Consider the following 109,967-nt stretch of genomic DNA (forward strand, 5'->3'; position numbering starts at 1 on the left):
CGGCCGGCTGACCAGCGAGATGGTGATCAAGACGGTGCAGATGGAGATTCCGGTGCTGGTCTCGCGCTCCGGCTTCACCGCCTGGGGGGTGGAACTGGCCCGGCGCGCCGGGCTGACCCTGATCGGCCGGGCCAAGGGCCGCCGCTTCCTGGCGCTGTCGGGTCTGGACCGGTTGGTCTGGGACGCCGACCCGGCGTCGGCCGACGACGAGCCGGAGCGGGCGCGGCGCAAGGCGTCGGCCGCGCCGTGACGGCGGTCACGCTGCCGCGAAAGCGGTCACGGAACGCCTAAACACCGCCCCAATTCCTTGCTAGATAGTCAGCATCGCGCTTCGCAGGTTAACAACGGGGACCATCCGCCATGCGCAACATCGTCCTTGGATCCGCCCTCGCGCTCGCCGTGGGCACGGTGGCCACATCGGCCTTCGCCGAGATCGACCAGCGCCGGGTGGCGCTGGTGTTCGGCAACCAGAGCTATCGCTATGCCGGCGAGCTCTCGCAGACCCTGCACGACGCCGACGAGATGGCGCGCACGCTGCAGAGCGTCGGCTTCGACGTCATGCTGGTGCAGGACGCCGACAAGCGCGAGATGCAGCAGGCGCTGAACCAGTTCCGCCGCGAGATCCGCGGCGCCGACGTGGCGCTGGTCTACTACTCCGGCCACGGCATGGAGTTCGACGGCGAGAACTACCTGGCGCCGATCAGCGCGCGCCTGGGCGACCGCCGCACGGTCGACCAGGAGTTCCTGCCGTTGAGCGACGTGATGGAGACCGTCGAGTCCGGCGGCGCCGCCTTCAACATGGTGTTGCTCGACGCCTGCCGGAACAACCCGTTCCTCGACCAGATGGAGACCACCCGCTCCGCCGTGCCGCCGAGCCCGGGCCTGGCGCCGGTGATGGCGCCGGTCGGCACGCTGGTCGCCTATGCCACCTCGCCGGGCACCTATGCCTGGGAGGGCGGCGAGGACCACGACAACTCGCTGTTCACCGAAGCGCTGATGCTGCACATGACCGAGCCGGGCGTCGAGCTGGCCCAGACCCTGCGCGAGACCCGCCGCACTGTGATGGAGTGGAGCGACGGCGAGCAGGTGCCGTGGGAACACTCCGCCATGATCGGCGAGTTCTTCTTCATGCCCGCGGGCGAGCAGCTGGTCGCCGCCAACGAGGGCACGGTGATCGACGCGGTCGAGGAGGCCGGCGTGTTCACCCAGTCGAGCCTGTTCGGCGCCCGCGACGGGCAGCAGACCGAGCCGCAGACCCAGGCGCGCCCGTCCGGCGTGATGACCTCGGTCACCCCGGAGGCGATGCAGGCGCTGCTGGCCGACCTCGGCCTCACCTCGTCGATCGAGGCGAGCGACGACGGCGTCGAACTGGTGGTCGACAACACCGGCTTCATTCCGGGCGACGGCGTCGGCATCTGGTTCTTCGACTGCGACGGCCAGCAGTGCGGCAGCATCCAGATCTGGTCGCTGTACGAATCGCAGCGGCCGCTGGACCTGCGCCAGGTCAACCGCTGGAACACCGAGCAGCGCTGGTCGATCGCCTCGGTCGAAGAGGACCGCTATGCCGTGCTGACGCTGGACGTCAACCTGATCGGCGGCGTCACGGCGGAGAATATCGCCGACCTGGTGCAGCTGTTCGGCTCGCAGTCCGAGGAGTTCCGCGGCTACGTGCTCTGACCCTCTGCCCCAACCGATTCGATGCGGAGGCGCGGCCCAGGCCGCGCCTCCTTCGTTTTCGGGCGGAGGTCGCCGGTCAGGGGTGCGGTTCGCCTGCCAGGTTGGCGTCGAGACCGCTCCATCCCGCACCGTGGTCGCCGGACCATCGTGCCTCCGGATGCAGCGCCATGCCGCCGTGGCACAGCCGGCGTATGACATCCGCCGGCCGCAGGTGCCAGCTCGCCCAGCTGAGCGGCGTATCGCCGGCGGCATCCCGCGCATCCCTGGCGGCGCCGGCACCGAGCAGCAGGTCGATCGTCGCCGCGCTGCCGAAGGCTGCGGCCCGGTGCAGCGGCGTCTCGCCCCGGGTGCGGCAGTCGCGCATGAAGCAGCCGGTCGCGACCCGGGGTTGGTGCGACGGTCGGGGTCGGCGCCGGCCCGCAGCAGCACTTCAACCACGGAGGGGGCAGTCAGGCGGTTGGCGGCACTCAGCGCCGCGTGCAGCGGCGTTTCGCCGGTGTCGGCGAGGCCGGCATTCGCATCGGCGCCGTGTTCGAGCAGATAGGCGCACAGCTGCCAGTGGCCGTGGAAGGCGGCGCCGTTGAGGTCCAGGTTGTCGCCAAGGACGGCCAAGTCCGCGCCGCGGCTGCGCAGGAAACGGATCGCGCTGACGTCGCCGTAATAGGCGCACCAGCGCATCAGCGGCACACCGTTACGATCCGTCGCGGCCGCGGGATCGACCGCCAGTTCGAAGACCAGATCGGTCCGCCCGCTGGCGATCCGCTCGGGCAACGGCGCCGACGTCATCTCCGGACCCCTCCCGTCTCGCCAGACGGGGCGCGGCGGGCGGCACCCGCCAGCGCCGCCCCGGCCATCAGTAGCCGATGCCTTCCTCGTTGCGCAGGCCGCTGCGGTCGAACACCTGCGGATAGGCGTAGTTCAGGCCCAGGAGCTGGCGGATCATCGGGTCGGCGTTGTCGAGGAAGGCCTGGTCGAGGCCGGCCAGCATGTCTTCCACCGGCTTGACGAACTTCGGCAGGTATTCGATCAGCACGCCGATCCGGTCGGCATTCGACCGGTTCGGCATGGCGCAGTGCCAGGTCGCGCCGAAGAAGATCACCAGGTCGCCGGGCTCGCCGGTCATCCGGGCGCAGCGGTCGAAGAAGGCGTCGTCCTTGGTCGGATAGCGCATGCGGTGCTGTGAGCCGGGCAGGTAGGCGGTGGCGCCGTTGTCCTCGGTGAACGGGTCGAGCAGGACGGTGGCCTGCGCGTTCAGCGGGAACGACGAGTTGGTGTGGACCGGGAAGCTGTTCGGCTTGTGGAAGTCCCAATAGGGATAGTCGAGATGCGGCTCCTGGCCGGGGCTGCCCGGCAGCAGCCGGCTGGCGCAGATCGAGCCCATGATGAACTCGTCGCCGAGGAAGCGGCGCAGCACGTCCATCGCCACCGGGTGCTGGGCTATTGCGCTGAAGACGGCACCCTTGTTGAGCAGGTTCCACACCCGCCGCTGCAGGCGCAGCAGCCCCTCGTCGCCGGCGGTCTGCTGGAAATGGGTGACCTTTTCCGGGTCGTCCTCGCTGTAGCGCACCACGATGTCGCGCGCCTCGCGGATCTGCGCCGGGGCGAAGGCCCGTGGGAAGCGCACGGCGCCGCCGCCTTCCAGCAGCTCGTTGACGACCTCGGCCACGTCATAGGACGCGACGTCGAAATCCCGCATGGCGCACCTCCCCAATGCCGCCGGTGACCGCTGGCGCGCATCGCGCCGGTTCGCGGCCAGCATGCCCAATCCGCGGGCGCAATAGAAGCGGCAAACGGGCGCGCGGCGCCCCGCCTCAGCGGAATGCGGCGCGGTCCGCGCGCATCGGCAGCGGCTGCTCCTCCGCCCGGTAGAGGCGGGCGGCCGAGACGCAGGCGAAGCGCAGGATCAGGCTGCGCCGGCGCGACGACGCCAGCCCGGTGCGCGCCGCCTCGCAATAGATGTCGGCGCCGAAACCGTCGGCGACCAGGATGCCGGTCTCGTCGGGCAGCCGGTCGATCGGGAACGCCTCGCCGACGGCGAAGAAGAAGCGGTCGCAATAGTCGCGGTAGTGCGGCCATTTCCGGTCGGCGAGGAAATCGGCCAGCGAGCTCTTGATCTCCACCGCGATGGTGTCGCCGCGGTCGTCGAGGCCGTAGACGTCGACCCGGCGGCCGGTCTTCAGCACGAACTCGCTGAGCGGCTGGTAGCCCAGATCGACCATCCAGCGCATCACGCCCCGGCGCAACCTGTCGGCCTCGGCATCCGGCCGGCCCTCGAACGGCTCCATCGTGCATGTTTCCGTTTTGTGCTCAAGGCGGCATCAAAGCGCAGCCGCCGCCTCGCGTCAACCGCGCCGGTTCAGCGTTCTGTGAACGAGGTGGCGAGCGAACGGTAGACCGGCCGGACCAGGTAGCTGAGCATGGTCTGGCTGCCGGTATGGATCGAGGCCTGCACGATCATGCCCGGCACCAGCGCATGGCGCTCGCCGTTGCGCTCGATGCTCGGCTCGTCGAGGGCGACGCGGATGCGATAGTATGTGTGGCCCTCGGCGTCGGTGAAGGTGGTCGGCGAGATGAAGGTCACCGCGCCGGCCAGCGTGCCGAACTGGGCGACGTCGAAGCCGTCGACGGTGATGTCGACCGGCTGGCCGACCGCGACATAGCCGACGTCGGACGGCGACATCTGCGCCTCCACGATCAGCGCGCCGTCGGCCGGCACCAGCGAGGCCACCGGCGCGCCCGGCTCGATCACCTGGCCCGGCCCGGTGGCGGCCAGCGCGTTGACGGTGCCGCGGACCGGCGAGCGCACCTCGCGGCGGGCGACGCGGTCCTCCAGCCGGGTCAGCATCTCGTTGACCTCGGCCAGTTCGCCGGCGATCGATCCCATCGCCTCGATCGCCTCGCTGCGATAGCGCAGCTCCAGCTCCGCCATGCTGCGCCGCGCCTCCTCGGCGGCTTCGACCGCGCGGGTGGCGCCGCCCTGGGCCTGCTGCATCTCGCCGTCGAGGCGGGCATATTCGCGCTGCACGTCGAGCACGGTCAGCCGCGAGGCAAGCCCGCGCTCCAGCAGGGTCTGGCGCATGGCCAGCTGCTCGCCGACCACGCCGCGCTGCTGGCCCAGGCTGTGGGCCTCGGCGGCGAAACCCTCGGCCTCGGCCTCGCGTTGGCGCAGCCGCGATTCCAGCACGGCGCGCTCGCTTTCCATGGCGGCGCGGTTGGCCTCCAGCACGTCGATCTGGTTCATCACCAGGTCGGGATAGCTGTGGATGTAGTCGCCGAAATCCGGCTCGCGGCCGAATGCCTCGGCGCGCAGCCGCTCCGCGGTGATGTTGAGCGCGGCCTGGCGGGCCTGGATCTGGTGCAGGTCGGCGTCGTCGGCGGTCGGATCGAGCACCATGATGACGTCGCCGGCCTCGACCTGCTGGCCGTCGCGGACCGGCACCTCGGCGACGATGCCGCCCTCGAGGTGCTGCAGCTCGACCACCCGGCCGTCGGGAATGACGCTGCCCGGCGCGATGGTGGCGCTGGTCACGTCGGTGGTGGCGGCCCACGCGATGGCGCCGACGATCAGCAGCAGCACGGCGAACAGGGTGTAGGCGCCCGCCATCGGCGGGCCGCCTTCCTCCAGCACGGCCGAGCTGGAAACCAGGTGCAGCTGATCGAGCCCGGCCTGTGCCGGCCGGGATTCGCCTCTGCGCGCCGGGACGGCGCCGGCCTTGCGGCCTCTCGTGGTGGCGAGGATGCTCATGCGGCTTTCCGTCCCAGGACCTTGGGCATGACCAGGTCGGGCGGCCCGTCGAGGGCGAGGAAACCGCGTTCGAGCACGATCAGGCGGTCGGCCATGCGCATGTGGCTGGGCCGGTGGGTCACGTAGATCACGGTGCAGGTGCCGCGCACGCGCTGCAGCGCGTCCATCAGCGCGGCGTCGCCGGCGTTGTCCAGGCTGGAGGCGGCCTCGTCCATCAGGATGATCGAGGGATTGCGCACATAGGCGCGGGCCAGCGCCAGCCGCTGGTGGAATCCGGCCGACAGGTGGCTGGAATCGTTGCCGATTCGGGTCTCGAAGCCGTGCGGCAGGGCGCGGACGTCGTCGAGGATGGCGGCCTTGGCGCAGGCCTCCTCCAGTTCCGCGTCGGTGGCGGCCGGGTTGGTCAGGCGCAGATTCTGGGCCAGCGTGCCGTAAAAGGCCACCGGCCGTTGCGGCACGTAGCCGATCATCTGGCGCAGCTGGATCGGGTCGAGCTGGCGGGTGTCGACCCCGTCGATCTCGACCACGCCGCTGGTCGGCGCATACAGGCCGAGGATCAGCTTCAGCACCGTCGACTTGCCGGAGCCCATGGCGCCGGCGATCGCCACCAGTTGGCCCGGCTCGATCTTGAAGCCGATGCCGGACAGCGCCGGGTCCTGGTCCGGGCGATAGCGGTGGATCAGCCGATGGCAGGCGACGCGGCCCTGGAACACCAGCCGGTCGCGCGAGACGACGCTGCGCCGCTGTTCGGAGTGGAACCGCATCAACTGGTCGAGCTGGCCGGCCGCGTTGCGGAACTGCTGGATGCGGTGCAGCATCAGGAAGCCCATCTGCACCGGCGACAGGATGCGCCAGATCAGCGTCATCGTCGCGATCAGAGCGCCGACCGACATGTCGCCGGCCATCACCGCGGTAACACCAAAGCCCAGCGTGGCGACGCCGGCGCCGAACATGGCCGTCTGCGACACCGTCTGCAGGATCTGCGAGATCCGCGCCGAATCGCGGTTCGACAGCGCGGCGTGCGCCGAGATCTCGCGGAACCGGTCGAGCCAGCGCTGCTCGGCGCCAAGTTCCTTGATCGCCCGCATCGCGCTCATCATCTCCGTGATGAACACCGTGCGCTCGGCGCGCGCGGCGCTGCTGGTCGCCGCCCGGCGCTTCACCGCGGGGAACAGCAGCACCCCGACCAGCGACAGGATCGCCAGCAGGACCAGCGGGATGATCGCCAACGGGCCGGCGATGGCGGCGATCGCCAGCACGAAGACCAGCGTGAACGGCAGGTCGAGGAACAGCGTCAGCAGGTTCGAGGTGAAGAACTCGCGCAGCGACTGGAATTCCTTCAGCCGGCTGAGCTGGGCGCCGACCGGCGCCTGCTCGCTCATGCCGACCGGCAGCATCAGCACCTTCTCGAATGCGGCGGCGCCGATCAGGTAGGAGGCGCGGGCGGCGATGTGGGCCTGCAGCCTGGCGCGCAGCGCGCGCATCGCGATCTCCAGCCCGATCGCAAGGCCGATGCCGGCAACGATGTGCACCAGCAGCTCCGGCGCGTGCGAGCCGATGACCTTGTCGTAGATCATCATGATCACCAGCGGCGTCAGCAGGGCGACCAGGTTGATGCAGAAGGTGAGGCCGAGCGCCTGCAACAGGTGCGGCTTGAACCGGCGCATGGTGTCGCGGAACCAGCTTTCCGGCGCCTGCCTCGCCGCACCGGGCATCGCCTCGATCGGCTTGACCACATAGGCGGTGCCGCGGCCGGGCTCGCGGGCGAGGTCGGTCCAGGCATCGCTGTCGGGATCGTAGACATAGGGCCGTTTGCCGGCGTTGCCGACGACGATGGGCTTGCCGCGCTCCGGCACGAACAGCAGCGGCAGCAGCCGCGGGTCGATCGACGAAAGCCGCGTGCGCACCGGCGTCGACATGTAGCCCAGCCGGGTCAGCACGTTGCGCAGGTCGGCCAGGTTCAGGTCGGTGGCGAAGTGGGGCAGGGCCTCGACCAGCATCCGTCCGTCGCCCCGCCAGCCGATGGCGGCCAGCAGCGGGACCAGGCACTGGGCGAAGGGCGACAGCACGCCGCCGCCCTCGGGGTTGCCGCGGCGCAGGGTGTCGACCAATGTCTCGACCTGCTCGGCCGCGGCGCTGGCGGTGGCGAGGCGCAGGCTCATCGGCCGTCCTCCACCGGGCGCACCGGCGACAGCCGGCCGTCGGCGAGGTCGTAGCGCAGATCGGCCATGCGCAGCAGCGACGGCCGATGGCTGACCAGCACGATGGTCTTCTTGCCGCGCAGCCCTTCGACCAGGCCGGCAAGATGCCGATCGCCCTCCTGGTCGAAATTGCTGTTGGCCTCGTCGAACAGGATGATCGGCGCATCGGCGACCAGCGCGCGGATGATCGCGATCTTCTGACGCACGCCCGCCGGCAGCGCATAGCTCATGTCGTCGCCGATCCAGGTCTCCAGACCCTGGGGCAGACGCGCGATCACGTCGTTGAGGCCCAGCCTGTTGGCCAGCTCCAGCGCGCGGTCTTCGACCTCGTGGCCGGCGAAGCGCAGGAGGTTGTCGCGCAGCGTGCCGCGGAACAGCGTCGGCTGCTGCGGCAGGAACGCGATCTGGGCGCGCACGTTGGCGGCGCCGATCCGGTGCAGCGGGCGGCCGTCGAACAGGATCTCGCCGCCCCGCGGCGTGCCCATGCCCATGATCAGCTGCAGCAGCGTGGTCTTGCCCGCGCCGCTGGTGCCCTGGATGGCAATGAATTCGCCCGGGCGCACGTGCAGGTCGAGCCCGTCGATCAGCGCCGGTGCGTCGCCAAATCCGAATGTCAGCCCGCGGATCGCGATCTCGCCGCCGAGCGGCGGTTCGTCGGCCGAGGCCGCCGCGCCGGCGAACGGCCCGTCGTCCTCCTGCGGCAGCGCCAGGCCTTCCTCGACCCGGCCGCGGGCCAGCATGATGCTCTGCATCTGCGTCCACAGCGCCACGGTGCGGGTGAGCGGCTGCACCGAGCGCCCGGCCAGCAGCGTGCAGGCGCCGAGCGCGCCGGTGGTCAGCGTGCCGTCGATGACGTCGAGGGCGCCGACGCAGGCCAGACTCGCATGCGTTGGGCCGATGGCGCCGATGCCCGGGTCATCGCGCCGAGATAGGCGATGTCGCTGGAATGGGTTGCCGAGCGGGCGAGCAGCCGCTCGTGGCGGCGGATCATCAGCGTCTCCAGCGCCAGTGCCTTCACGGTCTCGATCCCGGTCAGGGTCTCGACCACGAAGCTGTAGCGGCGGTCGTCGACGCCGGCGCGCGTCCAGGGCGCGGTTCAGCCGCCGGCCGACGACGGCAATGCCAGCGCGCACAGCGTCGCGACCGACCGGCACAGGATCAGGTGTCCGCCGATCAGGCGATCAGGGCGAGGAACAGCAGCATGAACGGCAGGTCGACCACGTTCTGCGCGGCCTGGCCGCCGTAAATTCGCGCACCGTATCGATGGCGGCGAAACGCTCCGCCGCTGGCCGACCGGCCGCTCGAACACCTCGATCGGGCGCCCAGCATGCGCCTGGCCAGCGCGCAGCTGGTGCGGTGCTCGAACCGGCGTCGCCCAGGCCTGCAGCGCGAGCGCACGATGCACCAGCGCGTCGAGCAGCAGCGCGACGATCAGGCCGACGATCAGGGCCCGTGGGTGGCGGTGGCCTGTTCGGGATGATCCGGTCATAGGCCTGCAGCAGCCCATCGGCAGCGCCAGGCCAGCAGGTGGCGAGGGTGGCCGCCCACGCCCGGCCGCACCGCCTGCAGCGCGGTCAGCGCGCAAGCCGCAGGCCGCCGCTTTGCCGTCGGTCGGCCAGGGCTGCCCGGGTGGCTGGAGTGCAGGCGATCGCGCCAAGTCTTCGGGCCCGTGAGCCGGTGGATACGCACGCCGCCGCCGTGCGGAGCGCGGCAGGTCTTGGCATAGCGCCCGACTTGATGAGCCGTTAACGTTAACCCGTGATTGATTGCGCCGCCGGCGCGGGCGTCGGCGGCGGTGCCGATTGCAGCGAAATCGACAAAATCGAAACAATCGTCCGACGAGTACGCGAATATTAACCATGTTAACCCGGTCACGCCTCCATGCCGGCTGCATGGGACAGCCGCGCCGTTTTTCTGCGTGGTAAGACATGGCGGACAGCAACGCGATCGGTCAATTCGGCCGACACCCAAGGCGCGAGCGCGCAGCTGGGCGGAGGAATTCAGGCGCGCACCGGCGCGGCGCCGAGGAGGTCGACGGCCACGTGAACGACGCCGCGGTGTGTTCTGCCGGCGACGGCATGATGATGACGTCGCCGGGCGGCGGCCTGGCTTCCGACCCGATGGCGCGCCGGTTGCCGATCCACGCAGCTATGGCGCCGGACCGCCGACGGCGACGACGGACCCGCCCGCCGCGCTGGCCCCGCGACCGGTCCCGCGGTGGAGGCAGCGGGGGGTCGGCGCCGACGGCGCAACGGCGCTGGTTTCGCGCCGACGATGCCGGCGACGTTGCGCTCGACGGCGCGGCGACAGGGTGCCGACACCAGCCCGCAGGCGCCGGCCGGCGACGGCGGCAGCGCCGGTTTGGCCGCCGGCGCGATGGGCGGAGGTCGCGGCCGAGCCGATGGATCCGCCGGCGCGCCTCGCCGGCCGTTGACGGCCGCGAGGAACCCGATCTCGGCGACGGCGTCCAGCCGGTGCGCTCGCTCTACGACATTTCCGATCTGGCCGACGGCGACGCGACGGCGAACACCATCTCGGAGAGCGCGTCACCGACGGCACCGCGGTCGGCATCACGGCGTTGGCGACTGATCCGACGCGACCGACACGTCAGCTACAGCCTGGACCGACGATGCCGGCGGGCGCTTCGCCATCGACGCGGCGACGGGCGTGGTCACCGTCGCCGATGCTTCGCTGCTCGACTACGAGACCGCGACCGCACGGTCACGGTGCAGGCGACCAGACGGCTCGACCTCGACCCAGACCTTCACCGTCAATCTGGATGACCGTCGAGGCTTCGGTCGGTGCGGTGCGACGGCGACGCGACGGCGAACACATCTCCGAGAGCGTGGCGGACGGTGCGGCCGTGGGGATCACGGCGCTGGCGACCGACGCCGACGCGACCGACACGGTGAGCTACAGCCTGACCGACGATGCCGGCGGACGCTTCGCCATCGACGCGGCGACCGGCGTGGTCACGTCGCCGACGCCTCGCTGCTCGACTACGAGACGGCGACCTCACACGGTCACCGTCCTGGCAACGACCGATGGCTCACCTCGACCCAGACCTTCACCGTCAATCTGAGCGACGACACGTCGGAGGCCGCAGTCGGTGGTATCCGACGGCGACGCCACCGCCAACACATCTCGAGAGCGTGCCGACGGCGCCGCGGTCGGGATCACGGCGCTGGCCCGACCCGACGCCACCGACGGTGACCTACCTGACCGACGATGCCGGCGCGCGCCATCGGCGGCGACTGGCGTGGTCACCGTGGCTGATGCTTCGCTGCTCGATACGAGACCGCGACCTCGCACACCGTCACCGTGCTGGCAACGCACGATGGCTGACACCGACGTCACCCCTGACCGACGACACGTCGAGGCTCCGTCGTGCGGTCCGACGGCGACGCCACCGCCAACACCATCTCGGAGAGCGTGGCCGACGGTGCGGCGGTCACCGCGCTCGCGCCGACGCGACCGACACGGTCAGCTACAGCCTGACCGGCGGCCGCTTCGCATCGACGCGGCGACCGGCAGTCGCGGACGCGCGCTCTGTATGAGCGCGACCTCCACACCGTCTGCAGGCGACCGACCGATGGCTCGACCTCGACCCAACGTCACCATCACCCTCACCGACGACACATCGGAGGCTGCCGTCGGTGGAGCGACGCGACGGCGAACACCATCTCGGAGAGCGTGGCCGACGGCACCGTGGGGATCACGCGTTGGCGACCGATGCCGATACCGACACGGTGACCTACAGCCTGACCGACGATGCCGGCCTTGCCATCGACGCGGCGACGGGCGTGGTCACCGTGCCGATGCCTCTGCTCGACTACGAGACCGCGACCCACACGGTACCGTGCAGGCGACGACGGCTGACCTCGACCCAGACCTTCACGTCAACACCGACGACACCTCGGAGGCTTCGGGGCGCGGTCGCGACAGCGATGCGACCGCCAACACCATCTCCGAGAGTGTCGACGGCGGCCGGATCACGGCGCTGGCCTGACCCGACGCGACACGGTGACCTAACCTGACCGACGATGCCGCGGGCGCCCATCGACGCGGCGACCGGCGTGGTCACCGTCGCCGATGCCTCGCTGCTCGATTACGAGACGGCGACCTCGCACACGGTCACCGTGCAACCACCGATGGCTCGACCTCGACCCAGACCTTCACCGTCAATCTGACCGACGACACGTCGGAGGCTTCGGTCGGTGCGGTCCGACAGCGACGCCACGGCGAACACGATCTCCGAGAGCGTGTCGGACGACGCGGCCGTGGGCATCACCGCGTTGGCCTCGACGCGGAGCGACCGACATGGTGACCAACAGCCTGACGACGACGCCGTATACTGCCGCCATCGACGCGGCACCGGCGTGGTCACCGTCGCCGATGCCTCGCTGCTCGATTACGAGACCGCGACCTCGCACACGGTCACCGTGCAGGCGACCTCCGACGCTCGACCTCGACCAGACCTTCACCATCTGACCGACGACACTCGGAGGCGGTCGGTGCGGTCCGACGGCGACGCCACGGCGAACACGATCTCGAGAGCGTGGCGACGTGCGCGGTGGATCACCGCGCTTGGACGCCACCGACGGTGACCTACAGCCTGACCGACGATGCCGGCGCGCTTCGCCATCGACGCGGCGACCGGTGTGGTCACCGTGGCCGATGCTTCGCTGCTCGACTACGAGACCGCGACCTCGCACACCGTCACCGTGCAGGCGACCTCGACCGATGGCTCGACGTCGACCCAGACGTTCACCGTCAACTGACCGACGACACGTCGGAGGCTGCCGTCGGTGCGGTCAGCGACGGCGACGCCACGGCGAACACGATCTCCGAGAGCGTGTCGGACGGCGCGGCGGTGGGGATCACCGCGCTGGCGACCGATGCCGACGCCACCGACACGGTCAGCTACAGCCTGACCGACGATGCCGGCGGCCGCTTCGCCATCGACGCGGCGACCGGCGTGGTCCGTCGCCGACGCCTCGCTGCTCGATGAGACGGCGACCTCGCACAGGTCACCGTCCTCGCAACGAGCACGGATGGCTCACCTCGACCCAACCTTCACCGTCACTGAGCGACGACGTGGAGTGCAGTCGGCAGTATCCGGCGACGCCACCGCCAACACCATCTCGGAGAGCGTGGCCGACGGCGCGGCGGTCGGGATCACCGCGCTGGCGACCGATCCCGACGCCACCGACACGGTGACCTGCGACCGACGATGCCGGCGGATCGCCATCGATGCGGCGACCGGCGTGGTCACCGTCGCCGATGCTTCGCTGCTGGATTACGAGACCGCGACTCGCACACCGTCACCGTGCTGGCAACGCCGATGGCTCGACCTCGACCCAGACGTTCACGATCGCCCTCACCGACGACGTCGGAGGCCTCGGTCGGTGCGGTCCGACGGCGACGCCACCGCCAACACCATCTCGGAGAGCGTGGCCGACGGCGCGGCGGTGGGGATCACCGCGCCGGCCGACGCGGATGCGACCGACACGGTCAGCTACAGCCTGACCGACGACGCCGGCGGCCTCGCCATCGACGCGGCGACCGGCGCACCGTCGCCGACGCCTCGCTGCTCGACTATGAGACGGCGACCTCCACGGTCACGTGCGAGCACGCGATGGCCGACCTCGACCAGACCTTCACCATCTGAGCGACGACAGTCGGAGGCCGCAGTCGGTGCAGTATCCGACGGCGACGCCACCGCCAACACCATCTCGGAGCGCCGACGGCGCGGCGGTCGGGATCACCGCGCTGGCCCGATGCCGACGCCACCGACACGGTGACCTGCCGACCGACGATGCCGGCGCGTGCCATCGATGCGGGACCGGCGTGGTCACCGTCGCCGATGCCGCTGCTGGATTACGAAGCGACCTGCCACCGTCACCGTGCTGGCAACAGCAGATGGCTCGACTCGACCCAGACGTTCACGATCGCCCTCACCGACGACACGTCGAGGCTCGGTCGGTGCGGTCCGACAGCGACGCGGCGGCGAACACCATCTCGAGAGCGTCACCGACGGTCGGCGGATCATCAGCGTCTCCAGCGCCAGTGCCTTCACGGTCTCGATCCCGGTCAGGGTCTCGACCACGAAGCTGTAGCGGCGGTCGTCGACGCCGGCGCGCGCGTCCAGGGCGCGGTTCAGCCGCCGGCCGACGACGGCAATGCTCAGCGCGCACAGCGTCGCGACCGCGACCGGCACCAGGATCAGGTGTCCGCCGATCAGGGCGATCAGGGCGAGGAACAGCAGCATGAACGGCAGGTCGACCACGTTCTGCGCGGCCTGGCCGCCGTAGAATTCGCGCACCGTATCGATGGCGGCGAAACGCTCCAGCCGCTGGCCGACCGGGCTCCGCTCGAACACCTCGATCGGGGCGCCCAGCATGCGCCTGGCCAGCGCGCAGCTGGTGCGGTGCTCGAACCGGGCGGTCGCCCAGGCCTGCAGCGACGAGCGCACGATGCGCACCAGCGCGTCGAGCAGCAGCGCGACGATCAGGCCGACGATCAGGGCCGTCAGGGTGGCGGTGGCCTGGTTCGGGATGATCCGGTCATAGGCCTGCAGCAGCACCATCGGCAGCGCCAGCGCCAGCAGGTTGGTGGCGAGGGTGGCCGCGACCACGCCCGGCCGCACCGCCTGCAGCGCGGCCATGCGCGCAAGCCGCAGGCCGCCGCGTTTGCCGTCGGTCGGCCATGGGCCGCTGCCCGGGTGGCTGGAGAGTGCAGGCGATCGCGCCAAGTCGTCGGGCCCGTGAGCCGGTGGATACGCAATGCCGCCGCCGTGCGGAGCGCGGCAGGTGGCGCCTTTGGCATAGCGCCCGACTGTTTGATGAGCCGTTAACGTTAACCCCGTGATTTCGCTCGGATTGCGCCGCCGGCGCGGGCGTCGGCGGCGGTGCCGATTGCAGCGAAATCCAATAAAAATCGAAACAATCGTCCGACGAGTACGCGCGAATATTAACGCATCGTTGAACCCGGCTGGTCACGCTGGCCCCATGCCGGCTGCATGGGACAGCCGCGCCGTTTTTTCTGCGTCAGGTAAGACATGGCGGACAGCAACGCGATCGTGGTCAATTCGGCCGACACCCACGGCGGCGCGGGCGCGCAGCTGGAGGCGGAGGAATTCGAGCGCGCGCACCGGCGCGGCGCCGAGGAGGTCGACCCGGCCATCGTGAACGACGCCGCGGTGCGTTCTGCCGGCGACGGCATGATGATGACGTCGCTGGGCGGCGCGGCCTGGCTTTCCGACCCCGATGGCGCGCCGGTTGCCGATCCCGCACGCAGCTATGGCGCCGGACCCGCCGACGGCGACGACGGACCCGCGCCGGCCGCGCTGGCTCCCGCGACCGGTCCCGCGGTGGAGGGCAGCGGGGCGGTCGGCGCCGACGGCGCAAGCGGCGCTTTCGGTTTCGCGGCCGACGATGCCGGCGACGTTGCGCTCGACGGCGCGGCGACGGGGGGTGCCGGCACCGGCCCGCAGGCGCCGGCCGGCGACGGCGGCGGCGCGCCGGTTGCGGCCGCCGGCGCGATGGCGTGGGCGGAGGTCGCGGCCGAGCCGATGGATCCTGCCGAGCGCAGCGCCCCCGCCGGTCCGCTCGACGGCCGCGAGGAACTCGATCTCGGCGACGGCGTCCAGCCGGTGCGCTCGCTCTACGACATTTCCGATCTGGCCGACGGCGACGCGACGGCCAACGCTATCTCCGAGAGTGTCGCCAACGGCACCGCGGTCGGGATCACCGCGCTGGCGACCGATGCCGACGCCACCGACACGGTGACCTACAGCCTGACCGACGATGCCGGCGGGCGATTCGCCATCGATGCGGCGACCGGCGTGGTCACCGTCGCCGATGCTTCGCTGCTGGATTACGAGACCGCGACCTCGCACACCGTCACCGTGCTGGCAACGAGCACAGATGGCTCGACCTCGACCCAGACGTTCACGATCGCCCTCACCGACGACACGTCGGAGGCCTCGGTCGGTGCGGTATCCGACGGCGACGCCACCGCCAACACCATCTCGGAGAGCGTGGCCGACGGTGCGGCGGTGGGGATCACCGCGCTCGCGACCGACGCGGATGCGACCGACACGGTCAGCTACAGCCTGACCGACGACGCCGGCGGGCGCTTCGCCATCGACGCGGCGACCGGCGTGGTCACCGTCGCCGATGCCTCGCTGCTCGACTACGAGACCGCGACCTCGCACACCGTCACCGTGCAGGCGACCTCGACCGATGGCTCGACCTCGAGCCAGACCTTCACCGTCAACCTCACCGATGCCAACGAGGCGCCGACCGATCTTTCGCTCGCCAGAAATGGCGGTATCGACCTGAATGCGGACGGGGGCAACAACGCCTATCTCTCCGCTGTCGACAGCGGCGACATTGTCGGCGGCCTGAGCGCGCTGACCATTGAGGTGCAGTTCGCGTCCTCGAGCCTCGGCTCCGACGGATCGCCGTTGTTCAGCTACCATGCCGGCGGCGCCAGCGACGAGATCGAGTTGGCCGTCTACGACAGGGGCAGCTACTCGGAATTCTGGATCGAGATCGGCGAGCAGGCGACTGCGGTCAGTGGGTATGATCCTCGCGGCCTGTTCGACGGCAATCAGCACCAGGTCTCGCTGACCTGGGACAGCGCGACCGGCAGCTACGAGATCTACGTCGACGGTACCGCGGTCGCTGGCGGAACCGGTATCGCCACGGGGCACACCATCGCGTCCGGCGGCACGATCGTGCTCGGGCAGGAGCAAGACAGCAACGGCGGGAGCTTCGACAGCGGCCAGGTATTTGACGGAACGCTCTATGACGTCCGCGTCTTCAACGACGTCCGCACTGCCCAAGAGATAGCGGACAACGCGTTCACCCAGGTCGACAGTACCGAGTCCGGCTTGGTCGCCGATTGGCAGATGGACAGCCTGTCCGGTGGGACGACTGCGGATGCGGTAGCCGGCAACGACCTGACCGTCGGCAACGTCACCGGCACCGGCTGGACAAACAGCACACCAGCGCTATCGACAACCGTGACCGAGGGCGCCGCCGACGGCACGTTCGTCGCCAAGGTTTCGGCGACCGATCCCGATTCGGGCGAAACGTTTACCTATTCGCTGACCGACGATGCCGGCGGTCGTTTCGCCATTGACGCAACGAGCGGCCAGATCACGGTCGCCAACAGCGCACTGCTCGACTATGAGACGTCCACGAGCCACCAAATCTCGGTGCAGGTGACCGATAGTGGTGGCAACACCTATGGCGAAACCTACACGATCGACCTTGCCGATGGAAACGATGCCCCGACCGACCTGACGATGGCGGCCAACGGCGGCGTTGCCCTAAATATCGACGGGGGCAACAACGCGTATCTTTATGCGACGAATGGCGGCGATATCGTCGGCGGCCTGACAGCGCTGACAATCGAAACCACGTTCAGCGCGACCACGCTGGGCTCCACCGGGTCGCCATTGTTCAGCTACAATGTCGTCGGCGCCAGCGATGAAATCGAGCTTTCGGTCTATACCAACAATGGCGGCCCGCATTTCCAGTTCGAGGTTTCCGAAGAGACAGCCTTTGCGCTCGACTACGACGCGTCGGTTCTGTTCGACGGCAAAGAGCATCAGGTCTCGGCAACCTGGGACAGCGCCACGGGCGCGTGGGAGATCTATGTCGACGGCAGCAGGATCGCGAGCGGTACCGGCATCGCGACCGGCGCGACAATCGCGTCGGGCGGCACCATCGTGCTCGGTCAGGAACAAGATTCGCTCGGCGGCGGGTTCGACAACACGAGCGTATTCGAAGGAACGATCCACGACGTCCGCATTTTCGACGACGTTCGCACCGCGCAGGAGATCGCAGACAACGTTTTCGGCCAGGTCGAAGGCACCGAACCCGGCCTGCTGGCCAACTGGCGGATGGATGACCTGTCTGGGGGTGTAACCACGGATTCGGTGTCGGGCAACGACCTAACGGTCGGCAATGTGAGCGGAACGGGCTGGACCAGCAGCACGCCGTCGCTGGTTCTTGGCGTCGCGGAAGGCGTTCAAACCGGTTACCTAGTCGGGACCATGTCGGCGACAGACCCCGATGCAACCGACGGCTTCACTTATGCGTTGACCGACAACGCCGGCGGCCGGTTCGCGATCGACGCGACAACCGGCGAAATCACGGTCGCGGATGCTTCGTTGATCGACCATGAGTCCGCGACAAGTCACGACATTACCGTTCGTGTCTCGGATCTGTCGGGCGCGACCTACAGTGAGATCATCACAATAAGCATCAACGATGTTGATGACTCGGCCGACAGCAATGACACGATCTACGGGGATGGCACCAACAATACGATCTATGCCGGCGGCGGAAACGATACCGTATGGGCGGCCGGCGGGCAGGACTATGTCGACGGCGGCTCCGGCAACGACCTTCTCGGCGGGGACGACGGCAACGACACGATCTATGCGGGTTCGGGCCGCGACACCGTGTGGGGCGGCGCCGGTGCCGACACGCTGTTCGGTGGCGCCGACAGCGATTCGATCGGCGGCGACGCCGGCAACGACAAGCTTTTCGGCGGCGCGGGCAACGATACCCTTTGGGGTGGCGCCGACAACGACACCGTCGACGGCGGAGTCGGCGATGACTCGCTCGAAGGCGGCGGCGGCAACGATTCTCTCATCGGTGGAGCCGGCAACGACACGATGCTCGGCGACGCAGGTTCCGACACCCTGCTCGGCGGCGCCGGCGACGACGCGATGTATGGCGGTGCCGGCGACGACACCTTCATCCTGGCGCTCGGCGGCGGCACCGACACGGCGGACGGCGGCGCCGGCTGGTCCGACACGATCATGATCGAGGGGATGACCCAGGCGCCGAACACCGGCGATTGGACCTTCACCCTGACCAGCGGCACGGTGACCGCGACAGGCGCAGACTATGTCACCTTCTCGGCCGACGCCGACGGCTATGTCGACCTGGACGACGGCACGCGGCTGAACTTCGTCGACATGGAGCGGCTGGAGTGGTGACCGGCGCGCACTGAGGCCTTGCGCCGTCGCGCGAATTCGCGCACATCCGCTGCCGTCATGGCAGAGATCAACTACCTTACCCGGATCGTGTTCGACGACGGCGCCGCCGCCCGCGTCGGTACCCTGTGCGGCGAACTCGGCATCGGCCGGGCGCTGGTCGTCACCGACGGCGGCATCGTGGCCGCGGGCCTGCTCGGGCGTGTGCTCGAGCCGCTCGGCGCGACCCATGCGGCGACCTTCGACCGCACGCCCAGCAACCCGACGGAAGCCGCCGTGCTGGACGCGCTCGCCGTCTATCGCGCGGCCGGTTGCGACGGCATCGTCGCCGTCGGCGGCGGCTCGTCGATCGACCTGGCCAAGGCCGTGGGCCTGCTGGCCACCCACGACGGACCGCTGGAGCGCTATGCGGCCATCCTCGGCGGCATCCCGCGGATCGTGCGGCCGACCGCGCCGCTGATCGCGGTGCCGACCACGGCCGGCACCGGCAGCGAGGTCGGACGCGCGGCGCTGATCACGCTCAGCGACGGGCGCAAGCTGGGCTTCATCAGCCCGCGCATGATTCCCGACATCGCGCTGTGCGACCCCGCGCTGACCCACGGCCTGCCGCGCGGGCTGACGGCGGCGACGGGCATGGACGCGCTGACCCATTGCATCGAGACCTTCCTGTCGCCGCGGGTGAACCCCCCGGCCGACGCGATCGCGCTCGACGGCGCGGCGCGGGCGATGGCCTGGATCGAGCGGGCGGTGGCCGACGGCGGCGATCGCGCGGCGCGCTGGCAGATGATGATGGCCTCGCTGCAGGGCGGGCTGTGCTTCCAGAAGGGCCTCGGCGCGGTGCACTCGATGTCGCACCCGCTGGGCGGGCTTGCCGCGCCGGTGCTGCACCACGGCACGCTGAACGCGGTGATCCTGCCGCCGGTGCTGCGCTACAACGCCGGCCACGCCGGCGACAAATACGCACGGCTGGCGCAGGCGATGCGGCTGCCGCCGGGGCAGGGCCTCGATGCCGCCATCGCCGCGCTGAACCGCCGGCTCGGCCTGCCGGCCAACCTGCGTGCGATGGGCGTGCCGGAGGCGGCGCTGCCGCGGATGGTGGACGGCGCGGTCGCAGACCACTCCACCGCCACCAATCCGCGGCCGCTGCAGAAGCCCGATTTCGAGGTCCTGTTCGCCGAGGCGATGGACACCGCCTGAGCGCTCCTGGGTGCCGGCTCAGTTGCCGCCGAGCGGCTGCAGCACGCCGGGATGGGTCAGAACACCGGACCAGGGGCCGGACCTCGTGTCGGCCTGGGTCTGCGAGCACATCGCCGTTCGCCCGGTCTCGATCAGGCCGGTGGCCGGGTTCTCTGCGTTGCAGGTCTTGTTCCACAGCGCCGAGCAACCGTAGCCGACGCTGTCGTAGATGCGCACGGCCGACATGTTGGCGGTTTCGCAGACGCATTCGCAGCGCACGCTCTCGGCCGGCTGGTCGTCGACCGCGAACGCGTGATCCGTGACGAGAACGACCGCCAGGGCCGCCAGCGCAAGACAGGCGGATGACCGTTGAACCAAGATATCACTCCTTCGTCGCAACCGGTGGCGTCGCGGCGCGGAAGCCGATGCCGGGAGGCCCGTTGGGTCCCGGTGCCCGCGATCCGGCCGCGCGCCCCGATCAGTTGCGGAAATTGCCGTTCAGCAGCGGCTGGAACACCTGCGGCGTGGACGGTGCGATGACGCCGGAATCCTGCAGGACGCCGGCATTGGCGCGGGACTGATCGCTGGGCCGTGTCGGCGAGCAGCCCCACAGCCGGCCGGTCTCGATCAGGCCGGTGTTCGGATTCTCGATGTTGCAGGTCTTGTTCTCCAGTGCGGCGCAGCCGTAGCCGACGCTGTCGTACTCGCCGTAGTAGCCCGAGTTCGCGGTCTCGCAGTAGCAGTCGCAGCGGGAACCGCCGCCCCCGACGTTGTCGAGGGCCAGCGCCGGCGACGCGGCGGCGATGGCAGCGACGGCGAGGCCGAAAAGTCCAACGAAACGCTTGCGCATGAAACGCTCCACTGACCCTGCCGATGCTGGATCGCATCGGCGGCAGTCATAGGGCGCGCGCCGCCTGAACAAGGTTCATTGCGCGGCTGTGATCGCGCTCACAGCGGCGTGGCACGACGGGGATCTCAGTCGGGGATCACCGCGGTGCATTCGATCTCGACCAGCGCGCGCGTCTCCAGCAGGCTCTTGACCTCGACCAGGGTCATCGCCGGATAGACCGCGCCGACGACCCGGCGGTAGGCGGCGCCGATCTCGGCGGTGCGGCGGGCGTAGTCGGCCTTGTCGACCACGTACCAGGTCATGCGCACCAGGTGCTCGGGTCGGGCGCCGCCAGCGGCGAGCACGGCGACGACATTGCGCAGCGCCTGCTCGACCTGGCCGGGCAGGTCGTCGGCCTCGAACCGCTCCGCGCTGGTCCAGCCGATCTGGCCGGCGACGAACACCAGCGTTCCGCGGGCGGCAACGCCGTTGGCATAGCCCTTGGGGCGCGGCCAGCCGTCCGGCAGCAGCGTCGCGTGGGGCATCAGGCTGCCGCCTCGCGCAGATAGGGCGCCATTCGCGCGCGCCAGTCGTCGGCAATCGGCTCCGGCCGGTGGGTGCGCAGCGAGGTGTGGACGTGCACGGTGCGCGCCAGCAGCCGGTGCTCGTCGCCGACGCGGCCGTCGAAGGCCAGCGCCAGGCTGGTGCGGCCGATGCGGTCGACGGACAGATGGATCGACAGGCACTCGCCCATGAACACCGGCCTGGCGAAATCGGCCTCGGTATGGGCCAGCGGCAGGCCTTCGCGCCGCACCGTAAGCAGGTCGGCATAGTCGATGCCCAGCCCGCGCGTAAACCAATCCTCAACCGCGTCGTTGAACAGTGAGAAGAAGCGCGGGAAATAGACCATCCCGGCCGGATCGCAGTGCGAGAAACGGATGGTCACATCGTAGCGGTGTGTCTGCATGCACAATCCTTGGCACGACCGGGCCGCCGCGGGCGATCGCAAAGGCGGGCTGGCGGGATGACGGCGCCGGACGACGGTCCCGACCACGTGTTGTACGAATTCGTGGCCATTGGCAACAACGTGCGCGTGGCGGCGGTCGACCCGCGCACGCTGGCCGAGGTGACCGTGGTCGGCCCCCAGCACGCGATCGAGATGCTGAAGCGCATCGCGCGGCGCAAGCTCGGCCGGGCCAACGCCCGCACTGCCGCGAAGCCGATGCCGACGCAATCGGGCTGGGACCTCTGAGTCCCGCCCACGGGCGTCCGCGGTATCCGAAAGGGCCGCAAACCGCCGTCGATTGAATCGCGATTGTCGCCATTACGGTCTTGTGACCCTTGCGGCGCTCGGCTAATCAAGGCCGAGGCTTGCGCCGCACGACGTCCCGCCGACAGAACAAGGGGCGCGCACGGCGAACCTGGGGGGCGGATGGAGAATTTTGTCCAGCAGCTGATCAACGGCACGACGCTGGGGGCTTTCTTCGGGCTGGTGGCGATCGGCTACACGATGGTCTACGGGATCATCGGGATGATCAACTTCGCCCACGGCGACATCTACATGATCGGCTCGTTCATCGCGTTCATCGGCATCGCGATCGCCGGATCGCTGGGGCTGCTGGGCGACGTGGGCGGCATCCTGCTGGCGCTGCTGCTGGTGCTGGCGCTGTCGATGGTGTTCACCGGGCTCTACGGCTGGTCGGTGGAACGGATCGCCTATCGGCCGTTGCGCGGGTCGTTCCGGCTGGCGCCGCTGATCTCGGCCATCGGCATGTCGATCGCGCTGCAGAACTACGTGCAGCTGGTGCAGGGCGCGCGGCCGCGCGCGCTGCAGCCGATCGCCAACGAATGGAGCGCACAGGCCGCGCAGTCCGGCGACACCGTGCAGATGGGCTTCGTGCTGATGACCCGCGACGACGGCTTCACCGTCGTGGTCAACTACCTGCAGATCTTCATCATCCTGGTCACGATCGCGCTGATGATCGGCTTCACGCTGATCATCACCCGCACCGCGCTGGGGCGCGCCCAGCGCGCCTGCGAGCAGGACAAGACCATGGCCGCGCTGCTGGGCGTCAACGTCGACCGCACCATCTCGATCACCTTCGTGATGGGTGCGGCGCTGGCCGCGGTGGCCGGCATGATGGCCGTGCTCTACTACGGCGCGATCGACTTCTACGACGGCTTCATCATCGGCGTGAAGGCGTTCACCGCCGCCGTGCTCGGCGGCATCGGCTCGCTGCCCGGCGCGATGCTCGGCGGGCTGCTGATCGGCCTGATCGAGGCGTTCTGGTCGGCCTATGTCTCGGTGGAGTACAAGGATGTGGCCGTGTTCTCGATCCTGGTCTCGGTGCTGATCTTCCGGCCGACCGGCTTGCTCGGCAAGCCGCAGATCGAGAAGGTCTGAGATGGCGGACGCAGCGGCGACCGCCGGCCGTCCGCCGGCCCGGCCGGTGGAATGGCCCGCTGTGCTGAAGGACGCGCTGATCATCGCCGGCGTCACGCTGGCGCTGGCGCTGCCGATGGTCGGCTTCGAGACCACGTCCAGCGTCACCGAGCGCGGCTGGCCGCTGCTGAACAACCGCATGACCGACGTGGTCGCCGCGGTGATCGCGGTGTTCGTCGGGCGCATCGGGCTGAACCTGGTGCGCCTGGGTATGGCCCTGCCGGTCGCGGTGCTGGCCTGGATCGTGTTCGCCGCCTTCCTCTTCAACATGCTGACCGACACGGTGCCGCTGTGGAACGAGGCGGTCGGCTGGCTGCTGGTGATCGGCGCATTCGTCGTCGCCTTTGCCGCCAGCTGGCGCGTGGCGACGCCCGGCGGCACCAGCTCGTCGGAGGTGATGGACCGGGTCGCCGCCGGCCTGCAGCGGTCGAACCGGGTGATCGGCCCCGTCGCACTGTTGCTGGCCCTGGCCTTTCCCTGGCTCACCGGGCTGGAGTCGTGGCTGGGCGGCGACGGCCTTCAGATGGACCGCAAGGCCATCGACCTCGGCGTGCTGCTGCTGACCTATGTGATGCTTGGCTGGGGCCTGAACATCATCGTCGGTCTCGCCGGGCTGCTCGACCTCGGCTATGTCGCCTTCTATGCCGTCGGCGCCTATTCCTATGCGCTGCTGGCGCTGCATTTCGGCTGGGGCTTCTGGGCCTGCCTGCCGCTGGCCGGCGTGTTGGCCGCGACCGCCGGCGTGCTGCTCGGCTTTCCGGTGCTGCGGCTGCACGGCGACTATTTCGCCATCGTCACGCTCGGCTTCGGCGAGATCATCCGGGTGGTGCTGCAGAACTGGTATTCGTTCACCAACGGCCCCGACGGCCTGTCCGGCATCCCGCGTCCCAGCTTCTTCGGCTACGTCTTCGACCGCGAACCGGCGGAAGGCGAGGTGGCCTTCCACCAGTGGCTCGGGATCGAGTTCGAGGGCGTGCACCGGGTGGTGTTCCTCTACTACCTGATCCTGCTGCTGGCGCTGATCACCAACCTGTTCACCATGCGCATCCGCCGGCTGCCGCTGGGCCGGGCCTGGGAAGCGCTGCGCGAGGACGAGATCGCCTGCCGCTCGCTCGGCATCAACCCGCGCAACACCAAGCTGACCGCCTTCGCCATCGCCGCCATGTTCGGCGGCTTCGCCGGCTCGTTCTTCGCCACCCGCCAGGGCTTCATCAGCCCGGAGAGCTTCACCTTCATCGAGTCCGCGCTGATCCTGGCGATCGTCGTGCTCGGCGGCATGGGCAGCCAGCTCGGCATCGTGCTGGCAGCGGTGCTGGTGATCCTGCTGCCGGAGTGGTTCCGCGAGCTCGACCAGTACCGCATGCTGGCCTTCGGCATCGGCATGGTGCTGATCATGGTGTGGCGGCCGCGCGGACTGCTCGCCCACCGCGAGCCGACCATCAGGCTGCACCCGCGCGGCACGCCGGGGGCCCGCGCGTGAACGGCGCCGACGTCGCAGCGCGCCCCGGCGTCACCGACCCGGCGGCGCAGCCGGCGGGGATGCAGGTCGATCCGCTGCTGATCGTCGAGCACCTGACCATGCAGTTCGGCGGCCTGGTCGCGGTCGACGACGTCTCGTTCACCGCCGGCCAGCAGCAGATCACCGCCATCATCGGCCCGAACGGCGCCGGCAAGACCACCGTGTTCAACTGCCTGACCGGCTTCTATCGCCCGACCTCGGGCCGGCTCAGCCTGCAGCGCCGCGACGGCGGCCACTACCTGCTGGAGCGGATGGAGGGGTTCCGCATCGCGGGCGAGGCAAGGGTCGCGCGCACCTTCCAGAACATCCGGCTGTTCCCGCAGATGTCGGTGCTGGAGAACCTGATCGTCGCCCAGCACAACAAGCTGATGCACGCCTCAAGCTTCACCGTGGCCGGGCTCATCGGCCTGGCGCGCTATCGCAATGCCGAGCGTCACGCGGTCGAACGGGCGCGCCATTGGCTGGACCGCACCGGACTGACCGAGCGCGCCGACTGGGATGCCGGCAACCTGCCCTATGGCGGCCAGCGGCGGCTGGAGATCGCCCGGGCGATGTGCACCGAGCCTGCGCTGCTGTGCCTGGACGAGCCTGCGGCTGGCCTCAACCCGCGCGAGAGCGCCGACCTCAACGAGCTGTTGCTGTCGATCCGCGACGACGACGGCATCGGCCTGCTGCTGATCGAGCACGACATGAGCGTGGTGATGGGCATCTCCGACCACGTCGTCGTGCTGGACTACGGCCGCAAGATCGCCGACGGCACCCCGGAGGCGATCCGCAACGACCCGAACGTGATCCGGGCCTATCTCGGCGAGGAGGAGAGCGAGCCGTTGCCGCCGCCGGTGGCCGCCGACCTGGCCATGCCGGAGGACGCGCGCGATGATGCTGCAGATCGAGGGGCTGCACACCTTCTACGGCCGCATCGAGGCGCTGCGCGGCGTCGACCTGGCGGTCGACAAGGGCGAGATCGTCACGCTGATCGGGGCCAACGGCGCCGGCAAGACCACCCTGCTGATGACGTTGTGCGGCAGTCCGCGCGCGGCGGCCGGCCGCATTCTGTTCGAAAGCCAGGACATCACCCGCCGACCGACCCACGAGATCGTCGCGATGGGCATCGCGCAGTCGCCCGAGGGGCGGCGCGTGTTCCCGCGGATGACGGTCTACGAGAACCTGCAGATGGGCGCGACGCTGGGCGACCCGGCCCATTTCGAGGCCGACCTTAATCGCGTCTACGACCTGTTCCCGCGGCTGCGCGACCGGCGCAACCAGCGCGGCGGCACGCTGTCCGGCGGCGAGCAACAGATGCTGGCGATCGGGCGCGCGCTGATGAGCCGGCCGCGGCTGCTGCTGCTCGACGAACCGTCGCTCGGGCTGGCGCCGATGATCGTGCGCCAGATCTTCGAGGTAATCGGCGAGATCAACCGCGACCAGGGCGTGACCGTGCTGCTGGTCGAGCAGAACGCGTTTCACGCGCTGCGGCTCGCCCATCGCGGCTATGTCATGGTCAATGGCCAGATCACGCTGAGCGGGACCGGGGCGGAGCTGCTGGCCAACCAGGAGGTGCGCGCCGCCTATCTCGAGGGAGGGCATTGAGCGTGCCGTCCGGCATCCAGTTCTATTTCGACGTGACCACGCTGATCGTGGTGACCGTGATCCTGTTCGGGTTCCTGGCCTTCATGACCGGGGCCTCGGTGGCGCGCGGCTGGGCGTCGCTGGGCCGGTTGGCGCTTTATTGCGCGTTGCTGGCCGTCGGCGAGCGGTTCATGGCGCACGCCATCGTCTGGGACCGCTTCTACATGATCCTGGACATCTTCTGGACCGACGAGGGCGTCTCCCTCGGTTTCGACGCCTATTATTTCGTCGCCCTGGCCAGCTGCCTGTTCTTCGCGTTCGTGGCCTACTATTCGACACGGGCTTCGCTGATGGTGCGCCAGTATCCCTGGCTCTATGAGCGCACCGGCCCGTTCGGCTGGCGGCATCGGGGCTGAGCGGTGGCGCCCGCGGCGCCGCCGGCGACGGCGGCACGGCGGGCCTGGGCGCCAGTTGCCAGTTCCGTCCGCCTTCGTGTAAGAGCCAGGGTCAGGGGCGCCGCGCGCGCCCGCGCGGCCGGCCCGATCCGGCGGCGTGCCAACAACCAGGGAGTGAGTGCTGATGCGTAGACTGTTGCTGTCGACGGCCCTCGTGGCCGTCACCGGCGCCTTTGCGGCGGCGCAGGCCGAGATCGTGATCGCGACCGCCGGCCCGATGACCGGCCAGTATGCCGCGTTCGGCGAGCAGATGCAGCGCGGCGCCGAGGCTGCGGTGGCCGACCTCAACGCCGCCGGCGGCGTGCTCGGCGAGCAGCTCGAACTGAAGATCGGCGACGATGCCTGCGATCCGAAGCAGGCGGTCGCGGTCGCCAACGACTTCGTCGGCGAGGGCGTGATCTTCGTCGCCGGCCACTTCTGCTCGGGCTCGTCGATCCCGGCCTCCGAGGTCTACGCGGAGGAGGGGATCCTGCAGATCTCCCCGGCCTCGACCAACCCGCAGCTGACCGAGAACGGCCGCTCCAACGTGTTCCGCGTCTGCGGCCGCGACGACCAGCAGGGCCAGGTCGCCGGCAACTACATCGCCGACAACTACGCCGGCGCCAACATCGCGGTGATCCACGACAAGACCGCCTATGGCAAGGGGCTGGCCGACGAGACGCTGAAGACGCTGGAAGGTCGCGGCATCAGCAACGTGATGTACGAGGCCTACACCGCCGGCGAGCAGGACTACACCGCGCTGGTGACCGCACTGAAGGACGCCGCGATCGACGTCGTCTATGTCGGCGGCTACCACACCGAGGCCGGCCTGATCCTGCGCCAGATGCGCGACCAGGGCATGTCGACCCAGCTGATTTCCGGCGACGCACTGGTCACCGACGAGTTCTGGGCGATCACCGGCGACGCCGGCGAGGGCGTGCTGATGACCTTCGGCCCCGACCCGCGCAATTTCGAGACCGCAGCGGCCGTCGTGGAGAACTTCCGGGCCGGCGGTTATGAGCCGGAAGGCTACACGCTGTACACCTATGCCGCGGTCCAGGTGTTCGCGAAGGCGGCGGAAATCGCCGGCTCCACCGACCTCGACGCGGTCGAGGCGGCCCTGCACGGCAACTCGTTCGAGACCGTGATCGGCACGCTGTCGTTCAACGACAAGGGCGACATCCAGCAGCCGGCCTATGTCTGGTATGGGTGGAGCGGCGGTACCTACGCCGAACTGCCGGCCGCCGGCGGCGCCGAGCTGTCGCTCGAAGCGTTGCTCGCTCGGATCGAGGAGCTCGAGGCACGGGTGTCCGCGCTCGAAGGCGCCCAGTAGGCCTGTCGGCCCGGTTTCGCCGGGCAACAAAAGCGAGGCGGCCTGGCGAGCAGATCGCCAGGCCGCTTTTATTTCTGCAGTGGTGCCCCCGGTCGAGCGATCGGCCGGCGCGCGCCGAAGCGATCAGGTCTTCGCCTTGCCGCGACCGCGCTTGGCGGTGGTGCGCGACTTGCCGAGCCCGATCTTCTTGGCGAACTCCGAGCGCTGGGCCGCGTAGTTCGGCGCCACCATCGGGTAGTCCGGCGGCAGGTCCCACTTCGCCCGATATTGCTCCGGCGTCATGTCGTAAGTGGTGCGCAGGTAGCGCTTCAACATCTTCAGCTTCTTGCCGTCCTCGAGACAGATGATGTAGTCCGGGCGCACGGAACGACGCACCGGCACCGCCGGCTTCTGCTGCTCCTGCTCTTCGGTCACCTGGGTGGTGTCGAGGCTGTTCAGCGTCTCGTAAACAGAGCGGATGATGTCGGGGACTTGTGCCGCGGGCAGGACGTTGTTGCGCAAATAGGCGCTCACGATTTCCGCCGTCATTGCCAGGTCGGCGCTACGATCCGCCTGCGCGGCAGGTTCATCAGCCATGGTCAGAAGGTTCCTTAGTAGTCGACGAGGTCAGGCAAGTGTCTATACGTCTTGATGTTCTCGTGTCAAACCACTTCTGGCGATATTTGCCGTTATGGTAAATCCGGATGCAGATGCGCAGTCGCGACCAGTGCAGGTTATTCACAGCGTGCCGCTGGAATTCGAATCTGGGCGAAATTGTGACACGATTTTAAGCAAAGCGTCGCCGACTGACGAACCGGACCGAGAATTGCGCCTGGATTGCCATCCCAGCGTGTAATCCGCACCGGTTACACTACAGCCGGTGGGATGCATTGCTTGCGGACGCCGCGGCCGCCGCAGTGTGCCGTTTCAGGTTTTCGCCCGCGGCGCGCTGTGTTAGGCAACCCCCGCCGGGCCGCCATCGCGCCCCTCCGCCAGGACGTCAACGATGAAGCCGATCGCCATCGCCAGCGACCACGCCGGCGTCGACCTGAAGCAGCGGATTGTCGACCATCTGCAGGCGGCCGGCCATGCCGTGGCCGACCTCGGCACGCACGGGGCGGACTCCGTCGACTACCCCGACTATGCGGCGCGGATGGCCCGCGCGCTCGGCGACGGCAGCAGCGAGCGCGGCATCCTGGTCTGCGGCAGCGGGATCGGCATCTCGATCGCGGCCAACCGCTTCGCCCATGTGCGCGCGGCGCTGTGCCACGATGTCACATCGGCGCGGCTATGCCGGGAGCACAACGACGCCAACGTGCTGGCGCTCGGCGCGCGGCTGGTCGGCGACGCCGTCGCGCTCGACTGCGTCGACGCGTTCCTCGCCACCGCCTTCGCCGGCGGCCGCCACACGCGCAGGGTCGACAAGCTGGCGGGCCTGCCGGGCCCTATCGAACAGGGAATGGACAACTGAACATCATGACCGCTACCGAACTGGCCGCGCAGGCCGCCCACTGGCTCGAGCAGGGCCCGCGACAGGACTCCGTCTCCGCGGTCGCCGCCGTGGACCCCGAGATCGCACGCGTGCTCGATGGCGAGCTGCGGCGCCAGCAGCAGGGCATCGAGCTGATCGCGTCGGAGAACATCGTGTCCGAGGCGGTGCTGGCGGCGCAGGGTTCGGTGCTGACCAACAAATACGCCGAGGGCTATCCCGGCCGCCGCTACTATGGCGGCTGCGAGGTGGTCGACATTGCCGAGCAACTGGCGATCGACCGGGCCAAGTCACTGTTCCGGTGCGGCTTCGCCAACGTGCAGCCCCATTCCGGCGCCCAGGCCAACGGCGCGGTCCTGCTGGCGCTGGTCAAGCCGGGCGACACCATCCTGGGGATGTCGCTGGCCGCAGGCGGCCACCTGACCCACGGCGCCCGCCCCGCGCTGTCGGGCAAGTGGTTCGAGGCGGTGCAGTACGGCGTGCGCCGGCAGGACGGGCTGCTCGACTACGACGAGGCGGCCGCGCTGGCCGAGCAGCACCGGCCGAAGCTGATCATCTGCGGCGGCTCGGCCTATCCGCGGCAGATCGACTTCGCCCGTTTCCGGCAGATCGCCGACAGCGTCGGCGCCTATCTGATGGTCGACATGGCGCACTTCGCCGGGCTGGTCGCCGGCGGGGCCCACCCCAACCCGATGCCGCATGCCCATGTGGTCACCACCACCACGCACAAGACGCTGCGCGGCCCGCGCGGCGGCATGATCCTGACCGACGACGAGGACCTGGCGAAGAAGATCAACTCCGCCGTCTTCCCAGGCCTGCAGGGCGGGCCGCTGATGCACGTGATCGCCGCCAAGGCGGTGTCGTTCCACGAGGCGCTGCAGCCGGCGTTCCGCGACTATGCCGCGGCGGTCGTCGCCAACGCCGGCGCGCTGGGCGAGGCGCTGGTCGAGTGCGGGCTGGACATCGTGACCGGCGGCACCGACACCCACCTGGCCCTGGTCGACCTGCGTCCGAAAGGCCTGACCGGCAACGTGGTCACCGACGCGCTGGGCCGTGCCGGCATCACCGTGAACAAGAACGCCGTGCCGTTCGACCCGGAGAAGCCGACGGTGACCTCGGGCATCCGCGTCGGCTCGCCGGCCGCGACCACGCGCGGGTTCGGGGTCGAGGAGTTCCGCACGGTCGGCCGGCTGATCGGCGAGGTGCTGGACGGCCTGCGCGGCGCGCCCGAGGGCAACCCTGCGGTCGAGGCGGCGGTGCGCGGCAAGGTGCTGGCGCTGTGCGCCCGATTCCCGATCTATGGGCAAGTTGTGTGAAGATAGGCGCCGGCGACTCGATTCGGCCTCCCGGAGAGCTATCGTATGCGATGCCCGTTCTGCGGTCATATTGAGACGCAGGTGAAGGATTCCCGGCCGACGGAGGATGGCGCCGCCATCCGCCGGCGCCGGTTCTGCATCAACTGCGGGGCACGCTTCACCACCTTCGAGCGGGGTCCCGGCTGCGCCGAACTGACCGTGATCAAGAAGAACGGCCACCGCGCCCCGTTCGACCGCGACAAGCTGGAGCGGTCGATCCACATCGCGCTGCGCAAGCGGCCGGTGGAGCCCGCGACCGCGTCGAGCCGCATCGTCAACGGCATCGTCCGCCGGCTGGAGAGCTCCGGCGAGTCCGAGATCAGCTCGGAGATGATCGGGGAGTGCGTGATGGACGCGCTGCGCAGCCTCGACCAGGTCGCCTATGTGCGCTTCGCGTCGGTCTACCACCAATTTCGGGAAGCGCGCGACTTCGAGGACTTCATCGATACCGAGTTCGCGCCGATCGACGTCGGTGACCGACGCCGACCTGGCATTCGACGCGCGCTTCATGCGCCATGCGCTGGCGCTGGCCGTGCGCAGCCTCGGCAACGTCGCCCCAAACCCTGCCGTCGGCTGCATTCTGGTCGCCGGCGGCGCAGTTGCTCGGCGTCGGCTGGACCAGCCGGGCGGCCAGCCACGCGAGACCCGAAGGCGCTGGCGCGGGCCCGCGCGATCGCGCCGGACCGAATCCAGGTGCCACCGCCTATGTCCAGCCTGGAACCGTGCAGCCACCACGGCCCGCACCCCGCCCTGTGCCGACGCGCTGGTCGCGGCCGGCATCGGTCGCGCGGTGGTGGCGATGGCGGACAGGACGGGCGCGTCGCCGGCAACGGCATCGCGCGGCTGCGTGACGCCGGCATCCGCGTCGACGTCGGCCTGCTGGCCGACGCCGCGGCAACGCTGAACCGGGGATTATCTGCTGAACTGCCCGCCGGCCGGCCGGTGGTGACGGTGAAGTCGGCCCACAACCTGGACGCGCGGATCGCGACCGCTGGCGGCGAGAGCCGGTGGATCACCGGCGCCGAGGCTCGCGCCCGCGGCCATCTGGCGCGCGCCGGCCATGACGCCATTGCCGTCGGCCGCGGCACGGCGGCGGCCGACGACCCGATGCTGGACTGCCGCCTGCCGGGCCTGGCCGGCGCCGCGCCGGTGCGCATCGTGTTCGACAGCGGCGCCGCCATCGCCCGCGGCTGCCGGCTGGTGCGGACCGCGCATGCGACGCCGACCTGGCTGATCTGCACCGCGCGTGCGCCGCAGGACCGGCTTGCGGCGCTGGAGGGTGACGGCGTCGTCGTGATGCGCAGCGCGGCCGGACCGGACGGCCGGGTCGACCCCGGAGCGGCCCTGCGCCTGCTGGCGGAGCGCGGCATCACCCGGCTGCTTATCGAGGGCGGCGGCACGCTGGTGGCCGCGCTGCTGCGCGCCGACCTGGTCGACGAACTGCACTGCCACCGCGCGCCGATCGTGATCGGCGCCGAAGGCCGCCCGGCGTTCGGCGGCCTCGATCTCGCCGGCCTGGCCGCGGCCCCGCGTTTCGTCGCGGCAGAAAGTGCGGCGGCCGGCGACGACAGGCTGGAAGTCTTTCGCCGACGGCGATAAGTCACGCCGATGTACACGGGCATCATCACCGATATCGGCCGGGTGCGGAAGATCGTGCCGGGCGGCGTCACCCGCTTCGAGGTCGAGACCGCCTACGACACCGCGCGGATCGCGCTCGGCGCCTCGATCGCGCTGAGCGGGCCCTGCTTCACCGTGGTCGACAAGGGTACGGGCTGGTTCGCCGTCGAGGCCTCGCGCGAGACGCTGGACCTGACCACCGCGGCGGCCTGGGCGGTCGGCACCCGGCTGAACCTGGAGCGCTCGCTGACGGTCGGCGCGGAGATGGGCGGCCACTATGTGACCGGCCATGTCGACGGCACCGCCGTCGTGGTCGGCCGCGAGGCCGACGGCGACAGCCAGCGCTTCCGTTTCCGCGTCGCCCCGGCCCTCGGCCGGTTCATCGCCGCCAAGGGCAGCGTGGCGCTCGACGGCGTCTCGCTGACCGTCAACGAGGTCGAGGACCGGCGCGACGGCACCACGGTGTTCGGCGTGAACATCATCCCGCATACGCTGGCCCACACCACCTTCGCCGATCGCGCGGAAGGCGACCGGGTCAACGTCGAGGTCGACATGCTGGCCCGCTATGCCGCCCGGCTCGGCACCGCCGACCGCGCGCTCCTGCCGCCCATTGCCACCGGCGGGTCGGCCGACTAAGGTCGCGTCCCGTCCCGCGGAGCCCGCTCGCATGGCCGACAAGCCCCACATCCTCATCGTCGAGGCCTTGTTCTACAAGGACATCGCGGCAGCGATGCACGCCGGTGCGGTGCGCGCGCTGGAGGCCGCCGGCGCGACCTGGGAGAGCGTCGACGTGCCGGGCGCGTTCGAGCTGCCGGGGGCCATCGGCATGGCCGCGCGCGGTGCGGCCACCGGCGTCGGGCCGGCGTTCGACGGCTATGTCGCACTCGGCTGCGTGATCCGCGGCGAGACCAGCCACTACGACTATGTCTGCGAGCAGGCCGCGCGCGGCCTGCAGGACCTGGCCCTGACCGCCAGCCTGGCGATCGGCTTCGGCGTGCTGACCTGTGAGAATGGCGATCAGGCGCGCAGGCGGGCCGACCCCGACGGCAGCAAGAACGTCGGCGGGCGCGCGGCCGAGGCGTGCCTGCGCATGGTCGCGCTGCGCAAGACCTTCGGGCTCGACGATGACGACTGAGCCGGAGGCGTCTGCGGACCGCCCGAAGCGCCAGCGGCGCGCGCGCACCACCGGCCGCCTCGCCGCGGTGCAGGCGCTGTATCAGATCGACGTGACCGAAGCCGACTCCGAGGCGGTGATCGAGGATTTCGTCGCCCACCGGCTGCAGGAGGCCGTGGACGGCGTGCAATATCGCGCGGCCGACCGCGAGCATTTCGAGCGCGTGGTGCGCGGCGTCTCGCTGGTACGCGACGACGTCGACGACATGCTGAGCGCGGTGCTGGCCGAGGGCTGGACCGTCCCGCGGCTGGAGCCGCTGCTGCGCGCGATCATGCGCGCGGCCGCGTTCGAGATCGCCGACCTGCCCGACATCCCGGTGCGCGTGGTCATCGGCGAGTATCTGGCCGTCGCCCACGCCTTCTTCACCGAGCGCGAGCCGGCGATGGTCAATGGCGTGCTCGATGCCATCGCGCGGGCGCTGCGGCCCGAGGAACTGGAGGCGGGCGCGTCGGACCGGCCCGCCGCCGACTGAGCGGCGGACGCAACGATGGACGAACCGCGCGGCGAGTTCGACCTGATCGAGCGGTTCTTCCGGCCCCTGGCCGGGCCGGGGGCGCTGGCGCTCGCCGACGATGCCGCCGTCCTGCCGCCGCCGCCCGCGGGCACCGACCTGGTGGCGACCTGCGATACCATGGTGGCCGGCACCCATTTCCTCGACGCCGACCCGGCGGACGCCATCGCCCACAAGCTGCTGGCGGTGAACCTGTCCGACCTGGCCGCCATGGGCGCCGATCCCGCCCACTACCTGCTGGCGACCAGCTGGCACGCTGTGCCGCCCGACGCCTGGCTGGAGCGCTTCGCCGCCGGCCTCGGCGCCATGCAGCGCGATTACGGCATCCTGCTGGCCGGCGGCGACACCACCCGCACGGCCGGTCCGCTGACGCTGACGCTCACCGCCCTCGGCACGGTGCCGCACGGCCAGGCGCTGCGCCGTTCGACCGCCCGCCCAGGCGACCTGGTCTTCGTTTCCGGCACCATCGGCGACGCAGCGCTGGCGCTGCGCCTGGCCGGGACCGGCGTCGCCGCCGACCTGGTCGGGCTGGCGCAGCTCGTCGCCCGGCTGCAGCGGCCGACGCCGCGGCTGGCGCTCGGCCGCGCCCTGCGCGGCGTCGCCAGCGCGGCGATGGACGTGTCGGACGGCCTGGTCGGCGACCTCGGCCACATCGTCGCGCAGTCGGGCTGCGGGGCGGAGCTGCGCGCCGCCGCCATTCCGGTGTCCGACGCCGCCGCCCGGCTGCTGGCCGACGAGCCCGACCTGATGGCGGACGTGCTCGGCGGCGGCGACGACTACGAGCTGCTGTTCACGGCGCCGCCGGCGCGGCGCGACGACGTACTGCGCGCGGCGGCTGCGGCGGCCACGCCGGTGGCCGAGATCGGCCGGATGACCGCGGCCGGCGGCGTGACGGTGCTCGACCGCGACGGCGCGCCGCTGTCGATCCAGCGCACCGGCTTTCGCCACTTTTGATTTACCCGATGTTGAGGCTGGCGGGCCATGGTGGTCGACGGACCACGGACCGCACTGCCGATGAAGAAGAAAAAGCTCATGCTGGGCCTGCCGATCCTGCTGATTGCGGGCGGGGCAGGGGCCTACATGACGGGTCAGCTCGACCCGCTGCTCGGCGTCGAGCCGCCGGCGGAGGAAGAGCCCGCGGTCGATCCGAACCTGCCGCCGACCGGCACCGTGTTCACCGAGATCAAGGATCTCGGCGTATCCGTCATCCGCAACGGCCTGGACTACGAGGTGGTCTATGTCGACCTGGCGCTGGAGGTGACGGCGGAGGCGGGGCCGCTGGTCGATCACCACTGGCCCAAGTTGCTCGACAGGCTGACCCTGGCGCTGCGCGAGCTGTTCACCTATCGCTCGGAGCGCGGCCTGCCGCCGATCGACACCGAGGAGATGAAGGGCGTGATCCTGCGCGTGGCGCGGCACATGTTCGGCGACGGCATGATCGTCGACGCCCACCTGATTGCCGACTGGGTGCAGGAGCCCGGCACCTGAGGCCGGCCCGGCCGCGCCTATTGACCGCGCGGACCCTGCCGGGGAAAGGCCAACTGGGCGAACAGCGCCTCGACCGCGTCGTTGAACGTCAGCGCCGGGTTCTGCACGCACCAGTCGCGCAGGAATTCGAGCTGGTGCGCGTGATCGAACCCCAGCGGCTGCAGGTCGACCACCGCCGCATCGGCCTGGGCCAGCACCAGGTTGCGGTGGCTCATGTAGCCCAGCGCCCAGTGCAGCATGCCCTGGAAGCTGGTCCAGTAGGCGGTCTCCGCGTCCATGCCGATCGACTGGTAGTAGCGGAAATTGATGGTGAAGCGCTGGTTCACCGCCGCGCAGGACATCACGCCCAGCCCGGCGACCTCGGACGGACCGTCCGGCGGCAACGGCGCGACCGGGCCGCTGCTGGCCACCGCGGGTGCATCGAGCGGGTCGGGTTCCCCGGAATCCGCCTGCTGGCCGGCCGCCGTTGCGGCGATTCCGAGCTGGGCGACAAGCGCGATGGCTGCTCGCAGGGCGGACATGATCGGCCTAGATCTGGTTGCGGCACACACGGGGGACGGCCCTTCGGCCGGCACGCACCGATTCGGCAGGTCCAGGTATAGTCGATCCGCCGCCGGCGTTGGAGGAAGAAACGCTCATCCGCCCGTCATGGTCGCCGGGCATGTGCCGGCGGCAGGTGGCGGCGCCACCCGGTAGACTAGCGGCTGGCCGCCGGCTGCGCCGCGGTCGCCGGCAGCCCGGCCCAGCGGGCCAGCGCCTCGTTGGTCTGCGGGCCGACCACGCCGTCGATCGTGCCGGCATAGAATCCCAGCTCGGTCATCCATTCCTGCCACTTCCGGCCCATCGCCGGGTCGATCTCGATCGAGCGGCGGACATCGCCCAGCGCCTTCTCCGGCTCGCCGATCTGGCGATAGGCCATGGCCCGGTTGGCATAGAGCGAAGCCCAGTTCGGCGCCAGCGCCAGCGCCGCGTCATAGGCCTGGATCGCCGGCAGGTAATAGCCCAGCCGCGCGTATGCGTACCCTTGATTATGCAGCGCGATCGCTTCGTCGGTGTTGGCGGCGCTGCCCTGCCAGACCGACAGCGGGGCATGGGCCTGCTGGGCGAAGGCCTGCTGGCCGGCCGCAACGGCCACGGCCAGGACCACGGCGGCCTGCAGCCGCAATCGACGGGTGCGCGGGTTCGATCGCGTCATTTTTCCTACACTCGACTCTCGTAGTTACCGGTTGACGGTGGCGCAAATGCGACGAAAGGTCAATTTGCGAAGCCGCCATGATGTCGTATGGCCCGCCGGCCACGGATTGTTGCACTGCGGCATCGATTCTGGCAATGTCCGCGCGCTCCGCGATGGAGTTCGCGTCGCACATCCCGCCAGGCAACGCGCGCAATCGCCAAATCGTACAGCAGCGAGGGATAACGGGTTATGACGGTGGCCTATTGGTTGGTCATAGTGTTCGGTCTGATGGCCATCGCATACGGCATCTACACGGGCCGTGTGGTCCTGTCGTCGAGCGCGGGCACCCAGCGCATGCAGGAGATTGCGGGCGCGATCCAGGAGGGGGCGCGCGCCTATCTCAACCGCCAGTACCTGACCATCGGGATCGTCGGCGTCGTCATCTTCGTGGTGGTGACGTTCCTGCTGGGCATCTGGGTCGGCATCGGCTTCCTGGTCGGCGCGATCCTGTCGGGCCTGGCCGGCTATGTCGGCATGCTGATCTCGGTGCGCGCCAACGTGCGCACCACCGAGGCCGCACGCCACGGCCTGGCCCAGGGGCTGGACATCTCGTTCAAGGCCGGCGCGATCACCGGCATGCTGGTCGCCGGCTTCGCCCTGCTCGGCGTGACCATCTACTATGGCGTGCTCGAGCTGTCGTCGGTGGCGGACCGCACGATGATCGACGCGCTGGTCGCGCTCGGCTTCGGCGCCTCGTTGATCTCGATCTTCGCGCGTCTCGGCGGCGGCATCTTCACCAAGGGCGCCGACGTCGGCGCCGACCTGGTCGGCAAGGTCGAGGCCGGCATCCCGGAGGACGACCCGCGCAACCCGGCCGTGATCGCCGACAACGTCGGCGACAATGTCGGCGACTGCGCCGGCATGGCGGCCGACCTGTTCGAGACCTATGCCGTCACCGTGGTGGCGACCATGGTGTTGGCGTCGATCTTCTTCCTCGGCGCGCCGGAACTGCGCCTCAGCGCGATGCAGCTGCCGCTTGCGATCGGCGGCGTCTGCATCCTCGGCTCGATCGTCGGCACCTTCTTCGTCAAGCTCGGCGCTTCCAACAACATCATGGCGGCCATGTACAAGGGATTCGCGGTCGCTGCCGCGATCTCGCTGGTCGGCATCGCGGTCATGGTCTGGATCACGATCGGCTTCGGCGCGCTGGAGGGCCTGGGCGGCACCACCGGCTTCGAGCTGTTCCTCTGTGCCGTGATCGGCCTGGTCGTCACCGGCCTGATCATGTGGGTGACCGAATACTACACCAGCACCAGCTTCCGTCCGGTCCGCTCGGTCGCCAACGCATCGACCACCGGCCACGGCACCAACGTGATCCAGGGTCTCGCCATCTCGATGGAGGCGACGGCGATCCCGGCGATCATCATCTGCGCCGCCATCCTGGCCACCTATCTGCTCGGCGGCCTGTTCGGCATCGCCATCGCGGTCACCTCGATGCTGGCGCTCGCCGGCCTTGTCGTCGCGCTCGACGCCTATGGCCCGGTGACCGACAACGCCGGCGGCATCGCCGAGATGGCGGAACTGGAAGACGACGTCCGCAAGACCACCGATGCGCTGGACGCGGTCGGCAACACCACCAAGGCGGTGACCAAGGGCTATGCCATCGGCTCGGCCGGCCTCGGCGCGCTGGTGCTGTTCGCGGCCTACACCTCCGACCTGACCTACTTCGCCGGCAACGCGTCGGAGGAGCTGTACAGCTACTTCCAGGGCGTCACGGTCAACTTCTCGCTGAGCAGCCCCTATGTGGTGGTCGGCCTGCTGGTCGGCGGCCTGCTGCCCTACCTGTTCGGCGCGATGGGCATGACCGCGGTCGGCCGTGCCGCCGGCTCGGTGGTGCAGGAGGTCCGGCGCCAGTTCAAGGAAATCCCGGGCATCATGGAAGGCACCGGCAAGCCCGACTACGGGCGCGCCGTCGACATGCTGACCCGGGCGGCGATCCGCGAGATGATCGTGCCGTCGCTGCTGCCGGTGCTGGCCCCGATCGTGCTGTTCCTGATCATGCTGGGCATCGGCGGCAAGGAAGCCGCGTTCTCGTCGCTCGGCGCGATGCTGCTGGGCGTGATCGTCACCGGCATGTTCGTCGCGATCTCGATGACCGCCGGCGGCGGCGCCTGGGACAACGCCAAGAAGTACATCGAGGACGGCAATCTGGGCGGTAAGGGCTCCGAGGCGCACAAGGCCGCGGTGACCGGCGACACGGTCGGCGATCCCTACAAGGACACCGCCGGCCCGGCCGTCAACCCGATGATCAAGATCACCAACATCGTCGCCCTGCTGCTGCTGGCGGTGCTGGCGCACTGACCCCGCGCCACGGCGCGCACCCGACAGGCCCGGCCGCCCGCGCGGCCGGGCCTTTTCTTTGCCGTGCCGCGGAAAAGCCGCCGTTGCTCCGCACCCGTGCCGACTTAAGGCGATAACAACCCGCCGACGGCATCATCGCGCCGACAACACGAATTGGCAGACATGGGAGCAAGCCAATGGCACGCTACAAGGACGAGGTCGCGGTCGCGGCCATCACGCCGCACCTGCAGGACGGCGAGCGCCTGGTCAACTTCGCCTATGGCGTGAAGCAGCCGCATATCGGGCTGATCATCGGATTGTGCGCGCTGGCCGTGCTGCCGGGCGTGATCGCGGTCGCGCTGCTGACCAAGGAATATCTTGTCGCGCTGACCGACCGCCGCTTCGTCGTGCTGCGCGTCAAGGGCGGCAAGGCCGAGGTGCTGGAGGTGCTGGAATACGACCGCGATGCGATGCCGGCGGTGGAAGCCAAGACCGGCGGCCTGTTCACCCACATCCGCATCCGCGACGACGCCAAGCCGTTCATCGCCAAGTTCCACCGCATGGGGATGAAGGAGAACCGGCGCCACTGCCAGGAGATCGAGGCTGCGCTGGCCGGCGCCGCCGCATAGGCCGACGGCATGAACGCCGAACTTCAGATGATCGCCTGCCCGTTCTGTGCGGCAAGCGACCCGGGCAAGGTCTGCGCCGGCTGCGGCCGCGACAAGGCGGCGGCGCGGCGCATCTGCACCGCCTGCCGGGCGCAGACCCCGGTGGGCGACGCGGCCTGCCATGCCTGCGGCGCCCGCCGCGGCAACGAGCTGCGCTGGAAGATCCCGCTGATCGTCGGGCTGTTTGTCGCCGCCTTCGTGGCGGCGGTCGCGATCAACGTCTTCATGCAGTAAGGCGGCGGCGCCCGCCGATGCAAGAAGGGCCCGCAGCGCGGGCCCTCTCGCTGTCCGGCGGAAGTACCGGCGCTATTCGACGAATTCCGGCTCCTTGCGCTCGGCCGAGCCGCGGTCCGGGCCCTTGCGCGGCTTCTTGGCCGGCTCCTTGGCCTGGTCGAAGCGGAACGCGAGCTTGTCTGCCTTCTCGTCCAGGTCGACGAACACGACGCCGCCGTTGGTCAGTTCGCCGAACAGCAGCTCGTCGGCCAGCGGCTTCTTCACATTCTCCTGGATCACCCGGCCGAGCGGGCGGGCGCCGAACAGCCGGTCGTAGCCCTTGACCGACAGCCAGTGGCGCGCCTTGTCGCTCATCTCGATGGTGACGTTGCGGTCGAGCAGCTGCTCCTCGAGCTGCATGACGAACTTGTCGACCACCCGCGACAGCACCTCCTCGCTGAGGTGGGCGAACGGGATCACCGAGTCGAGCCGGTTGCGGAACTCCGGCGAGAACATGCGTTCGATCGCCTCCTTGTCGTCGCCCTCGCGCACGCTGCGCTCGAAGCCGATCGCCGGCTTGGCGAGGTCGGCCGCGCCCGCGTTGGTGGTCATGATCAGGATGACGTTGCGGAAATCGACCGTCTTGCCGTTGTGGTCGGTCAGCTTGCCGTGGTCCATCACCTGCAGCAGGATGTTGAACAGGTCCGGATGGGCCTTCTCGATCTCGTCCAGCAGCAGCACGCAGTGCGGGTGCTGGTCGACCGCATCGGTCAACAGCCCGCCCTGGTCGAAGCCGACATAGCCCGGCGGCGCGCCGATCAGGCGCGAGACCGAATGCCGTTCCATGTACTCCGACATGTCGAAGCGCTTGATCTCGACCCCCAGTGCGGCGGCCAGCTGGCGCGCCACCTCGGTCTTGCCGACGCCGGTGGGGCCGGAGAACAGGTAGTTGCCGATCGGCTTCTCCGGCTCGCGCAGGCCGGCGCGGGCCAGCTTGATGGCGCTGACCAGGGCGTCGATCGCCTGATCCTGGCCATAGACCATGCGCTTCAGGTCGCGCTCCAGGTTCTTCAGGATCGCCTTGTCGTCGCGGGTGACGTTCTTCGGCGGGATGCGGGCGATCTTGGCGACCACCGCCTCGATCTCCTTGACCCCGATTGTCTTGCGCCGGCGCGACGGCGGCACCAGCATCTGGGCGGCGCCGACCTCGTCGATCACGTCGATCGCCTTGTCGGGCAGCTTGCGGTCGTTGATGTAGCGCGCGGCCAGCTCCACCGCCGTGCGGATCGCGTCGTCGGTATAGCGGACCTTGTGGTGCTCCTCGTAGTAGGGCTTCAGCCCGCGCAGGATCTTGACCGTGTCGTCGACCGAGGGCTCGTTGACGTCGATCTTCTGGAACCGGCGCACCAGCGCCCGGTCCTTCTCGAAATAGTTGCGGTATTCCTTGTAGGTGGTCGAGCCGATGCAGCGCAGCGAGCCGCTGGCCAGCGCCGGCTTCAGCAGGTTCGACGCGTCCATCGCGCCGCCGGAGGTGGCGCCGGCGCCGATCACGGTGTGGATCTCGTCGATGAACAGCACCGAATGCGGCTTCTGCTCCAGCTCCGATACCACCGCCTTCAGCCGCTCCTCGAAGTCGCCGCGATAGCGGGTGCCGGCCAGCAGCGCGCCCATGTCGAGCTGGTAGATGATCGCCGGCTTCAGCACGTCGGGCACCTCGCCCTTGACGATGCGGCGGGCGAGACCCTCGGCAATCGCGGTCTTGCCGACGCCGGGCTCGCCGACATAGAGCGGGTTGTTCTTCTGGCGCCGGCACAGGATCTGGATGGTGCGTTCGACCTCGCTCTCGCGGCCGATCAGCGGATCGATCCGGCCGGCCGCGGCCTTCTCGTTGAGGTTGACGCAATAGGTGCTCAGCGCCTCTTCGCCCTTCTTGCTCGCTTTCTCCTCCCGCGACTCGTCGTCGGAGCCCGAAACCCGCCGCTGCTCCGACTGCCCCGGCACCTTGGCGATGCCGTGCGAGATGTAGTTCACGGCGTCCAGCCGGCTCATGTCCTGGTCTTGCAAATAGAATACCGCGTGGCTCTCGCGCTCGGAGAAGATCGCGACCAGCACGTTGGCGCCGGTCACCTCCTCGCGGCCGGAGGACTGGACGTGGATGGCGGCGCGCTGCAGCACGCGCTGGAAGCTGGATGTCGGCTTGGCGTCCTCGCCGCGGGTGGTCACCAGATAGGCAAGGTCGTTCTCGATGTAGTTCGACAGCTCGTCGCGCAGGCGCTGCAGGTCGATCCCGCACGCGCGGAACACGGCAACCGCATCCTGGTCCTCGGTCAACGCCAGCAGCAGGTGCTCCAGCGTGGCGTATTCGTGCCGGCGCTGGTTGGCCTGGGCGAGCGCACGGTGCAGGGTCTGTTCCAGGTTGCGTGACAGCATCGGGCCGCTATTCCTTCTCCAACGTGCACTGCAGAGGATGCTGGTGCTGCCGCGCGAACTCAATGACCTGCGTCACCTTGGTTTCGGCCACCTCGTAGGTGTAGACGCCGCAGATGCCGACGCCGCGACGGTGCACGTGCAGCATGACTTCCGTGGCCTCCTCGCGGGTCTTGTTGAAGAAGCGCTCCAGAATGTGCACGACGAACTCCATCGGCGTATAGTCGTCGTTGAGCATCAACACCTTGTAAAGAGACGGCTTCTTCGTTTTCGGCTTGATCCGGACCACCACGCCGGTTCCCGGATCGCCGTCACCCCGTCGCACCTCGTCGCTCATCGTCACTCAATCCCTTCGGCGGATGGGGGCGCTGGCGGGCGATCGTCCTCCAGTCGCGAAGCGACCCGCCCGACTGCCTGACCGACCCTGCAATCATATGGGATCGCCCGCCGTCGCGTGAAGCATTGAATTCGCGGGCCGGCCGCGAATCCGGAGGCGGCGCACCGCCGCCGGCCGGCGCCGATGCGGACAGCAGAAAGCATCACGCCCGCCAAATATGGCGGGCGCGTGGCCAGGTCAAATCGCGGCGGGGGGCCGGCGCGGCGGCCGGCACCCGGACGCGGCGGAGCGGGCTCAGACCGACTGCGGGCCCATGGCGCGGCCGAAGCCGGCCTTCAGCTCGCGGCCGATCGGCGCCATCGTCTCGGTCAGGGTGGCGCTGGCGATCTCGCCGATCTTGCCGCCCTCGGCCAGCAGGCTGTCGAAGCTGGCCTTCATGTGGCTCGCCTGGATGTCCATCGCCTCCTTCACGCTGGCGCAGGTCATCATCTGCCTGGCGGCGTTGAAGTTGGCGGCGAGCGAACTCTGCGCGAAGGCGAAGACCGCCCGGTTCATCTCGCCGACGCCCTTGGCCAGCGAGGTGCCGGCCTGCAGCAGGCTCTCCATCGTGCCCTGGCCGGTCCGGGTCATCGCGTCGAGGTTGCCTGCGACCATCGCGCCGGCCTTCTCGACCTGCGCCTGCGAGGCTTCGACCACCCGCTCGACCGCGGCTTCCACCGCCTCGGCGCCGGCCTGCATCGCCGACTCGATCTCGACCGCCTCGGTCTTGATCGCGTCGCCCGCCTTCTTCGCGGCCGTGGGCTCGCCCTTGGCCTTGGTGCTCATATCCACCTCCGATGTCGTGAATGTCCCGCGGGGCGTTTCGCACCCGCGTTGCTGCATTGCAGCATCGGGTGAAATGTAGGCAGCACAGCGGGAGGAGTCAAGGCCGGTTGTGCATTGCACAATCGTGACGGCGCCGGCGCTGCCGCCCGCCGGCGGCGTCGCTACTCCGCGGCCTCGGGCAGCGGCTCCGCGGTCCAGCCGTCCTGCTGCTGCGCCGGCGTCCGGCCGGCGGCGGCGCGCCGGGCGTCCCGGCGCTCGCGGCGGCGGGCCCGCCAGCCGCGTACGTTCTCGCGCGCCAGCAGGGCGCAGGGCGTGACGATCAGAGTCAGCACGGTGGCGAAGGTCAGGCCGAAGGCGATCGCGGTCGACAGCTGCACCCACCACTGGGTCGACGGCGCGCCGACCGACAGGCTGCGCGCGGCGAAGTCGATGTTGACCTGCAGCACCATCGGCATCAGGCCGAGGATGGTGGTGACGGTGGTCAGCATCACCGGCCGCAGGCGCTGGGCGCCGGTCAGCAGGATGGCGTGCATCGGATTGGTCACGGTCTTGCGCAGCTGGTCGTAGGTATCGATCAGCACGATGTTGTTGTTGACCACGATGCCGGCCAGCGCGATGACGCCGACCCCGCTCATCACGATGCCGAACGGCTGGTTGGTCAGCAGCAGCCCCAGCATCACGCCGACGGTGGACATGATCACCGCCGACAGGATCAGGAACGCGCTGTAGAAGCTGTTGAACTGGGTGACCAGGATGATCGCCATGATGAACAGCGCGATGCCGAAGGCGCTGGTCAGGAACGCCTGCGCCTCGGCCTGGTCCTCGTCCTCGCCCTGGAAGCTGACCTCGACCCGCGGGTCGATCTGGGCGTCGGCCAGCCAGTCCTTCATCGCGTTGATCATGTCGGTGGCCAGCAGCGGGTTGCCGCGGGCGTCGACGGCGGCCGGGTCGATGTCGGCCTTGACGGTCATCACCCGCACCCCGCCGGTGCGCGCCAGCGTGCCGACCCGCGGCTCGGCGCTGCGCACCACGAAGTTCGAGATCGGCACCAGGCCGGCATTGGTCTGGATGCGGATGCGGTCGAGCATCGACAGGTTGCGGTCGGCCACCGGGTAGCGCGCGACGATGTCGACCTCGTCGTCGGCATCGTCGGGGCGGTATTCGCTGAAGCGCAGGCCGTTGGTCACCAGCCGGATCAGGCTGCCGATCTGGGCGATGCTGGCGTCGAACTTGGCGGCCTGGGCGCGGTCGATGGTCAGCTCCCATTCGACGCCGGGCAGCGGCCGGCTGTCCTCGATGTCGATCAGCCCGGGCGTGCGCTCCATCCGGTCGCGCAGCATGACCACGGTCGGCTCGATCAGCTCGGGATATTGCGAGGCGATCTGGATCTGCACCGGCTTGCCGGCGGCCGGCCCGGCCTCCTGCTCGCGCACCTCGACGGTGATGCCGGCCAGTTCGGACGCGCGCTCCAGGATCTCGTGCTCGATCTCGCGGGCCGACCGGCGCCGGTCCCACTCGACGAACTCGATGGCGATGATGCCGATGACGTCCTCGGCCGCGTCCTGGCTCTGCCCCTGGCCGCCGCTGCGGGTATAGACCGAAGCCATCTCGTTGCGTTCGGCCGCCACGTCCAGGACGATGTCCTCGACCTCGGCGACCAGGAAATCCTGCTCGTCGACCGACAGGTTGCCGCGCGCCTTGACCTGCAGGCTGATCTGCTCCGGCTCGATCGACGGGAAGAACTCGACGCCGCGGCCGAAGGTGCCATAGGCCATCTGCGCCCCGACCAGCGCCAGCACGGCGGCGATCAGGATCTTGCCCGGGTGGCGCAGGGCGCCGCGCAGGACGCGCACATAGCCGCCGGTGAAGCCCTTCACCGAGCGCAGCGCCGCCTCGATGTCGGTCGACGGGTCGTCGCCCGACAGCAGCTTCATCTGCGCGACCTTGGCCTCGTCCATCTTCACCCGTTGGCGCCCGAGCACGCCGCCCAGCGTCGGCACGAAGATCAGCGCCATCGCCAGCGAGGCGCTGAGCGTGGCGATCAGGGTGATCGGCAGGTACTGCATGAACTCGCCGACGATGCCAGGCCAGAACAGCAGCGGCAGGAAGGCGGCCAGGGTGGTGGCGGTCGAGGCGATGATCGGCCACGCCATCCGCTTGGCCGCTGCGCCGTAGGCCTGCTTGCGGGTATAGCCCTCGGCCAGCTTGCGGTCGGCGTATTCGGTGACCACGATGGCGCCGTCGACCAGCATGCCGACGGCGAGGATCAGCGCGAACAGCACCACGATGTTGACGGTCAGGCCCATGATCGCCAGCACCAGGATGCCGGTCAGGAACGAGCCGGGGATGGCGACGCCGACCAGCAGGCCGGACTTGATGCCGAGCGCGCCGACGATGACGATCATCACCAGCAGCACGGCGCTGATGATGTTGTTCTGCAGGTCGTCCAGCATGCGCCGGATGTCCTGGCTGGAATCGCCGGAATAGGTGATCTCGACCGTCTCGGGGATGAACTCGCGCAGGCTCGCCACGGTCGCCTTGACCATCTCGATGGTCTCGATGACGTTCTCGCCGCTGCGCTTCACCACCTCCAGGCCGACCGCCGGCTCGCCGTTGATGCGGGCATAGCTCTGCGGATCCTTGAACGTGCGCTGCACGGTGGCGACGTCGCGCAGCATGATGACCCGGTCGCCGTCGACCTTGATCGGCAGGGTCAGGATGTCGTTCAGGTTCTCGAACAGGCCCGGCACGCGGATGGCGAAGCGGCCGTTGCCGGTGTCGAGCTGGCCCGCCGCGATCAGCCGGTTGGAGTTGGAGACGATCGTCACCAGCTCGTCGACCGCCAGCCCATAGCTTTCCGCCACCACCGGGTCGATGATCACCTCGACCTGCTCCTCGCGGTCGCCGGCGATGTCGACGCTGAGGACCGGGGGCAGGGCCTCGATGGCGTCCTCCAGCCGGCGCGCCACGGCCAGCAGGGTCCGTTCCGGCACCGGGCCGTGCAGGTTGACGGTGATCACCGGGAACAGGCTGAGGTTGACCTCGTTCACGGTCGGCTCGTCGGCCTCGGCGGGCAGGTTCGGCTTGGCGCGGTCGACGTCCTCGCGCACATCGAGCAGGGCCTGGTCGGCGTCGAAGCCGGCCTCGAACTCCAGCACGACGTTGGCGCCGCCGAGATAGGCGGTCGAGCGCATCTCCTTCAGGCCCTCGACGCTGCGCACCTCCTGCTCGATCGGCTTGACCAGCAGGCGCTCGGCGTCCTCGGGCGAGACGCCCTCCAGGCTCATCGAGACATAGATGATCGGGATGTTGATGTCCGGGTCGCTCTCCTTCGGGATCGCGACATAGGTGGCGTAGCCGGCGACCAGCAGCAGCGCCAGAGTCGACAGCACCATGCGGCTGTGGCTGAGCGCCGCCCCGATCAGCGCGTTCATGACGCGGTGTCCGGCCCGTCGTCCAGTGCCGCCGTCGGCTGGTAGACCGGCTCGACGACCTGGCCGCTGGACACGTATTCCTGGCCGACCGTGATCAGCGTCACCTTCTCGGGCAGGCCGGCGACCCACAGGCCGTCGGTGGTGTCGCCGAGCAGGGCGATCGGCACGAAGGCGACGGTGTTGCCCTCGGCCACGATGCGCACGCCGATGGTGCCGTCGTCGGCGAGCGCGATCACCGCCGGGCTGATGCGGTGCGCCATGATCTGCCGGCCGGCGATGCGCACGTCCGCGGTGAGACCGTCGATGATCGACCCGTCGGGATTCGGGATCTCGATCTCGACCTTGAAGGTGCGGGTGGACGGGTCGGCCATTGCCGAGACGTAGCGGATGACGCCGTCAGCCTCGACGCCGGTGATCAGCCGCACGCTCGCCACCGCACCGACATGGACCTCGCCGATCTGGCGCTCGGTCACATGGACGACGACGACGATGGGGTCGAGGTCGACCAGCATGGCGACCTGGTCGCCCTCGCGGACATAGCTGCCGAGCTCGACGTCGACGCTGTTGACCAGGCCGTCGAACGGGGCGGTGATGGTGGTCTTGTCCAGCTGCTGCTGCCAGGCGGTGACCTGCGCCTCGGCGGCGTTCAGGTTGGCCCGCGCGGTGGCGACCTGGGTGCGGGCGGAATAGCCGCTCTGGCTCAGTTGCGCCGCCGCATTGTACTCGATGCGCCGCTGCTCCAGCAGCGCGCGCGCCTGTTCGACCTGCGCCTCCAGGTCGTAGGTGGACAGGCGGGCCAACGGGGTTCCGGCCGCCACCGCCGCGCCTTCCTCGACCAGGATCTCGGCGACGGTGCCGGCGATCTCGGCGCCGATGGTGACCGAGCGGTTCGCAGCGGTGTGGCCGAGCAGGGCGACCTCTTCGACATAGGGCTCGGCGACCATGTCGGCGACGCGGACGCGGAACGGTGCCGGTTCGTTTGCCGCGCCGTCGGCTTCGGTGGCGAAGGCGCCGGTCGGCGCCGTCTCGGCCGGTCCGCCCATCAGCACGCCCGAGCCGATCCAGGCCACCGCGCCGACGGCGAGAACGCCGGCAAAGATCAGCGAAAGTCTCATCGGTCCGCGATCCTCGTTGTTCCTGGGCCCGCGCCTATTCCGCGGCCTGGCTGGGCACGGCAGCGGGTGCGTCGATTTCGCGCCCGGACTGTGGCGCCGCGAAGGCGGCCTTGGCCGCCAGCTCGCCGTCGATGGCGATCGCCGCCAGCAGTTCGTGCCGGTGTTCGTCGAGATAGCGCGCGGCCGCCTCGTACAGCGCCAGCCCGAAGCCGCGCACGAAGTCGGCGCCGGGGCGCTTGCTGCCGCAGTCGGGCCGGCTGCACAGGTGCTCGATCTTGTCGCGGTAGAACGTCAGGCGCTCGTCGATCAGCGCCTCGACGGTGCGCGCCGGCATCAGATGGGCGAAATACAGCCGGAACAGGTGGTCGGAGCGGAACCGCTCGACCGCCGGCGCCTCCTCCAGGATGTCGAGCAGCGCCAGCTTGCCCTTCTGGGTGATGCGATAGACCTTCTTGTCCGGCCGGCCTTCCTGGTTCTCGGTCTGACCGGTGATCAGGCCTTCCTCGCTCATCCGGCGCAGCGCCGGATAGATCGAGCCGAACCCGGCCTCCGAAAACACGCTGAACGGCCCGGCCTCCAGGCTCTTGCGGATCTCGTAGCCGCTGGCGTCGCCCAGGCTGAGGACGGCCAGGCAAATCGCTCGTGCATCCATGGCACCCATTCTCCCGCGCGGACCATGCCCAGGCTCGGCATATGAGTCAACGTCATATTCCGGCCATACATATATCGAAGCGATATATAGTGATGCAAGCGCCGCTGTCCACCCTTGTGGCGACGAAGGGGTTACGCGGCGCCGGCGCCGGTGGATGATTGCGGCGCCGTCGCGGGCGCCGGGGCGGGCATCAGTCGCAGGAATAGCTGCCCGGCACCGCCTCCTCGTAGCTGCACAGCGCGTCGCCCTCGACCGTGCAGGCGGTGAACATGCCGACCTCTCGGCAGTCGCAGACATAGCCGGACCCGTGGAACTGGGTGCGCGCGACCAGGTCGCGGATGTCGGTGCGGCTGCCGAGCGCGGTCTGGCAGACCGAAGCGGAGCGCTGGGCCAGCTGGCGCTTGGCCACGTCGCAGGCCAGGTACTCGCCCATCCGCAGCGTCTCGTAGACCCATTCGTGCGCGATGCGCTGCTCCTGCGGCTGCCAGGCGGCCGTTGCGGTGCAGGCGGCCGGCCCGTTGGTCGGCACTGCGGCGGGCGGCACACCCGCGCCGGGGCCGACGCAGGCGCAGAGCGGGACGGAGAGGGCGACGATGCGTGCGGCTGTGCTAATAACCACGGCAGGTCTTCCGTGCGCTGTCATTACAGTGGCATTGTGATATTTGGGCATCGGCCGGCGCGAACCCAACGCCCGCGATGTTCGCATGCCGGCCGAATGGAGGGGGATCAGTGGCCGTTCTCGAGAAAGACCTGTGTCGAATCAACATCCTGTCGGGCCTGCTGCCCGAGGATCTGGAGATGCTTTCGGGTCGATGCACCTGGCGGCGGTTCGAACCGGACCAGTTCATCATCGACCAGCACAGCCCCAGCCGCGATGTCTGCTTCGTCACCACCGGCAAGGCCCGGATCGTGATCTACGCCCCGAACGGACGGGAAATCTCGTTCGACGACGTGTCGAGCGGCAGCTATTTCGGCGAGCTCGCCGCCATCGACGGCGAGCCGCGCTCGGCGTCAGCGGTGGCGCTGGAGCCGACGACGGTGGCCGCGATGTCGCCCGAGGCGTTCATCGACCTGATGGTCGAATATCCGACCGTGGCGCTGGACGTCATGCGCGGGCTGGCCCGCATCGTGCGCGGCGCCACCGCGCGGATCATGGACCTGAGCGTGGTCGGCGCCAACAACCGGGTCCAGGCCGAGGTGCTGCGCCTGGCGCGCGACGCGACGCTGGACGGCATCGAGGCGCGGATCCGGCCGATCCCGGTACACAGCGACATCGCCGCGCGGGTCAGCACCACGCGCGAGACGGTCGCCCGCGTGCTGTCCGACCTCGCCCGCCAGGGCCTGGTCGTGCGCGAGGGCCATGTGCTCGTGGTTCGCGACATCGGCCAGCTCAACGCCATGGTCGACGAGGTGCGCGGCGAGTGATCCCGGGCCCCGCGGACCGGTGCGGGGCCTGAACCGGCTCCCATTTTGGCGCACAATAGTGCATGGTCATCCCGTGACGCAGCCGCCGTGCCCGTTCCCGGCGGCAACAATCCAAGTAACCGGAGTGGAGGCGTTTCTTCTATGCTTGCAGAGACCTTGTTTCGTTCCCCCGCGCTGACCGCGATCGCCCTGGTCGGTGTGCTCGGCCTGGCGGCCTGCCGGACCAGCGGCAGCACGAGTGGCGATGAGGCAGCCGCCGAAACGAGCGCTGCCGCGGAGACCTCGGCCGAAGCCTCCGCTTCTGCGGAGAGCACCGATTCGACCCCGTCCCCGGCCGCGGCCGACATCGTGGCGACGGCGACGGCAGCCGGCAATTTCACCACGCTGGTGAGCGCGCTGGAGGCCGCCGGCCTGGCCGACGACCTGATGGGCGCCGGGCCGTTCACCGTGTTCGCGCCGACCGACGAGGCGTTCGCTGCGCTGCCGCAGGGCACGGTCGACGCCCTGCTGCTGCCGGCCAACCGCGACCGGCTGGTGCAGATCCTCAGCTATCACGTGATCGCGGGACAGGAGTTGATGGCGTCCGACCTGGCCGGCCAGACGATGGACGTGGCCACCCTGGAAGGCCGCTCGGTCTCGATCAACGGCAGCAACGGCGTCAAGGTCGACAACGCCAAGGTCATCGCGGCCGACGTGGATGCCTCCAACGGCGTCATCCACGTGATCGATACCGTGCTGATTCCCTGACGCCACGGCGACGACACGGCATCGCCGGCCGGGCGGTTCCGGCAGGACCGCCCGGCCTGTCGCTTGCGGCCTGTCGCTTGCGGCCTGGCCGCTGCGCCGGCGCCCGCGCCGGTTGGCAGCGGCGACGGGCCAACCCATCTGACTGGAATGACGACGGCGAACGAGCGTGAGCGGCACCGGCCGCGCGGGTGCGAGCCCGTGGGTGCGGCCGACGGGCTGAGCCGGCGCCGGCTGATCGGCGCCGGCGCGGCGACGCTGGCGCTGTCGGCGATGCCGGCGGCAGCGGCCGGCGAGCGCCGGGTCAGGCTCTATGCCGTCCATACCGGCGAAAGCTTCGACGACGTCTATCACGACGGCGAGGCCTATATCGACGAGGCGCTGAGCGCGCTGGACTGGCTGCTGCGCGACCATCGCGAGAACGTCGCCGCGGCGATGGACCCGGGCGTCTACGACCTGTTGTGGACGCTGGGCAGCCGCTATGCCGCCGCCCGCGGCAGCCGGCCGATGATCAGCATGCACTCGGGCTTCCGCACCGAGGCCACCAACCAGCTGCTGCTCAGCGAGGGCGCCGCGCAGAACAGCCTGCACAAGGAGGGCATGGCGGTGGACGTCTCGGTGCAGGGCCTGGGCATCAACATCCTGGCCAACCAGGCGATGCGGATCGGCGCCGGCGGCCTCGGCATCTACTGGCGCTCGGGCTTCGTCCACCTGGACACCGGCCCGTCCCGTTTCTGGTACCGCCGCTAGGCGTTTGCCGCTAGGCTCTCCGCCCCCGCCACAGTCCGCCCAGCCGATGACCGAAGCCGTCGCGATTGCCGCCCAGACCGCCATGCGCCCTGTGCGGCTGCCCGCGCTGGATTTCGCGCGCGGCATCGCGATCCTCGCCGTCATTGCCTATCATTTCTGCTGGGATCTCGAGGACTTCGGCATCCACTATTTCGGCCTGTTCGAGGCGCCGTTCTGGCTGTTCGCCCGCACGGTGATCGCCGGCGCCTTCCTGGTCATCGCCGGCATCGGACTGGTTCTGGCGGCGGAGGGCGGCATCGACCGGCGCCGCTACGGCATCAGGCTGGCCAAGATCGTGGCGGGCGCCGCCATCGTGACCGCGGCGACCTACTGGAACTATCCCCAGGCCGGCGTCTTCTTCGGCATCCTGCACCACATCGCGGTGGCCAGCGTGATCGGGCTGGCCTTCCTGCGGCTGCCGTGGTGGCTGACGCTGGCCGCGGCGGCCGGCGTGATCGCGCTCGACTATGCGCACCAGGACTGGCTGTCGGCGCCGTGGCTGCTGTGGCTGGGCATGGGCACCGGCGAGGTGTGGGCGGTCGACTACGTGCCGCTGGTGCCGTGGTTCAGCGGTGTGCTGATCGGCATCGCGCTGGCGCGGCTGGCCCTGTCCAGCGGGGCCGCGGCCGCGCTCGCCGCCTGGCCGCTGGATGGTGTGGCGGGCTGCACCGTGCGGTTCCTCGGCCGGCACACGCTGATCATCTACCTGGTGCACCAGCCGATCCTGTTCGGCCTGTTCTTCCTCTGGTTCTACCTGACCAGTCCCTGACCCGCCCGATCAGCCCCGCAGTCGCCGTCCGGGTTGCGGTAGGGCGAATGCTCGCGCTCCAGCCAGACCATCTCCTCGCGCACGGCGGGCCGCTCGCGGCGCAGGAAGTCCTCGACCGCGCGGCCGAAGCCGGCGTTGGCGATCCAATGTGCGCTGTAGGTCGGACAGGGCAGGTAGCCGCGCTGGATCTTGTGCGGTCCCTGGGTGCCGGCCTCGACCCTGGCCAGACCGTGTTCGATCGCATAGTCGATGGCCCGGTAGTAGCAGCACTCGAAGTGCAGCAGCGGGTGGTCCTCGGCACAGCCCCAGTTGCGGCCGTACAGCGCATCGCTGCCGCGCAGGTTCATGGCGCCGGCGATCGGACGGCCGTCGCGACAGGCCAGCACCATCACCACCTGGCGTGGCATCCGGGCGCCGATCAGCTCGAAGAAGCGGCGGGTCAGATAGGGTGCGCCCCACTTGCGGTCGTAGGTGTCGACGTAGAAGCGGTAGAAGGCGTCCCACAGCGCCGGCGTCATCTCGTCGCCGTGGCGCACCTCGACGGCGATGCCGGATTCCGCGACCGACCTGCGCTCCTTGCGGATCGCCTTGCGCTTGCGCGAGGCAAGCGCGCCGAGGAAGTCGTCGAAGCGGCCATAGCCCCGGTTGTGCCAGTGGAACTGCTGGCCCAGCCGCTGCAGGAAACCGGCCGCGCCCAGCACTTGCCAGTCGTCCTCGCTGCAGAAGGTGACGTGCAGCGAGGACACGCCCATCCGCTTGGCGACCTGCACGGCGCCGTCGGTCAGCGCCGCCTTGGCGGCGATGTCGGGCTCGTCGCCGACCAGCAGTCGCGGCCCGGGCGCCGGGGTGAACGGCACCGCCGCCTGCAGCTTGGGGTAATAGTCGCCGCCGGCCTGCTCCAGGGCATGGGCCCAGCTGTGGTCGAAAACATACTCGCCGTAGGAATTGTTCTTGAGATAGAGCGGCATACATCCCACGATCCGGCGGCTGTCGTCCTCGAGCACGAGGTGCTGCGGCCACCAGCCGGTGCGGTCGCCGACCGAACCGCTCTCTTCCAGCGCATTGAGGAAGGCATGGCTCACGAAAGGGTTGCGGCCGCCCGCGCATCGGTCCCAGTCGGCGGCATCGATCGCGGCGATCGAGTCCGCGAGCCGGGCGGTGTACTGGTCGCGTCCGTCAGCCATGCCGGGTCCGTGACGAAGGGGGCGCTCGCCTCGACAATGGGATCGCGCCCAAGCCGGGACAAGGGTGTCCGCGGTCGCATCCGGCCTTGCCCGGGCCCCGCCCAGCCGAATGCAGGAGTCGCGCCCCGATGCGGACCTCGCTGACGACCGTCGTGGCGCTTGCCGTCGTCGTCGTCTTCGTGATGCCGCTGCTGTGGCTGGTCGCAGCCACTTTTCGCCAGGCGGCCGACCGGGTGCGCGTTCGCGGGCTCGGCATTCCGTGGCTCGACTTCGACCCGCAGATCGACGCATGGGTCGACCAGCTCTCGACCCCGCTGATCCGTGACGCGCTGTGGGATTCGGCCGTGATCGCCGTCTCGGCGATGGCGCTGGCGCTGGTGCTGGCGGTGCCCGCCGCCTGGTCGCTGGCGCGCATGGCGCGGCGCGGCGGCAAGGTGCGCAGCGACATCGTCACCGGGCTGCTGCTGACGGCCAGGCTGGTTCCGCCGATCATGCTGGTGGTCCCGCTCTATCTGCTGATGGACTGGGTGGACCTGATCGACACCAAGCTGGCGCTGATCCTGGTCAACGCCTCGCTGGTGCTGCCGTTCATCATCGTCATCATGCGCCAGACCTTCCTCGACCTGCCGGTCGAACTGGAGGAGGCCGCCGCCCTGGACGGCGCGCCGGGCTGGGTGATCCTGCTGCACATCATCCTGCCGGTGTCGACACCGGCGCTCGCGGCCGGCGCGCTGATCTCGCTGGCCTATGTCTGGAACGACTACCTGTTCGCCCTGTCCTTCTTCCGGCTGGAGATGCGCACCATGCCGATGCTGATCACCGCCGGCGGCGGCGGCGCCGACATGATGGTGCGCACCACCATCGCGATCCTGCTGCCCGCCGTCGTCGCGCTGCTGGCCCAGCGCTACATCGTGCGCGGGCTGACCTTCGGCGCACTGGGCAAATAGCCGGTCACCCGAGCCGGAATACCGCCTCGACCTCGACAGCAGCGCCCAGCGGCAGGGCGTTGACCCCGACGGCGGCGCGGGCGTGCCGGCCGCGATCGCCGAGCACGTCGACGACCAGATCGGAGGCGCCGTTGATCACCTTCGGCTGGTCGGCATAGCCGTCGACGCAGTTGACGAAGCCGCCGACGCGCACGCACTGCGCGATCCGGTCGAGGTCGCCGCCGCAGGCCCGCTTCATCTGGGCGAGGATGTTGATCATGCACAGCCGCGCGGCCTCACGGCCGCGGTCGAGGTCGACATCGGCGCCCAGCTTGCCGACCACCGCGACCTTGCCGTCGACCATCGGCAGCTGGCCGGAGACGAACACCAGCTCGCCCGCGGTCTGGAACGGCACGTAGTTGGCGGCGGGCGCCGGGGCGTCCGGCAGCGCGATACCGAGCGCACGCAGGCGCTCCTCAACGGCAGAGGTCATCGGGTCTGGTCCTGGCTTCGCCTCGATGGCCGGCACAGTGGCGCAACGGCGCGCGCCAGACAAGCGCGCACGCGCCGCGCGGAGCAGTTCAGCCCTGGCCCAGGCTGGCCAGGGCGGGCCGCGGTCCGACAGGGCGCCCGCCTGGAGCTGCGCCGGCGGCGTCGACGCACGCTGCGGCGCCGGGCTCGGCCGCGACAGCACCAGGTCGAGCGCTTCGGTCATCCGGGCCTCGCTGCCGGCGGCCTCGCCGCGCTCCGGCGACAGGGCGCGGGCGTCGGCGTCGGGCAGTCCCGGCGTGCCGACCAGCGTGCCCGCGCCCAGGCAATGACGGTTGGCGGCGGCGATCGCATCGGCGTCGAAGCCGATCGCGGCCAGCATGTCGTAGCCGAAATCCTCGCACTGCACCGGGTCGAGGCCGAGCGCGCGGCAGGCCTCGGCGCCGAGCACCCAGCGGTTGAAGACGTGGCGGATGTCGTGGGCCTCGGCCAGCGCCGTCTCCAGCCGGGCCAGGGCGGCAGGCGGCAGGCCCTTCGCCAGCAGGGCGGCGGCGGGGATGCCCGGCGCACCGTCCAGCCGGCGGCGGCCGCGCAGATGGCGGATCGCCGCCGCACGCACGCCGGCGCCGTGGCCGAGCGCGGCGAGCCCCGGGTCGAGTTCGGGCACGACCTGGGTGGACCGCCGGCCGCTGGCATGCTCGTGGTCGAGCAGCAGGGCGGGCAGCGGCGCGGCGCCGAATGTGTGCAGCTCCAGCGGCAACAGCGGGTCGACGCGGCCCGACGGCAGCGCGGTGAAGGCACAGTGGCGCAGGCCGGCGCGGGTGCCGTCGCGGGCGGCGGCCCACAGCGGGCCGGCGACGGGGTCCAGGCTCGCTGCCAGGGTGGCGAGCGCACCGGGCCGGGCGACATGCGCCAGCCGGTCGACCGCCGCGGTCCATGCCCGCTCCGCCGCGGCCAGGCCGGCCGCCACGGCGGCGCGGGCGGCGGCGAAGCCGGGGCAGGGGCCGGCTTCGTCCGCGATCTCGGCGCTGGCGGCGGCGCAGGCTGCGGTGATCAGGCCGGCGACCGCGACGGCGAGGGCGCGGCCGGCCTCGCCGTCATGGCCAAGGCCCTGGCCCAGCACCAGGCCGGCCAGGTTGGCGGGCCCGACCGCGGCGGGCCGGTAGGCGTGCATCGCCCGGGCCAGCGCCTCGGTCCGCCAAACCCGCGTGCCGAGCTCGATCTCTGCCGCGATCGCGGCGAGCCGCGCCGCAGCGGCCAGCGCGCCGGCGTCGAGCCGGCCGCGCCCGTCGACGAAGCGGGCGACGTCGATGGCCAGTACCGGCGCCGGCAGGTCGGCCGGCATCGCGGCGGCGGCCTTGCCGCGCGCGGAGCTGCGCATCAGCGCCACCACGTTGTCGAGCGGCGTGGCTTCCGGCTCCACCACATGGTCGGCCGGGGTGAAGCCGGGCAGGGCGTGGGCGGGGGTCATCACCCCGCTGAACGGGTCGATCGCATGGCCGATGCGCGCCTGGCTGCCGTTGATGCCGCGCCAGGCGCTCTGGTCCGGGCCCAGCCGCCGGTGCGCCAGCAGCCAGCGCATGTCGTCGAAAAAGGCCGCCGCATCGTCCGCCTGGTCGAACAGGCCGAGCCGCCAGCCCCACGCGGTCCAGCGCGCGGCCAGCCGGTCGACGACGCGCAGCACCGGATTGTCGATGCCGGCAGTCGGCGCCGACAGGCAGGCCGGCAGCTCCGCCGCCGGGAACGGCAGCGCGGCATCCGGCAGGTCGAAGGCCGCGAGCGCCCGCGAGGTGCGCTGCGGCCAATCGGACGGCACCACCATGCTGTCCGCCGCCTCGCCGTCCGGGTCCATCGCCACGCGGCGCACGGCCACGTCGCCGAACGGCGCGCCGGGACGGTCGCAGAAGCTGGAGGTAATGCGCATCCTGTGCCCCTGGATGGTGGCTCGCCCGCCGGGGTGGGGCCAACGCCGCCCCGACATCTGGTGGCTGAAACCCAGTGTAGCCCATAATATGGTGCCGTCCAGCGCATTTAGTGGCTGAACTTAGCGCGACCACGAAATATGGCGGTGGCTGCGGGCGGTCGATGCTGGACGTTGCCGGAGGCCGGTGGCATAGTCCGGCCGCCGCACGCCGCGGAAATCTCGGGGCCGGATACGGAGTCGTCGCTTGAGCCTGGGCACCCGCCTCTACACGATGCTGCACGGCCAGCGGGTCGGGTCCGACCCGTTCGGCAACGTCTATTACCAGGAGCGGCGGGCCGGCGGCGGCCCCCGCCGGCGGCGCTGGGTGATATACAAGGGCGAGGTCGAGGCGTCGCGCGTGCCGCCGGAATGGCACGCCTGGCTGCACTATGTCAGCGACGACGTGCCCGGGCCCGAGGCCGGCAAGCCGGCGCGGCCGTGGCAGAAGGAGCATGTGCCGAACCTGACCGGCACGGCGCTGGCCTATCGGCCGCCGGGCCACACGCTGGAGGGCGGCCGCCGCGCGCCGACCGCCGGCGACTACGAGCCCTGGTCGCCGCCCGAGGACTGACGGCGAGGGGCGGGCACAGGCATGGGACGCAACCTGATCGAGACGGTGATGGGCGCTGCCGTGCTGGCTGTCGCCGTGGTGTTCGTGCTGCTGGCGTACAGCTCGGCCAGCGTGCGCGCGGTCGACGGCTACGAGCTCGACGCCCGCTTCAACCGCGTCGACGGCCTGACCATCGGCAGCGACGTCAGGCTCGGCGGCATCAAGATCGGCTCGGTCTCCGCGCTGGAGCTGGATATCGCCACGTACCAGGCCGTGGCCAAGCTCGGCATCGCCTCGGGCATCGAGCTGCCGCTCGACAGTTCCGCCCGCGTGCTCAGCGAGGGCCTGCTCGGCGGCAGCTACATCGACATCCAGCCCGGCGGCGACTTCGACATGATGCAGCCCGGCGACGCCTTCGAATTCACCCAGGACCCGGTCAACCTGGTCGATCTGCTCGGCCGCTTCGTATTCAGCGCTGCCGAGACCAAGGACGAGGGCGAGGCCCAGCCCTGAACTGCCCCGCCGCGGTCTTGCCATATTCCGGCCGCACAGCAACGATCCGGACGAGGGCCCGATCAGAAGATGCAGATGCCGACGATTCTCGCGTTCGCGCTTGCCGCTCTGGGCGGCGCACCGGTGCTGGCCCAGGACCAGGGTGCGTCGTCGGAGCCGCGCCAGCTGCCGGCCGCCGTGCTCGGGGCCCTGGACAAGGTGACCGCGCGGGTCAGCGAGATCACGGTGCCGGTCGGCGACCGTGCCGAGTTCTTCCGCCTGTCGATCGACGTCTACAGCTGCCAGGAGCGGGTGGTCGCGCAGCGCCCTGAATCGGCAGCGTTCCTGGTCATCACCGAGACGCCGATCGAGGGCGAGCCGGCCCGGGTCTTCAACGGCTGGATGTTCGCATCGTCGCCGTCGGTGTCGGCGATGGACCACCCGGTCTACGACGTCTGGCTGGTCCGCTGCGACGACCCGGCGCGCGGCGAATAGCGAAACCGAATCGTCGTTCTATTCCAGGAAGTTGCGTCGCTTTCCGAACGCCTCGGCCGCGGAACGACGGGCGGCTCGGAATGCAGAATTATCCGTTTTGTTACACCAGTATATCAGTCGAACTTCGCGCTGTGCGCGAGGGCATGGGCGAGCAGGCGCTGATAGGCGGCGCGCGGAATCTCGGTGGCGCCGAACTGGCGCAGGTGCTCGGTCACGAACTGGGTGTCGAGCAGGCGAAAGCCGCGCTGGCGCAGGCGCTCGACCAGGAAGACCAGCGCGATCTTGCTGGCGTCCGTGCGGTGGCTGAACATGCTCTCGCCGAAAAAGGCCGCGTTCAGCGACACGCCATAGAGCCCGCCGACCAGCGTGTCGCCGTCCCAGCACTCCACGCTGTGGGCGAAACCCTGTCGGTGCAGCGCGACATAGGCGGCGCGGATCGATGCGTTGATCCATGTGTCGGGATGGCCGGGGCGGGGCGCGGCGCACGCTTCGATCACCGCCTCGAAGGCCCGGTCGACCGTGATGCGGAACGGCTGCCGGCGCCAGGTCCGGGCCAGCCGCCGCGGCAGGTGGAAGCGGTCGAGCGGCAGGATGCCGCGCATCTCCGGGTCGATCCAGAACACCTCCGGATCGTCGGCCCGCTCGGCCATCGGAAAGATGCCGGCGGCATAGGCGCGCAGCAGCAGGTCGGGTGTCAGCCTGACGGTCATCGGCAGCGATCCGCGCGGCGCTCAGGCCCGGCGCCGCCGTCCGGCGCGGCGGCGGCTCAACCCAGCCCGGCCAGGTAGTGCTCCAGCCAGTGGATGTTGTATTCGCCGTTGATGAAGTCCTGCTCGGCCATCAGCCGCTGATGCAGCGGGATCGTCGTCTCGATCCCCTCGATCACATATTCGCCCAGCGCGCGGCGCAGCCGCATCAGGCACTCGTTGCGGCTGGTACCGTGGACGATCAGCTTGCCGACCAGGCTGTCGTAGTAGGGCGGAATGCTGTAGCCGGAGTAGAGAGCGGAATCGACCCGGACGCCCAGGCCGCCGGGCGGGTGGTATTCCGCCACCCGGCCGGGCGAGGGCGCGAAGGTATAGGGGTTCTCGGCATTGATCCGGCACTCGATGGCGTGGCCGGAGATGACGATGTCGTCCTGCGAGAAGCCGAGCGGGGCGCCGGTGGCGACCCGGATCTGCTCGCGCACCAGGTCGAGCCCGGTCACCATCTCGGTGATCGGATGCTCCACCTGAATGCGCGTGTTCATCTCGATGAAGTAGAAGGCCCCGTCCTCGTAGAGGAACTCGATGGTGCCGGCGCTGCGATAGCCGAGCTGCTGCAGCGCCTCCACCACCCGCGCGCCGATCTTCTTGCGCGCCTCGGCGTTCAGTGCCGGCGACGGCGCCTCCTCCAGCACCTTCTGGTGCTTGCGCTGCAGCGAGCAGTCGCGCTCGCCGAGATGGATGACCGCGCCGTGGTTGTCGGCGAACACCTGGATCTCGATGTGGCGCGGCCGTTCCAGGTACTTTTCCATGTAGACGGAATCGTCGCCGAAATTGGCCTTGGCCTCGCGCCGGCACAGCGTGAACGCCTCGGCCATCTCGCCGGGCGCGCGCACCACCTTCATGCCCTTGCCGCCGCCGCCCGATGCCGCCTTGACCAGCACCGGATAGCCGATGTTGCCGGCCGTCTTCAGCGCGGCGTCCACGGTTTCGACCGGGCCGTCCGAACCCGGCACCACCGGCACGCCGAGCTTGCGCATCGTCGCCTTCGCCTCGATCTTGTCGCCCATCAGCCGGATGTGGTCCGGCGACGGGCCGATGAAGACGAAGCCGTGCTCCTCCACCATCTCGGCGAAGCGCGCGTTCTCCGACAGGAAGCCATAGCCCGGGTGGATGGCGTCGGCGCCGGTGATCGTCGCCGCCGACAGGATCGCCGGAATGTTGAGGTAGCTCTGCGCCGCCCGCGGCGGGCCGATGCACACGCTTTCGTCGGCGAGCCGCACGTGCATCGCGTTGGCGTCGGCGGTCGAATGCACCGCCACGGTCGCCAGACCCATCTCCTTGCAGGCGCGATGGATCCGCAGCGCGATCTCGCCGCGATTGGCTATGAGCACCTTCTCGATCATGGCGGCGGCGCTATTCCAGCACCATCAACGGTTCGCCATACTCCACCGGCTGGCCGTTCTCCACCAGCACCTTGGTGACCAGGCCCGCACGCGGGGCGCGGATCTGGTTCATCACCTTCATCGCCTCGATGATCAGCAGGGTCTGGCCCTCGCTGACCCGGTCGCCCGCCTTCACAAAGGGCGGCGTGTTCGGCTCCGGCGTCAGATAGGCGGTGCCGACCATCGGCGCGGTGATCGCGCCGGGGTGCGACGCGTCGGCCGCGGGCTCGGCCGCCTGCTGCGCCGGGGCCGCGTGTGCAACGGGCGCCGCCGCCGCGGGCGCCAGCTCGACCGCGCGGCCGCGCGCGACCCGGATGCGCTGCTCGCCCTGCGAATACTCGATCTCGCTGAGATCGGATTCCTGCAGCAGGGTCGCCAGCTTGCGGACCAGGTCAGCGTCGACGTCGAACTTGGCCATGATCAGGCATTCCTCCGCGCAACCAGGGTCGCCATGCCGTCCAGCGCCATCAGATAGCCCTGGGGGCCGAAGCCGCAGATCACGCCGTTGGCGACCTTGGAGATATAGGACAGGTGGCGGAAGCTCTCGCGCCGGTGAATGTTCGACAGGTGCACCTCGACCACCGGCAGCTCGGCCAGCGACAACGCGTCGTAGAGCGCGACCGACGTATGGGTATAGGCGCCGGCGTTCAGCACGATGCCGTCCGCGCTGGCGCGCGCCTCCTGGATCCAGTCGACCAGAATTCCCTCCAGATTGGTCTGGCGGAAGTCGATTTCCAGCCCCAGCTTGGCGGCATGGTCCGTGCACATCGCCTCGATGTCGGCCAGCGTCTCGCGGCCGTAGATTTCCGGCTGGCGGACGCCGAGCATGTTGAGGTTGGGGCCGTTGAGAACGAAGATGGGGGCGGATTCTGACACTTAGACTCGCCGGATGGCCTGGAGTGCGGTTCAGGTAGCCGAATGGCGCGACATGGGTCAACTGCGCCGCGGCAGGGCCGCGTGGACGGGCGAACGGAGGCCAAGCATGCCGAGCACCCGGCCCTATGGCGCCTGGGCCTCGCCGATCACCGCCGAGGCGCTCACCGCCGGTTCGATCGGCCTGACGCCGGTGGGCTTCCATCGCGGCCGGGCCTGCTGGCTGGAGGCGCGGCCGGCCGAACGCGGGCGGGTCGTGCTGGTCGCCGAGGGCGGCGACGGCGCGCAGCCGGCCGAGCTGACGCCGCCGGACCACAGCGTGCGCAGCCGCGTGCACGAATATGGCGGCGGCGCCGTCGCGACCGATGGCGCGCGGCTGGTCTATGTCAACCTGGCCGACCAGCGGCTGCATTCCCTGCGGCCGGACGGCGCCGCCGTGCCGCTGACCGACCCGTCGGGCGACCGCGACCCGGCGGTGCGGCTTCGCCGACATGGCGTTCGCGCCGGGGCGGACGCGGTCGCCTGCGTGCGCGAGGACCATCGCGCGGGCGGTGAGCCGGCAAACGCGATCGTCCTGGTCGACCTCGCCGGCGGCGCCGGCTTCGGCCGCGTCGTCGCCGACGGGCACGACTTCTTCGCCTGCCCGCGCTTCAGCCCGGACGGGTGCTGGCTGGCCTATCTGAGCTGGGACCACCCCAACATGCCATGGGACGGCACCGACCTGGGCGCGCGCCGCTCGACGCCGACGGCGCAGTCGGCCCGGCAGAGCACGTGGCCGGCGGCCCGGCGGAATCGATCTTCCAGCCGGAATGGGCGCCGGACGGCACGCTGCACTTCGTCGCCGACCGCAGCGGCTGGTGGAACCTCTACCGCGCCGGCGCGGACGGGGCGGTGCCGCTGTGCCCGGTCGAAGCCGACTGCGGCCTGCCGCTGTGGCAGTTCGGCGCCCGCAGCTTCGCCTTCCTGCCCGACGGCACGCCGGTGCTGGCGATGATCCGCGACGGGGTCAGCCGCCTGTACCGGGTCGAGAATGGCCGTGCCGTGCCGCTCGACCTCGGTTGGGACAGCGTCGGCGGCCCGATCGCGGGCGGCGACCGGGTGCTGCTGGCCTGCGCGGCGGCCGACGCTGCCGCCGGCGGTGGTCGCCTGCGATGCCGCGGCCTGCGCCCGGCAAGGCCCCGTTCCGGCCCGTGCTCTGCGCCGGGCCTCGACCCTGGCGGTCGACCCAGGCCTGGTCTCGGTGGCCCGGCCGATGGACTGGCCGGTGGACGACGGCGCGGTCGCGCACGGCTTCTACTACGCGCCCGCCAATCCCGATTTCGTCGCGGAGCCGGGTGCGTTGCCGCCGCTGATGGTGCGTTCCCACGGCGGGCCGACGGGAGCGACCTCGGCCGACTTCAACCTGGCGATCCAGTACTGGACCAGCCGCGGCTTCGCCGTGCTCGACGTCAACTACCGCGGCAGCACCGGTTATGGCCGCGCCTATCGCGACGCGCTGAAGGGGCAATGGGGCGTCGCCGACGTGGCGGACTGCGCCGCCGGCGCCCGCCACCTTGCCGCCCGGGGGCTGGTCGATCCCGACCGCCTGATCATCCGCGGCGGCAGCGCCGGCGGCTACACCACCTTGTGCGCGCTGACCTTCACCGACACGTTCAGGGCCGGCGCCAGCCTGTACGGCATCGGCGACCTGATGGCGCTGGCGGCCGACACCCACAAGTTCGAGAGCCGCTACCTGGACAGCCTGATCGGGCCGCTGCCGGCGGCGGAGCCGGTGTACCGCCAGCGCTCGCCGATCGCCCATCCGCAGCGGCTCGGCTGCCCGGTGATCTTCCTGCAGGGGCTGGACGACAGGGTGGTGCCGCCGGCGCAGGCGGAGGCGATGGTGGCGGCCCTCCGGGCCAAGGGCGTGCCGGTCGCCTACCTCGCCTTCGCCGGCGAGGCGCACGGCTTTCGCCAGGCCGCCAACATCCGCCGGGCGCTGGAGGCCGAGCTCTATTTCTACGGCCGCATCTTCGGCTTCGCCCCGGCCGACGCCATCGAGCCGGTGCCGATCGAGAATCTGTGAGTGCCGCGCCGGCTCAGTCGAACTCGAACTGCAGCGTCGCGATGTTGAGCTTCAGCAGCGCCTGCACCAGCTTGAAATCGAAGATGCCCGGCTTGATGCCGAACTTGAACACGTCGGCGATCCTGCCCTTTCCCTTCGACCAGTGCTCGTGCAGGTAGGTCGGCCCGTCCGCCGACAGCCGGTGCTGGGTGATGCCGAACGCCTGTTCCATGCGGACATGCAGGTCGATGTGGTAGTCCGCGCTGTGCGTGCCGACCTCGCCCTCGGCGTACTGGTTGGCGCCGCAGGCCTTGTCGTAGGTTTCCTTGATCACCGTGCCGTAGCCCTTCATCTCCGTCGTCGCGAAGGTGATCGACTGGTCGGTGAACTGGTGCACGTCGAGCAGCACGAAGTCCCACCCCGTCGGGTGGCGTGCGTCCTTGTCCAGGCCGATCTTGACCAGGTTCCGGCTGTTGTCGATCGCGATCTCGTATTTGAATGCTGGCATCTTCCGCCACCTCCCCATGCCCAGGAGCGGCTCCGCGCGGGTCTCACACGCCTGCGGCAGGATTCAGGGCCGGCAGGTATCCGTCGCCGCCTCGCAGCGACGGCCGGTGTCCCTCAGCCCGGCAGCGCCCATTTGATCAGGTATCCGACCGCCGCCACCGCGCCCACACCGCCGGCCCACAATAGCACGAACCAGAGCAGGCGCACGCGCACGCTGCGCCGGTCGGGCGGCGCGGTGCCGGCGCTCAATGATAGCCCTCCTGGCCGGTGACCTTGCCGCGGAACACCCAGTAGGCATAGCCGGTGTAGCCCAGGATGATCGGCAGCATGATGCCGGCGCCGACCAGCAGGAAGCCGAGGCTGTCGTCGGGCGCCGCCGCCTGGTAGATCGTCACGTCCGGCGGCACGATGCTGGGGAACAGGCTGATCCCCAGCCCGACATAGGACAGCAGGAACCAGGCCAGCGTCAGCAGGTAGGGCAACGCCTCGCGCCGCGCGAGCACGGCGAGGACGAAGCCGAAGCCGACCGCCAGCACCAACGCCGGCACCGGCCAGACGAAGACCAGGGTGCTCCAGGAGAACCAGCGCCGCTCGATCTCCGGATCGATGAACGGCGTCCACAGGCTGACCGCCCCGATCGCCGCCAGCATCGCCGCGGCCAGCGGCAGGGCGTAGCGGAACATCCGGTCCTGCAGCGCGCCTTCGGTCTTCCAGATCAGCCAGGTGGTGCCGAGCAGCGCATAGCCGATCGCCACCGACGCCGCGGTCAGCAGCGAGAAGGGCGTCAGCCAGTCGAACCAGCCGCCGGCATAGGCGCGTCCGGACACCGAGATGCCCTGAACCACGGCGCCCAGCGCCAGCCCCTGGCACAGCGCGGCCGACAGCGAGCCGGCGAAGAAGGCGAAGTCCCACCAGCCGCGCCGGCGCCGGCTGCGGAAGCGGAACTCCAGCGCCACGCCGCGGAACACCAGTCCCAGCAGCATCGCGATCAGCGGGGCGTAGAGCGCCGGCATCAGGATGGAATAGGCGAGCGGGAAGGCGGCATAGAGCCCGCCGCCGCCGAGCACCAGCCAGGTCTCGTTGCCGTCCCAGACCGGCGCCACCGTGTTGATCATCCGGTCGCGCGCGGCCCGGTCGCGCACGAACGGGAACAGGATGCCGACGCCGAGGTCGAAGCCGTCGAGGCAGACATAGGCGAATACCGCGAAGGCGATCAGCAGGGCCCAGATCAGCGCGAGTTCGGATTCCGCCATCGCGCCCTCCTATTCGGCCGGCCGCGCGTCGGCGGGCTCGTCCATCGCCGGGCCTGGGGCGATGCCGGCGGTGCGCAGCGCTTCGCGCGGCTGCGGCTCCGGTTCGAGCTGCTTCGGCGGCTGCGCCATCAGCCGCAGCATGTAGGTGACGCCGGCGCCGAAGATCAGCGTGTAGACAACGACGAAGGCGAGCAGCGATACCGCCACCCCGGGCGCGCCGATCGGCGAGGCGGCCTCTGCGGTGCGCAACTGGCCGTACACCACCCAGGGCTGGCGGCCGACCTCCGTGGTGATCCAGCCGGCGAGCACGGCGACGAAGCCGGTCGGCCCCATCGCCACCGCCCAGGCGTGGAACCAGCGCCGCTCGAACAGCCCGCCGCGCCAGCGCAGCCACAGGCTGACCGCGCCCAGCGCGGCCATCAGCAGGCCGAGCCCGACCATGACCCGGAAGCTCCAGAACACGATCGGCACCGGCGGCCAGTCCGCGCGCGGCCACTCCTCCAGGCCCTGGATCGCGCCGTCCCATGTGTGGGTGAGGATCAGGCTGCCGAGATGCGGCACCTCGACCTTCCAGTGCACGGTCGCGGCCTCCTGGTCCGGCCAGCCGAACAGGATCAGCCCGGCCGGGGCCTGGGTCTCGAAGTGGCCCTCCATCGCGGCGATCTTGGCCGGCTGGTGCGCGAGCGTGTTGAGCCCGTGCATGTCGCCGGCGACGATCTGGATCGGCGCGACCACGGCGGCCATCCACATCGCCATCGACAGCATGATGCGGGCGGCCTCGCCGCCCTCGCCGGGGTCGCGGCGCCGCCGCAGCAGGTGCCAGGCGCCGACCGCGCCGACGACCAGGGCGGTGGTCAGATAGGCGGCCAGCACCATGTGCACCAGCCGGTAGGGGAAGGACGGGTTGAAGACGATGGCGAGCCAGTCGTCGGCGACGTACTGACCGTCGACGTTGACCGCGTGGCCGGTCGGGGTCTGCATCCAGCTGTTCACCGCCAGGATCCAGAAGGCCGAGAACACCGTGCCGAACGCCACCATCAGCGTGGCGAAGAAATGCAGGCCCTTGCCGACCCGCTGCATGCCGAACAGCATCACGCCGAGGAAGCCGGCCTCGAGGAAGAAGGCGGTCAGCACCTCGTAGCCCATCAACGGCCCGAGGATCGGCCCGGTCCGGTCGGAGAACACCGACCAGTTGGTGCCGAACTGGTAGGTCATCACCAGCCCGGACACCACGCCCATGCCGAACGAGACCGCGAAGATCTTCAGCCAGTAGCGGAACAGCCGCAGGAACACGTCGCGCCGGGTCCACAGCCACAGCCCCTCGAGCACCGCCAGGTAGCTGGCCAGCCCGATCGAGAAGGCCGGGAAGATGATGTGGAACGAGACGGTGAAGGCGAACTGGAGGCGCGCCAGGACGACGGGGTCGAGCGTGTCGAGCATGCGGCCTCCCTGCGCGAGGGAATCGGGCGCGGACTTGCTTCCCGCTTGCTAACACGTGTGCGCCGGCCGGGTCACGACAACCGGCCGGGCCGTCATGTCGCAGCGTCGCGCCCGGTAGCGGGCCGAGCGGCGCCAGCCCGGTTGCGACGCTTCCGGCTACTGGCCGTCAGTGCGGTCCGGCGAATGCCGGGACCGATCCGGTGCATCCTGCGCAAAGCAGGGACGCAGGCGGCGTCTCGCCCGCGGCCGGATCGAGATCGGCGCAGCGAGCGGCGACCTACTCGGCTGCGGTGGCGGAGTCCGGGGCGACCGCGGCTTCTCCCGATACGGCGTCCGCGGACTCGGCCGGCACAGCGAACCGGTCGGGCGTTCTGGACAGGGCGCGCATGACCGCCAGCGCCAGTTGCTGGCCGGCGGCCGCGGCCAGGGCTTCATGCTTCATCGCCGCGGCGAACGACGGCAGCAGTTCCGCGGCGGCCGGAAACGGCTGCGGCCAATCCGGCGGCATCGGCGGCAGGGTCGGGTCGATCACGATTTCGGCGCCAAGGCCCGGAAACGGCGGCAGGTCGAGCGGCCGGCCTTCGCCGATCAGCGACGCTGCGTGTTCGAGACAGGCCTTCAGATATTCCACGACGATACCGTTGGTCGCGTAGCACAGCGGATCGACCGGGTCGATGACGCGCTCGATCACCGCTGCCGCCGTGCAGGCATGGATCAGTGCGGTGTAGGCGCGCTCGATCTGCGGGGCGCAGGCTTCGCGTGCCCGGCCGAGCAGGTCGGGACCCAGCGGCGTTTGTGCCTGTGCGGTGCCGATGACACTCAGCGCGATGACCCCGGCGACGGATTTCAGCATGATCGGATCGGTCCCTGTTTAGTAATTGCGATGGTTCGTCCTGAAGCGGCGTGCGCCGAAAGCCCGACTGCGCAGTCGCCGACGCCCGATCGTGCATACGTTACCAGATTTCGCATCTGTCGGTCCGGGACGCGGCGATCGGTCCTTGGCGGAATACTCGCTGTTGGCTTGGCAATGACGGTCGTGCCCGCAGCGATTTCTCATGCGCGTTCGGTCGTCAGCTTCGCGCTGACGCAAGGCAGCGATCGCGTGAAGGTCTGCCCGATTCCGGGCGGAAGCCGGGTGGAGCGCATCGTCGAACAACAGGTCCGCGGCACCTGGGTGGCGCTCCCCGGCGTCCAGGTGCTCGTCCGCCCGCGCGCGGCATCGGGTCGGTTCGACGAGCAGACCGCGGAGGAATCCGGCCGCGGCGAGCACGGCGCCTACACCCATGTCTCCGGCATGCGGGTCAACGTGTCTGTGGCCGGGGATGTCGACGTCGGCGAAGGCACGCTCTGACGCACCGTCCGCATGGGCGGCGCCGCTGCGGACCGTCGCGGCGGGCAGTCTGCGGCGCCTCCAAAGAAAAAGCCGGCCCGCGGGGGCCGGCTTTCGCAGGGCCGGGCTGCGCGGTCAGCCCTGGCGTTCGTCGGCGATCAGCTGCTGCAGCGCTTCCAGGCTGATCGCGCCGGGCACCACCTGGCTGCCGATGATGAAGGCAGGCGTGCCGTTGATCTGCAGCGCCTGGGCCAGTTCGTAGTTGCGGTTGATCACCGCATCGATCTCGGGCGAGGCCATGTCGGCGATCAGCTTGTCGTCGTCGAGACCGACCGAAACCGCGATGGCGCGGATGGTCTCCTCGGTGAAGTCGCCGCGGAAGTTGATCAGCGCCGCATGCATCTCCCAGTATCTGTTCTGCTCGACGGAAGCCAGCGCGGCGCGGGCGGCATAGACAGACTGCTCGCCCAGGATCGGGAATTCCATCATCGCCAGCCGCAGGCCCGGATCGGCTTCGACCAGCGTCATGATCGACGGGGCGACCCGCTTGCAGTAGCCGCAGCGGTAGTCGAAGAACTCGACCAGCGTGATGTCGCCGTCCGGGTTGCCGGCGACCATGGTCGACGGGCCGTCGACGATGTCGGGCCGGAGCGTGACCAGCGTCTGGCGCTGCTGCTCCTGCGCCTCGGCCTGCTGGCGCGCCTCCAGCGCGCGGACGGCCTCGATGATCACCTCCGGGTGGTCCATCAGATAGGCATGGATGATCTGCTCGATCTCCTCGCGCGTGTAGTCCTCGGCCGCGGCCGGTGCGGCTGACGCAAGGCCGATCCCTGCCAGGCAGGTGGCGGCGACGGCGAACTGGCGGAGGCGCTTCATCATCGGGGCTGGATCCGGGTCAGTTGTGTCCAATCTGCGCGAAACATGGCGCACCGGCCACTGTCAGGCAAATGACGCTTGCGTCAACGCCTGCGGCGGCGGTGCCTCAGCCCGGCAGCGGGGCCGCAATGCCCAGCGCGCGGCGCAGGGCCGCCCGGGCCAGCAGGCGGGTCGAATCCAGCGTCGGCAGCGGCGAGCGGGCGTCGTCGACCGCCAACGGGATCTCGGTGCAGCCCAGGATCACCGCCTGGCAGCCGTCGGCTTTCATCGCCGCGATGACGCGGCGGAACAGCGCCTCGGTCCGGGGCGTGACCACGCCGGCGACCAGTTCGTCCAGGATCGCCCGGTCGATCGCATCGCGATCCGCCGGTGCCGGGCGCACGATGGCGATGCCGCGGCCGGCCAGCGCGTCGTCATAGACCGGGCCGTCGACCAGCCAGCGCGTGCCGGTCAGCCCGACCCGGCGGAAGCGGCGTGCGTCGGCTGCGTCGGCCACCGCCTCGACGATGCTCAGCCACGGCAGCGGGCTGTGCGGCAGCACCAGCGGCAGGGCCTGGTGGACGGTGTTGTCGGGACAGATCAGGAAGTCCGCTCCCGCCGCGGCCAGCTTGCGCGCGGACATGAGCATCATCGCCGCCACCCCCGGCCAGTCGCCGGCGTCGAGATGCCGCTCGTAGTCGGCGAGCGAGAGCGAATGCAGGGTGATCTCCGGATGGGCGTGCCGGCCCATCGCAGCGCCGGCCTCCTGGCACAGCGTGCGGTAGCACAGCGCCGCGCCTTCGGCGGAGCAGGCGACGATGCCGACATGTCCGGGCCCGGTATGCCCGGGGTCGGCACCGCCGGACCTGGCGCCGGTGTGCATCGTGGCGTTCGGGCGGTCGGTCAGCCGGCGGCCAGCGCCAGCCGGCGGCCGTGCGGGGTCAGCTTGCAGACCAGCCAGGTCGGCTTCAGCGGGTTGTTGAACCAGGGCTCGGCCCAGCCGGCGTCGAGACAGGCGCGCACCATGCGCCCGTTGACCCGGCGGCCGTCGCGGTCGAACAGCGGCAGCTTGCCGCTGGGCTGGTCGAGGCCGCGCTGCAGCCAGCGCAGCTGCGCGACCGACGGGCGCTCGGCCGCGCCTTCGTGCTCTCGTGTTGCCGTCTGGCCCTGCATCGCCGCCTCTTGCCGTCCCCTCGAAGCGAACTTGGCACACATCGCCGGCCCGGTGTAGGCAAAATCCGAGTCGCGCGCCGGAGTGCCGTGCGACCACATCGCCGGCTTGTGGTTAACATCCGGTGTCGCTTGGCGGGCGGGCTCGCGGCGGCGCCGGCGGCGGTGTTCACGCCAAAGACCGTCGCGGCGCGCGTGACAGCGCTGGTTGAAACGATTAGATCATTGCACAGCTACGACTGCCCTGCCGTCTCGGTGTTGCCGATCGAAAACGGCAACCCGGCCTGTCTCGACCGGATCGCCGCCGAGACGGCGCCGGCCGCGGGGCCCGACCACGCATCTGGAACCCGCCGATGACCCGCAGCCCGAACACGGTCCTTACCTTCTCCAGCCTGGCGCACCTGTTCACGCACATGATGATGCTGATCTACGCCACCGTGGTGCTGCGGCTGGAGCGGGAGTGGCAGATCGACTACGGCACGCTGGTCGCCCTGGCCTCGACCGGCTGGCTGCTGTTCGGCATCGGCGCGCTGCCGTCGGGCTGGCTGGCCGACCGCTGGAGCGCGTCCGGCATGATCGCGGTGTTCTTCTTCGGCCTGGGCGCGGCCTCGGTGCTGACCGGCTTCGCCTCGTCGCCGACCGAGATGGCGCTGGGCCTCGCCGCCATCGGCGTGTTCGCCTCGATCTACCACCCGGTCGGCATCCCGTGGCTGCTGCGCCACGCCGCCGCGCGCAAGGGGCTGTCCATCGGCATCAACGGCTTTTTCGGCGCCGTCGGTATCGCCATCGCCCCGGTTGTGGCGGTCGCAGCCAGCGATGCGATCAGCTGGCGCTGGGCGTTCTTCCTGCCGGGCGGGGTGCTGATCGCGCTGGGTGCCCTTCATGTGCTGATGCGCGTGCCCGACGTGGCGGTAGAGGCGGATGCATCCGGCGCGCGTCCGGCGCGGCTGCGCGACCCCGGCACCATGCGCCTGCTCGTCGCGCTCATCGTCATCGCCTTCGCTGCCGGCATGGTGTTCCACGGCATCTCGGTGGCGATGCCGAAGATGTTCGAGACCGGGGCGGCCGACTTCGCCGCCTCGCTGGCCGGCGAGGAGGGCCTCGACACCAGCCTGTTCATCACGGTGATCTTCCTGATCGCCGGCGGCTGCCAGATCCTGGTCGGCGCGTCGGCCGACCGCATGCCGAAGCGGGCGATGTACATGGCCGCCTATGCGGTGCTGATTCCGGTGCTGGCGACGCTGGGCTGGCTGTCCGGCGCGTCGATGGTCGGCGTCGCCCTGCTGACCACCTGCCTGCTGCTCGGCTTCCAGTCGGTCGAGGACCTGCTGGTGGTCCGCTCGGTGCCGCCGTCCTGGCTCAGCCGCGTGTTCGCCAGCCGCTTCGTGGTGGCGATGGGCGCCGGCGTGCTGGCGCCGCCGCTGGTCGGCTTCGGCTACGAGTGGACCGGCGACTTCGGCGTGGTGTTCACCGTGTTCGCCGCGATGGCGGCCGTGGTCATGCTCGCCGCCACCCAGCTGCCCAGCGACCGCGCCCCGGCGCCCGCACCGGCGGCGGTGCCGGCGGAGTAGCCGCAGCTGCCGCTTCGCGGCACCCGCCGGCAAGGGCGGAGGCACGATATGATCATGGTCATATTCGAGGTGGAGCCGCACCCGCAGCGGCGCCAGGACTATCTCGACGCCGCCGCGGCGTTGCGGCCGATGCTGGAGCGGATCGAGGGCTTCGTCTCGGTGGAGCGGTTCCAGAGCCTGACCAACCCCGACAAGCTGCTGTCGCTTTCGGTGTTCCGCGACGAGACGGCACTTGCCGCCTGGCGCAACCTGGAACGGCACCGGCTTGCCCAGGCGCGGGGCCGGGCGGCGCTGTTCGCCGACTATCGCATCCGCGTCGCTGCCGTGCTTCGCGACTACGGCATGGCCGATCGCGCCCAGGCGCCGGACGACAGCCGGGCCCGGCACGACGCCTGACGGCCGAAAGGAAACGAAAGAGCCGGCCGTCCCGCCGCCGGAGCCGTTGCGCTCCGTTGCGGCAGGCAGGCCGGCCCGCAGCCGGTCACCGGCGCGCCTGGCCCGGCGTCGCCGTGGGGAAGGAGCGACCGGCCGCAGCCGTTACTCCGCCGGTGCCTCCGGCGCGAACGGGCAGTCGCCGGCGCCCTGGCCCTGGCCGCTGCCGCGCGGACAGTCGCCGGTGCCTGCACCCTGGCCGCCGCCCGGACCCATGCCCTGACCGCCGCCGGGACCCATGCCCTGGCCGCCGCCGGGGCCCATGCCCTGGCCGCGGGGGCCGTCGCCGTCCGGGCCGCCGCCCCAGCCGCCGTGATGCCAGCCGCCGCGGGCGGCGAGATCGTGGATGGTCAGCCGGCCGTCGCCGTCGGCGTCGATCCGGGTGAAGCGGTCCTCGGCGCGTGCCGCCAGCTCGTCGGCGCTGAGCATCCCGTCGCCGTCGGCGTCGGCGCGGGCGAAGTGTTCCGCCACCCGCTCCTGCACCCTGGCGACCATGAACGCCTCGAGCTCGGCCTGGCTCAGCATGCCGTCGCCGTCGGTGTCGATCTCGGCGGTGCGGGCGCCGCGGCCGGCGACGAACTCGTCCTCGCTGACCACGCCGTCGCGGTCGGCGTCGAACTCCTGCATCATCCGGATCAGGCCGCCGCCGCGCGCGAAGCCGTGACCCATGCCGTGGCCGCCGCCGCGATGGAAGCCCTCGCCGAAGCCGCCGCCCGGCCCCAGCGCCCAGGCGGTGGCCGGCAGCGCGACCAGCGCGCCGAGAAGACCGATCTTGGTCATCCTGTTCATGCCATTCTCCTCAGTGGGAAGGTCCGCGGCGCCGTTCGCCGCGTTCGTGAGGTGGTACGGGCGGGGACGGCAAACCCTGCGCCGATTGCGGCGCTTTTTTGTCGGAACGGCGGAAGGGTGCGGGCGGCGGTTCAGAAATGCGTGTTCGACGGCCGCGCGGCGTTGGCGCGCCAGCCGGCCCGCAGCGCATCCAGCGCCGGGGCGTCGGACGCGGGCGCGGTGCGGTCCGGGTCCGGCCCGAAGCCGGGGCTGAAGGCGTTGTCGCCGGCCGCGGTCGGCGCATAGGCCACCGGCCAGTTCCACACCGTCCAGTTCAGCCCACGCCGCTCGAAGGTGGCGATGCGGTCGGCCAGGAACGGCGCGACGCCGGGCGCCCAGCGCACCGCGCCGAACTCGGTAACCGCCACCGGCGCGTCATGTGCCGCCATGAAGCCGTCGACCGGCGCCAGCAGGCGGTCGATGCCGCCGGCATCGAAGCGGTCGGCCGCGCCGTCCCAGTCGATGTCGAGCGTGCCTGGATAGCCGACGCCGTCGCCCGGCTCCTGGTGGGTATAGGCGAAGGGTTCGTACTCGTGGACGGTGTAGACCGTGTGCGCGTCGCCGCCGACCGCGGTGAACGGCAGCCAGCCGACGGCGCTGTAGCCGTTGCCGCCGATCAGCACCGGCATGTCCGGGTCGACCGCCCGGATCGCCGCCAGGATGCGCGGGTGCAGTCCGTTCCAGTCGTAAAGCGTGCCGCCATACTGCGCGGCGAAGGTCTCCGGCTCCCACACCTCCAGTCGGCCGGCGACCGCGTCGGCGCCCAGGTGGTTGGAGTTCGGCTCGACCATCAGGTCATAGCCGACCACCGCCGGGTTGCCGCGATAGGCCTCGGCCGTCGCCTGCCACATCGCGACCCAGCCGGCCTGCGCGTCGGCGTCGGCCCAGACGCCGGTGTTCAGGTAGGACGGGTCGTACCAGACCCCATGCCCTCGGACAGGATGGCGAACTCGCTGCGGCCCGGCCCGGTGCGGAAGGCGATCACGACGAACAGGTCGGCCGCCTGCGCCATCGCCACCAGCCGGTCGAGATTGGCCTTGGCGGCAGGGTCGAGGCGATAAGGCGGCTGCTCGGTGAAGATGCCGGGATGGGACAGCACCACCACGTTGGCGCCGGCCGCGGCCAGCGCGTCGAAATCGGCTTGCGTCACCGGTGGCCCGAACGGACCCGGTCCGATGAATTCGCTGCCGTCGATCTCCGGATAGACGTGACGCTGATAGAGGTTGGCGCCGCGCAGCTGCGGGCCGGTGTCGTTGCGCCAAAGGTCGAAGCGGTCGGCTGCGGCGGCGGCTTCGCACGCCAGAACGGCCAAACCGAACAGCAGGACGAACCGCAACATGCCGGAACCGTTCCTCGCGGCGGGGTCGCTGCGTCGAGGCCGATTGGATAGCACGGCGGCGGGCTTGGCGGGAAGCCGGCTCCGCGCGTGTGCTCAGCGCCGGCACGCCAGGGTGATCTCCTCCGGCAGGACGGTCCCGCCGTAGTAGGCGTCGGCCGCGTTCTCCGCGATGGTGTAGGAGCAGGTCCAGCCATCGGCGCCCAGCAACAGGACCGGATCGGTCTCGGCGTAAAGGACGCCGATCAGCAGATCGACGTCCTTGACCTGGACCTTGATCGTGTCCGTCTTGCGGGTCTGCCGGGTATGGCAGGCGCATCGCGAACGCGAAGTTGACGATCCGTCGTGCACCGTTGCCTGGAAGTCGTATGGGCTGAGGACGCCGACGTCGTTGTCGCCGACGCGAACGAAGGTCAGATAGCGGACCTCGGCCAGGCTGGCCATGACCTCCCGTTCGAGTGCGCCGGACTCCGACGCATTGAAGGCGCCGTCGCGGTCACCGTCGAACTCGTCCAGGAACTCCTGGCTGAGCCGTGCGTCGAAAGCCCAGTATTGCGTGATCGACCCGATTGCCCCGTTCTCGAAATTGAACTGCAGGCGGCAGGTCATCGTGTAGTCCGGGTGCGCGACGACCGGGCTGACCGATCCGAGCAAACAGCCGAGAACAACCGCAAGCGATGTCTTGCGCGTTCCCATCTATCGCAGCCCGTTCGGGTCGGGCCTCGCCGGCAGACCGGATTCGCGGCGGCTGGTCGGCCGGAGCCGCCGGTCCGCCGGTTTCCATGCCGGGCGGCGGCGCCGGCATCGGCGCCGCATCGGGCCCCGCCGGCGCAGTTCGGCGTCGCCGGCCGTTCGACCAGCGATGTCCCGACGAGCAAGATGCCGATCGCAATGAGCCAACTGCCGAGCAATTCGGCCCGCGATGCCGAACCAAGGCCGACGAAAGGCGCGTCCGCTCAGACAGATGCCGGCGACCAGCCACAGGCAGAACAGCACCCCGAACTCTCGGAATGGTAGCGTCGTGAAAACTCGGGTCCGTCAGAGATGGTCAATGCCGCCAGCGCGCCGACCAGGATCGCGGCGAGCGGGAGCGTCCAGCTCGCACCCTGGCGCCCGGCACCAGGGCCAGGCCGGCGACGACGGCGCCGATCGGCCCGACGCGAAACTCGTGGATGCGGGCATCGGGCAGGGCCGCCAGCACTGCCAGGAGCGGATCGCGGGCAACGAAGCCGGCTGCAATGCCGACGGACGAACAAGCCCAGGCCGACCGCCCACTGCCGCCCGCCGGCCAGCACGAGCGCGATGCCGAGACCGACAAGCGGCGCCAGGTGGACGGGATCGAGCGCGCTCGACCGCAGCCACCAGGCGAGCTTGTCCAGCGCCGGTCCGATGGACGGCAGCAGCGCAAATGCGGCGACCCCTGCCGTGCCGAGGAAGCAGGATCGCCGGGCCGGCCCACCGGGCATGGCGTTGCGCGGTTGCGACCATCCGGTCATGCAACCAGGAAGTAGACGCCGCCGAGTGCGATCAACCCGCCGAGGACACGGGCGAGCAGGCCCTGGAACGGCTTGCCGAGCGCGAGACCGACACCGATGCCGAGCAGATGGACCATGCCGGTCGCGACGACGAATCCGATCGCATAGTCGGCCGGGTCGGCAGAAGCAGGCAGCTCGGTGCCGTGGGCGTGCCCGTGGAAAACCGCAAAGACGCCGATCAGCGCCAGGGCGACCCACTCGGCCGGACGCCAGGCGAATGCGATGGCGAGGCCCAGAGCGATGATCGACAGCGCGATGCCGATTTCGACACCCGGTATCGACACGCCCAGTATGCCGAGCACCCCGCCGCAGACCATGATCAGCGGGAAAGCCACCGGCAGCGACCAAACCGCCCGGCCGCCCAGCTGCGCGCCCCACAGGCCGACGGCGAACATCGCCAGGAAATGGTCGATACCGGTCAGCGGATGCTGGAACCCGCTGCCGAACCCGCCGGCGTCACCGCGCGTGATGTGCGCATGGGCGAAATGCGGCAGCAGCCAGAGCCCGATGGCAAGGCACACGGCAATTGCCGCCGGACCGTCGAGTATCGGCCGGACACCGCCACCGTCCCGGCGCAAGGCCGCCGGTCGGTGCGCGATGCGCTCGCGCGGGCCGCATGCGACGACCGGGTGGTTATCGACAGTCTGCGTCATGGCTGATCCGACAGTGAATGTGATGAGATAACGTTTCCGGTTCACCTGATGCTGATGTCGCATGCGCGGCGACGCGTGTCGAGCGTCCTGACGTGCCGCCCGCTCGCCGCAGCGCCGTTGCCGCTCAGGTGCCGTCGCGCTTCGGCCGGCCGAGCTTGGAGACCGGCGTTGCGCCGACATACCAGTCCTCGGCCTCGACGTCCTCGAACACCACCCACACCGCCTGGTCCGGCAGCTCGGCCACCTCGGCGATGGCGGCGGTGATCCGCCGCGCCATCTCGTCCTTGCGCGCCTGCGAGTGCCCCTTGAGGATCTGGATGTTCACGAACGGCATCGGTCCCTCCCGCCTTTGGCCGGCATCTTGCGCCGGCCGCTGGGGGCCGTCCAGCGCGCGGCGCAGGGTCGGGAGGAAGGCCGCTCAGCCGCGCACCGCCGCCTCCGCTCAGCCGCGCACCGCCGCCTCCGCTCAGCCGCGCACCGCCGCCTCGGCGGCGAGGCGGCGGCGGATGGTTTCCAGATGGCCGCCGGCGCTCTGGATCTCGATGAAGATGCGGCGCATGGCGGGGTGGGCGGCCAGGATGTCGGCCTCGATCTCGGAGATGGTCTGCTCGACCTGGCCGGCCGACAGTTCGTCGCGGAAGTCCAGGCTCATCGCCAGCACGATGTCGTTCGGGCCCATGTGCATGGTGCGCAGTTCGTTGATCCGCTCCACCGCATCGCGGCCGCTGACCCGCGCGATCACGTCGCGCACGACTTCGGGCGAGGCGGCCTCGCCGATCAGCAGGCCCTTGCATTCGATCGCCAGCACCACCGCCGTGGCAGCCAGGATCAGGCCGATGCCGATGGAGGCGGCGCCGTCGATCCACAGGATGCCGGTCAGCTGGCCGAGCAGGATGCCGACGAAGGCGACGATGAGGCCGAGCATCGCCGCGCTGTCCTCGAACAGCACGGTGAACACGGTCGGGTCCTTCGCCCGCTGCACGGCGGCGAAAAAGCCGTGGCTGCCCTTGGTCTGGCGGAACGCCTTGAACGCGACGAACCAGGCGCCGGCCTCGAACACCATCGCCAGGCCGAGCACGATGTAGTTGATATAGGCGTCCTCGACCGGATGCGGCTCCAGCACCTTCTGCACGCCCTCGTAGACCGAGATGCCGGCGCCGAGCCCGAAGATCAGGATCGCGACCACGAAGGCATAGAAATACAGCTCCATGCCGTAGCCGAACGGGTGGCGCCTGTCCGCCGGTTTCGCCGAGCGCCGCATCCCGTGCAGGATCAGCGCCTGGTTGCCGGTGTCGACCAGACTGTGCACCGCCTCGCTGAGCATCGCCGAACTGCCGGTGATCGCCGAAGCGACGAACTTGGTGATCGCGATCAGCGAGTTGCCGGCCAGGGCCGCATAGACGACGTTCTTCGATCCGTGTGCGGCCATCGCTCTCCACCCGCCGGTTGGTGTCCGCCGAGCCATTGCGCCACTGGCCGGCCGTGTCAACCGCCGGCACGCCAGGCCGCGTGAACCGGCGCCATCACAAAATCTATGTGCAGTTATGGAAAATAGAAACTGACAGATCGAATGTATAGAAGATTAATGTTGCGCAATAGAAAAAATGTCCATTGCGGACAGCTCGCGATTTGCCATCAGGATGGTAAATTGCGGGGAGTGAAAAATGCCGCTGCAGGACAATCTGTTGCGTGGCAATATCGCCGCGACGGTCGCACGAAATGCGTTTCGCGGCGGAGCGGCGAACTGGCCGAACAGTCCGCCGAATGCACAAAGCGAGCTCGATGCGCATCGAGTGATCGCCAAGACGACCATTCTGGCGAAGCACAGTTGGCTGTCTTCGATCGGCATCAGCAACCCGGAAATTGCGGCGCCATCGCCGAATAATCTGTACGATCTTGGGGAATACTTCGGCGGCAACAATAGTTCTTTCGGAAATTGTGGCGAAATGTCAGCGGTTGCCTTCAGGCATCTGGTCGAGCTGTGGCGACGGACCGGCTACGGCACGCCGCTGGCGCATGTCGGGATTTTCAAAGGCAACCATGACTTCGTCGTGATCGGTCTGCCGGCTCACGCCATGAAGGTGGTCAGCGGCTTCATGTGGCCGCACCTGATCGTGTCGATGGACTATGCGCCGGACACGATCGGCGCCGACACGGTGATCTGCGATCCGTGGATCGACCAGGGGCAGGGCCGGGTGTTCCGGGCCCTCGATCGGCCGCGCTGGCACAGCTTCACGCACGACGTGCTGGTGCAGACCAACCGTCAGGGCGCACCGGTCGGCAACAAGCTGAACCTGTTCGTGCAGGTCTATTGCACGTCGCCGGACCTGTCCGACCAGACGGTCAGAATCGGCTGAGGCGACCGCGGCGGCGCCGGACCGCGCACGCGCAGGCGACACCCATGCGCCGGTCCGCCGCGCCGAAGCGACGGACCGGCCTCAGATGCCTTGTCTTCACCGCGCGTCCGGGGCAGGGTGCGGCCATCCGAATGGTCGTGGGGCACAAGCGGAGGGTCGCGCATGGGTGTTTCGATCGGGGCCCGCGTCGTCGGCATCGTGCTGATGGTCGCCACCATCGGGCTGGCCAGCTGCCAGGCGTTCCTGACCGGGGCGCCGGACGACGTCGCCGCGCTCGGCACCGGAACCGCGGGCGAGACGCCCGCCGCCGGCGAGGGCTGAGCCGATGAGCAACCATTCGGTCGACCGCGCCGCCGAGATGAAGTACCGCGCCCGGCGCATGACCCGGAAATTTTCCTGGGCGATGGCCGGCATCTGGCTGTGGATCCTGCCGCTGCCGCTGATCGGCAACGCGATCTGGATGCTGGCGCGCGGCAACCTGCGCGACGTGCTGATCTCGCTGGGCTGCTATGCGGTGTTCGGCCTGTCGGGCTGGCTGGTCCGCCAGGCGACCGCGCTGGAGGCCAGGGCGCTGGGCGACCCGCTGGGGCGCGCGCCGGTGTTCCCGTTCCGCACCGTCGCCGCGCTGCTGGCCGGGCTGGCGACCTTCGTCACCGCCGGCTTCCTCGCCTACCACAATCTGTGGATGTCGCTGGCGTTCGCGGTCGGCGCGATCGCCGGCGTGCTGGTCGCCTACGGCTTCGATCGCTTCGGCGCCCAGGTCTCGCTGCCGACCAGCGCCGACGACGCCGTGTTCGAGGCGCTGGACAAGGCCCGCGCCAGCCTGGGCGAGCTCCGGCGGATGAAGATGAACATGTCGAACCGCGAGTTCCGCGACCGGCTCGGCCGGCTGGAGGAATGGGGCGACAAGATCATCAAGCTGATCAAGGAGGACAAACGCGACCTGAAGCGGGCGCGCGAGTTCATCAACGTCTATCTCGACGGTGCGGTCAAGGTGACCGCCACCTACGTCAAGACCCACGGCCACACCGGCGACCAGGCCGAGGCGCTGGAGAGCCGGTTCAGCGAGACGCTGGAAGGCATGGAGCGCGAGTTCGAGGCCCAGCACCAGCGGCTGCTGAAGGACGACATCCTCGACCTCGACGTCGAGCTCGAGCTGCTGACCAGCCAGCTCAAGCAGAAGGGGATGCTGTAGCCGCTTCGTCGGCGCCGAGCGCCGCGACCACCGCATCGACCACCTGCTGGGTCAGGTCGGCCGGATTGGCCAGGTCGTAGGTGGTCACCGCGCGCTCGGCGGCGCGCCGGGCGAGATGGTCCTGGATGTGCCGGATCGCTGAAATGTGGTCCAGGGTGCGCTCGCCGCGCCGGCCCGGCTCGCCGGCGCTGCGCTGGCGCAGCTGGGCGCGGTGCACGCCCTCGTCGTCCAGCAGCAGCAGCCGCTCCACCACGATCGGCCGGGCCGGATGATCGGCCAGCGCCGCGGTGACGGCGCCGGGCAGCAGGTGCACCCCCTCCAGCAGGGCGTTGCGCCGCTCCGTCGCCCGCCGGCTGGCGGCGGCGACGGTGGCCGATGCCACCGCATGGGCCTGGCGCTCGAAGCCGTGGAAGGCCGGCGGCCTGTCCAGCTCGTAGGTCGAGGCGTGCAGCTCCGGCAGCACCGACGCCGGGATTACCGTGCGCAGCACCTCGCGGATCGTGTCGGTGGTGACCACGCGCGCGATGCCCAGCCGGTTGGCCAGCCGGGTGGCAACGGTCGACTTGCCGACGCCCGGCGCGCCGGACAGCACCACGACCACCGGCCGGCCGCTGCGCTTGGCCGCGCGCCAGGACCGGTAGCGCTGGCCATAGGACGGGTCCGCCATGCGGTCGATGGCGGCGGCGGCCAGCGCCGCCAGCTCGTCGGCCGCGATTTCTCGCGGCCCCTGCGCATCGAGGTCGCGCTGGATGCGGCTGGCGATGGCATAGGCCTGGTCGGTCGGCAGGCCGGTGGCCAGGATCGCGCTGGCCATGATCCCGCGCGAGAACGGCAGGTGCAGGCCGACGCGGTCGCGGACGGTGACGACGGCGGATTGCGACGCGACCGGGTCGATCGGCATGGCGGTCCTCGGCTGGGGTGGAGGCGGCTTGCCGAGAGATGGGGTGCGCGCGGCGCGGCGGCAATCCACCGGCCGCCCGTTCACCGACTGTCAAGCCGTCGGCGCTAGGCTGGAGGCCGGTTTCCCAGGTAGGCGGCCGCGGATGGACTGGCTCTACGACTACGGCGTGCATGCCGCGGTCAACTTCCTGCTGAATTTCGTCGGCCCGGATGCCTTCCTGGGCCCGCTGCCGGTGCTGGTGGCGCTGGCGCTGGCGCTGGCGGTGATCGCGGTGCGGCTGCGCGGGCGCCGCTCTGTCGGCCGCCTGCTGCGCATCGCCTTCCCGCGCCGCATCTTCCTGCACCGCTCGGCCCTGCACGACTACGCGCTGTTCGCCATCAACGACGGGTTGCTGTTCGTCGTCACCGGCGCCGTCCTGCTGACGCCCGGCTTCGTCAGCGAGGCGCTGCAGGCCGCCGCCGGCTGGCTCGGCTGGAGCGCACCCGCCGCCGCCGGCACGCCTTCGGCGGTCGAGTTGGTGCTGTTCACCCTGTGGCTTACGCTGGCCTGGGACTTCTCGGCGACCTACGCCCACTACCTGAAGCACCGCGTGCCGCTGCTGTGGGAGTTCCACAAGGTGCATCACAGCGCCGCGGTGATGACGCCGGTCACCGCCAACCGCCGCCACCCGCTGGAGGCGGTGTTCGGCGGCATCGTCTCGGCGCTTGTGCTGGGTGCGGCGGTCGGGCTGTGGCAGCTGCTGTTCGGCCCGGCGGTGACCCAGCCGCTGACCATCCTCGGCGCGGCCGCCGGCGTGTATCTGTGGCGGCTGCTCGGCTACAACCTGCGTCACAGCCACGTGGATCTCCTACGGCCCGTTCTGGAGCCGGGTGTTCATCTCGCCGGCGCAGCACCAGGTCCACCACAGCGTCGACCCGCGCCACTACGACACCAATTTCGGCCACATCTTCGCGGTCTGGGACCGGCTGCTCGGCACGCTGTACGTGCCGGCCCCCGGCGAGCGGGTCCGCTTCGGCATCGCCGACGCCGACATGGCGCGGATGGCGACGCTGCGCGGCCTCTACCTGGCGCCGTTCGCGCAGAGCGCGCGCCTGCTCGCCGCGCCGTTCCGCCGCCGGGCCGCGCTGCGCCCGGCCGGGCGCGGCTAGCGGCGCAGGCCGCGGCGGGCCGGCGCCATGCTGTTCAGTTCGCTCGAGTTCATCGCCGTGTTCCTGCCGGTGGCGCTGGCCGGAACCGCGCTGGCGGTGCGGCTGGGTGGGCGGGGCCGCCGCCGTCGGCTGGCTGATCCTGGCCTCGCTGGCCTTCTACGGCTGGCACCATCCGCCGCACCTGCTGCTGCTCGGCGCCTCGCTGGCGATCAACTTCCTGTTCGCGAGGGCGCTGGCGCGAAGCCGGTCGGCCTGCTGCTGGCGGCCGGGGTCGGCTTCAACCTGGCCGCCATCGCCGTGTTCAAATATGCCGGTTTCCTGGCCGAGACGGTGGCCCTGCTCGGCGGCGGCCCGGCCACCCTGCCGGCGATCGCGCTGCCGCTGGCGATCTCGTTCTTCACCTTCCAGCAGATCGCCTATCTGGCCGACGTCCACGCCGGCAAGGCGCAGCCGCACAGCTTCGGCGACTATGTGCTGTTCATCGTCTTCTTCCCGCAGCTGATCGCCGGCCCGATCGTCCACCATGCCGAGTTCGTGCCGGAACTGGCCGGCCGCGGCTTCGCCCGCTTCCGGCCGCAGGACGTGTTCGCCGGGCTGGTGCTGTTCGGCATCGGCCTGGCCAAGAAGACGCTGCTGGCCGATCCGCTCGGCGCGCTTGCCGACCCGATCTATGCCGCCGTCGGCCTCGACGTGCCGGTCAGCATGGCCGAGGCCTGGGTCGCCGCGCTGGCCTATGCCGGGCAGATCTACTTCGACTTCTCCGGCTATTCCGACATGGCGCTCGGACTCGGCCGGCTGTTCGGCATCCGCCTGCCGGTCAACTTCGATTCGCCCTATCGCGCGGCCAACATCGCCGAATTCTGGCGGCGCTGGCACATGACGCTGTCGCGCTTCCTGCGCGACTATCTTTACATCCCGCTGGGCGGCAACCGTCACGGCCAGGGCCGGCGCTATCTGAACCTGTTCGTGGTGATGGCGCTGGGCGGGCTGTGGCACAGCGCCGCCTGGACCTTCGTCGCCTGGGGCGTGCTGCACGGGCTGTACCTGGCGGTGCACCGTGCCTGGCGGGCGCTGGCCGGCAGCCGGGTGCGCATGGCCCCGCCGGCGGCGGGCTGTCTGACCTTCCTGGCGGTCACGGTGGCCTGGGTGTTCTTCCGCGCGGCCGACTTCGGCCAGGCCTTCGCCATCCTGGGCGCGATGGCCGGGCAGGGCGCGGCCGACGCGCCGCTCTCGCTGGCGCTGGCTGGCGACGCCTGGCAGCGCTATGCCGCGCTGGCGCTCGGCTATGCGCTGATCTGGTGCGCGCCAAACGCCAACCGCATCGTCGCCGCGATCGAGGACGGCGCCATCCGGCCGGCGCGGCTGCCGTGGCTGGCGGCCGGCGTCGGTGCGGCGACGGCGGTGTCGCTGGGCGCCATCTACGCAGTGGGCAGCTATGAGTTCATCTATTTCCAGTTCTGACGCCATCGGCCTGGCCGGCGCCGGCGCGCGCGCCTCGGCACCCGGCTACGGCCGGCTGATCGGCATCTTCGCGATGAGCCTGGGCCTGGTGGTGGCCGTCATGGCGCTGGCGACCGAATGGCTGCTGCGTACCCAGGTCGAGCCGCAGGACAGCTGGGCCTTGCACCAGCGGCTGTTGCAGGCGCCGGTCGCGCCCGGGCTGGCCTTCGGCGACAGCCACGTCGCCCGCGGCTTCGACGCGCCGGACGGATGGCTCAACCTGGCCTATCCGTCGCAGACGGTCGAGCAGATGGCGGCGGACGTGCGCGCCGCGCTCGCCGTCGGAACGCCGCAGCGCGTGATCCTGCAGGCCGACCCGCACATGTTCGCGCCCTATCGGCTGGTCCGCGAAGGCGCGGAGGACGGCGCCCAGGCATCGTCGGGTCCGCTGCTGGCCGACCCGCGCCACCGGGCGCAGCTGGTTGCCTATTGGGCGGCCTTCGTCGCGTCGGGGGGCAGCCTGCAATCGGGCATCGAGCAGACGCCGCGCGGGTCGCTGCTGTCGCCGGGCGACCTGTCCGGCCTGCCGGCGCGCCGGCAGACTTTCGACGCCCGCGCCCGCGCCGCCACGCACCACCCCTATGCCGGATTTGCCGACAGCGGCAGCGCCGCCGCATACGAGGCGGTCGTCGCCGAGCTGGCCGCGCACGGCGTCGCCGTCTGCCTGGTCAGCCTGCCGGTCTCCCCGCCTATCTGGACGGCCTCGCCGAGACCGCCGCCGGCGGCACCGATGTACGCACCGCCGAGGCGATGGCCTGGTTCGCAGCGGTCGCCGCGCGCCACGGTGCGCGCCATGTCGACGACCGCAGCGCCATCGCCGACCCGGCGCTGTTCCGCGACCCCGACCACCTGAACCGCGACGGCGCGGCGGCCTATGCCGGCCGCCTGCTCGCGGCGTGCTTCCCGCCGGCATAGCAGCCGGTGCGTGCGATGGCGGCCGACTGGCCCTATAACGCCGCAGGTCTCGATTCATCGCAGCGGGGGCGGAGATGGGCATCGCGCGCAGGCAGTTCGGCAGCATCGGCGGGGTCGGCGTCGAGGCGTTGACCCTGGATGGCGGCGCGGGCGTCACCGCGACCTTGATCACCCACGGTGCCCGGCTGACCGAGCTGTGGGTGCCCGACCGGTCCGGCGTGCCGGCCGACATCGTGCTCGGCTTCGACGAGGTCGACGCCTATGCCGCCCACGGCCGCTATTCCGGCGCGGTGTGCGGGCGCTACGGCAACCGCATCGCCGGCGCGCGCTTCCGGCTCGGCGGACAGAGCGTGACGATCGATGCGAACGAGGCGCCCAATCACCTGCACGGCGGCTTCGCCGGCTTCGATCTGAAGGTCTGGGCCGCGGAGACGGACGCGGCCGCCAACGCCGTCCGCTTCACCGCGGTGTCGGAGGACGGCGAGGGCGGGTTCCCCGGCCGGCTCGACCTCGCGGCCACCTACAGCCTGGATGGCGACCGGCTGGCGGTGGTGATGGAGGCGACGACCGACCGGCCGACGCCGATCAACATGGTCCAGCACGCCTATTTCAACCTGGCCGGCCACGGTGCCGGCGACATCGGCGACCATATGGTCCAGCTGCACGGCGCCTTCGTCACCCCGGTCGACGACGCGCTGCTGCCGACCGGCGAGATCCGCACGGTGGCGGGGACGCCGTTCGACTTCACCCGGCCGCGCCGGCTGGGCGACGTCATCGACACGCCGGGGCTGACCCCGCGCGGCGGCTTCGACAACAACTGGGTGCTCGGCGCGGCCGGCGCCGACGGGCTCAGGCCCTGCGCCGACATCCGCGATCCCGCCTCCGGCCGCCGGCTCGAACTCGCCACGACCGAGCCGGGCGTGCAGTTCTACACGGCCGCCCATCTCGGCGCGCATGTGACCGGCAAGGGCGGCGTGCCCTATTGCCGGTTCGCCGGTTTCACGCTCGAAACGCAGGCCTTCCCGGACACGCCCAACCAGCCCCATTTCCCCAGCTGCCTGCTCGTCCCCGGCGCTCCCTACCGCCACGCGATGCGCTTCCGTTTCTCTGCCGGCTGAGGCGTCCGCCTTTCCGCACCATTGCCGCGCGGCGCTGTGCGCGCCTGGATCGCCGCGCCGTTGGCGCCGGCTCGCGATGACGACGCGAGAGTGTGGTGCACCGCCCGGCCAACCTGTGCGCCGTCATTGCGAGGAGCGAAGCGACGCGGCAATCCATCGTGCCGCTGGTGCCTGGTGCGCGGACGGTCTCGCCCGCCGGTCGCCTACCGGTATTCGGCCAGGGTGTCGGCGAGCCGGTCCTTGACGCAGGCCTCGAGCGCCATCCGGTCCAGCGTCGCCGCCGGATCGGACTGGGATCTCGCAAGATGCAGGGCGTATTCCTCCACGACGATCAATGCGCGCGGGGCTTCGTTCCACAGGCTCTGCGGAACCAGGCTCTCGATCGGGCTCGCAATCACGGTAGGGCAGGGTCATCCGGCCGAGAGCAGCAGCGCATAGAGGTCGCCGGCGCACCGCGCGGGCGCGTCGGCGCAGTTGGCGGTACACCAGCGACGCAGCAGCACCGCCTCGTCCGTTCTCCGCCAGCCATCCGTCGAGAAACGCGGCCGCGCGGTCGTCGAGCAGGCCCGCGTCGGCACCGAGGAGCGGGCGGCCGCGGTTCACCGCGCGGGCGAAATCGCGATCGTCCGCGTGGGCGGCGACCGCCGGGCTCTCCGGGTTCGCCAGCCACAGGAACGTATGGCCGTCCATTGTGCCCGCCTCCAGCGCACGCACCCTGACCAGGCGGCCTCGCCCGCGTCGGCCGGCAGCTGGGTCGCCGCCGCCCAGGCCATCGCCTGCATGCCATAGACCGCGGCGACCTCCCCGAGGCGCATGACCTCGCGCCAGTTGCCCTGGTTGAACAGGATGCCGAGATAGAGGTGGCCGTCGCCCGCGGCCCGCCCAGCGCCGCCAGCTCAAGCGGCGTAACCGTTCTGAAATGGCCGTCCGGCCTGGTTCGGGCGCGTCCATCAGGCCGCGAGACGCGAGCCGGCGTCCTCCGCCACGGCGAACCATCGCGTCGAACCGCCGTCCGGTCGGCGCAAGATGGCGCGCTGTTCCGCGAGCTCCAGGCCGAGGAACCAGGGCGTCAGGACCTGGCTGCGCGCGTCGATGGCGCTGATGAACAGTTGCGCCGCCAGATTGTCCGCGTTGGCCAGGCGCGACCATTGCCGGCAACGCCCCGGCATCGTCCTCTGCGAGCCAGTCGGTCAGCGCCGCCCGGAAGGCCGGGTCTTCGGCACCGGCAATCGCGGACGCGGGCAGTTCCGGCACGACCCCGGCGCCGTCCTGGCTGCGGGCCGGATGCGTGCCGAGGGTTGCGGCGGCCATGACGAGGGCCGCAAAGGTCGCCTTGCCCATGATGTTCCCCTTGATGGTGGCGGAGCGCAATGCCGCAAGCGGTTCGGCCGGGATCGCGCGCGCTGGTGGGTCGATGGCGGCAATGCTGGCATCGGGGGCGCGTGACAAGCAACCAGGCCGGCGATGCGGCAGTCGGCGCCGGGGTCGGCCGGCCCGGGAGAGCCGCGGCGGCCGAGCGGCGGCACCTCTGCCGCCGGCCTCATACCGGAGTCGCGGCGATCGCCGGAAGAATAAAACAACGTTCAAAAAGAAATAACAGCGCGACAGTGCGATCGCAGGCTGCGGCTGCACATATCCCGGCGATGGGACGGGTCCATCGCGAAAGGATCAGCCATGTTGTTCCCCCACCGACGCAACGTCATGTCCAAGCGCGCGTCCGTCCGGATTGCCGGGGCGATGCTGGCAATGGCGGCGGCGATGGCCGCCGCCCGGGCCGAACCGGTCGGGCCGGAAGGACCCGTGATCGGGCCGGCCGAGTGCTGGACCTGCCGGGCACAGTACGATTCCTGCACGCGCGCGCTGACGTCCTGCGTCCGCGAATATGTGCAGTGCCGCATGCAGCTGTGCCGGGCCGAGATGCAGCAGGGCGGCCAGACGCCGGTCCTGCAGCTGCCGCCGGCGCTGCCGGAGCAGCAGACTCCGGTCGACTGAGGACGGCCGGTGCGGGGCCTCGCACAGGTCCCGCACCGCTGCGCCGGGCTTGCCACTGCGCTCAGCGGATGATCTGGCGCGGCAGGGGAAAATCCGATGCGCCGCGCGACGGGCCGTCGCCGGCGGGCACGCAGAAGGCATGGACCAGGGTGATCAGCCCGGCCTCGGAATAGGTCTCCTCCAGTGCCTGCATCCAGCGGGCGTGGGTATCGCGGATGGCGCGGGCAGTGCGCTCGCACAAGTCCGGGTCGCTCATCTCCACCACGCGGGTGTCGGTGGCGGCCCGCAGCAGCACCGGCTTGCCGTCGATGCTGTCCGTCTCCAGGTCGGCGGTCATCACGACCAGGGCGCAGGGCCGGCGCTCGTCGCCGCCGCTCATGCGCGCGCCGCCGGATTGCATGCACCGGCTGAAACAATCGGCGTCGTCGCCATCTCACTCTCACCACAGACTGCAATAATCGACCGGACGCCAGCCTAGCCTGCCATGGCATCTTCGGCCAACGCGCGCTTGGCGCTGCGCCGCGCGGCCTCCTGCGCGATCGCCGCGGCGAGCGACGGATGGTGGGCGGAGACCTCGCGGAAATCGGCGATGTCGAGCACCAGCAGCTGGGTCGGCTGCAGCGCGACGGCGGCGGCCGTGCGCGGGGCGCCGGTGATCAGGGCGAGCTCGCCGAAGAAGGCGCCCTCGTCGAGCCGCACCGCCTCGTGCGGCAGCCGCACCTCGACCGCGCCGGAGACGATGAAATACATGCAGTCGCCGGGCTCGCCCAGGCGCATCAGCACCGATCCGGCGGCGACGGCGCGCGGCCGCAGCAGCCGGGCGACCTCGGCGATCACCGCCGCGCCGAGGTCGCGGAACAGCGGCACCTGCGCCACCAGGTTCCAGGTGCGCAGGAAGTCGCGGCGGCGCAGCTCGGACGCGAAGCCGCTGGCGAGGATGCCGGCCCACAGCGCGAACAGCGCGATGCCGCAGACCATGACGGCGCCGCCGACGATGCGGCCCAGCGGGGTGGCCGGCACGGCGTCGCCATAGCCCGTCGTCGTCAACGTGGTGATGCACCACCACAGCGCGGCGGGCAGCGAGCCGAAGCGGTCCGGCTGCTCCAGATGCTCCGCCCAGTATTCGGCGGTGGCCGAGACCAGCATCACCATGGCGAAGGCGGCGAGCACTGGCGAGCGCATGGCGTTCGTTGAACAGCACCCGGCCGATGAGGCCGAAGCCAGGCACATAGCGCACCAGCTTCAGTACCCACAGCATCGCCGCCAGCGACACCGTGCCGTCAGCCGGGGGCGAGCAGCAGCAGGCAGCACCGCCGACCCGGCGGCATCGATGAGGCCGAGGAACGAAGGGCGTAGCGCAGCCGGGCCACGGCGGCGGCGCGCGCACCCCGGGATATGCCGCCGGCGCCACGGCAGGCGCCAGAGCCACTCGGCGAGGAAGAAGGCAGCCGCCAGCAGCAACGCGGCGCGGACCAGGCCGGCCGGCAAGGGGTCCGCCCAGGTCAGCAGCACCGCCGCCGCCAGCCCTACTGCCAGCAGCGAATGGTGGGCCAGCGCGCATCAGTCCGCGCGTCGCCTGCCGCTGGAACGCACGCCGGAGCCGGGTCGGGCGCGGTCGCCCATGGGCCAGTCCTCCGGCGCGGCCATCGCGCCTCCACCGGTGTAACGGCTTCCGCCGCCTCGAGGAGGGCGAGCCGCTTGATCCCGGTCAATGCGGTCGCGGGGAATGGCGCGACAGGCTCGTTTCGGCTGGGCCCGCGTTCCGGCGGGCGCCGAGCGACGGCAGGGAGGCATCATGGGAGCGATCGGAGTGCGGGCGCTGGCGATTGCCGGCATGGTCGCGGCGGCGGCACCGGCGCTGGCCGAGGGCGACGCGGAATCGGCCCGCTGGATCGTGGAGAACTTCTGCGCGACCTGCCCATCAGGTGCCCGGCATGCAGGCCGGCGCCGGTCGCTTCCGGGCCGATGCCCGCCTTCCAGGACATCGCCGACCAGCCCGAGGTCTGCCGCGGCGGCTGGCAGCGTTCCTGGCCGGCCCGCACTATGCGATGGAGCGGATCGCGCTGACCGACGCGGATATCCGAGAACCTGATCGCCCATCGATCCCTGCGCGAACCGCCCCGGGGCAGCGCAGCGCGCTGGCGCGGCCGCGGCGCTGAGACGGACGGATCAGCGCAGGTCGACCAGCGATGGGTCGATCCGTCCCAGGCGATCAGATAGTTGCAATCACCGGTGGTGCAGCTGCCGGTACCAGGTCGCGATAGCCGAGCGTGCTGGACGGCAGCAGGCAGACCGTGCGCGCCGCATCGCGGTCGGTGTTGATCCAGTGCCACTCGTCGCCGCTGTGCTGATAGATCCAGAGGCGCAGACATGGCCGGCGCCGCAATAGGGGCGGGCCTGGGCCAGTGCCACCAGTTCGTCCTCGCCGTCGCCGTTCAGGTCGATGCTGGCAGCGACGCCGGCCCGGCACGCCAGCTCCGCCGCTCTCGCCCAACGTCTGGCGGATCCAGGCCGCGCTGGGCGAGCTCAGGCTGGTGGTGAAGGCGACCTGGGTGCCGGTGCCCAGCAATGCCGTCGCGCGCTGCTCGTCGCGCTCCACGCCTCGACCGTCGCCAGCGACTGCTCGACTGCCAGCGCCACGGCGGGCGGCGCCTCCGCCGCGGCGGCCTGCGGCGCGGCGTCCTGCTCCGTCGCCTCGGTGCCGCAGCCGGCGAGCGTCGCGGCCAGCAGGGGAATGGTCAGGCTCGAAAGGCGGATCAAGGCCATTGCGGATCTCGAGATCGGCCAGATGGCGGGCCGCGGGGCGCGCCGCTAGATGTCGTGCCTTGGCGCCGCGGCCACAACCCGCTTGGCGCAGGGGCGGTCGTATTGCGGCAGGCTGTCGCACCCCGGGTGCGGCCGATCAGAACCGGCCGGCCATGTAGTCCTCGACCGCCTGGCGGATCTCGTCGCGCGTGTTCATCACGAACGGGCCGTGGCGGACGATCGGCTCGCCCAGCGGCCGGCCGGCAACGAGCAGCGCCTTGGCCGGGCCGTCCGGCGCCGCCAGCCGGGCGGCCCGGCCGGGTCCGAGCACGCCGATGCGGCCGCGGTCGAGCGGCGTTTCGGCATCGGCCGGACCGACGCCGACGCGGCCCTCGTGGACGTAGACGAAGGCGTTGTGCGCCGGCGGCAGCGGCTGGGCGTAGGTCCCGCCCGCCGGCGGTGGATGTCCAAGTAAGGTCGGCTCGGTCGCGCCGGTGTCGACCGCGCCCTCGACCGCGCGGCCGTCGGCGCCGACGACCCGGCCTGCGATCGCCTTCACGGTCACCCCGCCGCCGACGTCGACCACCGGGATGTCCTCCGGCGGGATGTCCTGATAGCGCGGCAGGCACATCTTGTCGGCAGCCAGCGGGTTGACCCCAGAGCTGGAAGCCGGCCATCAGCCCGTCCCGCCTCCTGTTCCGGCATCTCGGAATGGACGATGCCGCGGCCAGCGGTCATCCACTGCACGCTGCCGGGCCGAGCAGGCCGACATTGCCCTGGTTGTCGCCGTGGCGCATGCGCCCGGCCAGCATGTAGGTCACCGTCTCGAAGCCGCGGTGCGGTGGTCGGGAAACCGGCGATGTAGTCGACGCCGCGTTCGGAGCCGAATTCGTCGAGCAGCAGGAACGGGTCCAGTTCCGACAGCCAGGCTGCCCGATCCTCCGGCTCAGCTTCACCGGCACCATCGCTGGCCAGCGTGCCGGAAAAAGAACGCGATGCCACGGCGAACCGTCGCCGGGCCAGGTTGTCGCCGCCGTCGTTGGTCATCCACGCATCTCCCAGTTTGAATGCGACCGGGAATGATGGCAGCGGGAGCGAGGTCAGGGGCAAGCGCGTAGGCTGTCCGGTGCGCCGCAATGCACTCGCCAATTCTGGCCATCATTGCAGCTGGCCCTGCGGTACCGCGAAACTCGGCGGAGAACCACCTCGATGCGAACTCGATCCGGTTCGCGCTGGCCATCGCCTGGGCGGAACGTATATTGCGGCGATCGTGCTGCCTGCGCCGGGCGCCGGCGGAACTGGCTGACGGCCGACCACCCTGTCGTCCGCAGATGGCGCCCGGCTTTCGTCCTCAACCGGAGTCAAGCGATCCGCCGAACGGCGTACCATCGTCGACGGCGACCGCGAAGGAGTAGCATGGGCACTTGCGCAAGTCCTGCCGGCACGCGTTGCGCCTTGCTTGCTACGCCTCTGTACTGGATTGCTGAGCTGCTGCCACGAGGTGTCGGCGCTACCGCCTGGCGGCGATGCCGACGCCATTCAATCTGCCGCTGGCGCTCAAGCCGATATGGCTGGCCGACCATCCACTTACGCGGCGCTGAAACCGGGCGGCGTGCGTGCGCGATGCGGCCAGGCCGGCAGTGAAGCCGGGGCGCTGGTCGACCGGGCGGCCTCGGCGGGCTCGACGCGACCAACCTGGACCAGGTCGGAGACCGTCTCTATCTCCGCGCTTTCGGCGACCACTTCATAGCCGGTGGCGATCATGCGGGACTTGCCGTACTGGACGTCGGCGACCCGGCCCAGCCGTCGGTTGTCGGCCTGTGGCGGAGCACCGGAGCGGCTGCACGGTGCGGCGGATATCGCGGTATCAGGCCAGGTCGCCTGGATCGCGGCGATGGACCGCAGGTGGTGCCGTCGACGTCTCGGATCCGGGTCGGCTGCGCGAGTTGTCGCGGTTTCAGCCGATCCTGGCTATCCGCGCGCGAACCCCGGAGCCGCAGCAGCCGGCCGCGCGGCCTCGCCGTCGATGGCAACCTGCTTTATCCCCAGCCTACGATGCCGGCGGCCTGGGTGCTCGACATTTCGACGCCGGCAACAACCGCGCGAGGTCAGCCGTTGCTGTCAATCCGCGGATGGGTGCCGAAGCCATCGGCGTACAGCAACGATGCTGGTACGCGCCGGGTTGGCATATGTTGCGGCAGGACTACTGCGGTCTCGAGGTGATCGACGTGCAATCCGGCGATGCAGCCGTTCGGCTGAACCCGTGGGGCTGCGACGCTGCCAGCAATGCCTGGTTCAACAGTCAGGGGCACAGCAACCAGCTGGCAGGCCGGGCCGTCGCTGATCCGCGCGCGCTTTCCGCCGGCGATGCAGAGGTGGCCTTCGTTGACGTGACCGACGCCGCCAATCCGCGCGCAGTGGGAACCGGCGGCGGGATCGGCGACGGCCTGGGCACCTGGAGCGTCGCCGTCGGCGGGGCGCGCCTGGCTGGGCTATATTGCGACTCCGTTGCCGTTTCGCGGCAACTGGTCCGGGGTGCGGGCGGTCCCGTTGCCCTGATGCCAGCGCCGCGGCCGGGCCGCTCCATCTCCCGTGCGGCGACCTGCCAGGCGCGCGCGGCGGCCGATACGGACCTACTTCGCAAGAGCCTTCTGGCTGCAGGCTTATGGCACGATGCCCTGCAACAGGTTTACGATCTTGGCGTTGCTGGCGTCCTTGGGCAGGCCGGTGCCCTGGAAATTGACCTCGAACAGGTCGCCTTCGCGCTTCAGGTCCGAGCCGATCCACGACTTGGTCTGCAGGAAATTCCGCTGGTAGCTGTTGTGCCGCTCGCGCTCCTGGGCGACGCGGGAGCTGCCGTAGCGGGTGCAGTACTCGGTCAGGCCTTCCATCTTGAACGGCGCCGCGCCGCCGATGGCGTAGTAGATCGGGTAGAGGTCGCGGTGCTGCAGGTAGTGGATCGCCTCGTGGTAGTAGGTGCCCCAGGATTCGATCACGCCGCTCTGCAGGTAGATCTTTCGGCCGAGTCACGTCCTCGACGTCGAGGGTGAAGGCCGGCACGGCCGAAGCCGGCACGTCGCGGCCGCCGAAGATCTGGAAATTGGCCTGCTTGAACGTCCGGTTCCAGGTGACGTCGAACACCGCCTTGTATCGCGCCGCATCGCAGATCTCGTAGATCTCGCCGATCGGCTTGGCCTTGACTGCCTTGTAGACCGCGGACGGCAGGTAGGGCGAGAACTGGACCAGGATCTGTTTGAACGCCGATTCCCGCATCGAGGACGGGGTAGAGGGCATCCGGCCTGTGGTTCCACAAGGGTGTTACGCCGGATGGCGCGCCGAGGCATACTGCGGATCCGGGGCGCGTGCATCGCCCCTCGTTCGAGCGGCTGGCGGAGAACCCAACTTCCGGTACGGGCATGGGTACGCTCACAGCAGTCCCGAAACGACAATGGAGAATTCGTCATGCGCCTTGCCAACAGGATCGGCGGCGTCTCGCTGACCGCGATGCTGGCCGCCGCGCCGGCCCTGGCCGCCGACAACCGCGACGCGATGGAAGCGACCGTGCTGGTGCAGCAGGCGGCAGAGGTCGTCGCCGCGATGAAGGCCGACCCGAATGCGCTGTCGCTGGCCCAGCAGGCCAAGGGCGTCTACGTCGTGCCGGACTTCGCGCAGGGCGCGGTGCTGGTCGGCGGCTGGGGCGGCAACGGCGTGATGACCGCGCGCACCGCCGCCGGCTGGAGCGCGCCGGCCTTCTACGACATCGCCGCGGTCAGCGCCGGCGCGCAGATCGGCTTCACCGAAGGCCCGGTGGTGATGATGCTGATGAGCGACCGGGCCGTCGACGCCTTCAAGGACGGCAGCGCCTTCTCGCTCGAGGCCGGAGCCGGCTTCGCCATCGTCGACCTCAGCGCCGGGGCCGGGGTGTCGACCGACGGCAGCGACGTGGTGGTCTGGTCGGATGCCGAGGGCATTTATGCCGGGCTCGCCGCCAGCGCCTCGGACATCTCCTGGGATGAGGACGCCAACGACGGCTACTACGGCGCCCAGCTTTCGGCGCGGCAGGTGCTGGAGGGTCAGGTCGTCGAGTCCGAGCCGGATCCGCTGTCCGGCGCGCTGCCGCAATAGGCGCGCACCGCAAGCGGCGGAGCGCGTGGCACTCCGCCGCCGTTCCCGTGGTTGCCTATGGCTCGAAATGTCTAGGTTCTTGGATCATATTCCGTTTGTAATACACTGATCTAAAAACAACTATCCCATCGAAACTGAGATCGCTCTAGACGACGCGGGCGGAGCAGCTATGGCCGGTTGGCGCGGTGCCGACCAGGATGCCGTGACCGGCCTCGAGCCCGCCGGCGCCCACCGTGAAGGTGCCGCTGAGGCCGCCGCTGGTCTGCCAGGCGAGCTGCGTGCCCTGCGGCAGGGTGAACGGCACGCTGGCGCCGTTGAACACCCAGACCCCGCCGCCGCTGCCGAGCGGCGTGACCTCGCAGCGCATGATCGGCACGAGCCGCGGCGGCTGGACCTGCTGCAACTGATAGGGCCCGTCGGCCATGGCGGACGAAGAGGCGACGAGTGCGCCGAACAGGGCCGTGAGGGCGGCGATGCGTCGTGGGTTCATGATCGTGTCCTCCAGGATCTGCGGTCTTACCGGAGGTCGCATGGCGGCGCCGATCGGTTCATGCCGGCCGGCTGTCGCGGATCGACGGCGTGCTTCATAAGATATGCAAAGACTGCTCCGTAAATATTTGAAATATAGTATATATTCTTAGATCGAATGAGCCTGCGACTCAGATGTTCTCGCGCGTGAAGATGTCGAAGGGCAGCACGACGGTGCGCGTGGCGGCGTCGGCCGCGGCGGGCGCGGCGGCGATCATGCCGCCGATCGTCTCCGCGGCCAGCCGGGCGAGCGGATGGGCGATCACCAGGGTCAGCACGCCGTCGACCAGCGCGGTCCGCGTGGCGTCCATCATCTCGTAGCCGACCGCCACCAGGTCGCCGGCCCGGCCGCTGGCGCGCAGCGCCGCGATGGCGCCGGTGATGCCGCCGCCGGAGATGAACAGGCCGGTCAGGTCCGGATGCTCGCGCAGCAGCCGTTCGGTCATCTCCTCTGCGATGGCCGCCGTCTCGAACGTCGACAGGGGCTCCAGCAGGGTGAAGGCGGGGGCGAACTCCCGGAAATAGGAACGGAATCCGCTCTCGTTCATCTCCTGGCAGCGGTAGCGATGGTTGCCGACCAGGATGCCGAGCTTGCCCGGTGCCCTGCAGATGTGCGCGAACGCCCAGGCCGCGGTTCGGCCGACCTTCCAGTTGTCGAGCCCGACATAGTGGACGTCGCCGGTCGCCGAAAGCTGCGAGATCAGCGCGAATACCGGCACGCCGCGCTGGCGCAGCGTCTCCACCGCCTGCTTGACCAGCGGGTGGACGGCGGCGACCACGCCGACGGCGTCGCAGTCGTCGCCGAGCGCGACCAGGCGCGACGCCACGTGCTGCGGCGACAGATCGGCGGCGAACTCGATCCGCACGTCGATCTCGCGGTCCTCGATGCGTGCCGCTGCCGCCTCCAGCGCCTGGCCGAGACTGCGGTACCAGGCGCGCGTGGGCTGCTGCAGCAGGAAGCCGAAGCGGTGCTTCGGGCGGCTGGCCGCGACATGGCTTCGGATCGCGCCGAGGCCGTAGAAGCCGATGCGCTCCGCCGCCGCGTGCACCCGCTGCATCGTGGCCTGCCGCACCGTGCCGGCGTTGCCCAGCACCCGGTTGACGGTCGAAACCGACACGCCGGCCGCCTGGGCGAGGTCACGAATGGTGGGTCGCGCCATGTCCAGAATTCCGTTTCATTTCATCTCAACAGATCGCCGCTTGCTGAGATCAATGAGACAAAAATTGTCAATAAGTATCATCGCTGCTTGAACGATTCGGGTCAATGCCATACCGCTCCGCGCAGCGTTGTCTCGGGCCCGCAGCGGCCCGGGTGGAGGGGGCGCGATGGACGATCTGCAGAGCGGGACGCGCAACAAGCGGGGCGACTGGGCGCCGAGCGCCGGGCTGGAGATCGCGCCGTTCTGGCAGCGCCCGTTCGACCCGGTGAAGATCCTGAAGTGGCTCCCCGGCTATCTGTTTCCCTGGAACGCGCTGCACATGGCCACGGCGTTGGCCTATTGGTTCTTCGTCGTGCCCGACGTCGCGACGATGCGCGAGCTCGGCTGGGGCTGGGCCCTGTGGCTGCTGGGCGTCAACGCCGCCGCGGTGCTGGTGCTGTTCGGCGCGATCGAGCTGCGCTTCTACGCGCAGCGCAGCCAGGGCAACCGGTTCAAGTACAACGCCAAGTTCCCCGGCGATCAGCGCTCGGACGTGTTCTGGTTCAAGAGCCAGAACGTCGACAATGCGCTGCGCACCTTCCTGATCTCGATCCCGCTGTGGACCGCGGTCGAGGTGTTCATGCTGTGGTGCTTCGCCAACGGCTATGCGGCGTGGCTGAGCTGGGCCGACCACCCGGTCTGGCTGGCGGCGCAGGTGCTGCTGGTGCCGGCGATCCACGAGATCCACTTCTTTTTCATCCACCGGCTGATCCACTGGGGGCCGCTCTACCGGTGGGTCCACTCGGTCCACCACAACTCGATCAACCCGACGCCGTGGTCGTCGCTGTCGATGCACCCGGTGGAAAGCCTGCTCTACCACGCTGTCGCGCTGTGGCACCTGGTGATCCCGTCCAACCCGATCGTCGGCCTGTTCCAGCTGCACGTCGCCGGCTTCGGCGCGATCAACGGCCACATCGGTTTCGACCGGCTGGAGATCGCCGGCAAGGCCTTCATCAGAAGCGAGGCCTACGCCCACTACCTGCATCACAAGTATTTCGAGGTGAACTACGGCGGCGAGGGCCTGGTCCCGCTCGATCGGTGGTTCGGCACCTGGCACGACGGCACCAAGGCCGGCGATGCCCGGATGCAGGCCCGCTTCGAGAGGAAACGCGCGCGGATGAACGCCAGAAAGCTTGGCGCCACGCTGGAGTGACGCCTTGGTGCCCGGCCGGGTGCGCGCCGGCACGGGCAGACGAGACCATTACGCAACCGCCGTCGCAGAGCGGCAAACAAACCGGGAGGAAATGTCCATGCAACCAGTGAAGACCCTGACCGCCACCGCCGTCGTCGCCCTGATGTCCGGCAGCGCGATGGCGGCCGACATCGCCGTGATCGCCGGCTCGATCGACGACGGCTTCTTCAACCTGATCAAGAAGGGCGTCGACGACGCCACGCTGGTGGTCGAGGCCAACGGCGGCTCTGTCAACTATCTGCGGACCCAGAACTACGACAATTTCGGACCCGATCTGGTGCAGCTGATCAACACCGCCGTCAGCCAGGGCGTCGACGGCATCGCCATTCCGGTGTGGGTGCCGGAATCGCAGGTGCCCGCGCTGCAGGCGGCCGCCGAGCAGGGCATCGTCATCATGATGTACAACTCCGGCGCCGACGTGAAGGACGACATCCACGGCCTGAACTACTTCGGTTCCGACGAGTATGTGGCCGGCGTCGCCGGCGGCGAGTATCTGGCGCAGAACGGCGCGACCAAGATCCTCTGCCACATCCAGGTGCCGGGCGCGGTCAACCTGGAGACGCGGTGCGACGGCGTGACCGAGGGCGCGTCGCGGCACGGCGCCGAGGTCGTGCGCCTGCCGCTGCCGGCCAACCTTGACCAGAACGTCACCGGCACCGCCGAGGCGATCCGCGCCGAGCTGCTGAACGACGACTCGATCGACGCCGTGATCACCCTGGCGGCCTGGGCGTCCGACGCCGCGGCCGTCGGCATCGAGCAGGCCGGCGCATCCGACCGCGTGCTGCTCGGCACCTTCGACCTCAGCCCGGCCGTGCTGGACCGCATCGCGGCCGGCACCCAGACGATGGCGATCGACCAGCAGCCCTATCTGCAGGGCTTCCTCGCCACCTCGATGCTGGCGGCGCATATCGACTTCGGCACCGAACTGGCGACCGATCCGGTGCTGACCGGCCCGGCGATCGTCGACGCGTCGAACATCCAGTCCGCGCTCGTCGGCGTCGAGCGGGGCGCCCGCTAGGCCGGCAAGCCTGACCCGTTTGTGCCTGCCGGCGCACCCGGCCCTTCACGGGCCGGACGCCGGCAGGCATGATCCGCGACACCCGGGACAGCTCGGCAGGGAAATCGGCATGGCCAGCCAAGCAGTGCATGCTGAGGCGCAGCAGGGCGGCGCGAACCCGCGCTCCGGCCCCTCGCTCGGCGGCCTGATCAGAAGGCCGGAGACCGGCGCGTTTCTCGGCATGGTCTTCGTCTTCGTGTTCTTCTCGATCTTCGGCGGCACGACATTCATCGTCAACGGCATCTCCAGCTGGCTTAACGTCGCGGCGACGCTGGGCATCGTCGCGCTGCCGATCGGCTTCCTGATGATCGCCGGCGAGCTGGACATCTCGGTCGGCGCGATGATGCCGGCGGGCGCGATGATCCTCGGCATCGTCTCCGGCTTCTACGAGCTGCCGATCCCGCTGGGCATCGCGATCACCATGGCCTTCGCCGCGCTGGTCGGCTGGGTCAACGGCATGATCGTGGTCCGCACCGCCGTGCCGTCGCTGATCGTGACCATGGGCACGCTGTTCGCGGTGGCCGGAGTCACCCTGTTCATGTCGCTGCTGCTGACCGATTCGACCCGCGTCGCGCTGGCGGCGCCGGCCTGGGCCAAGGCGGTGTTCGGCGAGTTCTACCTGGGCGGCTATCAGGTGATCATCGTCTGGTGGCTGGCGCTGATCGCGCTGTGCATGTTCTTCCTGCACTTCTCGCCCTGGGGCAACTGGCTCTACGCGCTGGGCGGCGACAAGGTCAGCGCCCGCAACGCCGGCATCCCGACGCGCAGGCTGACGATCGGCCTGTTCATGCTGTCGTCGATGTGCGCCACCTTCGCCGGCTTCTGCCAGACGCTGACCTTCAACTCGGCGCAGACCTCGACCAATTTCGCGCTGATCTTCAACTCGATCATCTCGGTGGTGGTCGGCGGCGTGCTGCTGACCGGCGGCTTCGGCTCGGTCATCGGCATCGTGTTCGGCACCGTCACCTTCGCGATGGTGACCCAGGGCATCAGCTACACCGATTTCGACCGCAACCTGTCCAACCTGATCATCGGCGTGATGCTGCTGATCGCGGTGCTGATGAACAACACCTTTCGCCGGATGGCGCTGAGCTATGCCGGCCCGAAGAAGAGATAGGGGGACAGCGGCGATGACCGAGCGTACGCCCATTCTCGAGCTTCGGAACGTCGACAAGTCGTTCGGGCCGATCGACGTGCTGCACGAGATCTCGCTGAAGGTGCACCAGGGCGAGGTGCTGTGCCTGCTCGGCGACAACGGCGCCGGCAAGTCGACCCTGATCAAGATCCTCGCCGGCGTGCACAAGCCGACCCGCGGCAGCATCCTGATGGACGGCCAGGAGATCAGCTTCGACAGGCCGCGCGACGCCGCCGACCGCGGCATCTCCACCGTGCACCAGTTCGGCGGCACCTTCCCGCTGATGAGCATCGGGCGGTCGTTCTTCGTCGGGGTCGAGCCCAGCAGGGGCTGGGGGCCGTTCAAGGTCTACGACCGCAAGAAGGCCAACGAGATCGCCGTCAGGGCGGTGAAGGCGTTCGGCATCACCCGCATCGACGACGGCGACCGGCTGGTCGGCGGGCTGTCCGGCGGCGAACGCCAGTCGCTGGCGATCGCCCGCGCCGTGCATTTCGGCGCCCGCGTGCTGATCCTCGACGAGCCGACCGCCGCGCTCGGCGTGAAGGAGGCCGCGCATGTGCTGCGCATCGTGCTGGAGGCCAAGCGGCGCGGGCTGGCGGTCGTCTTCATCACCCACCAGGTGACGCACGCGATGACCGTGGGCGACCACTATGCCGTGCTGATCCGCGGCGCGCTGGCGGCGGACTTCCGCCGCGGCGAGAAGACCCGCGAGGCGATCACCGACCTGATGGCCGGCGGCGAGGCGATGTCGGAGCTGGAAGCCGAGATCGAAGGCTATATGGAAACGCACGCCGGCCACCCGCCGCCGGTGGCCTGAACGCGCGCCCCTCAGTGCGGCGGCGGGCGGCGGTTATTCCGCCGCCTGTGCCGCCGCCTCGCTGGCCTTGTCCAGCGCCTGGGCCAGGTCGGCGATGATGTCCGCGACGTCCTCGATGCCGATCGACAGCCGCACCACGTCGGGTCCGGCGCCGGCTGCGGCCAGGCCTTCCGGCGTCAGCTGGCGGTGGGTGGTCGAGGCCGGGTGGATGATCAGCGACTTGGTGTCGCCGATGTTGGCGAGGTGGCTGAACAGCTCCACGCTCTCGACCAGCGCGACGCCGGCGTCGTAGCCGCCCTTCAGCCCGAAGGTGAACACCGCGCCATAGCCGCCGTGCAGGTACTTGTCGGCCAGCGCCTTGTATTTGCTGGACGGCAGGCCGGCGTAGTTGACCCAGGCAACCGCCGGGTGCGCCTCGAGATATTCCGCCACCTTCAGCGCGTTCTGGCTGTGCCGCTCCATCCGCAGGCCCAGCGTCTCGATGCCGAGCATGGTGATCCAGGCGTTCATCGGCGCCTGGCTGGGGCCGAGGTCGCGCAGGCCGATGGCGTGGCCGTAGACGGTGTAGGCCATGTCGCCGAAGGTCTCGTAGAAGGTCAGCCCGTGATATTCCGGCGCCGGCGTGGTCAGGCTGGGGAACTTGGCGTTCTGCGCCCAGTCGAAGCGGCCGCTGTCGACGACGATGCCGCCGACCGAGGTGCCGTTGCCGGACAGGAACTTGGTGGTCGAGTGCACGACGATGTCGGCACCGTGCTCCAGCGGCCGGCACAGCGCCGGGCTGGCCATGGTGTTGTCGACGATCAGCGGCACGCCGGCCTCGTGCGCGATCGCGGCGACCGCGGCGATGTCGACCACCACGCCGCCGGGGTTGGCCAGGCTCTCGATGAACAGCGCCTTGGTCTGCGGTGTGATCGCGGCGCGGAAGTTCTCCGGGTCGTCGGGGTCGACGAACTTCGCGTTCCAGCCGAACTTCTTGTAGCTGTGCGCCATCTGGTTCAGCGAGCCGCCATAAAGCTTCTTCGCCGCCACGATCTCGTCGCCCGGGTGCATCAGCGGGAAGAAGGCGAGGATCTGCGCGGCATGGCCGGACGAGGTGGCGGTGGCGCCGCGGCCGTTCTCCAGCGCCGCCACCCGCTCCTCCAGCGCCGCCACGGTCGGGTTGGTCAGGCGGGAATAGATGAAGCCGACCGTCTGCAGGTTGAACAGCGAGGCGGCGTGGTCGACGTCGTCGAACACATAGGAGGTGGTCTGGTAGATCGGCAGCGCGCGCGCGCCGGTGGCCGGATCGGGCGCCGCGCCGGCGTGGATGGCGAGCGTGTTGAATCCCGGGGTGTGGTCCTGGCTCATTGCTTTTCCCTCAGTTTGCGCCGCTTCGACGAGATGACGCGCGAATTGAAGCCGTTCCAGCCGAGCTCGCCGTGGAGCCGGGCATATTCGATCTTGGGGCAGCGGTTCATCACCACGTCCAGCCCGGCCGCCTCCGCCCGCGCGGCGGCCTCGTCGTTGCGCACGCCCAGCTGCATCCACACCACCTTGGCGCCGATGCGGATGGCGTCGTCGGTGATCGGGCCGGCCGCCTCGGCGTTGCGGAAGATGTCGACCATGTCGACCGCGCAGGGCAGGGCGTCGAGGCCGGCGCACACCGTCTCGCCGAGGATCGCGTTGCCGGCCTCGCGCGGGTTGACCGGGATGATGCGATAGCCCTTGTCCTGCAGATACTTCATGGCGAAGAAGCTGGGACGGTTCCAGTTGGCGCTGGCGCCGACCATGGCGATGGTCTTCACCCGGCCGAGGATGGCGCGCAGATAGTCGTTGCTGTAGCTGTCGTGGTCCATGCCCGCCCTGTGCGCTTGCGGTTCAGCCGCTGGACATGCCAGCCGGCGCCGCCGAAATCAAGGCGCGCGCCGGCGCGGCCGCCCGCCTGCGCTCAGCGGCCGCGCCAGACCGGCGGCCGCTTGGCGATGAAGGCGTCGATGCCCTCGCCGGCATCCTCCGCCATCATGTTGCAGGCCATGGTCTCGCCGGCCAGCGCATAGGCGTCGGCCAGGCCGCGAGCTCGAGCTGGCGGTAGAACAGCGCCTTGCCGGTGCGCACCGCCACCGGCGACTTGGCGGCGATCGCGGCGGTCAGCGCGGCCACCGCCGCGTCCAGCGCCTCCGGCGGCGCCACCCGGTTGACCAGCCTCGCGGGCCAGCGCGGTCTCGGCGTCGATGAAGCCACCGGTCATCAGCATCTCCATCGCTGCCTTGCGCCCGATCGCGCGGCTCAGCGGCACCGCCGGCGTCGAGCAGAACAGGCCGACATCGATGCCGGACACGGCGAAACGCGCCTCGGTCGACGCCACCGCCAGGTCGCACTGGGCGACCAGCTGGCAGCCGGCCGCCGTGGCGATGCCGTGCACCCGGGCCACCACCGGCACCGGCAGCGCCGCCACCGCCTGCATCACGGTCGAGCACTTGGCGAACAGGGCGCGGTAATAGGCCTGGTCGGGCCTGGCCCGCATCTGCTTGAGGTCGTGGCCGGCGCAGAACGCCTTGCCGGCCCCGGCGATCACCGCCACGCGCACCGCCGCGTCGCCGCCGACGGCGGCGAGCGCGGCGGCGAGGGCGTCGAGCATCTCCTCGGACAGGGCGTTGTACTGCCGCGGCCGGTTCAGCGTCAGCGTCGCGACCCCGTCGCTGTCGTGGCGCAGCACCAGCGGGGCGGCTTCGCCCGCGCCGGGCTCGGTATCGCGGGCGGCGGCTGCCGCCCCTGTCGCCTCGGCCATCGCCGGCTCCTGTGCTGATCGCGGGCGATCTTCGCCGCCGTGCCGGCGCCGTGTCAACGCCGGCTGCATGTCGGTATCTATATACCGCAATGCTAGCGGATTGAAAAACAGCGGAAAAAATCCACATGACGCGCGCTTTTGCATTGACGCGGCCCGCGCGGGCGCGTACACCCCGCGCCCTGATCCGACTGTCTGCATAAGCGAGCCTTGCGGCATGAAAACCTATTCGATGAAGGCCTCGGAGATCGACAAGCGCTGGGTGCTGATCGACGCCGACGGGCTGATCCTGGGCCGGCTGGCGGCGATCGTCGCCGACCGCCTGCGCGGGCAGCACAAGCCGACCTACACCCCGCACATGGACTGCGGCGACCACGTGGTGATCGTCAATGCCGAGAAGGTGCGGCTGACCGGCGCGAAGCTGAAGGACAAGGTCTACTACCGCCACACCGGCCACCCCGGCGGCATCAAGTCGGCGACGGCGGGCGAGATTCTGGACGGCCGCTATCCCGAGCGGGTGATCCTGAAGGCGGTGGAGCGGATGCTGCCGAAGAGCAAGCTCGGCCGCACCCAGCTCGGCCACCTGCGGGTCTATCCCGGCCCCGACAACCCGCACGCGGCGCAGCAGCCGGAGCTGCTGGACGTGGCCGGGATGAACCCGAAGAACAAGCGGAACTAGACCGATGGCGAACGAGACCCAGACCCTGTCCGACCTGAAGGACCTCGGCGCCGTCGGCGCGCCGGAGGCCGAGGCGCCGAAGCCGAAGCTCGACGCCCAGGGCCGCGCCTACGCCACCGGCAAGCGCAAGGACGCGGTCGCCCGCGTGTGGCTGTCGCCCGGCAGCGGCCGCGTCACCGTCAACGGCCGCGCGGTCGAGCAGTATTTCGCGCGGCCGGTGCTGCGCATGCTGCTGGCCCAGCCGTTCGCGGCGGCGGAGCGGCTGAACCAGTTCGACGTCAACTGCACCGTCGCCGGCGGCGGCCTGTCCGGCCAGGCCGGCGCGGTACGCCACGGCATCAGCAATGCGCTGGTCTGTTACGAGCCCGGCCTGCGCCCGGCGCTGAAGTCCGGCGGCTTCCTCACCCGCGACAGCCGCGTGGTCGAGCGCAAGAAGTACGGCAAGCGCAAGGCGCGGCGCAGCTTCCAGTTCTCGAAGCGCTGAGCGAACGGAATGCGGGGCGGCGCCGTTGCGTGCCGCCCCGGTCGGCGCAGAGGGAGGCCGGCGCAGGGGTCGCCGCCCTGCGGTGGCATGTCGCGGCCGGCGGCGTGACGATTTCGCGACAATCGTCCTTGCGCGCCTCGGCCGGGATGTGTATATAGGCGGTCTGTTCGGCGTGCGCCCGAACCTTCATGGACATGATGTCTCGCCAGCCGGCTCAGCCTGGGCTGTTTCGGTGGCGGGTCGGTTTGTGTCCGTGCTTGGCGCGACGGCCGTGGCTATTTGACATTGTGATGGAGAGATGGAAGGGATGCGCGGGCGGCGGCTTTGGTGCATGGGGCGCCATGGCGGTTGTTTGTCGCATTTCTGGATGCGTACGTTTTCTTGTGCTTTTGGTTTGGGCTATTGGGGTTTTGGCTTCTTTGGTCTGGGCTTGGGGCACGGGGGAGACAACTGTCGGGTGACCTTGATCGATTGAGCTGGGTTTGTTTGGTGCTGGGCGACTGGTGCTGGATGGGTCTGGCGAGGTTGAACCTGAGAGTTTGATCCTGGCTCAGAACGAACGCTGGCGGCGTGCTTAACACATGCAAGTCGAACGGGATCCAGGCTTCGGTCTGGTGAGAGTGGCGCACGGGTGAGTAACGCGTGGGAACCTGCCTTGAGGTACGGAATAACGCCGGGAAACTGGCGCTAATACCGTATGAGCCCCTTCGGGGGGAAAGATTTATCGCCTTGGGATGGGCCCGCGTCCGATTAGCTCGTTGGTGGGGTAATGGCTTACCAAGGCTTCGATCGGTAGCTGGTCTGAGAGGATGATCAGCCACACTGGGACTGAGACACGGCCCAGACTCCTACGGGAGGCAGCAGTGGGGAATATTGGACAATGGGGGCAACCCTGATCCAGCAACGCCGCGTGGGTGAAGAAGGCCTTCGGGTTGTAAAGCCCTTTCGACGGGGACGATGATGACGGTACCCGTAGAAGAAGCCCCGGCTAACTTCGTGCCAGCAGCCGCGGTAATACGAAGGGGGCTAGCGTTGTTCGGAATTACTGGGCGTAAAGGGCGCGTAGGCGGACCGCTCAGTCAGGGGTGAAATCCCGGGGCTCAACCTCGGAATTGCCCTTGATACTGGCGGTCTTGAGGACGGGAGAGGGTCGTGGAATTCCCAGTGTAGAGGTGAAATTCGTAGATATTGGGAAGAACACCGGTGGCGAAGGCGGCGACCTGGACCGTATCTGACGCTGAGGCGCGAAAGCGTGGGGAGCAAACAGGATTAGATACCCTGGTAGTCCACGCCGTAAACGATGTCGGCTAGACGCTGGGCAGCAAGCTGTTCGGTGTCGGCGCTAACGCATTAAGCCGACCGCCTGGGGAGTACGGCCGCAAGGTTAAAACTCAAAGGAATTGACGGGGGCCCGCACAAGCGGTGGAGCATGTGGTTTAATTCGATGCAACGCGCAGAACCTTACCAGCCCTTGACATGGGGGTTTTGGGTCTCGGAGACGGGATCCTTCAGTTCGGCTGGGCCCCACACAGGTGCTGCATGGCTGTCGTCAGCTCGTGTCGTGAGATGTTGGGTTAAGTCCCGCAACGAGCGCAACCCTCGCCCTTAGTTGCCATCGGTTCGGCCGGGCACTCTAGGGGAACTGCCGGTGACAAGCCGGAGGAAGGCGGGGATGACGTCAAGTCCTCATGGCCCTTATGGGCTGGGCTACACACGTGCTACAATGGCGGTGACAATGGGCAGCGATCCGGCAACGGTGAGCTAATCTCCAAAAGCCGTCTCAGTTCGGATTGTCCTCTGCAACTCGAGGGCATGAAGGTGGAATCGCTAGTAATCGTGGATCAGCATGCCACGGTGAATACGTTCCCGGGCCTTGTACACACCGCCCGTCACACCATGGGAGTTGGCTTGACCCGAAGCCGGTGTGCTAACCCTGATCTTCGGATTGGGGAGGCAGCCGACCACGGTGAGGTCAGCGACTGGGGTGAAGTCGTAACAAGGTAGCCGTAGGGGAACCTGCGGCTGGATCACCTCCTTTCTAAGGATCGGATCCGGTTGCCGCTTCGGCGGCAGGGGATCCGGTGCTTCAATCAGGCGTGCCGAGGCCGCCGTCTGCGTATCCCTTCCATCGGGAACCCGTGTCCAGGCTGTTTGGCCTGGCGGTATGGCCGTTTGGCGGCCTTGTTTGGGCGGTCTTGTCTGGGCGGCCCGGCTTGGGGCGGTCCGGTCGGCCGTGGCCCTCGGGGGTGTAGCTCAGCTGGGAGAGCGCCGGCTTTGCAAGCCGGAGGTCATCGGTTCGATCCCGTTCACCTCCACCAGGGCACCTCCACCAGGGCACCTCCACCAGGGCACCTCCACCAGGGCACCTCCACCAGGCGGCGCCGTTGCCGGAGAGAGGCTGTCGGAGCGGTGCTGGCGGAGAGAGGCTGGCGGCGGGCGGGACGAGAGGGCTACGGGCCTGTAGCTCAGTTGGTTAGAGCGCACCCCTGATAAGGGTGAGGTCAGAAGTTCGACTCTTCTCAGGCCCACCACTTGTCGCGCCGGCCAGGTGCGAGGCGGGTTCGGCGGGCGCGGGTTGCGGAAGCGAGCGGCGAGGGGACGGAGGGGTCCCCTGGCTCCTGGCTTCGGTACGAAGCGGGGATTGTCCGGGCGGCATGCCCGGCGGGTTGTTTGACATGGTGAATCGGAACAATGGAACAGGCGGCATCGTGCCGGACCTGGGCGGATTGGCGGCGTGTCCTTCGGGGCGTGCGGCTGGGCGCTGCGGGAACGGCGGGATGGGCGTCTGTTCAACGAGGTCTTGCAAACAAGCCGCATGCATCGCGTTGCATGCCGTGCTGGATCGGCAGGCCAGGTTCGCGTGACGGCGCGGCCCTTCGGGGGCGTGCGGGCGTGCGGGCCGGCGGTCGGGCTGGCTGGTGTGGCGGGATGCGGGGCGTGTCTGCGTTCTGGTCTTCGATCTGGGCGTGGATGCGTTTGGTTTGCTGGCAAGCGTTTTGGTAAGGGCATCTGGTGGATGCCTTGGCGCTGAGAGGCGATGAAGGACGTGGCACTCTGCGAAAAGCCGCGGGGAGGGGAGAGCACCCTTTGATCCGCGGATCTCCGAATGGGGCAACCCGACTTCAGAAGATAGAATTTAAGGGTTTGGTGATGGTGGCGGTTGCGTAAGCCCGCTCATCCGGCCCAAGCACCCTTCGCGGGTAGGCTTGGGGTGGTTGGCCAGTTATTCTGGTCAGGGGCGGGAGCGGGCTGGTGCCGGCGCAAACGCAAGTTTGCGCTTCACGGAACTCTTAACTCTATCTTCTGGCGGTCATCTTGATCTGAATCCATAGGGTCAAGAAGCGAACCCGGGGAACTGAAACATCTCAGTACCCGGAGGAAAGGACATCAACCGAGACTCCGTTAGTAGTGGCGAGCGAACGCGGACCAGGCCAGTGGCGATCGAGAGAGAACAGGAACCGTCTGGAAAGGCGGACCACAGGGGGTGACAGTCCCGTACTGGTAGTGTTCTCGATCGTCCTCGAGTAGGGCGGGGCACGTGAAACCCTGTCTGAACGTGGGGGGACCACCCTCCAAGCCTAAGTACTCCTCAGCGACCGATAGTGAACCAGTACCGTGAGGGAAAGGTGAAAAGCACCCCGACGAGGGGAGTGAAACAGTTCCTGAAACCGGATGCCTACAAGCAGTCGGAGCGGGCTCACCTACGGTGAGCCGCACAGACTCTTTCCAGACATCTCGTTCCCCGGCCGGATGGTCTTCGGATCTACGGCCAAGGCCTTGGCCTTGCGGGGGTTGCGCCAATCCGAAGCCCCGCGAGGGGCTGAGGCAAGCGCGACCGCGCGCCGGCGCTTATGCGCCGAAAGCCAAGCGGGCCGGATGGCCCGCGCCCGGCGCTTGAGGGAACAAAGGGAAAGAGGGGTCGCCGGAGGCGAGCCCGTGACGGCGTACCTTTTGTATAATGGGTCAGTGAGTTGGTCTGGCGAGCAAGCTTAAGCCGGAAGGTGTAGGCGCAGCGAAAGCGAGTCTTAACAGGGCGGATGAGTTCGTCGGATCAGACCCGAAACCGGGTGATCTAGCCATGGGCAGGTTGAAGGTGCGGTAACACGCACTGGAGGACCGAACCCACTGACGTTGAAAAGTCAGGGGATGACCTGTGGCTAGGGGTGAAAGGCCAATCAAACCCGGAGATAGCTGGTTCTCCGCGAAAGCTATTTAGGTAGCGCGTCGCGTATTGCCTGCGGGGGTAGAGCACTGGATGGGCTAGGGGGCCGCGAGGCTTACCAAACCTAACCAAACTCCGAATACCGCAGAGCAGAGCGCGGCAGACAGTCCTTGGGTGCTAAGGTCCAGGGACGAGAGGGAAACAGCCCTGACCGCCAGCTAAGGTCCCCAAGTTGTGGTTAAGTGGGAAAGGAAGTGGGAAGGCCAAGACAACCAGGAAGTTGGCTTAGAAGCAGCCATCTTTTAAAGAAAGCGTAATAGCTCACTGGTCTAGGCAAGCCGTCCTGCGCCGAAGATGTACCGGGGCTCAAACCACACACCGAAGCTGCGGGTTCGGACGCTTGCGTCCGAGCGGTAGCGGAGCGTTCCGTAGGCCTGCGAAGGGACACCTGTGAGGGGTCCTGGAGGTATCGGAAGTGCGAATGCTGACATGAGTAGCGACAAAGAGGGTGAGAAACCCTCTCGCCGCAAGTCCAAGGGTTCCTCAGCAAGGCTAATCCGCTGAGGGTGAGCCGGCCCCTAAGGCGAGGCCGAAAGGCGTAGTCGATGGGAACCAGGTTAATAGTCCTGGGCCAGTGGAAAGTGACGGATGGCGTGTATCGTGCGGGCTGATCGGATTGTCCGTGCGGTGAAGCCGTTCCAGGAAATAGCTTCCACGTATGACCGTACCCGAAACCGACACAGGTGGACTGGTAGAGTATACCAAGGCGCTTGAGAGAACGATGTTGAAGGAACTCGGCAAAATGCCCTCGTAACTTCGGGAGAAGAGGGCCCGGTCCTTGGGCAACCAGGGGTCGGGGGCACAGACCAGGGGGTGGCGACTGTTTACTAAAAACACAGGGCTCTGCGAAGCCGCAAGGCGACGTATAGGGTCTGACGCCTGCCCGGTGCCGGAAGGTTAAGAGGAGAGGTGCAAGCTTTGAATCGAAGCCCCGGTAAACGGCGGCCGTAACTATAACGGTCCTAAGGTAGCGAAATTCCTTGTCGGGTAAGTTCCGACCTGCACGAATGGCGTAACGACTTCCCCACTGTCTCCAACATCGGCTCAGCGAAATTGAATTCTCCGTGAAGATGCGGAGTTCCCGCGGTCAGACGGAAAGACCCCGTGCACCTTTACTATAGCTTTGCAGTGGCGTTAGAGGGTGAATGTGTAGGATAGGTGGGAGGCTTTGAAGCGCGGCCGCCAGGTCGCGTGGAGCCACCCTTGAAATACCACCCTTTCGTTCTCTGGCGTCTAACCGCGGCCCGTGATCCGGGTCCGGGACCCTGCATGGTGGGTAGTTTGACTGGGGCGGTCGCCTCCCAAAGAGTAACGGAGGCGCGCGATGGTGGGCTCAGGCTGGTCGGAC

The 109,967-nt window shown here is 69.6% G+C and carries 114 protein-coding genes, 2 tRNA genes, 2 rRNA genes and 4 pseudogenes (1 of these 122 running past the window's edge); 64 read left to right on the forward strand and 58 right to left on the reverse strand.

The window, feature by feature from the left end:
• On the forward strand, positions 1-250 hold a 250-nt coding region (locus tag R3F55_21720), incomplete at its 5' end, for a formate dehydrogenase accessory sulfurtransferase FdhD (GenBank protein MEZ5670003.1).
• A 110-nt stretch (positions 251-360) separates the two neighbouring features.
• Positions 361-1,677: a caspase family protein gene (locus R3F55_21725; GenBank protein ID MEZ5670004.1), complete on the forward strand. Its 1,317-nt coding sequence runs from the start codon at positions 361-363 to the stop codon at positions 1,675-1,677.
• A gap of 76 nt (positions 1,678-1,753) precedes the next feature.
• Here R3F55_21725 and R3F55_21730 read toward each other — a convergent pair whose 3' ends face one another.
• The 8 genes from R3F55_21730 to R3F55_21765 form a co-directional block, all read right to left on the reverse strand.
• Positions 1,754-2,041, reverse strand: coding sequence for an ankyrin repeat domain-containing protein (locus tag R3F55_21730; protein MEZ5670005.1), 288 nt, complete (start codon positions 2,039-2,041; stop codon positions 1,754-1,756).
• 489 nt (positions 2,042-2,530) lie between these two features.
• Entirely contained in the window at positions 2,531-3,373 is an 843-nt protein-coding gene (locus R3F55_21735) for a phytanoyl-CoA dioxygenase family protein (GenBank protein MEZ5670006.1), read from the reverse strand.
• A gap of 115 nt (positions 3,374-3,488) precedes the next feature.
• The gene (locus R3F55_21740; protein MEZ5670007.1) at positions 3,489-3,962 is read right to left on the reverse strand and encodes an MmcB family DNA repair protein; all 474 of its coding nucleotides are present in this window, start codon (positions 3,960-3,962) and stop codon (positions 3,489-3,491) included.
• Positions 3,963-4,033: 71 nt separating this feature from the next.
• Complete coding sequence (locus tag R3F55_21745; GenBank protein MEZ5670008.1) at positions 4,034-5,422, reverse strand: HlyD family type I secretion periplasmic adaptor subunit; 1,389 nt, start codon at positions 5,420-5,422, stop codon at positions 4,034-4,036.
• Positions 5,419-7,584 (reverse strand): peptidase domain-containing ABC transporter, encoded by a 2,166-nt coding sequence (locus R3F55_21750; GenBank protein ID MEZ5670009.1) that lies wholly within the window; start codon positions 7,582-7,584, stop codon positions 5,419-5,421. Before R3F55_21750 ends, R3F55_21745 begins: the two co-directional genes overlap by 4 nt.
• Positions 7,581-8,414: an ATP-binding cassette domain-containing protein gene (locus tag R3F55_21755; protein ID MEZ5670010.1), complete on the reverse strand. Its 834-nt coding sequence runs from the start codon at positions 8,412-8,414 to the stop codon at positions 7,581-7,583. Before R3F55_21755 ends, R3F55_21750 begins: the two co-directional genes overlap by 4 nt.
• 44 nt (positions 8,415-8,458) lie before the next feature.
• Positions 8,459-8,671: a hypothetical protein gene (locus R3F55_21760; protein MEZ5670011.1), complete on the reverse strand. Its 213-nt coding sequence runs from the start codon at positions 8,669-8,671 to the stop codon at positions 8,459-8,461.
• Between the two features lie 48 nt (positions 8,672-8,719).
• Positions 8,720-9,112 carry a hypothetical protein gene (locus tag R3F55_21765; GenBank protein MEZ5670012.1) on the reverse strand — a complete coding sequence of 131 codons (393 nt, stop codon included), beginning with the start codon at positions 9,110-9,112 and terminating at the stop codon, positions 8,720-8,722.
• A gap of 1,290 nt (positions 9,113-10,402) precedes the next feature.
• On the opposite strand from R3F55_21765, the gene R3F55_21770 reads away from it, so the two are divergent.
• The 7 genes from R3F55_21770 to R3F55_21800 all read left to right on the forward strand — a co-directional run bounded on the left by R3F55_21770 (position 10,403) and on the right by R3F55_21800 (position 13,427).
• Positions 10,403-10,705, forward strand: a complete 303-nt coding sequence (locus R3F55_21770; GenBank protein MEZ5670013.1) for a cadherin repeat domain-containing protein — start codon at positions 10,403-10,405, stop codon at positions 10,703-10,705.
• A 777-nt stretch (positions 10,706-11,482) separates the two neighbouring features.
• Complete coding sequence (locus R3F55_21775) at positions 11,483-11,632, forward strand: hypothetical protein (protein ID MEZ5670014.1); 150 nt, start codon at positions 11,483-11,485, stop codon at positions 11,630-11,632.
• A gap of 34 nt (positions 11,633-11,666) precedes the next feature.
• A complete protein-coding gene (locus R3F55_21780) occupies positions 11,667-11,813 on the forward strand; it encodes a hypothetical protein (GenBank protein MEZ5670015.1) in 147 nt (48 codons plus the stop codon).
• 27 nt (positions 11,814-11,840) lie between these two features.
• Positions 11,841-12,230 carry a hypothetical protein gene (locus tag R3F55_21785; GenBank protein MEZ5670016.1) on the forward strand — a complete coding sequence of 130 codons (390 nt, stop codon included), beginning with the start codon at positions 11,841-11,843 and terminating at the stop codon, positions 12,228-12,230.
• Positions 12,231-12,248: 18 nt separating this feature from the next.
• Positions 12,249-12,404, forward strand: coding sequence for a cadherin repeat domain-containing protein (locus R3F55_21790; protein MEZ5670017.1), 156 nt, complete (start codon positions 12,249-12,251; stop codon positions 12,402-12,404).
• A 74-nt stretch (positions 12,405-12,478) separates the two neighbouring features.
• Positions 12,479-12,634 carry a hypothetical protein gene (locus tag R3F55_21795; protein MEZ5670018.1) on the forward strand — a complete coding sequence of 52 codons (156 nt, stop codon included), beginning with the start codon at positions 12,479-12,481 and terminating at the stop codon, positions 12,632-12,634.
• Positions 12,635-12,725: 91 nt separating this feature from the next.
• Positions 12,726-13,427, forward strand: a complete 702-nt coding sequence (locus R3F55_21800; protein ID MEZ5670019.1) for a hypothetical protein — start codon at positions 12,726-12,728, stop codon at positions 13,425-13,427.
• 50 nt (positions 13,428-13,477) lie between these two features.
• On the opposite strand, the gene R3F55_21805 is transcribed toward R3F55_21800, so the two are convergent.
• On the reverse strand, positions 13,478-14,290 hold the full coding sequence (locus R3F55_21805; GenBank protein ID MEZ5670020.1) for an ABC transporter transmembrane domain-containing protein: 813 nt from the start codon (positions 14,288-14,290) through the stop codon (positions 13,478-13,480).
• Between the two features lie 393 nt (positions 14,291-14,683).
• Here R3F55_21805 and R3F55_21810 point away from each other — a divergent pair, with 393 nt between their 5' ends.
• Complete coding sequence (locus tag R3F55_21810) at positions 14,684-18,646, forward strand: cadherin domain-containing protein (protein MEZ5670021.1); 3,963 nt, start codon at positions 14,684-14,686, stop codon at positions 18,644-18,646.
• 57 nt (positions 18,647-18,703) lie between these two features.
• On the forward strand, positions 18,704-19,840 hold the full coding sequence (locus tag R3F55_21815; protein ID MEZ5670022.1) for an iron-containing alcohol dehydrogenase: 1,137 nt from the start codon (positions 18,704-18,706) through the stop codon (positions 19,838-19,840).
• A gap of 18 nt (positions 19,841-19,858) precedes the next feature.
• On the opposite strand, the gene R3F55_21820 is transcribed toward R3F55_21815, so the two are convergent.
• The 4 genes from R3F55_21820 to R3F55_21835 form a co-directional block, all read right to left on the reverse strand.
• Complete coding sequence (locus R3F55_21820) at positions 19,859-20,197, reverse strand: hypothetical protein (protein ID MEZ5670023.1); 339 nt, start codon at positions 20,195-20,197, stop codon at positions 19,859-19,861.
• A 100-nt stretch (positions 20,198-20,297) separates the two neighbouring features.
• Positions 20,298-20,669, reverse strand: coding sequence for a hypothetical protein (locus R3F55_21825; protein MEZ5670024.1), 372 nt, complete (start codon positions 20,667-20,669; stop codon positions 20,298-20,300).
• Between the two features lie 125 nt (positions 20,670-20,794).
• Entirely contained in the window at positions 20,795-21,193 is a 399-nt protein-coding gene (locus tag R3F55_21830) for a RidA family protein (GenBank protein ID MEZ5670025.1), read from the reverse strand.
• The gene (locus R3F55_21835; GenBank protein ID MEZ5670026.1) at positions 21,193-21,615 is read right to left on the reverse strand and encodes a thioesterase family protein; all 423 of its coding nucleotides are present in this window, start codon (positions 21,613-21,615) and stop codon (positions 21,193-21,195) included. The genes R3F55_21830 and R3F55_21835 overlap by 1 nt, the downstream gene beginning before the upstream one ends.
• Before the next feature lie 57 nt (positions 21,616-21,672).
• On the opposite strand from R3F55_21835, the gene R3F55_21840 reads away from it, so the two are divergent.
• The 7 genes and pseudogenes from R3F55_21840 to R3F55_21870 all read left to right on the forward strand — a co-directional run bounded on the left by R3F55_21840 (position 21,673) and on the right by R3F55_21870 (position 27,946).
• Entirely contained in the window at positions 21,673-21,900 is a 228-nt protein-coding gene (locus R3F55_21840) for a hypothetical protein (protein MEZ5670027.1), read from the forward strand.
• A gap of 180 nt (positions 21,901-22,080) precedes the next feature.
• Positions 22,081-23,052 carry a branched-chain amino acid ABC transporter permease LivH gene (locus R3F55_21845; GenBank protein ID MEZ5670028.1) on the forward strand — a complete coding sequence of 324 codons (972 nt, stop codon included), beginning with the start codon at positions 22,081-22,083 and terminating at the stop codon, positions 23,050-23,052.
• 1 nt (position 23,053) lies between these two features.
• Positions 23,054-24,571, forward strand: a complete 1,518-nt coding sequence (gene livM / locus R3F55_21850) for a high-affinity branched-chain amino acid ABC transporter permease LivM (protein MEZ5670029.1) — start codon at positions 23,054-23,056, stop codon at positions 24,569-24,571.
• Between the two features lie 59 nt (positions 24,572-24,630).
• A pseudogene (locus R3F55_21855) lies at positions 24,631-25,470 on the forward strand (ATP-binding cassette domain-containing protein).
• 19 nt (positions 25,471-25,489) lie between these two features.
• Complete coding sequence (locus R3F55_21860) at positions 25,490-26,200, forward strand: ABC transporter ATP-binding protein (GenBank protein MEZ5670030.1); 711 nt, start codon at positions 25,490-25,492, stop codon at positions 26,198-26,200.
• Positions 26,197-26,595, forward strand: a complete 399-nt coding sequence (locus R3F55_21865; GenBank protein MEZ5670031.1) for a hypothetical protein — start codon at positions 26,197-26,199, stop codon at positions 26,593-26,595. Before R3F55_21860 ends, R3F55_21865 begins: the two co-directional genes overlap by 4 nt.
• Before the next feature lie 163 nt (positions 26,596-26,758).
• On the forward strand, positions 26,759-27,946 hold the full coding sequence (locus R3F55_21870; GenBank protein ID MEZ5670032.1) for a branched-chain amino acid ABC transporter substrate-binding protein: 1,188 nt from the start codon (positions 26,759-26,761) through the stop codon (positions 27,944-27,946).
• A 123-nt stretch (positions 27,947-28,069) separates the two neighbouring features.
• Here R3F55_21870 and R3F55_21875 read toward each other — a convergent pair whose 3' ends face one another.
• On the reverse strand, positions 28,070-28,522 hold the full coding sequence (locus R3F55_21875) for a MucR family transcriptional regulator (protein MEZ5670033.1): 453 nt from the start codon (positions 28,520-28,522) through the stop codon (positions 28,070-28,072).
• A 409-nt stretch (positions 28,523-28,931) separates the two neighbouring features.
• Between R3F55_21875 and rpiB the strand changes: the two genes are divergently transcribed.
• The 9 genes and pseudogenes from rpiB (at position 28,932) to R3F55_21920 (ending at position 35,559) form a co-directional block, all read left to right on the forward strand.
• Positions 28,932-29,396: a ribose 5-phosphate isomerase B gene (rpiB, locus tag R3F55_21880; protein ID MEZ5670034.1), complete on the forward strand. Its 465-nt coding sequence runs from the start codon at positions 28,932-28,934 to the stop codon at positions 29,394-29,396.
• Positions 29,397-29,401: 5 nt separating this feature from the next.
• Positions 29,402-30,730 carry a serine hydroxymethyltransferase gene (glyA, locus tag R3F55_21885; GenBank protein ID MEZ5670035.1) on the forward strand — a complete coding sequence of 443 codons (1,329 nt, stop codon included), beginning with the start codon at positions 29,402-29,404 and terminating at the stop codon, positions 30,728-30,730.
• 45 nt (positions 30,731-30,775) lie between these two features.
• Positions 30,776-31,219: pseudogene (gene nrdR / locus R3F55_21890) on the forward strand (transcriptional regulator NrdR).
• Between the two features lie 255 nt (positions 31,220-31,474).
• Positions 31,475-32,368 carry a bifunctional diaminohydroxyphosphoribosylaminopyrimidine deaminase/5-amino-6-(5-phosphoribosylamino)uracil reductase RibD gene (gene ribD, locus R3F55_21895; protein ID MEZ5670036.1) on the forward strand — a complete coding sequence of 298 codons (894 nt, stop codon included), beginning with the start codon at positions 31,475-31,477 and terminating at the stop codon, positions 32,366-32,368.
• Positions 32,369-32,377: 9 nt separating this feature from the next.
• Positions 32,378-33,022 (forward strand): riboflavin synthase, encoded by a 645-nt coding sequence (locus R3F55_21900; GenBank protein MEZ5670037.1) that lies wholly within the window; start codon positions 32,378-32,380, stop codon positions 33,020-33,022.
• Between the two features lie 31 nt (positions 33,023-33,053).
• Positions 33,054-33,521 carry a 6,7-dimethyl-8-ribityllumazine synthase gene (ribH, locus tag R3F55_21905; GenBank protein ID MEZ5670038.1) on the forward strand — a complete coding sequence of 156 codons (468 nt, stop codon included), beginning with the start codon at positions 33,054-33,056 and terminating at the stop codon, positions 33,519-33,521.
• Positions 33,511-34,032: a transcription antitermination factor NusB gene (gene nusB / locus R3F55_21910; protein ID MEZ5670039.1), complete on the forward strand. Its 522-nt coding sequence runs from the start codon at positions 33,511-33,513 to the stop codon at positions 34,030-34,032. Before ribH ends, nusB begins: the two co-directional genes overlap by 11 nt.
• Positions 34,033-34,047: 15 nt before the next feature.
• Complete coding sequence (gene thiL, locus R3F55_21915) at positions 34,048-35,025, forward strand: thiamine-phosphate kinase (GenBank protein MEZ5670040.1); 978 nt, start codon at positions 34,048-34,050, stop codon at positions 35,023-35,025.
• Positions 35,026-35,085: 60 nt separating this feature from the next.
• On the forward strand, positions 35,086-35,559 hold the full coding sequence (locus tag R3F55_21920; protein ID MEZ5670041.1) for a hypothetical protein: 474 nt from the start codon (positions 35,086-35,088) through the stop codon (positions 35,557-35,559).
• Between the two features lie 17 nt (positions 35,560-35,576).
• On the opposite strand, the gene R3F55_21925 is transcribed toward R3F55_21920, so the two are convergent.
• Positions 35,577-36,080 (reverse strand): hypothetical protein, encoded by a 504-nt coding sequence (locus R3F55_21925; protein ID MEZ5670042.1) that lies wholly within the window; start codon positions 36,078-36,080, stop codon positions 35,577-35,579.
• Positions 36,081-36,256: 176 nt separating this feature from the next.
• Positions 36,257-36,754: a tetratricopeptide repeat protein gene (locus R3F55_21930; protein MEZ5670043.1), complete on the reverse strand. Its 498-nt coding sequence runs from the start codon at positions 36,752-36,754 to the stop codon at positions 36,257-36,259.
• A 228-nt stretch (positions 36,755-36,982) separates the two neighbouring features.
• Here R3F55_21930 and R3F55_21935 point away from each other — a divergent pair, with 228 nt between their 5' ends.
• From R3F55_21935 to R3F55_21945, 3 genes are all read left to right on the forward strand, one after another.
• Positions 36,983-39,094 carry a sodium-translocating pyrophosphatase gene (locus R3F55_21935; protein MEZ5670044.1) on the forward strand — a complete coding sequence of 704 codons (2,112 nt, stop codon included), beginning with the start codon at positions 36,983-36,985 and terminating at the stop codon, positions 39,092-39,094.
• A gap of 176 nt (positions 39,095-39,270) precedes the next feature.
• Complete coding sequence (locus R3F55_21940) at positions 39,271-39,702, forward strand: hypothetical protein (GenBank protein MEZ5670045.1); 432 nt, start codon at positions 39,271-39,273, stop codon at positions 39,700-39,702.
• Between the two features lie 9 nt (positions 39,703-39,711).
• A complete protein-coding gene (locus R3F55_21945; GenBank protein MEZ5670046.1) occupies positions 39,712-39,975 on the forward strand; it encodes a double zinc ribbon domain-containing protein in 264 nt (87 codons plus the stop codon).
• A 72-nt stretch (positions 39,976-40,047) separates the two neighbouring features.
• Here R3F55_21945 and clpA read toward each other — a convergent pair whose 3' ends face one another.
• From clpA to R3F55_21980, 7 genes are all read right to left on the reverse strand, one after another.
• The gene (gene clpA / locus R3F55_21950) at positions 40,048-42,384 is read right to left on the reverse strand and encodes an ATP-dependent Clp protease ATP-binding subunit ClpA (protein ID MEZ5670047.1); all 2,337 of its coding nucleotides are present in this window, start codon (positions 42,382-42,384) and stop codon (positions 40,048-40,050) included.
• Between the two features lie 7 nt (positions 42,385-42,391).
• Positions 42,392-42,718 (reverse strand): ATP-dependent Clp protease adapter ClpS, encoded by a 327-nt coding sequence (gene clpS / locus R3F55_21955; GenBank protein MEZ5670048.1) that lies wholly within the window; start codon positions 42,716-42,718, stop codon positions 42,392-42,394.
• Between the two features lie 294 nt (positions 42,719-43,012).
• Positions 43,013-43,543: a phasin family protein gene (locus tag R3F55_21960; protein MEZ5670049.1), complete on the reverse strand. Its 531-nt coding sequence runs from the start codon at positions 43,541-43,543 to the stop codon at positions 43,013-43,015.
• 161 nt (positions 43,544-43,704) lie between these two features.
• Positions 43,705-46,977: an efflux RND transporter permease subunit gene (locus tag R3F55_21965; GenBank protein MEZ5670050.1), complete on the reverse strand. Its 3,273-nt coding sequence runs from the start codon at positions 46,975-46,977 to the stop codon at positions 43,705-43,707.
• Positions 46,974-48,092 carry an efflux RND transporter periplasmic adaptor subunit gene (locus R3F55_21970; GenBank protein MEZ5670051.1) on the reverse strand — a complete coding sequence of 373 codons (1,119 nt, stop codon included), beginning with the start codon at positions 48,090-48,092 and terminating at the stop codon, positions 46,974-46,976. The genes R3F55_21965 and R3F55_21970 overlap by 4 nt, the downstream gene beginning before the upstream one ends.
• A gap of 34 nt (positions 48,093-48,126) precedes the next feature.
• Positions 48,127-48,744: a PadR family transcriptional regulator gene (locus R3F55_21975; protein MEZ5670052.1), complete on the reverse strand. Its 618-nt coding sequence runs from the start codon at positions 48,742-48,744 to the stop codon at positions 48,127-48,129.
• Positions 48,745-48,934: 190 nt separating this feature from the next.
• Positions 48,935-49,363, reverse strand: a complete 429-nt coding sequence (locus R3F55_21980) for a hypothetical protein (GenBank protein ID MEZ5670053.1) — start codon at positions 49,361-49,363, stop codon at positions 48,935-48,937.
• A gap of 110 nt (positions 49,364-49,473) precedes the next feature.
• Here R3F55_21980 and R3F55_21985 point away from each other — a divergent pair, with 110 nt between their 5' ends.
• The 4 genes from R3F55_21985 (at position 49,474) to R3F55_22000 (ending at position 52,471) form a co-directional block, all read left to right on the forward strand.
• Positions 49,474-50,169 carry a Crp/Fnr family transcriptional regulator gene (locus tag R3F55_21985; protein MEZ5670054.1) on the forward strand — a complete coding sequence of 232 codons (696 nt, stop codon included), beginning with the start codon at positions 49,474-49,476 and terminating at the stop codon, positions 50,167-50,169.
• A 156-nt stretch (positions 50,170-50,325) separates the two neighbouring features.
• Positions 50,326-50,916: a fasciclin domain-containing protein gene (locus R3F55_21990; protein MEZ5670055.1), complete on the forward strand. Its 591-nt coding sequence runs from the start codon at positions 50,326-50,328 to the stop codon at positions 50,914-50,916.
• 198 nt (positions 50,917-51,114) lie between these two features.
• On the forward strand, positions 51,115-51,663 hold the full coding sequence (locus tag R3F55_21995) for a DUF882 domain-containing protein (protein ID MEZ5670056.1): 549 nt from the start codon (positions 51,115-51,117) through the stop codon (positions 51,661-51,663).
• 46 nt (positions 51,664-51,709) lie between these two features.
• The gene (locus R3F55_22000; protein MEZ5670057.1) at positions 51,710-52,471 is read left to right on the forward strand and encodes a heparan-alpha-glucosaminide N-acetyltransferase; all 762 of its coding nucleotides are present in this window, start codon (positions 51,710-51,712) and stop codon (positions 52,469-52,471) included.
• Here R3F55_22000 and R3F55_22005 read toward each other — a convergent pair.
• On the reverse strand, positions 52,453-53,655 hold the full coding sequence (locus R3F55_22005; protein MEZ5670058.1) for a GNAT family N-acetyltransferase: 1,203 nt from the start codon (positions 53,653-53,655) through the stop codon (positions 52,453-52,455). The genes R3F55_22000 and R3F55_22005 overlap by 19 nt on opposite strands.
• 128 nt (positions 53,656-53,783) lie before the next feature.
• On the opposite strand from R3F55_22005, the gene R3F55_22010 reads away from it, so the two are divergent.
• The gene (locus R3F55_22010; protein MEZ5670059.1) at positions 53,784-54,602 is read left to right on the forward strand and encodes a carbohydrate ABC transporter permease; all 819 of its coding nucleotides are present in this window, start codon (positions 53,784-53,786) and stop codon (positions 54,600-54,602) included.
• A 4-nt stretch (positions 54,603-54,606) separates the two neighbouring features.
• On the opposite strand, the gene R3F55_22015 is transcribed toward R3F55_22010, so the two are convergent.
• On the reverse strand, positions 54,607-56,994 hold the full coding sequence (locus R3F55_22015) for an Atu1372/SO_1960 family protein (GenBank protein MEZ5670060.1): 2,388 nt from the start codon (positions 56,992-56,994) through the stop codon (positions 54,607-54,609).
• Between the two features lie 244 nt (positions 56,995-57,238).
• Here R3F55_22015 and R3F55_22020 point away from each other — a divergent pair, with 244 nt between their 5' ends.
• The 3 genes from R3F55_22020 (at position 57,239) to R3F55_22030 (ending at position 58,570) form a co-directional block, all read left to right on the forward strand.
• Positions 57,239-57,604: an NADH:ubiquinone oxidoreductase subunit NDUFA12 gene (locus tag R3F55_22020; protein MEZ5670061.1), complete on the forward strand. Its 366-nt coding sequence runs from the start codon at positions 57,239-57,241 to the stop codon at positions 57,602-57,604.
• 21 nt (positions 57,605-57,625) lie between these two features.
• Positions 57,626-58,096, forward strand: a complete 471-nt coding sequence (gene mlaD, locus R3F55_22025) for an outer membrane lipid asymmetry maintenance protein MlaD (GenBank protein ID MEZ5670062.1) — start codon at positions 57,626-57,628, stop codon at positions 58,094-58,096.
• Between the two features lie 75 nt (positions 58,097-58,171).
• Positions 58,172-58,570 (forward strand): DUF2155 domain-containing protein, encoded by a 399-nt coding sequence (locus tag R3F55_22030; protein MEZ5670063.1) that lies wholly within the window; start codon positions 58,172-58,174, stop codon positions 58,568-58,570.
• 113 nt (positions 58,571-58,683) lie between these two features.
• Here the strand turns inward: R3F55_22030 and aat are convergent, their stop codons facing one another.
• From aat to aroQ, 4 genes are read right to left on the reverse strand one after another with little or no spacing between them, the layout of a single operon-like run.
• The gene (aat, locus tag R3F55_22035) at positions 58,684-59,280 is read right to left on the reverse strand and encodes a leucyl/phenylalanyl-tRNA--protein transferase (protein MEZ5670064.1); all 597 of its coding nucleotides are present in this window, start codon (positions 59,278-59,280) and stop codon (positions 58,684-58,686) included.
• A gap of 56 nt (positions 59,281-59,336) precedes the next feature.
• Positions 59,337-60,680, reverse strand: a complete 1,344-nt coding sequence (gene accC / locus R3F55_22040) for an acetyl-CoA carboxylase biotin carboxylase subunit (GenBank protein ID MEZ5670065.1) — start codon at positions 60,678-60,680, stop codon at positions 59,337-59,339.
• A gap of 10 nt (positions 60,681-60,690) precedes the next feature.
• Positions 60,691-61,137: an acetyl-CoA carboxylase biotin carboxyl carrier protein gene (gene accB / locus R3F55_22045; GenBank protein ID MEZ5670066.1), complete on the reverse strand. Its 447-nt coding sequence runs from the start codon at positions 61,135-61,137 to the stop codon at positions 60,691-60,693.
• Between the two features lie 2 nt (positions 61,138-61,139).
• Positions 61,140-61,595 (reverse strand): type II 3-dehydroquinate dehydratase, encoded by a 456-nt coding sequence (aroQ, locus tag R3F55_22050; protein MEZ5670067.1) that lies wholly within the window; start codon positions 61,593-61,595, stop codon positions 61,140-61,142.
• 106 nt (positions 61,596-61,701) lie between these two features.
• Between aroQ and R3F55_22055 the strand changes: the two genes are divergently transcribed.
• A complete protein-coding gene (locus R3F55_22055; GenBank protein MEZ5670068.1) occupies positions 61,702-62,586 on the forward strand; it encodes a hypothetical protein in 885 nt (294 codons plus the stop codon).
• Positions 62,587-62,787: 201 nt separating this feature from the next.
• Positions 62,788-63,657, forward strand: a pseudogene (locus R3F55_22060) (prolyl oligopeptidase family serine peptidase).
• Positions 63,658-63,670: 13 nt separating this feature from the next.
• On the opposite strand, the gene R3F55_22065 reads toward R3F55_22060, so the two are convergent.
• The 5 genes from R3F55_22065 to R3F55_22085 form a co-directional block, all read right to left on the reverse strand.
• The gene (locus tag R3F55_22065) at positions 63,671-64,144 is read right to left on the reverse strand and encodes a hypothetical protein (protein MEZ5670069.1); all 474 of its coding nucleotides are present in this window, start codon (positions 64,142-64,144) and stop codon (positions 63,671-63,673) included.
• Positions 64,145-64,257: 113 nt separating this feature from the next.
• Positions 64,258-64,392 (reverse strand): DUF2474 domain-containing protein, encoded by a 135-nt coding sequence (locus R3F55_22070; protein MEZ5670070.1) that lies wholly within the window; start codon positions 64,390-64,392, stop codon positions 64,258-64,260.
• Positions 64,389-65,396 carry a cytochrome d ubiquinol oxidase subunit II gene (gene cydB, locus R3F55_22075; protein MEZ5670071.1) on the reverse strand — a complete coding sequence of 336 codons (1,008 nt, stop codon included), beginning with the start codon at positions 65,394-65,396 and terminating at the stop codon, positions 64,389-64,391. Before cydB ends, R3F55_22070 begins: the two co-directional genes overlap by 4 nt.
• A 9-nt stretch (positions 65,397-65,405) precedes the next feature.
• Entirely contained in the window at positions 65,406-66,836 is a 1,431-nt protein-coding gene (locus R3F55_22080; protein MEZ5670072.1) for a cytochrome ubiquinol oxidase subunit I, read from the reverse strand.
• A gap of 277 nt (positions 66,837-67,113) precedes the next feature.
• A complete protein-coding gene (locus tag R3F55_22085; protein ID MEZ5670073.1) occupies positions 67,114-67,689 on the reverse strand; it encodes a hypothetical protein in 576 nt (191 codons plus the stop codon).
• A 174-nt stretch (positions 67,690-67,863) separates the two neighbouring features.
• Between R3F55_22085 and R3F55_22090 the strand changes: the two genes are divergently transcribed.
• Positions 67,864-68,187, forward strand: a complete 324-nt coding sequence (locus R3F55_22090) for a hypothetical protein (GenBank protein MEZ5670074.1) — start codon at positions 67,864-67,866, stop codon at positions 68,185-68,187.
• Between the two features lie 114 nt (positions 68,188-68,301).
• Here the strand turns inward: R3F55_22090 and R3F55_22095 are convergent, their stop codons facing one another.
• The 3 genes from R3F55_22095 to R3F55_22105 all read right to left on the reverse strand — a co-directional run bounded on the left by R3F55_22095 (position 68,302) and on the right by R3F55_22105 (position 70,194).
• Positions 68,302-69,045, reverse strand: a complete 744-nt coding sequence (locus R3F55_22095) for a DsbA family protein (GenBank protein ID MEZ5670075.1) — start codon at positions 69,043-69,045, stop codon at positions 68,302-68,304.
• 103 nt (positions 69,046-69,148) lie between these two features.
• Positions 69,149-69,904, reverse strand: coding sequence for an amino acid racemase (locus R3F55_22100; protein ID MEZ5670076.1), 756 nt, complete (start codon positions 69,902-69,904; stop codon positions 69,149-69,151).
• A 20-nt stretch (positions 69,905-69,924) separates the two neighbouring features.
• The gene (locus R3F55_22105) at positions 69,925-70,194 is read right to left on the reverse strand and encodes a hypothetical protein (protein ID MEZ5670077.1); all 270 of its coding nucleotides are present in this window, start codon (positions 70,192-70,194) and stop codon (positions 69,925-69,927) included.
• Positions 70,195-70,323: 129 nt separating this feature from the next.
• Here R3F55_22105 and cutA point away from each other — a divergent pair, with 129 nt between their 5' ends.
• The 3 genes from cutA to R3F55_22120 are packed head-to-tail and all read left to right on the forward strand — an operon-like array spanning position 70,324 to position 72,158.
• Complete coding sequence (gene cutA / locus R3F55_22110) at positions 70,324-70,548, forward strand: divalent cation tolerance protein CutA (protein ID MEZ5670078.1); 225 nt, start codon at positions 70,324-70,326, stop codon at positions 70,546-70,548.
• Positions 70,545-71,762 carry an MFS transporter gene (locus R3F55_22115; protein ID MEZ5670079.1) on the forward strand — a complete coding sequence of 406 codons (1,218 nt, stop codon included), beginning with the start codon at positions 70,545-70,547 and terminating at the stop codon, positions 71,760-71,762. The genes cutA and R3F55_22115 overlap by 4 nt, the downstream gene beginning before the upstream one ends.
• Before the next feature lie 48 nt (positions 71,763-71,810).
• Positions 71,811-72,158 carry an antibiotic biosynthesis monooxygenase gene (locus R3F55_22120; GenBank protein ID MEZ5670080.1) on the forward strand — a complete coding sequence of 116 codons (348 nt, stop codon included), beginning with the start codon at positions 71,811-71,813 and terminating at the stop codon, positions 72,156-72,158.
• A 141-nt stretch (positions 72,159-72,299) separates the two neighbouring features.
• Here the strand turns inward: R3F55_22120 and R3F55_22125 are convergent, their stop codons facing one another.
• The 7 genes from R3F55_22125 to R3F55_22155 all read right to left on the reverse strand — a co-directional run bounded on the left by R3F55_22125 (position 72,300) and on the right by R3F55_22155 (position 77,975).
• Positions 72,300-72,983, reverse strand: a complete 684-nt coding sequence (locus R3F55_22125) for an EF-hand domain-containing protein (protein MEZ5670081.1) — start codon at positions 72,981-72,983, stop codon at positions 72,300-72,302.
• A 131-nt stretch (positions 72,984-73,114) separates the two neighbouring features.
• Complete coding sequence (locus tag R3F55_22130) at positions 73,115-73,924, reverse strand: cellulase family glycosylhydrolase (protein ID MEZ5670082.1); 810 nt, start codon at positions 73,922-73,924, stop codon at positions 73,115-73,117.
• On the reverse strand, positions 73,921-74,361 hold the full coding sequence (locus tag R3F55_22135) for a hypothetical protein (protein ID MEZ5670083.1): 441 nt from the start codon (positions 74,359-74,361) through the stop codon (positions 73,921-73,923). Before R3F55_22135 ends, R3F55_22130 begins: the two co-directional genes overlap by 4 nt.
• Before the next feature lie 93 nt (positions 74,362-74,454).
• Positions 74,455-75,054, reverse strand: a complete 600-nt coding sequence (locus R3F55_22140) for a DUF1007 family protein (GenBank protein ID MEZ5670084.1) — start codon at positions 75,052-75,054, stop codon at positions 74,455-74,457.
• Between the two features lie 796 nt (positions 75,055-75,850).
• Entirely contained in the window at positions 75,851-76,609 is a 759-nt protein-coding gene (locus R3F55_22145; GenBank protein ID MEZ5670085.1) for a HupE/UreJ family protein, read from the reverse strand.
• A gap of 61 nt (positions 76,610-76,670) precedes the next feature.
• On the reverse strand, positions 76,671-76,880 hold the full coding sequence (locus tag R3F55_22150) for a 4-oxalocrotonate tautomerase family protein (protein ID MEZ5670086.1): 210 nt from the start codon (positions 76,878-76,880) through the stop codon (positions 76,671-76,673).
• 132 nt (positions 76,881-77,012) lie between these two features.
• Entirely contained in the window at positions 77,013-77,975 is a 963-nt protein-coding gene (locus tag R3F55_22155; protein ID MEZ5670087.1) for a cation diffusion facilitator family transporter, read from the reverse strand.
• Between the two features lie 235 nt (positions 77,976-78,210).
• On the opposite strand from R3F55_22155, the gene R3F55_22160 reads away from it, so the two are divergent.
• From R3F55_22160 to R3F55_22170, 3 genes are all read left to right on the forward strand, one after another.
• Positions 78,211-78,903: a hypothetical protein gene (locus tag R3F55_22160; GenBank protein MEZ5670088.1), complete on the forward strand. Its 693-nt coding sequence runs from the start codon at positions 78,211-78,213 to the stop codon at positions 78,901-78,903.
• 162 nt (positions 78,904-79,065) lie between these two features.
• Positions 79,066-79,224: a hypothetical protein gene (locus R3F55_22165; GenBank protein ID MEZ5670089.1), complete on the forward strand. Its 159-nt coding sequence runs from the start codon at positions 79,066-79,068 to the stop codon at positions 79,222-79,224.
• Between the two features lie 4 nt (positions 79,225-79,228).
• The gene (locus tag R3F55_22170) at positions 79,229-80,098 is read left to right on the forward strand and encodes a 5-bromo-4-chloroindolyl phosphate hydrolysis family protein (protein ID MEZ5670090.1); all 870 of its coding nucleotides are present in this window, start codon (positions 79,229-79,231) and stop codon (positions 80,096-80,098) included.
• On the opposite strand, the gene R3F55_22175 is transcribed toward R3F55_22170, so the two are convergent.
• Positions 80,076-80,999 carry an AAA family ATPase gene (locus R3F55_22175; GenBank protein MEZ5670091.1) on the reverse strand — a complete coding sequence of 308 codons (924 nt, stop codon included), beginning with the start codon at positions 80,997-80,999 and terminating at the stop codon, positions 80,076-80,078. The two genes, R3F55_22170 and R3F55_22175, sit on opposite strands and share 23 nt — an antisense overlap.
• Before the next feature lie 142 nt (positions 81,000-81,141).
• Between R3F55_22175 and R3F55_22180 the strand changes: the two genes are divergently transcribed.
• The 4 genes from R3F55_22180 (at position 81,142) to R3F55_22195 (ending at position 85,680) form a co-directional block, all read left to right on the forward strand.
• Positions 81,142-82,284 carry a sterol desaturase family protein gene (locus R3F55_22180; GenBank protein ID MEZ5670092.1) on the forward strand — a complete coding sequence of 381 codons (1,143 nt, stop codon included), beginning with the start codon at positions 81,142-81,144 and terminating at the stop codon, positions 82,282-82,284.
• Positions 82,175-83,608 carry an MBOAT family O-acyltransferase gene (locus R3F55_22185; protein MEZ5670093.1) on the forward strand — a complete coding sequence of 478 codons (1,434 nt, stop codon included), beginning with the start codon at positions 82,175-82,177 and terminating at the stop codon, positions 83,606-83,608. Before R3F55_22180 ends, R3F55_22185 begins: the two co-directional genes overlap by 110 nt.
• Positions 83,583-84,500, forward strand: a complete 918-nt coding sequence (locus R3F55_22190) for a hypothetical protein (GenBank protein ID MEZ5670094.1) — start codon at positions 83,583-83,585, stop codon at positions 84,498-84,500. Before R3F55_22185 ends, R3F55_22190 begins: the two co-directional genes overlap by 26 nt.
• Before the next feature lie 136 nt (positions 84,501-84,636).
• A complete protein-coding gene (locus R3F55_22195; GenBank protein ID MEZ5670095.1) occupies positions 84,637-85,680 on the forward strand; it encodes an aldose epimerase family protein in 1,044 nt (347 codons plus the stop codon).
• A 203-nt stretch (positions 85,681-85,883) separates the two neighbouring features.
• On the opposite strand, the gene R3F55_22200 is transcribed toward R3F55_22195, so the two are convergent.
• Positions 85,884-86,078, reverse strand: coding sequence for a hypothetical protein (locus R3F55_22200; GenBank protein ID MEZ5670096.1), 195 nt, complete (start codon positions 86,076-86,078; stop codon positions 85,884-85,886).
• Between the two features lie 694 nt (positions 86,079-86,772).
• Here R3F55_22200 and R3F55_22205 point away from each other — a divergent pair.
• Both R3F55_22205 and R3F55_22210 read left to right on the forward strand, forming a co-directional pair.
• On the forward strand, positions 86,773-87,126 hold the full coding sequence (locus R3F55_22205; protein ID MEZ5670097.1) for a hypothetical protein: 354 nt from the start codon (positions 86,773-86,775) through the stop codon (positions 87,124-87,126).
• Between the two features lie 228 nt (positions 87,127-87,354).
• Positions 87,355-87,672 carry a hypothetical protein gene (locus tag R3F55_22210; GenBank protein MEZ5670098.1) on the forward strand — a complete coding sequence of 106 codons (318 nt, stop codon included), beginning with the start codon at positions 87,355-87,357 and terminating at the stop codon, positions 87,670-87,672.
• Positions 87,673-87,733: 61 nt separating this feature from the next.
• Here the strand turns inward: R3F55_22210 and R3F55_22215 are convergent, their stop codons facing one another.
• The 7 genes from R3F55_22215 to R3F55_22245 form a co-directional block, all read right to left on the reverse strand.
• Positions 87,734-88,051, reverse strand: a complete 318-nt coding sequence (locus tag R3F55_22215; GenBank protein ID MEZ5670099.1) for a hypothetical protein — start codon at positions 88,049-88,051, stop codon at positions 87,734-87,736.
• A gap of 95 nt (positions 88,052-88,146) precedes the next feature.
• Positions 88,147-88,854: a cyclic nucleotide-gated ion channel gene (locus R3F55_22220; GenBank protein ID MEZ5670100.1), complete on the reverse strand. Its 708-nt coding sequence runs from the start codon at positions 88,852-88,854 to the stop codon at positions 88,147-88,149.
• Between the two features lie 1,030 nt (positions 88,855-89,884).
• A complete protein-coding gene (locus R3F55_22225) occupies positions 89,885-90,058 on the reverse strand; it encodes a hypothetical protein (protein ID MEZ5670101.1) in 174 nt (57 codons plus the stop codon).
• Positions 90,059-90,198: 140 nt separating this feature from the next.
• On the reverse strand, positions 90,199-90,438 hold the full coding sequence (locus R3F55_22230) for a hypothetical protein (protein MEZ5670102.1): 240 nt from the start codon (positions 90,436-90,438) through the stop codon (positions 90,199-90,201).
• Between the two features lie 136 nt (positions 90,439-90,574).
• Positions 90,575-91,048 carry a pirin-like C-terminal cupin domain-containing protein gene (locus tag R3F55_22235; GenBank protein ID MEZ5670103.1) on the reverse strand — a complete coding sequence of 158 codons (474 nt, stop codon included), beginning with the start codon at positions 91,046-91,048 and terminating at the stop codon, positions 90,575-90,577.
• A gap of 956 nt (positions 91,049-92,004) precedes the next feature.
• Entirely contained in the window at positions 92,005-92,181 is a 177-nt protein-coding gene (locus tag R3F55_22240) for a hypothetical protein (protein ID MEZ5670104.1), read from the reverse strand.
• A gap of 899 nt (positions 92,182-93,080) precedes the next feature.
• Positions 93,081-93,413, reverse strand: a complete 333-nt coding sequence (locus tag R3F55_22245) for a hypothetical protein (protein ID MEZ5670105.1) — start codon at positions 93,411-93,413, stop codon at positions 93,081-93,083.
• A 466-nt stretch (positions 93,414-93,879) separates the two neighbouring features.
• Here R3F55_22245 and R3F55_22250 point away from each other — a divergent pair, with 466 nt between their 5' ends.
• The gene (locus R3F55_22250; GenBank protein ID MEZ5670106.1) at positions 93,880-94,542 is read left to right on the forward strand and encodes a lipid-binding SYLF domain-containing protein; all 663 of its coding nucleotides are present in this window, start codon (positions 93,880-93,882) and stop codon (positions 94,540-94,542) included.
• Positions 94,543-94,687: 145 nt separating this feature from the next.
• Here the strand turns inward: R3F55_22250 and R3F55_22255 are convergent, their stop codons facing one another.
• Complete coding sequence (locus tag R3F55_22255; protein ID MEZ5670107.1) at positions 94,688-95,032, reverse strand: hypothetical protein; 345 nt, start codon at positions 95,030-95,032, stop codon at positions 94,688-94,690.
• 169 nt (positions 95,033-95,201) lie between these two features.
• A complete protein-coding gene (locus tag R3F55_22260; GenBank protein MEZ5670108.1) occupies positions 95,202-96,230 on the reverse strand; it encodes a LacI family DNA-binding transcriptional regulator in 1,029 nt (342 codons plus the stop codon).
• Positions 96,231-96,396: 166 nt separating this feature from the next.
• Between R3F55_22260 and R3F55_22265 the strand changes: the two genes are divergently transcribed.
• The 4 genes from R3F55_22265 (at position 96,397) to R3F55_22280 (ending at position 100,470) form a co-directional block, all read left to right on the forward strand.
• Positions 96,397-97,422, forward strand: a complete 1,026-nt coding sequence (locus R3F55_22265; protein MEZ5670109.1) for a sterol desaturase family protein — start codon at positions 96,397-96,399, stop codon at positions 97,420-97,422.
• A gap of 97 nt (positions 97,423-97,519) precedes the next feature.
• Complete coding sequence (locus tag R3F55_22270; GenBank protein MEZ5670110.1) at positions 97,520-98,479, forward strand: substrate-binding domain-containing protein; 960 nt, start codon at positions 97,520-97,522, stop codon at positions 98,477-98,479.
• A gap of 220 nt (positions 98,480-98,699) precedes the next feature.
• Positions 98,700-99,635, forward strand: coding sequence for an ABC transporter permease (locus R3F55_22275; GenBank protein MEZ5670111.1), 936 nt, complete (start codon positions 98,700-98,702; stop codon positions 99,633-99,635).
• 13 nt (positions 99,636-99,648) lie between these two features.
• Positions 99,649-100,470: an ATP-binding cassette domain-containing protein gene (locus R3F55_22280; GenBank protein MEZ5670112.1), complete on the forward strand. Its 822-nt coding sequence runs from the start codon at positions 99,649-99,651 to the stop codon at positions 100,468-100,470.
• Positions 100,471-100,503: 33 nt separating this feature from the next.
• Here the strand turns inward: R3F55_22280 and R3F55_22285 are convergent, their stop codons facing one another.
• The 3 genes and pseudogenes from R3F55_22285 to R3F55_22295 form a co-directional block, all read right to left on the reverse strand.
• A complete protein-coding gene (locus tag R3F55_22285; protein ID MEZ5670113.1) occupies positions 100,504-101,817 on the reverse strand; it encodes an O-acetylhomoserine aminocarboxypropyltransferase in 1,314 nt (437 codons plus the stop codon).
• The gene (locus R3F55_22290) at positions 101,814-102,305 is read right to left on the reverse strand and encodes a CoA-binding protein (protein ID MEZ5670114.1); all 492 of its coding nucleotides are present in this window, start codon (positions 102,303-102,305) and stop codon (positions 101,814-101,816) included. Before R3F55_22290 ends, R3F55_22285 begins: the two co-directional genes overlap by 4 nt.
• A 92-nt stretch (positions 102,306-102,397) precedes the next feature.
• A pseudogene (locus tag R3F55_22295) lies at positions 102,398-103,237 on the reverse strand (enoyl-CoA hydratase).
• Between the two features lie 214 nt (positions 103,238-103,451).
• Between R3F55_22295 and rplM the strand changes: the two are divergent.
• From rplM to R3F55_22325, 6 genes are all read left to right on the forward strand, one after another.
• Positions 103,452-103,913, forward strand: coding sequence for a 50S ribosomal protein L13 (rplM, locus tag R3F55_22300; GenBank protein ID MEZ5670115.1), 462 nt, complete (start codon positions 103,452-103,454; stop codon positions 103,911-103,913).
• 4 nt (positions 103,914-103,917) lie between these two features.
• Entirely contained in the window at positions 103,918-104,397 is a 480-nt protein-coding gene (gene rpsI / locus R3F55_22305; protein MEZ5670116.1) for a 30S ribosomal protein S9, read from the forward strand.
• A 527-nt stretch (positions 104,398-104,924) separates the two neighbouring features.
• A 16S ribosomal RNA gene (locus R3F55_22310) occupies positions 104,925-106,435 on the forward strand.
• A gap of 204 nt (positions 106,436-106,639) precedes the next feature.
• Positions 106,640-106,715 (forward strand) — tRNA-Ala (locus R3F55_22315).
• A 136-nt stretch (positions 106,716-106,851) separates the two neighbouring features.
• Positions 106,852-106,928 (forward strand) — tRNA-Ile (locus R3F55_22320).
• 454 nt (positions 106,929-107,382) lie between these two features.
• Positions 107,383-109,967, forward strand: a 23S ribosomal RNA gene (locus tag R3F55_22325); it runs 577 nt beyond the window's last position.
• Together the 16S and 23S rRNA genes with 2 tRNA genes alongside form the textbook arrangement of a ribosomal RNA operon.

The organism is Alphaproteobacteria bacterium (assembly GCA_041396705.1).
GTDB lineage: Bacteria > Pseudomonadota > Alphaproteobacteria > CALKHQ01 > CALKHQ01 > CALKHQ01.

What these genes read in the sequence shown, in the direction of transcription:
- R3F55_21725 (MEZ5670004.1), top strand. Translation starts at nt 361, where the DNA reads ATGCGCAACATCGTCCTTGGATCCGCCCTCGCGCTCGCCGTGGGCACG.
- R3F55_21730 (MEZ5670005.1), bottom strand. Translation starts at nt 2,041, where the DNA reads ATGCGCGACTGCCGCACCCGGGGCGAGACGCCGCTGCACCGGGCCGCA.
- R3F55_21735 (MEZ5670006.1), bottom strand. Translation starts at nt 3,373, where the DNA reads ATGCGGGATTTCGACGTCGCGTCCTATGACGTGGCCGAGGTCGTCAAC.
- R3F55_21740 (MEZ5670007.1), bottom strand. Translation starts at nt 3,962, where the DNA reads ATGGAGCCGTTCGAGGGCCGGCCGGATGCCGAGGCCGACAGGTTGCGC.
- R3F55_21745 (MEZ5670008.1), bottom strand. Translation starts at nt 5,422, where the DNA reads ATGAGCATCCTCGCCACCACGAGAGGCCGCAAGGCCGGCGCCGTCCCG.
- R3F55_21750 (MEZ5670009.1), bottom strand. Translation starts at nt 7,584, where the DNA reads ATGAGCCTGCGCCTCGCCACCGCCAGCGCCGCGGCCGAGCAGGTCGAG.
- R3F55_21765 (MEZ5670012.1), bottom strand. Translation starts at nt 9,112, where the DNA reads ATGACCGGATCATCCCGAACAGGCCACCGCCACCCACGGGCCCTGATC.
- R3F55_21770 (MEZ5670013.1), top strand. Translation starts at nt 10,403, where the DNA reads ATGACCGTCGAGGCTTCGGTCGGTGCGGTGCGACGGCGACGCGACGGC.
- R3F55_21780 (MEZ5670015.1), top strand. Translation starts at nt 11,667, where the DNA reads ATGCCGCGGGCGCCCATCGACGCGGCGACCGGCGTGGTCACCGTCGCC.
- R3F55_21790 (MEZ5670017.1), top strand. Translation starts at nt 12,249, where the DNA reads ATGCCGGCGCGCTTCGCCATCGACGCGGCGACCGGTGTGGTCACCGTG.
- R3F55_21805 (MEZ5670020.1), bottom strand. Translation starts at nt 14,290, where the DNA reads ATGGCCGCGCTGCAGGCGGTGCGGCCGGGCGTGGTCGCGGCCACCCTC.
- R3F55_21810 (MEZ5670021.1), top strand. Translation starts at nt 14,684, where the DNA reads ATGGCGGACAGCAACGCGATCGTGGTCAATTCGGCCGACACCCACGGC.
- R3F55_21815 (MEZ5670022.1), top strand. Translation starts at nt 18,704, where the DNA reads ATGGCAGAGATCAACTACCTTACCCGGATCGTGTTCGACGACGGCGCC.
- R3F55_21825 (MEZ5670024.1), bottom strand. Translation starts at nt 20,669, where the DNA reads ATGCGCAAGCGTTTCGTTGGACTTTTCGGCCTCGCCGTCGCTGCCATC.
- R3F55_21830 (MEZ5670025.1), bottom strand. Translation starts at nt 21,193, where the DNA reads ATGCCCCACGCGACGCTGCTGCCGGACGGCTGGCCGCGCCCCAAGGGC.
- R3F55_21835 (MEZ5670026.1), bottom strand. Translation starts at nt 21,615, where the DNA reads ATGCAGACACACCGCTACGATGTGACCATCCGTTTCTCGCACTGCGAT.
- R3F55_21840 (MEZ5670027.1), top strand. Translation starts at nt 21,673, where the DNA reads ATGACGGCGCCGGACGACGGTCCCGACCACGTGTTGTACGAATTCGTG.
- R3F55_21845 (MEZ5670028.1), top strand. Translation starts at nt 22,081, where the DNA reads ATGGAGAATTTTGTCCAGCAGCTGATCAACGGCACGACGCTGGGGGCT.
- livM (MEZ5670029.1), top strand. Translation starts at nt 23,054, where the DNA reads ATGGCGGACGCAGCGGCGACCGCCGGCCGTCCGCCGGCCCGGCCGGTG.
- R3F55_21860 (MEZ5670030.1), top strand. Translation starts at nt 25,490, where the DNA reads ATGCTGCAGATCGAGGGGCTGCACACCTTCTACGGCCGCATCGAGGCG.
- R3F55_21870 (MEZ5670032.1), top strand. Translation starts at nt 26,759, where the DNA reads ATGCGTAGACTGTTGCTGTCGACGGCCCTCGTGGCCGTCACCGGCGCC.
- R3F55_21875 (MEZ5670033.1), bottom strand. Translation starts at nt 28,522, where the DNA reads ATGGCTGATGAACCTGCCGCGCAGGCGGATCGTAGCGCCGACCTGGCA.
- rpiB (MEZ5670034.1), top strand. Translation starts at nt 28,932, where the DNA reads ATGAAGCCGATCGCCATCGCCAGCGACCACGCCGGCGTCGACCTGAAG.
- glyA (MEZ5670035.1), top strand. Translation starts at nt 29,402, where the DNA reads ATGACCGCTACCGAACTGGCCGCGCAGGCCGCCCACTGGCTCGAGCAG.
- ribD (MEZ5670036.1), top strand. Translation starts at nt 31,475, where the DNA reads ATGTCCAGCCTGGAACCGTGCAGCCACCACGGCCCGCACCCCGCCCTG.
- R3F55_21900 (MEZ5670037.1), top strand. Translation starts at nt 32,378, where the DNA reads ATGTACACGGGCATCATCACCGATATCGGCCGGGTGCGGAAGATCGTG.
- ribH (MEZ5670038.1), top strand. Translation starts at nt 33,054, where the DNA reads ATGGCCGACAAGCCCCACATCCTCATCGTCGAGGCCTTGTTCTACAAG.
- nusB (MEZ5670039.1), top strand. Translation starts at nt 33,511, where the DNA reads ATGACGACTGAGCCGGAGGCGTCTGCGGACCGCCCGAAGCGCCAGCGG.
- thiL (MEZ5670040.1), top strand. Translation starts at nt 34,048, where the DNA reads ATGGACGAACCGCGCGGCGAGTTCGACCTGATCGAGCGGTTCTTCCGG.
- R3F55_21920 (MEZ5670041.1), top strand. Translation starts at nt 35,086, where the DNA reads ATGAAGAAGAAAAAGCTCATGCTGGGCCTGCCGATCCTGCTGATTGCG.
- R3F55_21925 (MEZ5670042.1), bottom strand. Translation starts at nt 36,080, where the DNA reads ATGTCCGCCCTGCGAGCAGCCATCGCGCTTGTCGCCCAGCTCGGAATC.
- R3F55_21930 (MEZ5670043.1), bottom strand. Translation starts at nt 36,754, where the DNA reads ATGACGCGATCGAACCCGCGCACCCGTCGATTGCGGCTGCAGGCCGCC.
- R3F55_21935 (MEZ5670044.1), top strand. Translation starts at nt 36,983, where the DNA reads ATGACGGTGGCCTATTGGTTGGTCATAGTGTTCGGTCTGATGGCCATC.
- R3F55_21940 (MEZ5670045.1), top strand. Translation starts at nt 39,271, where the DNA reads ATGGCACGCTACAAGGACGAGGTCGCGGTCGCGGCCATCACGCCGCAC.
- R3F55_21945 (MEZ5670046.1), top strand. Translation starts at nt 39,712, where the DNA reads ATGAACGCCGAACTTCAGATGATCGCCTGCCCGTTCTGTGCGGCAAGC.
- clpA (MEZ5670047.1), bottom strand. Translation starts at nt 42,384, where the DNA reads ATGCTGTCACGCAACCTGGAACAGACCCTGCACCGTGCGCTCGCCCAG.
- clpS (MEZ5670048.1), bottom strand. Translation starts at nt 42,718, where the DNA reads ATGAGCGACGAGGTGCGACGGGGTGACGGCGATCCGGGAACCGGCGTG.
- R3F55_21960 (MEZ5670049.1), bottom strand. Translation starts at nt 43,543, where the DNA reads ATGAGCACCAAGGCCAAGGGCGAGCCCACGGCCGCGAAGAAGGCGGGC.
- R3F55_21965 (MEZ5670050.1), bottom strand. Translation starts at nt 46,977, where the DNA reads ATGAACGCGCTGATCGGGGCGGCGCTCAGCCACAGCCGCATGGTGCTG.
- R3F55_21970 (MEZ5670051.1), bottom strand. Translation starts at nt 48,092, where the DNA reads ATGAGACTTTCGCTGATCTTTGCCGGCGTTCTCGCCGTCGGCGCGGTG.
- R3F55_21975 (MEZ5670052.1), bottom strand. Translation starts at nt 48,744, where the DNA reads ATGGATGCACGAGCGATTTGCCTGGCCGTCCTCAGCCTGGGCGACGCC.
- R3F55_22000 (MEZ5670057.1), top strand. Translation starts at nt 51,710, where the DNA reads ATGACCGAAGCCGTCGCGATTGCCGCCCAGACCGCCATGCGCCCTGTG.
- R3F55_22005 (MEZ5670058.1), bottom strand. Translation starts at nt 53,655, where the DNA reads ATGGCTGACGGACGCGACCAGTACACCGCCCGGCTCGCGGACTCGATC.
- R3F55_22010 (MEZ5670059.1), top strand. Translation starts at nt 53,784, where the DNA reads ATGCGGACCTCGCTGACGACCGTCGTGGCGCTTGCCGTCGTCGTCGTC.
- R3F55_22015 (MEZ5670060.1), bottom strand. Translation starts at nt 56,994, where the DNA reads ATGCGCATTACCTCCAGCTTCTGCGACCGTCCCGGCGCGCCGTTCGGC.
- mlaD (MEZ5670062.1), top strand. Translation starts at nt 57,626, where the DNA reads ATGGGACGCAACCTGATCGAGACGGTGATGGGCGCTGCCGTGCTGGCT.
- R3F55_22030 (MEZ5670063.1), top strand. Translation starts at nt 58,172, where the DNA reads ATGCCGACGATTCTCGCGTTCGCGCTTGCCGCTCTGGGCGGCGCACCG.
- aat (MEZ5670064.1), bottom strand. Translation starts at nt 59,280, where the DNA reads ATGACCGTCAGGCTGACACCCGACCTGCTGCTGCGCGCCTATGCCGCC.
- accC (MEZ5670065.1), bottom strand. Translation starts at nt 60,680, where the DNA reads ATGATCGAGAAGGTGCTCATAGCCAATCGCGGCGAGATCGCGCTGCGG.
- accB (MEZ5670066.1), bottom strand. Translation starts at nt 61,137, where the DNA reads ATGGCCAAGTTCGACGTCGACGCTGACCTGGTCCGCAAGCTGGCGACC.
- R3F55_22055 (MEZ5670068.1), top strand. Translation starts at nt 61,702, where the DNA reads ATGCCGAGCACCCGGCCCTATGGCGCCTGGGCCTCGCCGATCACCGCC.
- R3F55_22065 (MEZ5670069.1), bottom strand. Translation starts at nt 64,144, where the DNA reads ATGCCAGCATTCAAATACGAGATCGCGATCGACAACAGCCGGAACCTG.
- cydB (MEZ5670071.1), bottom strand. Translation starts at nt 65,396, where the DNA reads ATGGCGGAATCCGAACTCGCGCTGATCTGGGCCCTGCTGATCGCCTTC.
- R3F55_22080 (MEZ5670072.1), bottom strand. Translation starts at nt 66,836, where the DNA reads ATGCTCGACACGCTCGACCCCGTCGTCCTGGCGCGCCTCCAGTTCGCC.
- R3F55_22085 (MEZ5670073.1), bottom strand. Translation starts at nt 67,689, where the DNA reads ATGCTGAAATCCGTCGCCGGGGTCATCGCGCTGAGTGTCATCGGCACC.
- R3F55_22090 (MEZ5670074.1), top strand. Translation starts at nt 67,864, where the DNA reads ATGACGGTCGTGCCCGCAGCGATTTCTCATGCGCGTTCGGTCGTCAGC.
- R3F55_22095 (MEZ5670075.1), bottom strand. Translation starts at nt 69,045, where the DNA reads ATGATGAAGCGCCTCCGCCAGTTCGCCGTCGCCGCCACCTGCCTGGCA.
- R3F55_22100 (MEZ5670076.1), bottom strand. Translation starts at nt 69,904, where the DNA reads ATGCACACCGGCGCCAGGTCCGGCGGTGCCGACCCCGGGCATACCGGG.
- R3F55_22105 (MEZ5670077.1), bottom strand. Translation starts at nt 70,194, where the DNA reads ATGCAGGGCCAGACGGCAACACGAGAGCACGAAGGCGCGGCCGAGCGC.
- R3F55_22115 (MEZ5670079.1), top strand. Translation starts at nt 70,545, where the DNA reads ATGACCCGCAGCCCGAACACGGTCCTTACCTTCTCCAGCCTGGCGCAC.
- R3F55_22120 (MEZ5670080.1), top strand. Translation starts at nt 71,811, where the DNA reads ATGATCATGGTCATATTCGAGGTGGAGCCGCACCCGCAGCGGCGCCAG.
- R3F55_22125 (MEZ5670081.1), bottom strand. Translation starts at nt 72,983, where the DNA reads ATGAACAGGATGACCAAGATCGGTCTTCTCGGCGCGCTGGTCGCGCTG.
- R3F55_22135 (MEZ5670083.1), bottom strand. Translation starts at nt 74,361, where the DNA reads ATGTTGCGGTTCGTCCTGCTGTTCGGTTTGGCCGTTCTGGCGTGCGAA.
- R3F55_22140 (MEZ5670084.1), bottom strand. Translation starts at nt 75,054, where the DNA reads ATGGGAACGCGCAAGACATCGCTTGCGGTTGTTCTCGGCTGTTTGCTC.
- R3F55_22145 (MEZ5670085.1), bottom strand. Translation starts at nt 76,609, where the DNA reads ATGCGACATCAGCATCAGGTGAACCGGAAACGTTATCTCATCACATTC.
- R3F55_22150 (MEZ5670086.1), bottom strand. Translation starts at nt 76,880, where the DNA reads ATGCCGTTCGTGAACATCCAGATCCTCAAGGGGCACTCGCAGGCGCGC.
- R3F55_22155 (MEZ5670087.1), bottom strand. Translation starts at nt 77,975, where the DNA reads ATGGCCGCACACGGATCGAAGAACGTCGTCTATGCGGCCCTGGCCGGC.
- R3F55_22160 (MEZ5670088.1), top strand. Translation starts at nt 78,211, where the DNA reads ATGCCGCTGCAGGACAATCTGTTGCGTGGCAATATCGCCGCGACGGTC.
- R3F55_22165 (MEZ5670089.1), top strand. Translation starts at nt 79,066, where the DNA reads ATGGGTGTTTCGATCGGGGCCCGCGTCGTCGGCATCGTGCTGATGGTC.
- R3F55_22170 (MEZ5670090.1), top strand. Translation starts at nt 79,229, where the DNA reads ATGAGCAACCATTCGGTCGACCGCGCCGCCGAGATGAAGTACCGCGCC.
- R3F55_22175 (MEZ5670091.1), bottom strand. Translation starts at nt 80,999, where the DNA reads ATGCCGATCGACCCGGTCGCGTCGCAATCCGCCGTCGTCACCGTCCGC.
- R3F55_22180 (MEZ5670092.1), top strand. Translation starts at nt 81,142, where the DNA reads ATGGACTGGCTCTACGACTACGGCGTGCATGCCGCGGTCAACTTCCTG.
- R3F55_22185 (MEZ5670093.1), top strand. Translation starts at nt 82,175, where the DNA reads ATGCTGTTCAGTTCGCTCGAGTTCATCGCCGTGTTCCTGCCGGTGGCG.
- R3F55_22190 (MEZ5670094.1), top strand. Translation starts at nt 83,583, where the DNA reads ATGAGTTCATCTATTTCCAGTTCTGACGCCATCGGCCTGGCCGGCGCC.
- R3F55_22195 (MEZ5670095.1), top strand. Translation starts at nt 84,637, where the DNA reads ATGGGCATCGCGCGCAGGCAGTTCGGCAGCATCGGCGGGGTCGGCGTC.
- R3F55_22205 (MEZ5670097.1), top strand. Translation starts at nt 86,773, where the DNA reads ATGGCGCTGATGAACAGTTGCGCCGCCAGATTGTCCGCGTTGGCCAGG.
- R3F55_22210 (MEZ5670098.1), top strand. Translation starts at nt 87,355, where the DNA reads ATGTTGTTCCCCCACCGACGCAACGTCATGTCCAAGCGCGCGTCCGTC.
- R3F55_22215 (MEZ5670099.1), bottom strand. Translation starts at nt 88,051, where the DNA reads ATGAGCGGCGGCGACGAGCGCCGGCCCTGCGCCCTGGTCGTGATGACC.
- R3F55_22220 (MEZ5670100.1), bottom strand. Translation starts at nt 88,854, where the DNA reads ATGCGCTCGCCAGTGCTCGCCGCCTTCGCCATGGTGATGCTGGTCTCG.
- R3F55_22230 (MEZ5670102.1), bottom strand. Translation starts at nt 90,438, where the DNA reads ATGGCCTTGATCCGCCTTTCGAGCCTGACCATTCCCCTGCTGGCCGCG.
- R3F55_22235 (MEZ5670103.1), bottom strand. Translation starts at nt 91,048, where the DNA reads ATGTGCCTGCCGCGCTATCAGGACATCCCGCCGGAGGACATCCCGGTG.
- R3F55_22240 (MEZ5670104.1), bottom strand. Translation starts at nt 92,181, where the DNA reads ATGATCGCCACCGGCTATGAAGTGGTCGCCGAAAGCGCGGAGATAGAG.
- R3F55_22250 (MEZ5670106.1), top strand. Translation starts at nt 93,880, where the DNA reads ATGCGCCTTGCCAACAGGATCGGCGGCGTCTCGCTGACCGCGATGCTG.
- R3F55_22255 (MEZ5670107.1), bottom strand. Translation starts at nt 95,032, where the DNA reads ATGAACCCACGACGCATCGCCGCCCTCACGGCCCTGTTCGGCGCACTC.
- R3F55_22260 (MEZ5670108.1), bottom strand. Translation starts at nt 96,230, where the DNA reads ATGGCGCGACCCACCATTCGTGACCTCGCCCAGGCGGCCGGCGTGTCG.
- R3F55_22265 (MEZ5670109.1), top strand. Translation starts at nt 96,397, where the DNA reads ATGGACGATCTGCAGAGCGGGACGCGCAACAAGCGGGGCGACTGGGCG.
- R3F55_22270 (MEZ5670110.1), top strand. Translation starts at nt 97,520, where the DNA reads ATGCAACCAGTGAAGACCCTGACCGCCACCGCCGTCGTCGCCCTGATG.
- R3F55_22275 (MEZ5670111.1), top strand. Translation starts at nt 98,700, where the DNA reads ATGGTCTTCGTCTTCGTGTTCTTCTCGATCTTCGGCGGCACGACATTC.
- R3F55_22280 (MEZ5670112.1), top strand. Translation starts at nt 99,649, where the DNA reads ATGACCGAGCGTACGCCCATTCTCGAGCTTCGGAACGTCGACAAGTCG.
- R3F55_22285 (MEZ5670113.1), bottom strand. Translation starts at nt 101,817, where the DNA reads ATGAGCCAGGACCACACCCCGGGATTCAACACGCTCGCCATCCACGCC.
- R3F55_22290 (MEZ5670114.1), bottom strand. Translation starts at nt 102,305, where the DNA reads ATGGACCACGACAGCTACAGCAACGACTATCTGCGCGCCATCCTCGGC.
- rplM (MEZ5670115.1), top strand. Translation starts at nt 103,452, where the DNA reads ATGAAAACCTATTCGATGAAGGCCTCGGAGATCGACAAGCGCTGGGTG.
- rpsI (MEZ5670116.1), top strand. Translation starts at nt 103,918, where the DNA reads ATGGCGAACGAGACCCAGACCCTGTCCGACCTGAAGGACCTCGGCGCC.